Source organism: Treponema bryantii (assembly GCF_900111035.1).
Classification (GTDB): domain Bacteria; phylum Spirochaetota; class Spirochaetia; order Treponematales; family Treponemataceae; genus Treponema_D; species Treponema_D bryantii_C.
In genome coordinates this window covers 173,015-288,357 of the sequence record NZ_FOFU01000003.1, presented here as the reverse complement: position 1 = coordinate 288,357, position 115,343 = coordinate 173,015, and the positions used below count along the sequence as shown (strand labels likewise).

Genomic DNA, 115,343 nt, shown 5'->3' with positions numbered 1-115,343 from the left:
GTTAGGGCATTCCTTAAGACAAAAAGTCAGAAACTTTTTATACATGATCGGTTATCTCGGCAAACTCATAACCGCATCCTTCTTTTTTGCCAAACGTGGTAAAACCGCACGAAAAATCCTTACAATGCAGCTGCTCTTTACATATGTAGAAGCACTTCCTATCTGCTGTTTTCTTGCCGCTGGAATTGGAACTTCTGTCTTTATGATTGGAAATACTTTTCTTACGGCCTTTGGACAGGACAAACTGAAATATGACCTTCTGGTTCTTCTGATTATGAGGGAACTCGGTCCTATTCTGATTGCATTCATCGTTACAGCCCGTTCTGCAACAGCCATCGCTACAGAAATCAGTACTATGGTTGTACGCCACGAAATTGAAGCTTATATTTCCGTAGGAATTGATCCTATCAGCCATATTGCAGCTCCACGATTTCTTGGCGTTACTTTCTCACTGTTTTTCCTGAATATTTATTTTTCACTTTTCGGACTGCTCTGCCCTGCCATCATAATCCAGTTTATTTCTACAACGAGCATTTCCGACTACATCATGAATCTGTTTCTTTCGCTTGATTTGAAAATCATACTGATTTCGATTTTGAAAAGCCTTGTGTTTGGAATGATAATTTCCGGCTCGGCTACACTTTATGGTTTTAATGCCGGACGAGCTTCTACTGAAATTCCGCTGGCGGGGCTTCGGGCTGTAAGTAAGGCGTTTCTGTTTATTATAATTGCAGATGCGTTTATTACAACGCTGTCGTATATTTTATAGGAAGACGGGAGTTATTGATGTCGATTTTTAAGATGATAAATGTCTGCTTTGAAGACAACGGTCAGAAAATCATAAACAATATCTCTCACTATATTGAACAAAGTACTGTTACAGCCTTTCTTGGAAAACCGGGAAGCGGAAAGTCGACGGCCCTTAAACTGCTCGCGGGGCTTATTACTCCTACTTCGGGAAGCATTACTTTTGAAGATAAAGATATTCACAGCATGACTCACAAACAGAACGAGGCTTTCAGAAAAAGAGCTTCGTTTATGTTTCAGGATTCAGCGCTTTGGGCAAATCAGGATATATACCACAACCTGGAACTTCCGCTTCTGCTGCATTTTCCAGATATGAGTGCAGCAGAACGAAAAGACAGAATTAAAAAGATTACTGAGATTGTTGAATTTCATAAGCCGTTGATTATCAGGCCGGCATCTCTTTCAATCGGAGAACAGAAAAAGATAAGTTTTGCGCGGGCCTTAATTTGTGAGCCGGAAATTCTCTTTTTAGATGAGCCGACAGAATCAATTGATGAAAAGACAGAGGATCTTTTTATTTCCATTCTTAAGGATTTTATCAGCCAGAATAAAACTGTCATTTACGTAAGTCATGACAATTATTTAATCAATTCATTTCTGTGCGATAAAATCTACTTTGAAGATGGTGAAATTAAAGAAAAGATTCTTCTTGATGATATAAACCAGATAGACGATTATTATGAGGGTGATTTATGAAATTTAAAATTAAGTATGCAGATCAGATTGTTGGTATCCTGAGTCTTCTCGCAATCATTGCGTTAATCTTCATCATCTTTTTAATCGGCTCCACTCAAAAATGGTTTGTTCCAAAACATAATTACTACACTGTTATTTCTTCTGCTTCGAATATCAGCGCAGGAAAATCAATTACCTATAAAGGCTTTGAAATCGGAAAAATCAGAAACTTTACACTGGATGATTCAGACAATGTTATAGTAAATTTCTATATCACAGATGATTACAAAGCAAAGGCTGTACATAATTCCATTATAGAAATTCTTACCAGTCCGCTTGGTTCTTCTGTAGTTTTTTATCCGGGAAACAGCATTATTCCGCTGGAAGACAATTCCTTTATACCGGAACGTTCAAGTGCTGAAGCCAGAGCTTTAATTAAACAGCGAAAGGTAAGCGTTGTTGAACAGACAGATTCAATCAATACAATTCTTGCAATGGCCACTACCCTTGTAGGCAATATTGATACTCTTGTAAAACAAATCAATATTGCACTGGAAGGAAAGGAACAGACTCCTCTGACAAACACACTCAGACAGGTTAATGCAATTCTTGAAAACATAAATACAATCACTGCCGATACTTCTGGTCTGGTGCCAAAACTGCTTGAAGATGAAAATGCAAAAGGTTCTATAGCAAACGTTCTTTTACAGCTTGATACTACAATGGGTGATATCAATTCAATCACCTCTTCTGTAGAAGGAAACATGCCGGGCATTTCAATTCTGATTTCACAGATGCAGACACTTTTAAAACAGATGCAGGATGTAATGGAAGGCTTAAAGAATAATCCTCTTTTAAAGAATGGAATTTCTGAAAAACCGGAAAAAGAAAATGCAGCTCCAAAACTCAGGGAGGATAATTTCTAATGAAAAAAAATCTGCTTACAGCAAGTATCATTTCAGTTTTGTTTTTCTTCACAGCCTGTTCATCTGGTCCAAAACGTCAGATGTCTATAACAACTATTCAGGATTCCTGCAAACATTCCATTGAATCTGCTAACGCCTGTATTTTAAACGGTAACTATCAGCAGGCAGAAGAAATTCTTGCACGTGCACGAACTCAGGCACTTTCCATCGACAATTATGATTTGCAGCTTTCGGTTTCTCTTGCCCATGTGAGCCTGTACCTTTCCTATAATCCGCCTGAAATTGAAAAGGCAAGACTGTATGTTGAAAACGCTTATGAACTCGTACCAAGCACAACAAAACGAAAGGAAAGTGAACTTCTTTGTGCTATGGGAGAAGCAAGAATTCTTATTGCAGAAAATGCAGTTCAGGAAAATTTCAAAACAATTATAGATAAAATTGATGATGCAAAAAAAGTATTCAAAGACAGTCCGTATAATCATGCTCAGTGCGACAGTATTCTTGGTGATGTTTACAGACTTGCAGGAAGATATAAAGAAGCAGATAAAATCTACAATGAAGCTGCAAAACTTTTTACAGACCAGCGCTATCTTTCTGAAATAGGAATTACTTGGTATAAAATTGCACAGAATCAGTCTCAGTCTGGAAATCAGAAAGGTGCCCTTGAAGCACTTAATACTGCCATTCACTATGACCGCCTTGCTGAAAATTCAATGGCACTTGGAGCTGATTATTACATAAAGGCTGTTATTCTTTTAAAAGGAAAACCTACAGAAGCAAACAGAGCCGAAGCAAAAAAAGCCCTGCTGCATTCTGCAGAAATTTATACAGCTGCTAATCTGGAAGAACTTGCTTCTAAAAGTCTGGAGCTATTCTTAACTATTGAATAAACTCCATAACCTGTGATTCAAGCACAGATTCAAGTTCATCATCCAGAAGCTCAAAGAAATCATATCCAGTATTTTCTTCTATATAATCTACACTGCAAAGATATTGCTGCCAGCTTCCGTTTTTACCACACCCCTTCTCATTTGGAACACATACAGCAATAATTTGGGTATCAGCAGAAACACGAGAAAGGTCCTCTTCTCCTTCATCAAGAATCAGAAGCACTTTCCAGGTAAATGCCGGAACTGTAATAGAAAGTTCTGTCCCATCTTTTTTCGTAACAGGAATCGCTTCAAAATACCCTTTATCTCCAGTTCCGCCAGCGCCTAATGGCCCTGCAAAAATATAAACTTCTTTTCCCTGTAAAACCAGTTCGCGCTCGTACTTTTCCAGAGCCACCCATACAATGCGGTTATTGTCCGGAGACTGCGGAACCATATTCGTCATAAGAAAAGTCATTGAATTATCTTCTGTATTTGCAGTTCGGTCTGCTGAAGGACAAAGATGTCCGCGGTCAAAGCCGTAAGCCGGAAACTTGTAATCCTGTTTGCGAACTGCATACCATTCTGATGGAAGCTCTTTATCTGGACGGAAGGTATCGGCACGGTCTGCATCTCCAAGATCATCGCGACAAAGATGCCAGGCTACCCAGTTAGGATTCAGAGTTGAAGTATTATAGCTGAGCGTAAACTGCGGCCTCTCCATCAGATAGTTTTTATCTGACTCAATGGAAGGCATTGAGTCAGAAGGATTCCCAAAATATAAAGGAGAGTTTTCTGAGTAGCCGACATCAAGAGATGGATCTGAACATTCCTGACTGAAAGCTACACCAGCAAATACAAGAAGTGTAATAATCAAAGAAAATATTTTCTTATTTGATTTCTTCTGCTTCATTCTATTTTAATTCTATTCCTTCTGATTCCGGGCCAACTACAGCAAACCAGCGGGCTGGCTGCTCAATCCAGTACTTATTAAAAACACGAAGAACATCATCTTCTGTTACTGCATGGATTTTATCTACCATAGAAGTATACGCATCCATATCATTATAATCTATAAGTGCTGAACAAACTATAGCGGCTCTTCCACCAGTATTTGTTGCAGAACTATAAATAGAATTGATGAGTGTATTCTTTGTACCAGGCAGAACTTCTGAAACAGGAGCAAACTCATATGATCCATCATCATTTATTTTTGAAACATATTTTCCAGAAGCCATGATAGTACGAGCCTCTTCTGCACATTTCTGGAAATCATTCAAGTTAGAAATCATATAAAAGAATTCTAAACCATAACCTGCAGCAGAACCATTTATATAAGATCCTGTAGAATAGCAGGTTCCATATTTTGAGCGGACAATATTGAACATTGTTTTACTGTAAATACTTGCCGCAAGATCCGCTGCAAAATAATCTTCGCTTGTATTCGAAGGAGTCTGGAAAGCACATGCTGCATAACCAGTACCAGCTGCAGCCTGATTTGTCAAAATTACAGGCTCTCCTGAAATAACAACATCTTTTACTTCAACTTCCGGAAGCGGAGTATTTAATGCTTTTATTGTACCAAGGCTGGAATTAAGCTGCTCTACAAGTTCCTCTGGATTCATTTTAGTAATTGCTATTACACAAATACGGCGTGAATCCAAAACTGTTTTATGTAGTTTTTTCATTTCAGAAATTGTGATATTCTTCAATGAATCTGGAGTTGGACCTGTTGAAGTTTCATACGGATGTCCTTTATAAATATTGTCAGAAACAGTTCTTTTTAATAATGACCATGGATCATTGTATGTTGACTGAATTTCCTGTGAGAACTCTTTCATCATCATGTCATAAACCTGCTTTGGATAAACAGGATTCATAAAACCATCAGTCAGAACAGGAAGCAGCTCTTTGAGATAATAATTAGCACACTGCAATGAAATAACACTTGCGTTATTCATATCAGTACAAAAGATTCCAGAAGTCTTTTCATAAGAAATCTGCATTCTCTTATAATAATTATATTTACCAGAACCTCGTGACATCATTAAAAACAGCGCTTTTTCAAGACCAGACTGTTCAGGCTTAAGCCAGGTACGACCACCCTTTACAACAATGGAAACATCATCAATTGAGTTTTCATTATTTTCTATATAATACACAGGAATTCCATTCTTCAAAGAATATTCTTTTATATCTTCTGAAGAAGGAGTTGCAAATACGTTTCCTGCAAATAAAACACAGCATAAAGCTGTAAATAAGATCTTTATTTTTTTCATTTACTTACTCCACCAGAATGCATTTTCAGCTGTTATCTGAACAAAACCAGCCTCATCAAACTCGGCTTTTGTCTGTTCATAAACTGCAGGATTTACCAGAACAAATACAACAGGATTTCTGCTGTAAACATATTTCTTCAGATACTCATCAATATCTTTCTTTTCAATTGTTTTAAAATTTTCTGAGCGATTCAGATAATAATCACTTGTAGCATAAGCCCAGTAATAAGAAAGTGTTGAAATAAGAGAATCTGCAGTTTCTGTTTCCCATGCCTGATTATCTTTTAGAGTCTGAAGCAGAAGCTCTCGTTTTTCCTTAGTTTCAAGAGATTTGTCTTTTTCAATTGCAGGAAAAGCTTTTTTAGTTACAGTCTCATAATAATCTTTTGCACGCTGAGGCATATTTTTTTCAGGATTATTAGCCATAGCATTAAAAGTCATAATACCATGATGGCGATATACCTGATATCCACCCCAGATATATGAGCTGTCCGGAATCTGAAGTTTTTTATTCTTCATAATAGTTTTTGTATAAGCACCATTAGGATCACGCATTATCTGAGAAAGAGCCTCACCTACAGCAACATCCTTTATATCAAAATCAGAATCAGGTCCATGAATGGCAATTTGAATCTGTGCAAGCTGAGGAGAAATTTCATTATGAGGAATTACACAATATAAAGGAGCATCCAAAGGATTTGCAGCATAAGGTTCACCAGCCTCTGCCCATGGATCAGGTCCTCTCTTCCAGTTTCCATACACCTTCTTTACAAGTTCATAAGCTTCATCAGGATTTACATCACCACCAACAAAAACTGCTGCATTATTTGGAATGTAGTATTTATTTTGAATTTCGCGAAGCTGTTCAACTGTTGCATTCTGAATATTTTCTACAGGACCACATGGGTCAAAAGTCCATGGAGCTTCCGGGAAAAGACTTTTTACAGAAAAATAAAAAATCTGCTCAGATGGCTGACTATAATATCCCTGTATTTCAGAAATAACAACTTTCTTTTCATCTTCAAATTCTTTCGGATCCATAAGAGGTTCACGGATTGCATAACTCCAGAATTCAAGGCCATTCTCAAACTGATCTACAGGAACTGTAATAAAATAATTAACACGGTCAACCGAAGTTATACCGTTCCAGTCTGATACGCCCATGTTATTAAGAGCTGTCTGCATAGCCTGGCTGTTAGCATATTTTGAGTTACCCTTAAACATCATGTGCTCGTACAAATGAAAGAGGCCCGCATTTTCTTTTGTCTGAGCAATAGAACCAGCGCGAACTGCAATTTCAATATTAACAAGCGGTGCAGAGTGATTTTCTGCAACAAAAACCGACAAACCGTTCTCGAGCTTGTAATAATACAAATGCTCAATTGATGTTTCTTCTGCAAAGAGCTGAAGAATTGAGAAGATGATCAGCACAACTAAGGCTGACTTTTTTTTAAATCGTGTTTTCATAAATTCACTTCCTTACAAACAATTTTGTACTACTGTATTATTCATATAATACAGTAGTACAATTGACATGTCAATATACTATAATGACAGTTTGAAGTCACTTTAGTTACATATTTTTTAAATAATCTGTATAATGGCAAAAAATCGATAATTACACGGAGTAAACCTTGAACATTCTTTCCATAAATAATCTGGCAAAAATCGGGCGTGAAAAACCGCTTTTTACAGGAGTAACCTTTGGTATTCAGGAAGGTGAAAAAGCAGCCCTGATTGGCCGGAACGGAACTGGAAAGTCTACCCTGCTCGCTACAATAGCCGGCGTTCTTGTACCAGATGAAGGAACTGTAGTTATAAATAAAGAGGCCGGAGTTTCTTACCTGCCACAGACTCCATCTTTTAATCCGGACGATACAATCCGTGAACATATTTTTAAGAACAATTCTCCAAAGCTTGCGGTAATCCGTGAGTATGAGGAAATCTGCGAGGAGATGGGGACTAAAGAACAGTCCGCAGGCCTTCAGACCCGTTACGAGCAGATTATGCACAAAATGGACAGCGGTGACCTCTGGAATTACGAAGCACAGATCAGTTCAATTTTAAGCACACTCGGAATTACAGATATGACCCGCCGCATGGGAACACTTTCCGGCGGTATGTGTAAAAAAGTTGCCCTCGCTCAGGTACTCGTAGAAGATACAAAACTTCTGCTACTCGACGAGCCGACAAACCATCTCGACATCACAACAATTTTCTGGCTGCAGAATTACCTGCACGATACAAAACGCTCCGTACTCATGGTTACCCACGACCGCTGGTTCTTAGACGCTGTTTGTACAAATATCTACGAGCTCGCACGCAACAAACTCAAGCTCTACGTTGGTAACTACAGCCAGTACCTCGAGAAAAAAGAAACCGAAGCTGAGATAGAAGCAAACACCGAACGCCGTATAGAGTCCGTTCTCCGCTTTGAACGCGAGTGGCTTCTGCGTGGTCCGTGTGCCCGCGGTACAAAAATTAAAGCCCGCATCCAGCGCGACGAGCAGCTCATAAACCGCGAAAAGTTTCAGGCCGACAAAGGCTTTACATTTGAAGTTAAGGGAAAGAGGCTCGGCGGCAAAGTACTCGAACTTCACGGCATTTCAAAGAATTATCCAAAAGGTTATGTAGGAGCAAATGAAGGGGAAAGCCTTCCCCTCGCTCCAGCCGCGTCTTCCGCTACCCCTTCTAACGGGGGACACCCCCGTAACGCCCCCGAGTATGTTCCGGTTATAAAGAACTTCTCCTACATCTTTACAAAGGGTCAGAAAATAGGAATCTTCGGAGACAACGGTTCTGGTAAATCAACCTTCCTTAATATTATCACCGGTCAGATTGCTCCGGACAGTGGAACTGTAGTAGTCGGAGAAAACACAAAGTTCGGCTACTACACACAGAACCCGGTTTTCAAAGATACAAATCTCACCGTACTTGAATACATAAAAGAAACCGCCGAACATATGACTCTCAACGACGGCAAAAAAGAAGTGAGCGCTACAAAGTTCCTCGAAGAGTTCGGCTTTGAAGGAAAGATTCAGCACAGCCCGGTAAGCACACTCAGCGGTGGTGAACGCAAGAGACTTTATCTTGTCCGCCTTCTTCTTGAAAATCCGAACTTTCTCGTCCTCGACGAACCTACAAACGACTTTGATATTTTTACAATGAATATTCTCGAGCAGTTCCTCGAAGGTTACCAGGGATGTCTGCTGCTCGTCAGCCACGACCGTTACTTTATGGACAAAACCGTAGACAGTCTTTTCATCATGGAAGAAGACGGAAATATCAGCGGCTTTGTTGGAAAATGTTCGGAGTATATTGATTACCGCGAAGAAAAACGAAAAGAAGAAAAAGAAGATTCGTCACGAGCTTCAGCAAACTCAACTGCCGGGGGCGTTGCGGGGGTGTCCCCCGCTGGAGAGGGTGGCGAGCAACGAAGTGCGAGCCAGGGGGAGACTTCCCCCTCTTCTCAAAAGAAAAAACTTTCTTTCAAGGAACAAAAAGAATTCGAACAGTTGAACGAAGAAATCCCGGCGCTCGAAGCAGAACAAAAATCGCTTGAAGAAAAAATGGCCTCAAGCGATTTTGAAGAAGTCCGCGTTGCCGGAGAACGCTATAAAGAAATCGAAGCGCTGCTCGAAGAAAAGTATCCGCGCTGGGAAGAACTGGCAGAGCGGGCTTAACACTCCGAACACGCCGCTTTTACATCTGCAAGAGTGAACTCTGCGCGTCCTTCCTGTCCGGCACGTAAAGCGGCGCCGTTCAGTACGCTTGCAATTTTAGCACAGGAATATCCGTTGAACAGACGGGCAAGCACATCCGCAGTACACTCTGCTGCCGGCGCCTTCCCGCGTGTATACATTTCTACCAGCTTACGGCGGGCTGCCTCATCAGGATAAGGAACAGTGAGTTTTGCATCAAAACGGCCCGGGCGAATAAGAGCCGGATCCAGCGCTTTAATGCTGTTTGTTGCAGCAATTACGAGTACACCATTCGAAGCTTCAAAACCGTCGAGTTCATTAAGAAGCGCTGTAACAATTCGGGTATTTTCAGTTTCAAGTGCTGAACCGTTGTAATTTCTGATTGTACCGATACCATCAAACTCATCAATAAAAACAATACAAGGAGCGCGACGGCGGGCCTTCTTAAAAAGCAGCTTTACCTTAAGCGGACCAATTGCCATGAACATACTTTCAAAATCAGTTGCTTTGGCAGGAATGAAATTTATTCGGGCCTCACCAGCAAGAGCCTTTGCAAAAAGAGTTTTTCCGTTTCCAGGTTCGCCTTCAAGAAGAATTCCCTTTGGCATACGAATTCCCTTCTTTGCATACTCAGCAGGCTTTTTCATAATCTCCATTACCTGCACCATATCGCGCTTAAGTTTATCCATACCGACAACGTCATCAAACTTTACGCCTGTTTTATGAACAACCTTAAAGGTATTCGGACTTATAAATTTTCTGAAGGCAATAAAAATCACACCAAAGAAAAAGAGGTAGAAAATCAAATCAAAAATCAAAGAAAGAATTTCTGTACCATCTTTAGCAACAGTCACCTCAATTGCACGCTTCATCAGTTCTTCCTGTAAAACAGGCGAATTAGGATTCTGTGTCTTAAACTTTTCCGAGTTGGTCTTAACTGAAAAATGAATTGTATCTCCTTCAAATTTTACAGAAGAAACATCTCCAGCTTCAACACACTGCCAGAAATCAACATACGAAACTTTCTCTTCTTTATTATCAAAATAATCCCATGCAAAATAACCGGCACAGCACAAAACTGCCGCAATCAAAATCACAAAAAATCTAACATTTATTTTCTTCATATATAAAATATATAAATTCGTAGTAAAAAAATAAAGTAAATTGCCACCGAAAAGCTTAAAACATGTTATACTATATACGAGGGGCTTTGGATGAAAAACGTTTATACTTCATGGGATCTTGATCTTCTTGCAGATAAATTAACTGAACAAATCATGGAAAACTGGAAAACTCCTTTCAGTTCTCCGGCAGTCGTTTTTACTGACCCGAAGACAGAGCAGTGGTTCAAGCTTCACTGGCTCAAAAACAAGGGTACCGGCAATTCCATTCTGATGAATCTCAAAACCCTCCGAATCCAGCAGTTTCTTTTTGATCTGGTAACTCCTCAAAGCACTGAAGCCCATAGCGTTGAAAAGCTTTCTGTAGAACTTCTGCGTGATGTCATTATTAAAAAGCTCACAGAAAAAAGTGCCTCAGGAAAATATTATTTTCAGACTCTTAACGCTCCAGAAGTCGAAACTTATATCACCGGCGGTTCTTCTGTAATCAACGCAAATCATCTTTATGATTTTTCTGAAACAATTGCAAGTCTTTTTATGGATTATGAAGATGTCCGGCCAGATACATTGAATGAAGTACTTGAAAAATCTCACTGGCAGAAAAAGCTTTATGATGATGTAATTGGAACTGATGGAATTAAAATCAAAGATACCCGATATTTAACACTTTATCAGCTTGCTGAACAGAATAAAAAAACAAATAACGGTTCACTTGCTTTCAACTGGTCGAACGAACGTCCTGTTTTTATTTTCGGTTTCTCCGGACTTGGTCAGATTTACCGCAACATTCTGAATGACTTTTCCAAAGAGCATACTCTGGAAGTTTTTATCCAGACTTCTGATGATGAAAATCAAGAAAATCAGCTGCTGGAAAAATGGGCAGTTTTTGGCCGGGAGCACCTTCAACTTTGGACAAAGGACACTCCGTCTCACAACCTGGCCATCAGCGTCTCACATTCTAAAACCGACACTATCCTCCACCGTATTCAAAAGTCAATCGCAGAAAACTCTACGCTGACAACAGAGCAATATTCCGAAGAAGATAATTCTCTTACTCTCACCGGTGCCCCTACCCGTCTTCGTGAAATTGAAGCAGTTCATTCAAAAATCTGTAAACTGCTGGCACAGGATGACGGCACACAACTTGGAGACATTCTCGTTGTTGCTCCTCAAATTCAGGAATATAAAACTGCAATCGAACAGGTATTTGATCAGACTGACCAGTACGCTGCAGATTCAAACTTTCCTTACATTCCATATACAATTGCAGACTTTTCAGGTGAACGTTCACTGACCGCAGAGGCACTTCACATTCTTTTTGGAATTCTCAAAAAAGGCTATCTGTGCCGCACTGATGTTTTTGAACTTTTGCATAATTATCTTGTGCAGACTGTACGAAATATTTCCGATGAAGAAGTTTCTAACTGGGCAGACTGGGCCACAAATCTGAATATTTACCGCGACCGCGAAAATCATGAAGAATGGCAGAAGGCTAAAAACCGTTTACTGATTGCCCGTCTCACAACAGACCTCACAGAAACTAACGACTGTCAGTTTTTACCTTATGAATCAATGAGCACAGCAGACAGCAATTCTCTTTACAAGTTTATTCAGGTAGTGGATGAACTAGAAGAATGGGCTTCATATTCTGATAAAGAAAAACTCAACATTGACGACATCTCTCAGCTTGAAACACTTCTCAAAAACTGGCTGCTTCTCAGCGACAATATTCCGGATGGACTTTACAATGAAAGCCTTGTTTTCCAGAATGTTGTAGAAGAAATTGAACGACAGCGGCTTACCGCTGAACCTGAAGTTTTTTCAGACTGTTTTGCAAATGCTTTATTTGACCGTTCTGCAGCAGTTACACTTCACAGCGCAAATATTTTAACAAAGGGCGTTACCTTCGCAAACTTTGAATCAAACCGTGTCCTCTCAGCAAAGTATATTTTCTTTATGGGACTTGATTCAAAAAGCTTCCCCGGCGTAGACAGTGATAACGAACTTGATCTCAGAAAACTGAACAGCGAACGTCAGTCAGGAGACGAATCAATTCCGTTGAAAAACAAAAACGCCTTCCTCTGCCAGCTCATGGCTGCACGCGAAGGATTTTTTATCAGCTACGTAAATAAAAATCTTCAGAAAGATGAAGACTTTTTTATGTCTTCTGTTCTTAAGGATTTATTCGAAACAATTTATCCGTTAAACAAAAAATTAAAAAAGCAGATTTACGAAACTCAGATAAATATTGATGAAGACCGTTTCTGGAGCGAGTTGTATACTCAGCGTGAATTCCGTAACAAGAAAAATTTCATCAAACTTCAGGAAAGCGATAACGAAATAACGCAAACCGGAGAACAATCGCAGCACAACGCAATTCCACAAGACTCTGCTCCTGCATCAGACACTGCATCTGCACTTCCAGACCGCATAACAATAGGCCAGATGAAAGCCTTTCTTCAGGAACCGTTTATCTTTATGGTTAATCAGAAACTGAACAACAATTATGATGAGGAAGAAAAAGAGCAGCTTGAATTTGAACCTTTGGCACTGAATGCAAAAGTCAGTTCTGATATCAGAAAGTCATATATTCAATCCAGTCTCAAAAATGAAAACACAATTACAGCAGAAAGCATTTCCTTTGAACTGAATATTCATAATGCACTTCCTGATGATTTCTTTGGAGAAAAAGCTGCCGAGATAGTTCTGAAAAACAGCAAAACAATTCTTGAAGCAATACAGGCGTGCTCATTCACCAGCAATCTTGTCTTTAATGAAAATACAATGCTTCTGATTAAGCAGCTTCCAGGCATCACACCAAAAAACTGGTTTATTTCCGGAGAACTTGCCTGGTACAACAAAGATTTTAATCAGACAAAAATTATCAATACACTTGAGCTTTCAAATTCAGAAAACGTTCTTACCGGTTATATAACTTCACTTCTCCTGCTCGCTTCACAACCAGAAAGCGACACCAGTGAATACAGCATAACCTTGAATGCTGCCGTTCTCTCGGAAGGTCAGGCAAAGATTAAGCATCAGAAATACAAAGCCACTCCAGAGTTTGCGCGAGCTATTCTGAACAAAATCTATAATGCAATGTTCATTTCACGGTTTAATAAAAGTGCACCTGCAAAACTTGTTCAGAATGATTTTAAGAAAAATGATGATGAACAGCTTTCGTTCCAGAACTTTAAGAATAAACTGATTGATTCTTATAACAACGGAGAATGGCAGTATTTTTCAAAACGAAAACTTTTTGATTTAGACAAAGACATCGGCTACTCTCATGAAAAATTTGCAGAAGAGTGGCAGACAGCAAAGGCTCATCAGGCAGAACTGATTCAATACATAGCACAGAGTGCTTCGAATACTACAGGCAGGGGAAAATAGAATGGCACTTAAAGAATTTAATTTAGATAATTATTCTGACATTACAGAATCCATGTATATTCAGGCCTCTGCAGGAACCGGAAAAACTTATAACATTACCGGAATCGTAAAAAAGCTCATTGATAAAAAAGTCAGGCTTGAAGAAATACTTGTCGTAACCTATACCGAAAAAGCAGCCGGAGAATTACGCGACCGAATCAGAGCAAAATGTCCTGATGAAGATGTAGACAATGCTGCAATTTTTACAATTCATTCATTCTGTCAGAAAACTCTCAGTGAATTTTCATTTACTGCAAATCAGTGTGCATCTCTTTCTCTTGTTGATGATGACGCAATTGATGATTTTATTGACCGCTGGATTCGAGACGTACTGAAAAACAATTCAGATTTCAAACAGCTTTTTGTAGATGCAGAAAAACAATCTACATTCATAAACAATCTTAAAAGAGATTTCAAACAGGCGCTCTCAAAATATTATCTTGATTATCAGCATGATGAAGTTGAAAGCATTGTAAAGCTTGATGAAGACAATTTTATTTTCTTTGAAGATACACCACTCTCTTTTGCCACTTTTGAACAGGTTACAGCTCCACAAAGAATAGAAGATCTTTTTATTATCCAGGGCTTTGAAGAAGCCTGGACAGAACTTAATGAAAAGCTTTATGCAAAAAAAGCTGAAGATTTTAAGAACTCGATTTTATCAAATATCAGTGAAAATCACAATTTTGGTTTTGATGGAAGAAGCATACAGGAGAGATGGATTGGAGAAGAAATCGCCGAAGTCTTTCTGTATTTTAAGAATCTAAAAGAGTCATATAAAAAGCTTCTTGAGAAAAGGTCTACGCTTCCACTTAAGAAATTTTATATTTCTCAACTCAAAAATCTTTACACAGCCTGGCAGAAGGAAAAAGAAAACAATAAAATGCAGAGCTACGATGATATGCTCAGAAGCGTACGCGAAGCTGTCTGTCAGCCGGAGTCAGCACTTAAAAAGCAGCTTCAGAAAAAATATAAATACGCTATCATCGATGAATTTCAGGATACAAACCAGAAGCAGTGGGACATTTTCAAAACCGTTTTTATGGAAGATTCAGATCACGTAATTATTGTGGTAGGTGATCCAAAGCAATCTATTTACTCCTTCCAGGGAGCAGATGTAAACGTTTATGAAAATGCCATTAAGGTAATCGCTGCAAATGGCGGCGGAGAATATTATCTTGCCACAAACTACCGTTCAACTGATTCAATGGTAGAAAGATGTAATGATTTATTTCAGACTAAAAATAACAGCACTCCTTTTTTCAGTCTGGATTCCGGAATAACCTTTTCTGATTCAAAACCTTCTCATAAAAAAGCCCCTGCAAAATACTGCGGAAAAATCATAGAGCCGGTATGGATAGCAGGCCGCACTGAACAGAGAACGACAGAAGAAGAGTTTGCCACAATTGCCGTTCAGCAGATTATAGACTGCTGTACTTTTGAAAACGGAAAAACAAAACTCCAGGTTTTCGACAAAGATAAGGAAGACGAGACTGGTAACTGTTCTGAACTTCGCAATGTAAGTTTTCATGATTTTGCAATTTTAGTACGTTCTTCATCTGAATATACAGAAATTGAGAGGGCATTAAAAAAAGCCGGTATCCCGTCTCTGCGTTATAAGGATGCAAATCTTTTTGCAGGAAAAGAATGTACTCAATGGATTTCTCTGTTTAATGCAATAACCGCAAAAGATTTTACAGGACAAAAAAGAGCAATTTTAAGTGAAGCTCTTTTTACAGATTTTTTCTGTATTCCACTTGAATCTGTTGAAAGCGAAGAATTCGATAATCCTTCCTGTCCACAAAGACAGATTATAATTCAATGGCAGGAACTTTCACGTCAGAGAAAATGGGCAAAGCTTCTTGAAAATATTTTTGAAGTTACAAATATAGAAAACCGGCTTTCCGATTTAGGTCAGATGCAGTCGCTTACAAAAATCCGCCAGATTGGAAAATACGCTGTTGATTATCTGTATAAAACCGACAGTTCTCTTGAAGATTTAAGCAAGCACCTTTTACGACTTTCGACCTCATCGGATTCTTCTATTGATGATGGTGACATTGTAGAAAAGGGAACTGATTTTGACTGTGTTCAACTTATGACAATCCATGCGTCAAAGGGTCTTGAATTCCCGGTTGTTATCGTTCCTGCTGGTTTAAGAGGAAGAAATAAACAGGGACCATGTGCATGGCTTTATCATGATGAAAACAGAAATGCAAAATTGAGTTTCTGTGATTACGGAAAAACGAAATACCAGACAGAAGAAGATTTTGAAAGAGAACGACTTTTCTATGTTGCATACACACGTGCTTCTTCCATTCTTATGCTTCCTGTTTATGATATCTGGCAATCAGAAGGAGACAAGGACGTAAAAGACGGTATTTATAATTTCTTAAATGATAACATAACAGCTCTTTCTGATAAAAAAGATGAAGAAGAAAAAACTCTTACGAGAAGCATTTCAAAAAATGATAAAAAATTTGATGAACTGAAAGAAGATGTTCTGGCAATACTTCAGGAATTCAAAAAATCAAAAGATGAAACAAACGCCGGGCTGATATTAGAACAGGATATCTCAGAAGAGGAACAGCTGGCAGTTACTAAAGAACTCTCGTCAAAAGTTCCGACTCTCTCTATTCATAAGCATTCCTACTCTTCTCTTTCTCATAAAAAGTCAGCCGCTGAAGACATGACAGAAAATGGTGGACGAGCAGATAAGGAAGGCACAGAAGACCAGAAGGTTTCACTTGCGCTCTTTGATCTGGCAGCAAATCCGGTTTCCTATATTGTAATCCCTGACTCAGATTCAGTTTGCCCGCCAGCAGTAACTGCACCTTATAATTTCCCTAAAGGAACAAAGCTAGGTATTGCTCTTCATGAAGTTTTCGAAAAAGCTGATTTTTCTGCATCACAGGATGATGAGGGACTGCGCCGTCTCATAACGGCCTGCTTCGAGAAGCAGACCTTGAGTATCCCCGAGAACGATCCAGATCAGTGGCTCACATATACAGCCGCCCTCCTGTGGAATACCCTCAACGCAAAACTTCCGGAGATTACCGGCTGCACACAGACCGGCCGCTATTTTAAACTCAGCGAACTCGCAGCCGAAGACCGGATCAGCGAAGCCGAGTTCAACATGAACGCCGACATAATCGCGGGGGCCGACGTCACCACAGACGGCGATATCACCGGTGCATTAAAAAATTACTGCAATGGCTTTATCGACCTCGTCTTCAAACGCAACGTCGGCGGCCGCGACCTCTACTCCATCCTCGACTGGAAGAGCGACACCTTCGAAGCCGGCGAATATTCCGACGGTACACTTCTCAAGACACACACCGACGACCGCTATTCAATTCAGCGTGTTTTATATTCCTATAGCCTCATCAAATGGCTTGCTTCTTTCTACAGGGATGAGACCGAAGCACAGATATTCGAAAATCATTTCGGCGGAATTTATTACGCCTACGTCCGAGGCTGTCATGCAGACACCTGCAGCGGAATCTATGCACGAACCTGGAACAGCTGGCAGGAACTGGAAAACGCATTTAAGAAAATAATGGGAGCAGAACATGAAAGCAGATAAACAACAACTCAAAGATTTTATCAAAAAACTCTCCGACATGAACTGCATCACTCCCGTCTGGGAAAAAGTTCTTGATGTTCTAATTCAGCTGGAACCCGATGTCAGCTTTGAAGCGCTCGCCGTAATCTGCATTTATTTTTCTCTCCTCGATGACGGCAACATCTGTATTCCATTAGCAGCAGGTAAACTTACAGATAAATGGCAGAAAAAATGGGAAGGACTTCTGCTTCAGGAAGGACGGCTTTCACAGAAGGAAGAAGATAACAAATATTTTGCAGACCTTATTACAAAAGGCTTACCTCAGATTTCCACAGAAAAACTTCCGAATCTTATTTCATATTCTGACTCTTCAAAACCTTTTATAATCGATTCCGGATGGCTTTTTGCCGCAAAGTATTATAAGGCAAAAATCAATATAGAAAGAAGAATCAGCCTGATAATGCCTCACAACACAATTTCTCCTCTTGAAGAAGAAAAGCAGAATATTCGGGAATACTTTAAGAATCTTACAGGCAGCGAAACTCAGCTTCCAATGATCCTTAAAGACGAACAGATAAACGCAATTCTCCGCGGCCTTGATGAAAACCTCATTATCACCGGCGGACCTGGAACCGGTAAGACAACTGTAGTCTGCTATCTTTTGTGGGAGCTTTTTCTTACAAAGGATATCATGGATTATTCTCTGTTCCTTGCAGCCCCAAGCGGAAAAGCCGCAGACCGCATGAAGGAAAGTATTTCTGAGACACTTGCACGATTGAATCTTAATGCAATTCCCGAAGGCCCGCAGCGCACCACAGCTCGTACAGTTTTTGAAAAACTTAACAGTGCCCAGTCTTCAACAATTCACCGCCTTCTCAGTTTTAATCCTTCAACCAACGGCTTCCGCTATAACGCAGAAAATCAATTTGAAAAGAAATCGATTTTTGTAATTGATGAAGCAAGTATGATTGATATTACTCTCTTCAGTTCCCTTCTCGAAGCAATTCCAGAAGGTGCACGGGTTTTCATTCTTGGAGATAAAGACCAGCTGCCTTCCGTTCAGGCAGGTGCAGTTCTTGGCGAACTCTTAGCAAAAAAGACCAGTAGTGTTGCAGAGCTTAAGCAGTCCAGCCGCTTTAATGACAATTCAGATGTCGGACGGCTTAAAAACGCAATGCAGGAAGATTCCAGTCTCGACAAAAAACTGGCATTTCTTACAAACTGGAACGAGTGGAAAAACAGCCACAGCTTCACGAGCATACCTCAGGGAGATTTCCCGGTTACAACCTTTGTACCAGAGAAAAGTTTTACAGTGCGTACAAAACAACTTGAAGAAATAATAACCTCATGGAGCCAGGCTTTTTATGAAAACCTCGTTCAGCAGGCCCGCGACGCCTCTGTAGATTTCGATCCTTCAAAACTCGATGCGCTCTGGCAGTCTGCAAGCAAAGCCCGTATTCTTTGTGCCGAACGCAGAGGTCTTCAGGGCGTTGAAACAATCAACAATCAGATTTGTGAGAGTATTATAAAAAAATACAATCTGCCGGCAGACGACGATTACTTTACCGGCCAGCTTCTGATGCTGACAAAGAACCAGGCAATATTCTGTCTTTATAACGGAGACTCTGGAATTGTTGTAGAAAACAACGGGCTAAAATATCTGATGGTGAAAAAGGAAATAAAAAACAGTTCAGACACAGCGGGGCAGCAAACCACTAACGACCGTTCGTTAGTACAACATGGTATTTTTCAGAAGGGCAGTTACATCTTCTACCCTCTTCATCTGCTCCCAAAAGAATCAATTGAAACCGCCTACGCCATTACTATCCATAAATCGCAGGGCTCAGGCTATAAGGCAATTCTTGTACTTTTGCCGGCGCAAATCGGTCATCCGCTTTTGAACCGTCAGATTGCTTACACTGCAATTACTCGAACAGAAGGGGCAACTTATATTTTTGCTGATTACGAAACTCTGGAGCACGCCCGACAGACAGTCATCGAGCGCGACACACAGATTCATCTCTAGTTACGTCCGGCAGCCTTGCTTGCCTGCTTCAGCCATTTAGCCTCATCCGCAGTAATCTGCTCTTCAGTTGCACGCCACTTCCAGTTTTCACCAACCGATGATGGGAAGTTCATTCGTGCTTCGTGGCCCAAACCAATAAGATCCTGCATAGTAAGAATGCACACGAAGGCCTTACACTCAAGAGCTGCTTTCATCATGGTCTCACGCATCTGAGATTTGTCGGTAAGCTTGAAGTATTTCATTGCGTGGTCGAGTTCAGCCGGGCTAGCCGACTCAACCCAGCCGTTGATCGGGTCGTTATCGTGTGAGCCGGTATATACAATGCTGTTCTCAGGAATATTGTGAGGAAGATAAGTATTTGTATTGTCTCCACCAAAGGCAAACTGAATCACCTTCATTCCAGGGAAGCCGCAGTCCTTAAGCATTTTATGAACCTTAGGTGTAAGATATCCAAGGTCCTCAGCAATAATCGGAACCTTTCCAAGAGCCTTCTCTACCTCCTTGAATAAATCAACTCCAGGTCCTTTACGCCACTTACCATTCTTAGCATCTTCCGCACCATACTTTATACAATAGAAAGATTCAAAACCGCGGAAGTGATCAATACGCAAAATATCATAAATCTCAAGACTGGCCTTAAGTCTCTGCTTCCACCAGCCATAGCCGTCTTCCTTAAGCTGTTTCCAGTTATAAACCGGATTACCCCAGAGCTGTCCCTTATCGGTAAAGGCATCAGGCGGGCAGCCTGCAACCTCAAGCGGCACACCCTTCTTGCTAAGCAAAAAGTTTTCCGGATGAGTCCAAACATCAGCACTGTCGGCAGAAACATAAATCGGAATATCACCTATTATTTTGATATCCTTAGAAGCCGCATAAGCGCGAAGCTCCTTCCACTGCTTAAAGAAGAGATACTGAAGCATCTTGTAATATTCCATGCGGCGGGCGCACTTCTTTTTCCAGTCAGCCACAGCTTTTTCTTCACGAAGGCGGATATCCTTTTCCCAGTCCATAAAAGAAGCACCATTGTGAGCATCCTTTACAGCCATAAACAAAGCAAAATCCTCAAGCCAGAATTTATTCTTGCGGCAGAAAGCCTTGTAATCTTCCGGAGTTTTCTTTTCAAAATTATCCTGAAGCTTTGCAAAAAGCTCATTACGCTTTACATAAAGAAGACCGAAGTCTGCACAGGTCGGATCAGCACCCCAGTCAATTCCATCGTAGTCTTTTTTTGAGAGAAGTCCGTCCTTTTTAAGTAAATCAAAATCTATAAAATAAGGATTTCCTGCAAAGGTAGAAAAGCTCTGATAAGGAGAGTTACCATAACCGGTAGGACAAGCCGGCAGAATCTGCCAGTAACTCTGCCCTGCTTTCGCAAGGAAATCTATAAACTTATATGCATTTTTACCAAGGGTACCGATTCCAAAAGGTCCAGGAAGCGAAGAAATATGCATCAGCACACCGCTTCCACGTTTTTTAAACTGTGTTACGTTTGAATTAGCCATATTTCAAGTATACATCACTTTTCCAAATTCGCAAGCAATGACATAGATAGAATGACACTCTTTTGTAAACTCGGTATAATCATTTCACTATGTTTAAACCAGAGTTACTTAATTCGCTCAAGACTTATAATTCAAAGACTTTTGTGAGCGATCTCATCGCCGGTGTTATCGTCGGTATTGTTGCCCTTCCACTTGCAATCGCATTTGCCATTGCATCGGGAGTGAATCCTGCTGCGGGACTTTTTACCGCAATTATCGCAGGTTTTTGTATTTCTGCATTTGGCGGAAGCCGCGTTCAGATTGGCGGTCCTACAGGTGCCTTTGCAGTAATCGTTTACGGAGTAGTTGCTCAGTATGGACTTTCAGGACTTGCCACAGCAACCGTTATGGCCGGAATCATTCTGATTCTTCTCGGCGCTTTTAAGATGGGTGGTCTTGTAAAGTTTATTCCTTACACAATCGTTACAGGCTTTACAGCAGGTATTGCAGTTACAATTGCAGCAGGTCAGCTCGGAGACTTCTTCGGACTCCGCCCGGACTTCTCAACTCCAATGATGATTCTTGGAGAAGAGTATTCAAAGATGCCAGGTGATTTCCTTCCAAAAATCATCGTATACATCCGCTCAGCTGCAACAATCAATATTTACTCAACAATCATGGCAGCAGTTTGTCTCGCCTTCATCTTCATCTGGTCTAAGTTTATCAAGAAGATTCCTGGAAGTTTTGTTGTAATCATTCTTGCAACAGTTGTAAGTATCATCCTTGAAAAAACTGCAGGACTTCACACAGACACAATCGGAAAGTTTGCAGACGGCTCACAGCACTTTGTAATTCCAAATACACTTCCAAAGCCACAGCTTCCAGCCCTCAGCATCAAAACAATCACAACACTCTTCCCTACAGCAATTTCAATCGCAGTACTCGCTGCTATTGAGTCTCTTCTTTCTGCTGTAGTTGCAGACGGTATGATTGGTTCTAAGCATGATTCAAACACAGAGCTTATTGCACAGGGTATCGCAAATATCGCGAGCCCTCTCTTCGGTGGAATCCCAGCTACAGGTGCTATTGCCCGTACTGCTACAAATATCAAGAACGGCGGAAAAACTCCGATTGCCGGAATCATCCACGCAATCACACTTTTGATTATTCTTCTATTTGCAGGAAAATATGCCGCTTACATTCCAATGGCAGCCCTCGCAGCAGTACTTATCAATGTTGCATGGAATATGGCAGGCTTCCCTGCAATCCGCGCACTTCTTAAAGGTCAGAAATCAGATATCTGTGTTTTTGTTGTAACATTCCTTATTACAGTATTTGTAGACCTTACAGTTGCTATTGAAGTTGGACTTGGCTTTGCTGCCTTCTTCTTCATCAAGAAGATGATTGATCTTTCTGAAGTTCAGAATCAGAGAGAAACACTTACCGGCGGTATCAAGGTTGATCAGCCGGAAGAAAACCTCGACATTCCACCTCAGACTTTTGTTTACGAAATTGAAGGACCACTCTTCTTCGGTACAGTACGCAAGTTCGAGCTTGCAACAGAACGCGCACGCACAGACTGTAAGTATCTCGTACTCCGCATGAGAAACACAATTTATCTTGATGCCGGTGGAATTAAGGCTCTTGAACAGTGTAAGGCCGCATGTGACCGCAAGGGAATTACAATCGTAATCAGCGGTATTCACACACAGCCTTACTTACTGCTTGAAAAAACAGGAATGGCAGACACACTCGGCCGTGAAAATATCTTCGATAATATCACAGCCGCACTTGATCGCTGCCGAAAATAATTAATTACAAAACTGCAATTTCATCCGCAAGCTCTGCGAACGGACCTGGAATTGCATGAGAACCGCGGTGGTTTCCGAAGAAGTCTTCATTAAAGATAATATCGGTTCCATCGCGGTTTTCAAATTTCTGCTCAGGCTCAAAAGCCGCGCCGAGGACAGCAGTTGTTATAATGCCGGTCTTATAGTCCCCAATAAGCTCTGCAAGATTATTCTTTAAAACACCGCCCTTCAAAGAAATCTTAGCCTTATTCTTTTTATCACCAACAAGCTTATCAGTTTCATGCTTGCAGACTGTTGCACCATTAAAATATGCATTGCCGCCCAGCCATACAGGAAGATGACCGAAATGATATTTTGCAAGCAGTCCCATATCAGGTTCACGGTCCATCATAAAATTACTGATCCATTCATCATAGGTTGGGAAGATATCGAACGGAGCTGTTCCAACTACTTCATAATCTGTAGCTGCAGCAGTTTTTTCCTTATCAGTGATTGGAGCAATCTGAGCAAAAATATTATTGTAAATTCTGTCATCACCATGAAGAATTGTCATAAAGCCGGCAACCTCTGTACGGTGGCGGATATGGTATGGAGTATAACGAGGCTCTCTCTGATCATTTACAATACTGTCTACACCGGAATTGATGAGACTGAAAGAACCAAGGATCAGATTATGAACAACAGCAATTCCTTCACTTGGAATCGTAACGGAAACCTTAGAAAGTAAAAGATTATTATCAATTGTTGTCGGACCATGTCCAACTTCAATAAACACATCAGTTGAGAACATTGCTCCCTGCGCAGCCTCGCGTCCAGCCGGCCGTTCATTATTGTACATCAGATTCTGAGTAATGCGCGCACCCTGTGCTTCCCAGTCCAGCCATACACCCATAATACAGTCATGAATATGATTACGACGGATTACCACATCAATAGCCGCATGCAGTTTGATTCCAGCAGTCTCCGCACCACCAAGCTGCTGAGAATTACAGATATGATGAATATGACAGTCTTCGATTGTAGAAAAAACTCCACCCATACGGCCAACAATACCAGTCTGCTCACAATGATGAACATGACAGCGGCGAACAGTATGAGAACCGATATTCTCCTTTGTCCAGCCGTGATACTGACCGCGGCAGACTGCATCGCGTTCCATCTGAGTAGGACTCTTAAGATGCTTAGTGTAAAAGTACATATCGTTTTCATCATCGCGGTATTTACCAAGAGAAATGCCACAGCAGCGGCTGTTACAAACCTCAAGGTCTTCGAATACCCAACCCTTACTCCAGTGAGGTCCAATCAGACCATCCTGATAGGCAGCCGGAGGAGCCCAGGTAGTTGCACCATTACAGATTTTAAAACCACGCACAGTAATATAATTAAGCCCGTTTACTTCCGGCATAAAACAGTTACGACGGGCAAGAATTTCTACACTCTGCTTGTTAGGATCAAGCCCCTTAAAGTTGCAATAGAAAACTGTATAGCGGCCGGCCTTAATTTCCTTAGCCTGTGCATTGATTATATATTCAGATTTATAAGGGCCATCCGCATTGTACTGAGGAACCGGTGCCTCACCCTCCTGCTCGCAGTACCATTTGAACTCAGATTCCTTTTGATTCCAGGCACATGGATCAGCCTTACCAGCCAGACATTCTTCGAGACTTGTAGTCTCATACATCATTCTGTCATTCAAAACTACACAGCCGGTATGACGAACCGTAGGTGCAAAATACCAGTCACCACAGACATAACTTGTATATGGATTGTAACCGCCAAAAATACTGTTATCAATTTTAGCAGTCCAGACATCACCCTTATATTTTTTCCAGCCCTTCAAAACCTCAGAACCGGTAATTACCGCACCGAGGGGCTTTTCCGAACGGTAAACAACAGGCTGCCCTTCTTCCCCGCCAAAGCGAGGCACAACCTGCTCGCGGTAAATACCAGGCGCAACAATAACCTCATCTCCCGCCTTAGCCAGCTGTGCAGCTTCATATATAGTCTTAAAAGGAAGCTCTTTACTTCCGTTTCCATTTTTCTTAGTTTTAGCGTTTACATAAAAAATCATACAAAAATCTCCTGTACGATATTATTATACACCGCCATTTCAGAAAAAATTGAAATATTGTCTACAAAAATAGATGAAAAGTACCCTTGTTTGAAGCCCTCTTTTTGTCTAAAATGTTCTCATGGAATTTGATGACAAAACAGTATACGTATTAGACAGTTATGGCTTAATTTTCAGAAGCTATTTTGCATTTATAAACCGCCCGCTTACAAATCCGCGCGGCGAAAACGTTTCGGCCCTCTTCGGCTTTTTCAGAAACTTTCATTTTATCCTTGAACATTACAAGCCAGGTTACATAGTTGCAGCCATGGACAGCAAAACTAAAACCTTCCGTCACGAAATGTACGACCAGTACAAGGCAACCCGCCCAAAAACTCCAGAAGATCTTCACGCACAGATTCCGTGGATCTGCGACACCCTCAAAGCCCTCGGAATCCCGGTTCTTCAGTGCGACGGCTACGAAGCAGACGACATCATTGCAACCGTAGCCCGCAAGTGCCGCGAAACAGGCCGCACCTGCCGCATCCTCAGTGGTGACAAAGACCTCATGCAGCTCGTAGACGAAACCACTCAGATTATGAAACCCGAAACAGGCGCCAACACTTGGAAGGTAACCGGCATAGAAGGCGTTGAAGCCGAATGGGGTGTAAAGCCTCCTCAGCTCCTCGACCTGCTTTCCCTCTATGGAGACACCGCCGACAATATTCCTGGCGTTCACGGAGTCGGCGTAAAAACCGCTTCCAAACTCCTGGGCGATTACGGCGACCTCGACGGCATCTACGCCCACATCGACGAAATCAAAGGCGCAATGCAGAAAAAGCTCGCCGACGGTAAAAAAGATGCCTACTTCAGCCGCGACCTCGTCCGCCTCTGCGACACCGTTCCGTGTCCTGACATCGACGCCGCCATCAATTCCGACAAATACACCTTCAACTACCACGCCGCCGCCGACCTCCTCATGAGCTTCGGTGTTCCGGCCGTAGCCAAAAGTTACGCTGCTCTTGGAGTTGAAAATGGACAGGCAGGAGGGGAAGTCTTCCCCCGCTCTAATGGGGAAGCCGTTAAAAAACAAGCTGCGGCAGCGGGTTGTTTTAGGCTTGACCACCAAAATGCGCACAATCAGGCTATGCCTGATTGTCCTTCATCAGAGAACTCGATTATTCATTCAATCACCCAAAACGACACTTCATCTTACAAGGCCCTCACAACTCTAGCATACCTCACAGCTTATATAGATTCAGCTCTCAAATCAAAGGCCGTTTCCTACGACAGCGAAACCGACGGCCTCGATACAATCACCGCAAACATCCTCGGCTTCTCCCTCTGCTGTGAAGAAGGAAAAGCCGTATACATACCAATCTCCCGCGACGGCGGAGATCTCTTCTCTGAATCTGTTGGAGTTCCTCTCAAAGACGCACTCACACAGCTTCTCCGCCTCTTTGACGCAGACATCACCTTAGTAATGCACAACGCCAAGTTCGACCTCAAAGTTCTTGCCACAAACATCAGAAAAGCAGGCTTTAAAGACGCAGACACTATCATCAATAAGATCTTAAAGGCAAAACTTCACGACACAATGATATACGCCTGGCTTCAAAATCCTGAACGACTTGGCAAAAACGGCTACTCACTCGAATTCCTCGGAGAAACAGTACTCGGCCTTAAAGGAATTGAGTTCTCAGAACTCGTCTCAAAAGGCCAGACCTTCGCCGACGTTCCACTCGAAAAAGCCGCACCATACGCCGCCGAAGACGCCGACTTTACACTCAAGCTCTATAACAAACAGCAGAACACAAACGAACTCTTCGCACTCGAAATGTCCATCCTCCCCGTTCTCACCCGCATGGAGCTCACCGGAATCCATCTGGATACCGCTACACTCCACGCCTACAACAAGGAACTCACAGAAGGAATCGAACAGGCCGAGCAGGCAATCTACAAAGAAGTTGGCCATGAGTTCAATATTGCATCTCCAAAACAGCTTCAGACAGTTCTCTTTGAAGAACGCGGACTCAAAGCCGGAAAGAAAACAAAAACCGGCTACTCAACAGATACTTCCGTTCTCGAAGAACTCGCTGCCCTCGATCCAGTCCCTCGCATGATTCTCGACTACCGCGAAATGGCAAAGCTCAAATCAACATATGTTGAAACACTTCCAAAGCTTACAGACAACCAGGGCCGCATCCATACAGATTTCGTGCAGACAGGAACCGCCACCGGCCGTCTCTCATGCCGCGAACCAAACCTTCAGAATATTCCGGTACGAAACGAAGCCGGCCGCCGCATCCGTTCAGCTTTCACAGCTCCAGACGGAAAAGTCCTGATCTCTGCCGACTACGCACAGATTGAACTTGTAGTACTCGCACATCTTTCAAACGACGTAAATATGTGCAAAGCCTTCAATGAAGGAACAGACGTTCACAAGGCAACAGCTGCCCTCATATACGGAGTTGAGCCAGATGCCGTTACCCCGGATATGCGCCGTACCGCTAAAACAATCAACTTTGGTGTAATTTACGGAATGTCTGCATTCCGCCTTGCAAACGACCTTGGCATTTCCCGCACACAGGCTTCAATGTTCATTGATAACTACTTCCGCATGTACAGCAGCGTAGATGCCTTTATCAAAGAAACAATTCAGAAAGCAGAACAGACAGGCTATGTAGAAACAATCTTTGGACGCCGCCGTCCAATTCTTGCAATCAACAGCCGAAATAAGGTAGAAAAATCAGCTGCAGAACGAATCGCTGTAAATACACCGGTTCAGGGCTCTGCTGCAGACATCGTAAAAAAAGCAATGCTCGCAGTTTCTGCCGCCCTCGAGGAATCAAAATCTCCAGCCCGTCTCCTTCTTCAGGTACACGACGAACTGATTTTTGAATGTCCGGACGGCCAGGCAACAATCGACGCAACAATCGCGCTCATAAAAGATAAAATGGAAAACGCTGTCAAACTCAACGTTCCGCTCCGCGTAAGCATTGAACACGGCAAAAACTGGGGAGAATTCCACTAATGTTCGACAAAGGCAGTAAGGCATCAACAGCAGATAATACAACAGGAACTCAGGTAATCGCCGTAGTCGGCCCAATGGCCGCCGGCAAAAACTATATCTGTTCTCAAATGGAAAAAGATGGATGGGCATCCGTGGACGCAGATATTCTCGTTCACGAAGCCATCGAAATTGCAAAAGATCGAATCCTCGACACTTTTATTCCTTATGCCGAACAGCAGAATCTCAAACTTACCAGAATTGACGGCACAATCGATCGACGCTCCCTCGGTAAGCTCCTGTTTGCAATTCCAGAACTGCTCAAGATTCAGGAATCAATTGTGTATCCTATCATAACAAAAAAAATAGATGATTTTATAAAAGAACACAAAAAAACAATTATAAATGCAACCGTGCTTTATAAGACTCCGGAGCTTCTCGCCCGCTGTGAAAAAATCCTGTTTGTAACAGCTCCCCGTCTTACACGACTCAGACGTGCCCGTCGCCGAGATCATCTGTCTTACAGACAAATATTCCGCCGTTTTCATGCACAGCGGAACTTATTAAGAGAATATAAAAAGTCTGGAATTCCTTTAGAGATAATTCAGAATTAAACTCTTGAATGTCTTGAAACAAACAAAACGGATACACAAATCAACATGATGATGTAAAGGACTAGTCCTGTTATCATACCGCCTGAAATTCCAAGTCCACCTAACAGAACGTAGTTTATGAGACGGAACAGGAACATCATCATCTTATTGAAAAGCATCGAAATAAGAATAAACGGAATAAAGGCAAAGGCCCACGAGAACTTAAAATACTGGTTCACATCAATTCTGTTATTCCAGCCGAAGCCTGCGAGCAGAACAAAAATCACAAGAATCCACAACGGGAAATACATTCTGTTCATAAGTGACTGACCGTAAACCTCAGTACAGAAACCATATTTTTCTGCCATTCGAACAAGCTTAATCAAAGAAGGCAATGACATAGATTCCGGGGTTGAAGTTGAACGCTCCAGCAGCAGGAAATCATCATAAGGAATTGAAAGCAGCAGATACTCTGGTGTCGTTGCAGTTTCTCCATTCTGATATGTATAAAGCGGTTCATTATGAATATCAGGGGAGTCTCTACCCACAGACTTCAGCAGAATATATGGAACACAGTCAATACTGTCATCAATTCCCATAAGAGCCTTTGTAGTTGGAGTAAGGGTTTTTACAGAAACAGGAAGAACCTTAGCATAAGGAACCGTCATTGTTCTGAAAACATCACCATTGCGGCTTATAGAAACTACAGTTAATCCACGCAGATACTGAATGGAATTGCCGGTAGAAGCAACTGTTGTCATTCCCTTAAAATAGACAATATCGCGTGAACCGTCTGCATATTCATAGGCAAAATAAATATCATTTGCGCTTTCAAAACTCTTAAGTTCGAAGGTTTCATCTACAAAGAAACTGCGTTCATTGATACGGTTTTCAGCAATCTCAAGATAGAAAACAACATCCGGATCAGACTGCATTTCGCGCGAAGACTGATAAAGCTCGCGGAAAATATAATAAGCTTTCAAATCATCTTTTTGAACAAGAGCAAGATATCCCTGATACTTCTTTTCAAAAATTAACTGCCCTTCTGTTTTTGCAAGATTATGATATTCAGTAAGATTATTCCAGGCTGCTGTAGAAAGCTTTTTCAATTCTTCAAGATTCGGATCCTTTGGAGTAGCAAGCTTAATTCCAAGTTCTGAATAATAATGTGCATTGAACCATTCTTTTTTATCAAAGGCCGACTGAGCTTTTTCATATAACTGATAAACCTCATTTATCTGCTTTGCATCAATTACAACACGATCTACCTTTTCAGCTTCTTCAACAGATTCATAAAGCTTAAAACGGATATTTGAAGTACGGGCACGGTTAATCTCTACGTCAGCACGATCTTTCAGATTGATTGCATTTTTCTCATTCGGGCTGAGTTTAAGAGCAGCTTCTGCATAATTCATGGCACGCTCGTAATAGCCGTTATCAAAAAGCTTGTTTCCAACATTGATATAATCATTAACAATTTTAGGACGATTTATAATCGAAGCTTTTTTATTTGCAGTAAGAAGGCCTAATACTTCAGAACATACAGTCAAAAAGAAAGCAATCGAAATTGAAACAATCATAACCATCTTAAAACGTTCCATCATAGCCTTTGAGAAACGTTCTGTACTTCCTTCCGGATTACGACCAAAATGCACTGAGCAGCTTACAACAAAACCTGTTATCACAACACCAGGAATATATCTTCCAAAGTTCTGAAGGCTTGTCATTATTTTATAAACAACAACAGAAGATTCTGGAACAGCAGCAGGAATATTGCTCATAAAACCTGCAACAAAACTGACTACAAGTCCGATTGCTACGAATATAGAAAGTATGCCAACTAATTTTTTCATATTCTCTTCCCCTATCTAGCCTTTTTAGCATGCTTTCGGATTGCAAACTTTACAACACCAGAGGTTATAAAAAGGAAAGCAAAGAAACAGTTGAGTATAAAAAGCAAAGGCTCGCTTACTATTCCACTAAGTGCCTTAAGAAAAGTCTTAGTCATAATTGTCGTTTTTATAGAATCAAACATCGGAGTAAAATATACAGAATTAAGACACAGAATAAGCGCAGTTGTAATAAACAGGATTACTGCATTTAAAAGTCTCCAGTCAAAGAAATTTGTAATTCCATAAACTGAACAAAGAAGTAGTACAAAAGAGATTAAAGTAAGAATATGCTGAATACCACCAGAATAAGCACCACTTATCATGGAATTAAGAAGTCTGAAATCCACAGGAATCGGATTACTATTTTCTCCAAAAATATTCTTCAGCTGAACTTCACGGAAAGGCTGTGCCTTACGGTTCAATACAAAATTTGAGTTATCTCCAATGGTTTTATATTCAACTCCGCCATTTTCTGTTGTATCAATTATGATTGCCTGTGCTTCCGGAGCTCTACCCTTCGTTGATACACAGAACTCCGTTGTAAAATAATAAACATCATCATCAACCTTTCTGAAATAATTCGGAGAAAGAGATTCAGTTTTATTTTCAAAGGTGAATTTACGAGAACAGAAATCCTTAAGCTTAAAAGTACATGGAACAAACAATGCCCAGGTTAAAGCACAAAGAACAATATAAACAGTAAGCTGCAACGCTCCACCCGGATGTCTGATTCTGTAATAAGAGATTAAAGGAAGAATAAAAATCTGCATACAGAACATTACATAAAACAAAGACTTAAAAAGCTCTTGATCTCTAAAAAATGTAATATCACGACCTGCAATAAATCCAAGCAGATTCAGATAAAGAGAATATAAAAGTGTTCCAAGAATAGTTCCAGGAATCAGAATAATAAAATAAATTAAGGCCAGTTTTAATGCTTTTCTCATAATCTTCCTTATATATTATAATACATTATAATTATCGGTATAAAAATGGTATTTTTTTAATATATAAAAATGATTTAGAAAAAGTACGATTATTCCGATAATAAGTTTGACATATAATGCATTTGTTAGATATAATAAGAAGATAGGATTATATATGGATAATAATAACGGAATTATTCCAGGTTTTGACAACGACAAAGATGACAGCCTTACTATCTCTCTGAGAAAAGCTGAAGGTGTACCACATGGAATGTTTATCTATCTGAGTGGATATATCGATACATACAATTCAAGCTTTTTCCAGAAACAAATACAGAAAGTAATGGATGCAGGGTTTATTAACTTAATTTTCAATTGTTCTTCATTGAATTATGTATCTTCTACCGGAATCGGATCATTTACAGTGTTCCTTAAGGTTGTAAAGCCAAAGGGTGGAGACGTAATTCTTCTTGAAATTCAGCCAAAGGTTTACGAAGTATTCCAGCTGCTTGGTTTCTCTCAGTTCTTCAACATTAAGAGTACAGCAGATGAAGCTATCGCCTACTTTAATAACGGTGGCACAGATTCCGGTTCTTCAGTATTCCCACTCGTAATTTCTTGTCTTGTATGCAATAAGAAGTTACGTGCTACTAAATCAGGACGCTTCCGCTGCTCAGGTTGCCGCTCAATTCTCGCAATCAACGAAATGGGTGAAGTTTCACTGGGCTAAATAATAAACAAATCAGAATGCAAAAGACCTTCAGTTTTCTGAAGGTCTTTTTTTTTATTTATTTTCGTTTCACGCGTGAAACAAAAGCGGTGGATAAATTGTGGATAACTTATGAATTTTTCACAAATTATTCACTACTTTTTAACTTTCTTTTGCTTAAAAAGAACTTAAAATTTTAGCTTGCTTTCAATCTATATTTTTAATTCTTTATATTATATAGAATTAAGTCAACTGTAATAAATTTTCGTAAATTTTCGTACTTTTTTTAGAAAACACTATTGACAAGTCATTTTGACACACTGTGGGTTAAAAATGTGGATAACTTGTGGGTTAATAGTGTACAAGCGGTGAATAATATCTATTTGTCTTTTTATCAAAACTTCTATATACTTTAAAGTATGAATACAGAATTCAAAGAGATGCTGGATAAGATAGAAACAGCACTGCACAATGCACTTCCTCAAACCTCAAAAACTGCAGACTGGATACCTGCATCCTTCGGGTCACTTCCAGAAGGCGCATCTGCTGAATATATAGATAAACTCATTGAACCAAATTATGCCCTGATAACTCTTGGCGGTAAAAGATGGCGTCCACTTCTTTTGATGCTCTGTTACAAACTTGCTTCTAAACTTACAGAAGAAAAAGGCGGAAAACCTGCCCTCACAGAAGAGCAGACCTACTCTATTACAGCTCTTGTAGAGTTTGTACATACAGCGAGTCTTATTCATGATGATATTGAAGACAACGCAGATCTTCGCCGAGGTAAACCAGCTGCACATATAACATACGGACTTGATACAGCCCTTAATGCAGCTGCCTGGCTTTATTTTGAAGCTCCGGTCTGTATAAATCAACTCAATGCATCAGATTCACTCAAGCTTGAGCTGTACAAAACCTATACAAATGAACTTCGCCGCCTTCATCTTGGACAGGCAATGGATATTTTCTGGCATAGAAACGCTGAAGTATTCCCTGCTAAACAAGAATATCTTGCTATGGTAAAAAATAAGACCGGAACTCTGGCAAGCCTTGCAGCAAAACTTGGTTGTATTGCAGGCGGACTTACAGCAGAAGAGGCAGAACGCTTCGGGGCAATTGCTGCAGATATTGGTATTGGCTTTCAGATTATTGATGATGTAATCAACCTTACAACAGGAAATCCTGGAAAGAAACGTGGAGATGACATCGTTGAAGGCAAAAAAAGCCTTCCAGTGCTTATTCACACCACAGAACATCCGGAAGATAAACAGAAAATCGCAGATTATATGAAAGAAGCTGCAGCAAAGGGAATTGAAGCATCTGCTGTAGAGCAATGTATATCACTGTTAGAGACCAGCGGCTGCATCAAAAAAGCTGCTGAACAGGGCCGTATCCTTATCGAAGAAGGCTGTGCCCGCTTTAACTCTGACCAGATAAAAGAGCTTTTCACTTCTATGATACCGGAGAATTTCAGATGTTAGAAAGATCAGACACACTCAACAATCAGGCTATTCTCCTTGCTTCCGACGGCGCATACAACGAAGCTATTGCCTGCTTTAAGCGTGCAATCGTAATCGATAAGGAAAACTATCTTCTCTGGTTTAATCTTGGAGTTACCTATAGAGACGCAGGAAATCTGGAAGACGCAGAAAATGCCCTTGAAACAGCTTACCGCATTGCTCCAGAAAAAGAAGATGTAGCAGAAACCTATGCAACCATCTGTCTGATGCAGAAAAAACATGCTAAAGTTCAGTGTATCTGCATGGATTCGCTTGATTTGAATCCATTGAATCCTCATTTATGGAATCTGCTTGGAGTAACCGAGTTCCAGAGCGAAAACTACGAAGAAGCTTCAAGTTATTTCGAACAGGCAGTTTCAATCAATCCTTATTATCTGGATGCTCTTTATAACCTTCGCGACACTTATTCTGTCTTGCATAATCACAAAGGAGAATCTGCCTGCGAAGCCAGAATTAAGGAGCTGGACAAATGACAGACGAAAACATCACAATCGTAGAAAAAAACATTCACCGTACAAATCTTCGTCGTCTGATAGATACACTTTATCTTTTTGTACCGATTGCATTAGCCTTTGCAGGCTGTTTTCTCGCTGCCCCACTCTGGACACTTATAACAAAAAAAGAAGCGGTACCTGAGTGGTTCCGCTTTGTCTGTGCAACAGTTCTTTTTGTAATTGCCGTTACCTTTGTCTTCATCAAGACCAGAAAAATAAACCCGATCATGAAGATCGGGATTTTCAGCAATAACAGTAATCAATAAGTGGTTCTAAGCCAGCAGATGTTCTTTTGCCAGTTTACTGATTTCGCCAGCCATATCTGCAAGCGCAACCTGCTTCTGAACGCCACCCATTTCAAAGGCAACCTTCGGCATACCGTAAACTATACTTGAATCTTTATTCTGGCCAATTGTCCAGGCACCTTTTTTACGCATTTCTGTAATCTGAGCCGCACCATCTCGTCCCATACCAGTCATAATTACGCCAAGAGCCTTGTTCTTAAAGATATTTGCAACAGACTCAAAAAGTACATCACATGAAGGTCTATGACCGTTTCTAGGCTCATCCTGAGAAAGCTTAATAAAGTTTCCAAGAGGTTTATGTTCAACAAACATATGATAACTTCCCGGCGCAATATAAACATGACCGCCGAGAATAGGTTCTCCGTCCTTAGCTTCAGAAACAGGAAGCGGACAAATATTATTCAGACTGTTAGCAAATTCTGCAGTAAAGCCAGCCGGCATATGCTGTACAACAAGAACAGGCTGCTTAAGATTTGGATCAATATCCTTAAATACATCGCGAAGTGCATTTGGACCACCGGTGGAGATTCCAATTGCAATCAACTCAATCTTTCCGCCTTCGCGTTCAGGAGTAATAACAACAGGCTCTTTAACCTTTGGCTGGAACCAGGTAGAAGGAACAACATCGGCTTTTGTAATTGAAGCAGCTTTAGCAGCCTCTTCACCCTTCTTCTTAATTACAAATCGTTCTGCTTCCTTAAGCTTAATCTGATGATGGAAGAATTCCGGATCAGGAATACTCTTTCCATGCATTGCAGCATAAGCTCCACCATAAGAAGCAATATATTCAACGATTTCACTTGTAACATCGCCAATTTTAAGGGTAACAGAAGCACCAGGCTTTGTAATAAAGTCAGAAGCACCAAGTTCAAGACATTCAATAGTAACTGCAGCACCTTCCGTAGCAACACTGGAAAGAATAATTACAGGTACATCAAGATGCAGTTCTTTTCGTTTTTTAAGGAACTGAAGACCTGTCATAACAGGCATTTCAATATCAAGAAGAATTACATCTGGTTTAGAAGTTTTTAATTTTTCTATAAGATCCTGGCCGTTTTCTGCCTTTCCGCAGACACTCAAACCAGTAGTTTCATCAACAATTCTACCGATAAGATTCCGCATCAATGCAGAATCATCGCATATCATTACTGAAATATCATCCATTATTTTAAATCTCCGATAAAAAGTCTATTTACTAACGCCCTTACCGTAAAAGCAAGCCCATTCAGTCTTAATAAACTCAAAATTAGTCTTCATTCCAAATAATGATTCTGAATGACCAATATAAAGATAAGACTTTGGTCCCATAGCATCATAGAAATGATTTATTACGGCAAGCTGAGCCGGCTCATCAAAGTAAATAAGAACATTACGACAGAATACAACATCAAGGTTTCGGGCACCGGAATCATTCTTAAGGTTATGATAGTCAAAATGGATTGTTTTCTTGATTTCATCCTTAATCTGATAACCGCCATCTACCTTCGTAAAGTATTTTGACAGATAGTTCTCAGGTACTCCATCAACACGTGCTTCCGGATAAAATCCCTGCTGTGCAGTCATGATAGACTTGAGGGAAATATCAGAAGCTGTAATATGGAAATTAAAATCTGGAGGGCAGATCTCCTTCATAATCATAGCAATTGTGTATGGCTCTTCTCCAGTAGAACATCCGGCACTCCATATTTTAATTGTATGGTCGCTGGATGTCTTTTTATTTTCAATTACATGTGGAATTACATAATTCACAAACGAATCAAAATGCGGCTGGTTTCTGAAGAAACGTGTAAGATTAGTCGTTACGGCATCGAGCATAATCTTCATTTCTTCCGGGTCTTTAGAAATCAGTTCATAATATTCCTGAGGCGTATTAAGATTTTTCTTACGAAGCATTTCTTTAATACGACTGTCGAGAATAGATCTGTTCGTAGCCGAGAAAGTGATTCCGCTTTCATCATAGATTACTTTGCGGAACAATTCGTAGTCGGCATCGGTAAGTACGTCTAACATAAATTATATTATACACGAGAATTTTGTAATTGTAAAAAAATTTATTATTTATTTGTTATTTTAGTACTAACGCTGAATTCGGCCAGATCCATTACCTGCGGCAAGTTTTTCAACCTCATCTACACTTACCATGTTGTAGTCGCCTTCGATAGTGTGCTTGAGACAGCTTGCAGCTACAGCAAATTCTACAGCATCCTGAGTTGATTTACCGTTGAGCAGAGAGTAAATAAGACCACCGCCAAAGCTGTCACCACCACCAACACGGTCAACGATATACATTTCGTATTCCTTGCTGAAGCAGTAATCCTTTCCATCATAAAGAAGAGCAGCCCAGTTATTGCGGTTTGCATTGATAGAAGTTCTGAGAGTAATTGCTACCTTCTGGAAACCAAACTTATCTGCAAGCTGCTTTGCAACAGATTTATAGCCTTCCTTGTTGAGTTTACCGCCAGTAATATCTGTATTTTCAGCTTCAATTCCGAATACGTCTTTTGCGTCTTCCTCGTTAGAAATACAAACATCTACATACTGACAAATCTGAGTCATAGCTTCGCGGGCCTGCTCACGAGTCCAGAGTTTTCCGCGGTAGTTGAGGTCGCAGCTTACAGTAGCACCAGCAGCCTTTGCAGCCTTGCAGGCTTCTATACAAATCTGAACAAGGTTACCGCCGAGAGCAGGTGTAATTCCTGTAAGATGGAACCATTTACAGTCCTTAAAGATTTCAGTCCAGTTAAAGTCTTCCGGCTTTGCTTCTGCAATAGAAGAATGAGCACGGTCGTAGATACACTTTGAACCACGCTGACTTGCTCCACGCTCGTTGTAGTAAATACCTACACGGTCGCCGCCACGGGCAATATAGTTTGTGTTTACACCAAAGCGGCGGAGCGAGTTTATTGCAGCCTGACCAATTTCATGTTTTGGAAGCTTTGTTACATAATAAGCATCCAGGCCATAATTAGCGAGAGAAACAGCAACGTTAGCCTCTCCACCACCAAAAGTTGAAGTCATTTTATCTACCTGAACAAAACGGAAATATCCTTCCGGTTCAAGTCTCAGCATAATTTCACCAAATGTAACTACTTTCATATTTATCTCCTTCATGTCATCCCGAACTTGTTTCGGGATCTTACCCTCTAATTTCCTTAACAATTGCAGCAGCCTCGCGGGTCAGCTTTTCAATTTCTGCAAAATTACCGGCGTTAATCAAATCACCCTTCACCATCCAGCTTCCGCCACATGCAAGAATCTTGTCACAGGCAAGGTAGTCGCGAACGTTAGTTGCATTGATTCCACCAGTCGGCATGAACTTCATCATAGTATATGGAGCACTCATAGCCTTAATCATCTTAAGTCCACCGGCATTTTCTGCAGGGAAGAACTTTACAACATCAAGACCAAAGCCAAGAGCAGCTTCAAGTTCAGAAGGAGTCATAATACCAGGAGTAATCGGATATCCCTTTTTAACACAATAATCAACTACCTTAGGATTAAGACCAGGACTAACAATAAACTTAGCACCGGCACCAATTGCACGATCTACCTGATCTATAGTAAGAACAGTTCCAGCTCCGACAAACATCTCAGGGAACTTTTTAGAAATAGCACGAATGCTTTCTTCAGCCGCATCTGTACGGAAAGTAACCTCTGCACAAGGAAGACCGCCCTTAATAAGAGCTTCTGCCAATGGTTCAGCATCACTCACCTTATTCAAAACAACAACAGGAACAATCCCAGTTGCTCCAATCTGCTTTAATGTATCATTCATAAATGCCTCTTATTGCTTTATGTAATATACTAGTATTCTAGTTACACTTATTCTAACACGTTATGAGGAGAATGTCATCAGTAAATTATCGTATATGCTTATCTTAAAGCCTTACCGTCAGAAAAAGCCTTGCCCACTGCTTCGCCAAGAACATTGTAATTATGGGCTACCGGATCATAGCAGATTGGCTTAAGCTTAGATGCATCAATTTTACCGTCTGTAAGTACAGCCTCATCAGCGCTCACGTTTATAATATTTCCTACAATATAATCACTGTCATCGCTCATCTGAGCAACCTCACACTCAAGAACCATAGGAAGTTCATTAAGAACCGGCGCATCAACAAACTCAGACTTTGTAACAGTAAAGCCTGCCTTTTTAATTTTATCAGGCTCAGTATTGCCGCTGACAATTCCAAAATAGTCGCATTCCTTAACATGAGCAGCATCAGCAATACTCACTGTAAAAGCACGACGGGCAGCAATGTTCTTAGTAGTTTTATGACTCTTATCAAGACAGATTCCAATCTGATTTGTATCGTGAATTCCACCCCAGGCAGCATTCATTGCATCCGGATTTCCATTTTCATCATAAGTTGCAATAATCAAAACCGGCATAGGATAAAGATAAGTCTGTTTTCCAAAATTCTTTTTCATGGTTACCTCGTTTTTTAAGTTATTATATTTTAGACTATGGAGCTTGTGACGTCAAATAGGATTTTTTTGTATGAGGGGGAAGTCTCCCCCTGGCTCCAGCCCGCATTCGCGGTCTTCCGCCACCCCCTCTGCGGGGGACACCCCCGCAACGCCCCCATTTAACTTCTGACAGATTATTAAATTACAGACATCTTAATGGCTGCAGGTTTTGCCGTTACAGTCGCAGACCTCCTGTCTGCTCCTTCCACGGCGCCTGCGTTCGCTTTCGGGCACCTCCTGTGCCCGAATCTGAAAAAATGCTGCGCCACTGCTCGCATTTTTTCAGACCGCTCACTCCGTTTCAAAACCTGCAGCAACATTAGAATTTATTTGATTTCTGAAAATGATTTTGGGCAAAAAAAAACTTCTTGATTTCTCAAGAAGTTTTAGGCGGCTGCTGCAGGTTTTGAACCTGCGACACATGGATTAACAGTCCATTGCTCTACCAGCTGAGCTAAGCAACCGTTTGTTCATTGCTGAACGTGAATATTACTATATTGAAATCGCACCTTAGTGTCAATAGGAATAAATAGATTTTTTGTATTTTTTTTTCGATTTTATGATATAATTTTTATATGACCAAAGCAGATATCAGGAAAGAAATTAAAAGCCGTATTTCAGCTCTGTCGGCAGAAGAGTTAAAAGCTCAGTCTGTAGTTCTCTGTAAAAATATTCTCGAATCAAAAGACTTCTTGCGCTGTACTACCCTGCTTGGCTATATGCCTTTACCAGATGAAGCAGATATAACACCTGTAATTCAGGCTGCACTTTCAAAAGGCAAAAAGGTATTTCTTCCTAAAGTCTTTACAGGCACATCTAAGATGGAGTTCTACCTTTACGATAACACAACCAATACACAGACAGGTAATTTTGGGATAACTGAACCTGGTGGTGAAACTCTCAGTTTTACAAAATTTCTTGAACAGCTTTCCATACAGCAGTATTCACCGGCTGCTCATTCGTCAAATTATGTCGATATTGATGAACACGACCAGCCTGTAGAACATATTCTTGTTCTGGTTCCAGGCCGCGCCTTTACAAAGAATGGAAAAAGAATTGGACGTGGAAAAGGCTTTTATGACATTTATTTTTCACATGTGCCGTTAGTTTTTGACATAAAAAAATCCGGCGTGTGTCTGGAATGTCAACTTTTCGAAAACCTTCCAACAACGCCGGATGATATTTTAATGGATAGTATTTATTACGGACAATCCTAAACCGACCCTTTCGGCCCGGTTTTTAACGGATTTCCGATTATTACTATTTCTGGAGAATAAACTCAACGCGTCTGTTCTTCCAGTTGTTATCCTTATCCTTAGGATTTACAACAGGTCTTGTACCACCCATACCCTCTGTAGAAAGAGCAGCAGCACTTACACCCTTCTTTGTAAGGTAAGCCTTGATTGCATCTGCACGTTCCTTAGAAAGAGGCATTGAAGCACGTCCCCATTCCTGAGGATTATCTACAGTCTCTTCATTAGGATTATCAGTAATCTTATTAGCATGTCCTACAATTGTAACCTTGTAGTCCTTGAACTTCTTGAGGATTTCTGCAATACGGTTCAAAACCTTAAGATTGTTTTCAACCTTTGATGCATCAAGCTTAGCATTAGAAGTCTGGAAGTTAGCAGCATCAGATTCGAAGATAATAGAAGGAACTGCCATCTTCAAAAGGTTACCGTCACGGATAACAAGAACATCAACAGGAATTACACCGTTTACAGTAGAAGTCATTCCAAGGTTATCAGTTACAGTAAATGCATAAGGATAGTCCATAGCGGACTGTACGCGCTCAGCATTTCCGTTTGCATCTTTCTGAACATTACTCAAACCGTCCCAGATAATACGTTCTGTAATCTGACTCTTTCCAGAAGTCTTCCAGAAGTCTTTTCCTCTAGGATCTTTGATTGTAAATGACCAGCTCTTAATCTTAGCTTTAGTTGAACCAGAAAGTTTGATGTAAAGATCATCATCTACACCATCGTTATCCGGGCTGAAGTATTCAGGAGCAGTTTTTACACTGAGTTTTGGAGCTGTAGCAGTACAGATAAATGGAGATGAAACTGCACTTACCTTATTACCAGTAATGTAAACAATTTCAAGAGTTCCTGTGAAAGTTCCTTCGCAGGCAACACCGTCTTTTCCAGCACCATTCCAGTTGATTACAGCAGGAAGATTTGCACTGTCTTTTTCTGAAAGACCGTAAACACTTGTTCCGTCTTCCTTACGAACATCAAAGTTCCATGCCTTAATATTATCTGTTACAGATGTACGGATATCAAACTTCTGAACATCAAGTGTACCATCGTTATTAGGAGAGATTCCTTCGTATTCAGCAGTGATATAAGCCTTTGTTTCGCGGTTATCAAGAGTGATTCCCTTAAGTTCTGTAGAGAAGCTGTTTCCAGCATCATCAGTTGAGAAAATCACGATATTATACTTTCCGTCTGCAGCCATATTACCAGCTTCATCAGTTCCATCCCATGTAAAGTTGTCTTTGCTTCCATTCCAAGAGAACTTCTTAACAGCCTTATCTTTTGAATTACGAACTTCTGCATTCCAGAGTTTTTCTGCAGTACTTTCCTTTATTGAAACAGGAATTGTCTTCTGTGCACCATTTCCATTAGGTGAGAATGAATTCCATGATGTTTCTGCAACAAGGTTAGGAGCTGCTGTATCAAGTTCAAAATTCTGAGTAGAAGCAGATGCAGTAGAACCGTTTACAGCCTTTATAGAAAGCTGTGCTGAATATGTTCCATCAGGACAAAGAAGTTTTGCTGAATCTTTTCCATCCCATACAAAGTTTACAGGAAGCTTTTTATCTTCTTTTACAGAATAAACTGTATTACCCTTCTTATCGCGGATAATGAAATCATAAGCAGATACATCTTTTGTTGCAGTTACAGGAGTAAATGTAATTGTATCTTTTACTTTGTTGCCATTTGGAGAGAATGCAGTATCAGACATAGCAAGAAGCAGCTGAGCTTCTGTTGTATCAAAAGTTACAAAGTCAGTAGTCTGGCTCTTTCCAGTATTTCCAGCAAGGTCAGTTCCTGTCAAAACAAAGCGGTACTGTCCCTTATCTGCAATATTTCCTTCAGAAGAAATACCGTTCCATACAACTTCAGTTGGAGGATACTCACCAAAATCATAAGATCTTACAACTTTACCGTCTGCATTCTGAATTTCACCAATCCATGAAGGAACAGCAGCACCATCAGAAGGAACAGGAGAAATCTTAAAGATTACAGAATCCTTTGAACCGGCACCAAATACCTTTTCTGAAGCTGAGATCTGAGCAGATGGCTTATCTGTATCAAGAACAAGCACTGGAGAAGAAATAGGAGCAGGCTCATATCCATTCAGATATTTTGCAGTAACAACAGCCTGATATTTACCGTCCTTAAGCTGTTTTCCATTATCATCATTACCATCAAATACAATAGAAGAAGGTGGAACAGCACCATTATTAGACTGATTATATGTACGAACTGTCTTTCCAGCAAAATCTTTTACTGTAACAGCCCATTCAACAAGCTTATTTCCGCTCTTTTCTTCTGGAACAGGAATTGAAACATCAAGAGTAACAGCAGAAGTCTTGCTGTCTGTTTTTGGAGAGAAGTAGCGTGAGCCTTGTACATAAAGATTTGTAGCAGGTTTTTCAGCAGAATAAATGATGTTTGTGATTGATGCAGGAAGTGAAGTATTTCCCGCACGGTCTGTAGCAGAGATTTCGTAAGAGTAAACTCCATCATAAACCTGAGCATCTGTATCATCAGTACCCTTCCACTGGAATTCTGCAGGTTCTGCATTTACCCACTTTACAGTTTTTACAACTTTACCATCGGCAGCACGGAACAAACCAACCCATTCATCTTCAACAGAACCAGTCTGTTTGATTCTGAGGGCAGCCTTTGCACCTTCACCAAAAATCTTATCTCCAGGTTGAGAAAGCTCTACATCAGGAGCAACTGTATCAACTACAACCTCATATTCCTTTGTTTTACCGGTATTACCGTTATCATCAGTTGCAGTAATATAATAGAAATAATTGCCGTCTGGAGCAGTTTCACCATTGTTCATTGCACCATTCCAGACAACAGTTTCAGGAACTGTAACACCCTGTTTTGGTGTAAATAGCTGTTTAAAGAAAGCCTTGAAAGTCATCTTTGTAGGACGAGCAATCTTATTTTCAATAGTACGAACAACGTTATGGTTTGAATCCATAATAACAAGGCTCCAGCCCTGAACATAACGCTTATCCGAAATCTTCATAGGAATTGCAAGTTCATCCTGAATACCATCATTATTTGGAGAAATATATTTTGGTTCTGCAACTGCAAACACCGTAACTGCGGCCATAAGAAGGCCGGAAATTAAAATCTTCTTATCCATCATTAAAACTCCTTTTTACCTTCTTAAATTATTCCTTTTCATCCCATACTGTAATCTTAGGAGGCTCATTATCAGCCATACCAAGATCAATATCTACACCAGCAGATACAGCATGTACTGTTTTATAAAGATTCTTGTAGCCGGCAGAAACTGTCATTTCACTCTGGCTCCAGCCATTATCTTCAAGATACTGATTGTTTTTTACGTCGAAAGAGAACTTAAAGAGGAAGGCAATTGAAGGAATAAAATTGTTTTTACCCTTAATTACCTCTGCCATATTGAACTTTTCACCTACACTGATGATAAATGCATCCTTAAAGGCAACCTGTGCATTAAAATCAACAATAAAGTTCTGGAAGCAAGGTACTGAAAAATCAAGTCCAAGACCGATTTTTGCAATTTCTGTATTAAGGATTGTTCCTGCAGCACCAGCTTTAAGAGTAGCAAGTGTCGGATATGGTGTATTCTGGGCTTCTTCATCAATTCCCCAGCGATCTACATCACTATACATCTTACCAAGATTAAGCACTGAAGCTCCAATACGGAAATCACTGAAAGGTCCAAGATTTCCCCAGTTATAAAGGGCACCAAAATCTGCATACAAAGACCAGTCATTACCATAAGTCCATGCATAACCACCACCAGCATTAAGACCAATGCTCAGTTTATCAGTTATCTCCTTTGCAAGACCAGCCTTTAAATTAAGTGATTTTCCAAGATGCATTTCCTTAAACTGTGCAAAAGTGCCGTTCATATTACCACTAAAAATAAACATCTTAAATGGAATAAGAATACCAGTCTGAAAAGAAGCACCAAGCTGTGTTTCATTCTCTTTATTTGCTGAATAAAGGAAAGTATAACCTGCTGTAAGGTTTACTCTCTGTTCTCCAGCAATAAGTGCAGGATTTACAAGGATAGAATCTGCATTAGCATCGAACAAAGCTCCTCCAGAAACAGACTTTGCTCCAGAAAGACTTAACGGATTTCCAATAAGAGTCAAATCTTCTCCACCAGCCGGCGGATTGTAAGAATATGCAGAAGTCACAAGCAGGGCAGCTGCAAAGAACGTAAATAAGATTTTTTTCATAAAAAACTCCTTCACAACAAAAACAACGCAGCTCAAAAAAGGCAACGTTTTTATCATTTTTTAAATAATTATATGCCTAAATTAAAACGACATCAAGTTATCTTGAATTATTGCAGTTTTTACCATATTATAATATGTATGGACAGTACGAAAAAATCTTCAGAAAGCTCAGCATCTAAAAAGCCTGTAGAAAAAGAGAGTTTCTTCCAGTCGCTGCTTTCTTCATTATTCAAATCCTCAAATCCCGAGGCAGAGAAAAAACGTCGTCTCAAAAATCTTGCAAAAACAATTTCTAAAACAAAATATCACAGCTTCTATCGTCCGGCTTCCGGCGAAATGCTTGCCCCATTCGGAAAGCTTATTTTTGATTTATACAAGGCAATTTCTTCTGCTCAGTTATATTTCAGAAATACTCAGAACCCGGCAATCTTTAAGCGTCAGATTATAAATTTCGTTCTCTCAGAAAATCAGCTTGCCCTTCTGGATGATCTTGATGAACAGAAAATCCTTGAACTTGCAAGAACCGTTCCTTTTGGAAAGCTTCAGCAGGATATTGAGCACAAGCTTCAGGTTTTCACAAATGATTTTAACGAAACCCGCGCCGCTAAAGCAGACAGCCTTGAAAAAGCCTTTTCTGTTTTCCAGGATTTCTGTGAATTCGATTATTATATGATTCTTAAGAAGTTTGATTCTTCTTATCAGGAATTCTCATTTAATGCAGTTCCTCGTCTTGAAAAAGTAAACGCAGAATATATTCTTGATGACCTCAAGGATTTCCTTGCAGTTGCCTACAGCATTACCGACGATTCAATTGACTGGTCTGTTCTTTTTGAAATGTTCAAAACAACTCAGAGCCGTGAACTTGTTTCACTCGGAAATTGGAAAAAGATTATTGCAAAAATGAAGAACATTCAGTCTTCAAAATCTTTAGATCTGATTATCCAGCATATTTCAGAAGATTTTGCATATGAAACAAAGACTTCATATCATCATGCATCTGTAATTGAACCATACATCGACAAGATTGAAACTGATACAAGAAATCTTCTGGCAAAAATTGAAACAGAACAGAAGGAATCTAAAGCATCTTCTATCTGTATGCAGATTTTTGGAACTGCAAGTCCACAGAGCCTTAAGTTCTACACAGCAGAGTTCAATGCACCTCTTGAAAAGAAAGGTCTTTCAGTTCTTGAATACACAGAGCCTCTTAACTTCCTCAAGGCATTCCTTGTAGAATTTGTTAAGAAAGCTATCCGTGAATATTATGATGTAGTTGTAATCCGCGGTCAGTGGGACGCTACCCTTTCCGCTCCTATGTCAAATGCCTATCAGGAACTGCTTAAACTTTCTGATGAAGTAACTTCTTTTGATGAAATGATGGCAGAAGAAGGTCCTATGGGAATTAAAGTAAAAACACTTTTACCTAAGACTGCCCATGATGCTGGTGCTGAAAATATCATAAACCGCGTAGTTTCAGATGCAAATGAAACAGCACGCGGCTATATTATTCAGGGAACTCAGAACCTTATTACAATTGGAAAGACAATCAAACAGCTTATAGAAGATTATGTTCTTCCAAAGCCATTACTTGTAGCTAACTGGAAAGAGCTGGAAAAATTCTTTGAGATTCCTCTCAAAGAGTTCAGCGTAGACATTTATAAAAAGATTTATCTTTTCGTACAATTAATGCAGAATTACATCAATTAACCGTCATTGCGAGCGTAGCGAAGCAATCCATTATAGATTGCCACGTCGCTATCGCTCCTCGCAATGACAAGAACTTTAACGCATTGCCTGCATCTTATTACTGATGCGGGTACCAATAACCTGAATCACTTCAACCAGCACAAGAATAATAACTACCGCGCCAATCATATACTCAACGCGGTAACGCTGGTATCCGTAACGGATGGCAACATCACCAAGTCCGCCGCCACCAACAGTTCCAGCCATCGCTGAATAACCAATAAGATTTATGATTGTAAGGGTAATTCCATTTACAATAGAAGGAAGTGCTTCCGGAAGAAGAATCTTAAAGATAACCTGCTTATCTGTTGAACCCATAGAACGAGCAGCAGCAATTACTCCAGGATCAACTTCTTTAAGGCTTGATTCAATTACGCGGGCAACAAAAGGTGCTGCTGCAATTGTAAGCGGTACAATAGAAGCTTTTGTTCCAATCGCAGTATGAACGATTATACGTGTAAACGGAAACAAAAGAATGACGAGGATTACAAACGGAATTGCACGCAGGATATTGATTATTACCGAAAGTACCTGATTCAAAAACTTATGAGGTCTCAGACCGGCAGCAGGATCGCTTGTGCACAAAAGAATTCCGAGAGGGATTCCAATAATCATACTAAATATAGTAGAAAACAGAACCATTACGAGAGTCTGCCAGGTTGCAGTTCCAATTACAGAAAGATATTTTACCAATGCCGGATTCATATTACACACCTGCCTTTTCTACTATTATATTCTGATTGCGAAGATACTCGAGAGCTTCAGAAACCTGGAATCCTGAAAAATCTACAATCATCTTACCAATATCACCATCTGTAAGATGCTGAACACCAGCCGCACGGATATTGAACTCAACATCAAACTTTTTAGCTACATTACTCAAAACAGGAGCACCCTGCTTTTCACTTGGGAAGCTCAGTTCATATTCACCGCCTTCCTGACTCCAGCGTATAATATTAGAGCCGTCTGAAGGCTTACGGTCTGTACCAATATGAGAAATAAAGTCTTTTGTTACAGGACTCTTTGGATTTAAGAAAATATCATTTACAGAACCAAGTTCAACAAGCTTACCTTCATTGATTACAGCAACCTGACTGCAGGCATCTCGTACTACTTCCATCTGATGAGTAATCATAACTACAGTAAGATTCATCTGACTCTGGATTTTTCTGATAAGATTCAAGATTGATGTTGTTGTCTGAGGATCAAGAGCAGAAGTTGCTTCATCACAGAATAGAATATCCGGCTTGTTTGCAAGGGCACGAGCAATAGCAATTCTCTGTTTCTGTCCACCGCTCAAAGTGCTTATGCGGGCATCCTTACGGTCTGAAAGTTCAACCAATTCAAGAAGCTCATCTACACGGCGGTTAATTTCGTCCTTTGAAACTCCACAGATTTCCATAGGATATGCTATATTCTGACCTGCCGAACGCGAAGAAAAAAGGTTGAAGTTCTGAAAAATCATACCAATTCTGCGGCGGCGCATTACAAGCTCTTTTTCGCTGAGGTTGTCTACTCGTTCTCCGTCATATAAAACTTCGCCGGAATCCGGCTTTTCCATCATACTGATAAGACGTACAAGGGAAGATTTTCCCGCACCACTCTTTCCGATAATTCCAAAAATCTGATTAGAAGGAATTTTAAGGGATATGTCATTTACAGCAGCAACTTTTGAAAGTCCGTCTGCCGAGTTATAAACCCTTACTAGATTGTTTAATTCTATCTGCATTCTTCTATTATATTAAATCTCGCCATTCCTCGCAATTCCCGTCATTCCGAGTCATTGCGAGGAGCGTAGCGACGTGGCAATCTATTAAATGGATTGCTTCGCTTCGCTCGCAATGACGATAATTTTCTTATTTTTTTCCTAAACTATTTTTTTCAGATTCCGATATTTTGTATAAGGTGGCCGGTGGATTTGCCGGTGCAAAGAGGAAAAATATGGAACAGAAAAAAACATTATGGATTATTGCCGCAGTCGGCGTATTCTTGCTGGTAGTTTTGGGAGTACCAGCTATTTTACATTATCCTTCAAGAAATCCCGTTCCCGCTTATGCAAGCATTTCTCCAGTAGAAAAGAAAACTTCTAAAGACGGATGGACAAAACCATCTGCTGATGTAACTGCACCAACAACACTTCCTCAGGATGTAGCAGCAACAAAAGTAAACGAGCTGGTTGTTCTTGCTGACAACGCAACTGTTTACGCACAGAATACAGATAAACCTGCTGAAAATGGTACAACAATTGATTTGAATGCACTTAAAAATGAAATTGTAGCAGAAACTCAGAATCAGGCTCCAAGTCAGCCACAGAATATTAACATTACAGTAAATATTCCAGAGCCTAAAGAAGAAGTAAAGGTTACTCCAAAATCAGAACCTAAATCAGAGCCTAAATATGTTGCAAAAGCAGAACCTGTTGAAAATAATGTAAAGGTAGTTCAGAAAACTGAAGTTAAGGCTACAACTAAAGCTACAAAAACAAACGCACAGGCTAATGCAAATACAAAGAAATCTGCAGCAGCCCCTGCTCCTAAGGCAGAGCCTAAGAAAACTCAGTACTGGGTACAGGTTGCCGCTTACAGCAATAAGAAAGGTGCAGAAGGTGCCCGCTCTATTCTTGATGAAAACAAGATTCCTTCTGATATCTTTACTTATAGAGACAACAAGGATAAGCTTTACTACCGTGTTCGTGTAGGACCTTACACTACAAAGAGTGAAGCTGAATACTGGCGTACTCGTATTATTAAAATCAGTGATATTGATAATGCGAATGACAGTTATATAACAAGTACAACAATCTAACAAAAAAATAAATATACGAAATCTTTTAATTTGAGGTGCTGTCGCCGAAAAACGACTCGCTTCGCAGGGACGAAAAAGATGCTCAGCGAGGTTGTTTTTCGGCTTCGCACCTCAAATTATATAAACCTGCCTTTTATACCTTTTTTTTTATTATTTTTCCAAAATCATTTCCTTTTTTATTTAACTTTATACTATTTATATTATGTGAAAAAATTATTTATAACTTTTATGCTTTTAATTGCCTGGGGTGCTTTTGGGGCAGCGGAATCTTTTAAGCTTGAACTTTATGGCGACTCTCAGAAGACTGGCGGGCTGAGACTTTCTGTTCCTCTTATAGATTTAAGAACTGTAATTCAGCCGGATAAGTACAATTTTGGAATACAGCTTTCAACTTCAAAATTTATTAAAAAACTCCCTGTAGAAGTAAAGTTCGGAAATCTTTCTGCTTCAGGTTCTCTCTCAAGATTAAACTCTCCGGAATTAAGCAGCAGTACTTCCCCATTCTCTAATGGAATTATTTCCACAACAGGATTAACCGCAAGTCTTCCCGGATACACAAGTTTTTCAAAAGCTGAAAGCACTTTTTTACAGATAAAAACAAATCAGCTGACAACGCATCCTTTTACAATGTATCTGAATTTATGGTTTTCGCCAGAAAATCCTGATCCGGTATTCTCTGCAATGATTTATGACAAGTTTTTTGATAACCGGTTAATAATCAGTTCATCTTTCACAACAGGACGATTTATGTATGAAGCAAACGACAGTTCATCCTGGTTTCTTGATAATCCACATTACATGGCAGACTCTCACACCTGTTCATTGATTCAGTTTTCTACTGAAATAAAAAACAAAACAAGAAAGAATTCCATTTATACAGGATTTATGACTGCCATTTATGAAAGTCCCTTTGGTCCTTTAACAGCTGCCTATAGATTAGACCTTAAACTTTCTATAAAGCACACTGATTTTTATGCATCAGCATTTCTAAATCAATATGAAGATATACTCACAAGTTCTGCAAAACTGCTTAGCCCCAGTGTTCAATTAAAGTGCGGTTTTCTTACCAAAAAGCCTGTTCCTGCTAAAAATCAAAAGCTCTATTTTATAAAAACCGGGGCCAATATTTATTCCAGAATCAACCTTACAAAACCGGAACATCCGCTCAGGCTGAATGCAGGTTTTCAACTTACTTCGGAGATTACTACCCTTTCACTTTCCGTTTCAGGGAATGCAAAATTACTGGCCGCCTCTGCAGAACTGCCGCCGGAAGATATAAGTTTTACTTCTATTTCCATGCAGTTTAAAAACTCCTGGTATTTAAAAACTTTCACTCCAGCCATAACTCTTTCTGCAGAAAAGAGATTTGATGATTCATCAGACAGTGATTCCGGGAAAATGAAATATAAAGCACAGCTGAATTTAACAAATAATTCAAGGCATAAAATAAGCGGCAACTGTACCTTCAGTTTCTCATCAAAAGATAAAGAAATAACAGATAAGAAATTTTCAGCTGGTCTTACCTGCAGAATGAACATAAAAGCCGTTACGATAATCGGAAAACTTACAATTTCAAGTTTATATCTTGAATAGAACTTATTTTTTCATTAAAATAACGTGATACTATAATCTAAGGAATAATTTTTTTAAAAGAGGTATTAATATGGCTTGGGATATTTCAAAAGTAAGAAATATCGGTATCAGTGCCCACATTGACTCTGGAAAGACAACAACTTCAGAACGTATCTTGTTCTACTGTAACAAGATTCACGCAATTCACGAAGTTCGTGGTAAGGACGGTGTTGGTGCTGTAATGGATAACATGGAACTGGAGCGTGAGCGTGGTATCACAATTCAGTCTGCTGCTACTCAGGTTCAGTGGAAAGACTACACAATCAACCTTATCGACACACCGGGTCACGTTGACTTTACTGTAGAAGTTGAACGTTCCCTTCGCGTTTTGGACGGCGCTATCATGATTCTTTGTGCCGTTGCCGGTGTTCAGTCTCAGTCAATCACTGTAGACCGCCAGCTCAAGCGTTACCATGTACCACGTGTTGCATTTGTAAACAAGTGTGACCGTCAGGGTGCTAACCCAGTTCGCGTTCGCATGCAGCTTCGCGAAAAGCTCGGTTTGAACGCATATATGATGGAGCTCCCAATTGGTCTTGAAGACAAACTCGAAGGTGTTGTAGATCTCGTTGCTATGAAGGCTATCTACTTCGACGGACCAAACGGTGAAGACCTCCGCATTGCAGAAATTCCTGCAAACATGACTGCAGATGCAGAAAAATACCGCGAAGAACTCCTCGACGCAGCTTCTATGTTCGACGATTCTTTGATGGAAGAAATCATGGAAAAGGGTTACGATGGAGTTGCAGAAGACAAGATTATCGCTGCTATCCGTAAGGGAACTCTTGCTGAACAGTTCGTAGGTGTATTCTGTGGTTCAGCTCACGTAAACAAAGGTATTCAGCCTCTTCTCGACGCTGTAGTACGCTACCTCCCAGCTCCAAACGAAGTACGCAACGTTGCTCTCGACCTCGATAACAACGAAGCTGAAGTAGAACTTGAATCAGTTGATAACAAGCCTTGTGTTGCACTTGGTTTCAAACTTGATGATGGTCAGTACGGTCAGCTTACATATACTCGCGTATACCAGGGTAAGATTAAGAAGGGTGAAGAACTCTATAACACACGTAACAAGAAGAGATTCAAGGTTGGACGTCTTGTTCGTATGAACTCTGCTCAGATGGAAGATATCAACGAAGGTTGTGCAGGTGATATCGTTGCACTCTTCGGTGTTGACTGTGCATCTGGTGATACATTCGTAAGCGGTGGAGTAAACTACTCTATGGCTTCTATGTACGTTCCAGAGCCTGTAATTTCTTTGTCTATTACTCCAAAAGACAAACAGGCTTCTATGCAGATGTCTAAGGCTCTTAACCGCTTTACTAAGGAAGACCCTACATTCCGCGTATACACAGACCCAGAATCAAATGAAACAATCATTAAGGGTATGGGTGAGCTTCACCTTGAAGTATACGTTGAACGTATGAAGCGCGAATACAACTGTGAAGTTATCACTGGTAAACCACAGGTTGCATACCGCGAATCTATCACTACAACTGGTGACTTCAACTACACACATAAAAAGCAGACTGGTGGTTCTGGACAGTACGGTCGTGTTGCCGGATTCATGGAACCAGATTCTGAGAAAGACTACGAGTTCGTAGACGCAATTAAGGGTGGTGCTATTCCTAACGAATACATCCCTTCTTGTGATAAAGGTTTCCAGAAGGCTATGAAGGAAGGTTCTTTGATTGGAGCTCCTATCGTAGGTGTTAAGATTACAATTAATGATGGTCAGTACCACCCTGTAGACTCTAACGATAACGCATTCCAGATTGCTGCTATTGGTGCTTTCCGTGAAGGTTACATGAAGGCTAAGCCTGTAATCCTCGAACCAATCATGAAGGTACAGATGACTGCACCTACTGAGTTCCAGGGTAACCTCTTCGGTCTTATCAACCAGCGCCGTGGTGTAATCGTTGATTCAACTGATGAAAACAACACTTCTACAGTAAACGCAGAAGTTCCACTTTCAGAAATGTTCGGATTCTCTACTATCCTCCGTTCTTCAACTCAGGGTAAGGGTGAATTCACAATGGAATTCCTTAAGTATGGTAAGGTTCCAAACAACGTATCTGAAGAACTTCAGGCTAAATACAAGGAAGAAAAAGCAGCTGGTAAGAAATAATTAATTTCTAACCACTGATACAAAGGCGACTTGGTTTTTCCAGGTCGCCTTTTTTATTTTTATTTATTTGCTTTATATCAATTCATAGTTTAGAATAGAGGAAGTGATCAGATATCTGATTTAAAAACATTTATGCACCTCAGGAGGTCGACTATGGATAAGAAAGATTTAATCGCTCACAGCCCTGTGAGATATTTTGATGTGACAAATGCAGGTTTAAAAGACGGTGAAATGGGACTCATAACAGCTAAAAAAGGTCTTGGAAAGACTTCTATTCTGGTTCAGTTTGGAATTGACAGCCTTCTCAACGACAAAGCTCTCGTTCATGTTTCTTTTGACCAGCAGTCATCTAATGTAATTGCCTGGTATTCAAGTGTTCTTGCTGAAATTGCTAAAAAGAAGAGTTTGAACCTTGATGATGTAAATGAAGAAATTGTACGCAACCGCACAATTCTGAACTTTAATCAGGAAACATTCACTCTTCCAAAGGTTGTAAACACACTCAAGGCTCTTAAAGACGGAGGTACATCAATTGCTTCTGTAGTTGTAGATGGTCTTGATATGAACAAAACTTCTGCAGACGACATCAAATGCTTTGGAGATTTCATCAAAAAGGAAAAGATGACTGCGTGGTTCAGCTTTACAAATGAAGCAGCAGACCTTAAGGGAACTCTTGCTGCAGATAAGCTTGATAACTTTGCAACAGTTGCACACCTTGCAGCAGAAGGAAAAGTTCTTTCTCTTGCAATTCTTAAGAATGGAGAAGGTAAAGTTAGTCTTGATGCAAAAACTTTGCTTATGACTAAATCATAAAATATGATGCTGAATTAAGTTCAGCTGACGCGTCACCCCGAACTCGTTTCGGGGTCTTTTTTTTTAAAAAAAAGTGCACTTTTTTTATCTCCCGGGTGTCTAAATACATGTAAACAAACTCATACAAAGGGAGATAATTTTATGAAAAAACTTACTACTATTCTTACTATTGCTGCAGCTGCACTTATGTTTTCAAGCTGTATTATTGTTGGAGCTGATGACCTTCCAGAATTAATTATTGAGGAAAAAACTACTACAACTACTCCAAAACCTTCTAATCCTGAACCGGAGCCTGTATACTATCACAGCATAACATGCAAAAACCAGACTTCGTTCACAGTAACAGACTGGTGTGTAAAGAAAGACAACATTGTTACTTATGCAAAATCTGGTTATAACCGTTCAATCCGTTCTGGTGGAGAAGATATGATTATGGATCTTCCAGAGGGATACTACAAGGTATACTTCTCTTTTGAAGATGAATACCAGCTTAATCCAGGCGATTATTACAGCAGCGAAAGCATTTACCTTAACAAGGATGTAATCTACACTCTTTACGAGCGTCAGGTTTCAGTTGCCTGTCGTGCCGCTGGTACTGCTGTAAAACCTCAGTTGTATCTTGCAGGTTCTGATGGAACAGAGATTGATTTAGTGAGTGAGTAAAATAACTAAACCTGCATTTTGAATAGCAAAATGCAGGTTTATATGTTACAATTAAACTCAAGGAGCGCAATATGAAAAAGATATTTTCTATACTTTTAGCATCAATGGTAATAGGTCTCTTTTCGAGTTGTATTTTGGTAGTGCCGGAACATACAATGTATTTTTATAATGATACTACAAAACAATATGTTTATGACTGGTACCTTAAAGATTCAGATGGAGACGATCACGCTGCCTCAAAAGATTATTGTGAAGTTGCGCCTGGCGAATATGATTACATTTCAAATCTGAAAGAAGATTGTTATCAAGTTTGGTTCTGTATTTATCAAACTCGCGAGCAAGACTATTATGTTCACACTGATAATTATTTTGAACTTAATAGTGATGCAACCTTCTATTTAAGTGATACAAAAGCTTATACAGGCACACCAACATCACGTTCTGCAAATTCAGGAAATGATAACTTTGAAGATACCTATGTCCTTAAAGATTCAAAAGGAAATGAATATAAATTAGTCCGTGACTAAAGGGGGCGTTGCGGGGCGGCGTTTGAGCCCCGCAGGGTGGATCGGCAGGCATAGCCTACCTCTGCCGCTATTTTTTATGGATAATCCTAAAACGACCCACTGTCGCAGCTCGTTTTTTAACGGATTTCCTATAAGAGCGGGGATGGACACCTCCCTCCTCTACTCAAACTACCATAAAATCTGAACTATAAATCCTGGCGCTGATCGTCCTTCCATGGGAAGAGGAAGCTGCGGATTGGGCGAGGACCGAGGATGTCGCGGTCTTCGGCAATTAAATCGTCCCAAGGAATCTGGCGGCGTTCTTTTTTTGTTTTCAGTTCAGGATGCTCTTCCAGATAATCATATTTATAAAGAAGAATACGAAGTGCATTTGTATTTGCAATAAGAATACCTGTCATTGAAGGAAAGAATCCGATTGCAACTACTGACAGAACCAGAAGAATAAGATTGTAAAGTCCCATCAAAAGTGTAAAACCGGTATTATCGAAGAGGATTATAAAGCTCTTCTTAAAGCATTTTCTGAAGTTGTTGTGCATAAGGGCACGGATAGGAATAAACCACTGCATTGCAAGCAGATAGAAAATATCTATCCAGAAAATAGAACAGCCAAGCGCAAATCCCAAAAGTGTAGCCGATTCAATATAATATCTGATTGAAAAGCTTGAAATAAGGAAAACTGCGGTATTCATAAGGCCGAACAGTGCGCCGTCTTTTATTGATCCTGGAATTGCCTTGAAAAAGTCCAGCATATGGATTCCTTCGAAGTTTGCAATATGTGCAGCTGAATCACTATAAGCGACAACAAGGATAGAAAGAAATACAACACCAAAAACTAAAGCAAGAAGAACCAGGATTTCTGACTGTGTATTTGCAGCAAGACCATTCAAAAGAACTATACCAATTCCTGAAAAAAGGAAAACCAGATTTGCCATAATAACTGAAAGAAGGTTGTCCCAGCCATCACAGAAATTCTTTTTAATAATAAAACCAAACATATTTAAAATTTAACAATTATTACTATTAAATACAAGAAGATTTCGTGGTAAAATAATGTTATGGACGTAAATTCTTCTATTTCACTACTTTCTAACATTCATTCTATTACAGCTGATTTTCTTACCGAAAGGCTTAAAAATAAGGGGTTTCCGGAATTTGCTTCTTCTCATGGAAATATTCTTTTTCAGCTCAGTGTTAATGAAAAAATGACTATGGGAGATCTGGCTGAAAAAATTAACCGCGATAAGTCTACAACTACTGTGCTAGTAAGAAAACTTGAGGCTGAAGGATTCATTACAGGAGAACCAGACCCGTCAGACAAACGCAGCCGAATAATCTATCTTGCAGATAAAGGTAAACAGTTTAACTCAATTGCACAGGAACTTTCGAAAGAACTCCTGGATACATTTTATAAGGACTTTTCTGATACAGAAAAAGAGAAGTTTTTTAAATCTCTGCTAAAAATCAAAAAGAATTTCTCACAGTGCACACAGAGATAATCTATCCAGTTATTTTATACTCCGTGTCCTCTTTTGCTCTGTGAGGAATTTTTTACTGGTCACTTGACTCTACTTTTATATAAAAATATATTATAACACATGAAAAAGATAATTTTATTTACAACTATTTTTGCTGCAATCCTTTCTATGGGATTTGCTAAGGCTAAAAAAACTGACAAAACTTCTATTGCAGTTTTTGTTCCAGGAATTATTGATGACAGTCCTGTTTATAACATGCTTGTTCAGGGTGTAAAAGCCGCTGTTGAAGAAAAGAATCAGAATCTTTCTAAAAAAGAAAAGGTTAATCTTTTTATTATGGAAGCTGGTACTAACCAGGCTGAATGGGGTGCAAAGATTACAGCTCTTTGTGCTGAACAGAAATATGATGTAATTATTTCTTCTAACCCTTCCCTTCCAGATCTTGTTGAACCAATTCTTAAATCGTTCCCAAAACAGAAGTTCATTCTGATGGACGCAACTAAAGAAGGAAATCCGAACATTCATACTATCTGTTACAATCAGTATGAGCAGTCTTATCTTACCGGTTATATCGGCGGACTTATGTCTAAAAGCAATAAACTTGCTTTGATTGCAGCTCAGGAATACCCTGTTATGAATAACATTATTCTTCCTTATTTTGAAAAGGGTGCAAAGGCTGCAAACGCTGATTCTACTGTAGACTTTAGAATTGTAGGAAACTGGTATGATGCAACAAAGGGTGCAGAAATTGCAGATGCTGTTGCAAAGAAAGGTGTTGATGTAATTCTTCCTATCTGTGGCGGTGCTTCTCAGGGTGTTATCACTTCTGCTGTAAATAATGGAATTTATGTTACTTGGTTTGATGACAATGGCTTTGCAAAAGCTCCTGGAACTATTATTTCTTCCAGTGTTATGAAGCAGAAGGAAATGTCTTATAATGTAACTAAGGAATTTATTGAAGGAAATACTCCTTGGGGAACAGCTGAAATGGTTGGAATTAAAGAAGGCTTTGTTGATTTTGTTCAGGATGATCCGAACTATATCAAAGCCGTTCCGGCTGACATCAGAGAGAAGATGAAGAACCTTTTGGATGATATTCGTTCAGGAAAAACAGAGATAAAATAGATAATAGATTGCTTCGCTACGCTCGCAATGACGTCATTGCGAGGAGCCTGAAAGGCGACGTGGCAATCCATATAAAAATAGATGCTGAGTTTAAAAGATATCTGCGTAAAATATTCTTATAAAACTGTACTCACCGGCGTTTCGCTGAATTTTGAAAAAGGGAAGATTTATTCCCTTCTCGGAGAAAACGGTGCCGGTAAGTCTACACTTGCGCGTGTACTTTGTGGAGATATTCTGCCGACTGGCGGAAGCATTTATCTGAATGAAAAAAAACTGAATATAAGAAAGCCGAAGGACGCAATCAGAAACGGAATTGTTTGTGTTCACCAGAGACCACTTCTCGCTCCTTCAATTTCTATCAGGGATAATCTTAGAATCGGCATCAGCCATAAGATGACAAAGCTTATTCCTGAGTTCACAAAAAAATGGATTCTTGGGCGTGAACTTTCAGAAACAGTAAAAAACATCAGTGAACAGGAAGTGTTTAATACATCTCTTGCCGGTGCACTGCTCAAAAGTCCATTTGTACTGATTCTGGATGAACCGCCCTTTTTAGACACACAGAAAATCAGAGAACTAGCAAACAGCGGACTAATCATAATTATAATCACACACAGTTTTAAAGAAGCTATTGAAAAATCTGATGAAGTGATTTTGCTGAAGGATGGAAATGTTCTTGAAAAAACTTCTGCAAAATCAATTACCGAAGCATATATAAAAGAAAAACTCTTCGGACTCACAAAAACTATAACAACTCCAGATTTTATTGAAGAAAAAGATATTTCTGAAGAAGAGGTTATGGAACTCAGACGAAAGTCCTTCGGGTCAGGCCCGAAAATGACAAAAAAAAGTATCGGATATATTCCTTCTGACAGAACATTCCGAGCTTCGAATCCTAACCTTACAATTTTTCAGCTTTGCACAGCCTATCATACAAAAGGCAAACAAAAAGAACTTGAAGAATATTCAAAAAAACTGCTTACAAAAGCAGATGTAAATATAAGATTAAATGAAAAAGCGTTATGTCTCTCCGGCGGAATGCTTCAGAGATTGATTCTTGAACGCGAACTGGCAGAGAATCCGGAAGAGCTTTATCTTTTTGATCCGACTCATGGACTGGATGCGGAAGCCACAGAGCGGCTTTATTCCAGACTTGAAGGACTTGCAAAAAAAGGCGTGAAGATAATAATAGGAAAGGTAGAATGAATATTTATTACACAGGTTCTGCACTGAATCTTTCTGCCTTATATATGATTGCGGGAAGCGGTGCTTTAATTTCAATGAAATCGGGAGATTTCAATTTAGGCGGCGAAGGACAGATTTACCTTGGCGGTTTTGTAAGTGCAATTGTGCTGGCAAAACTTGCAGAAAGTGGAAATCCTGCAATGTCATGTTTCGCCGTTCTTACAGCAGTACTCGCTGCCTTTATCTGTACCGCGCTGATGGCAGGACTTTCTGCTGTTTTTAAGATTTTCCGCAATGCAGATTTTCTGTTTACCTCGTTTATTGCTTCGGCTGCCATGATTCCGTTTATTGACGGTCTTGTAAGCGGACCGTTCAGAAGTACCACAGACAATCTGCTGGCAACGCCTTTTATTCCAGAGCAGGTTCGCCTTCCTTCTATTCTTCCGCCATCGCCACTTAATGCCTCGTTCATTCTCGCACTGGCATTCTGTGCCGCCGCGTGGTGCTTACTCAACCGCACAGCCTGGGGACGCCAGCTATGCATACTCGGCACCAGTCCAGAGTTTTCACGTTTCGCGGGCTTCGCGGGCCGCAGACTTTCCCTTAGTTCCGCATTACTTTCCGGCGGCCTCCACGGCCTGGCCGGGGCGGCCGCCATCGCAGGAACCTACTTTACCTGCCATCAAGGCTTTTATTCCGGTATGGGCTGGAACGCCTTCTCCGCAGCCCTGATTGCAGGAGCTAATCCTCTGCTGCTAATTCCGTCGTCTATTTTTATGGGCTTTATTACAACCTATTCAAATAAGTTTGCGCTATATCATAATTTCGGATTCGATATCAGCAGTATGATTCAGGCCGTTATACTGTTTTTAATTGCATTTAAGCCGAGGTCAAAATGACAATACTCGCTGTTTTATCTTACGCCTGCCCTCTTATTCTCTGTTCGATTGGAGCCCTGTTTACTGAATACGCAGGCTGTCTTGCGCTTTTCTTAGATGGACTTGTTTCGTTCTCTGCCTTTTTGTTCTATACATTCACTGTAACAACGGGCTCGGCAATTCTTGGGGCGGTGATGGCCTGCCTCGGTGCGGTAGGAATTACACTGACGTTCTCGGCAGTTGTAGAGCGAGGGGGAGCTAACAGGTTTATTGCCGCCATAGCGATGAACCTGTTATTTGGTGCGCTGTGTTCTTGTTTGTCGTCGGTGATTTTTGGGACCCGCGGAGTTCTGGCGGCAGAACTCTTCCGTTTTTCTGCGAACTCGGCGCGCGCGGCGACTGTAGTTGTTACGGCGGTGCTTGTTGCGATTGCGGCAATATTCCTGAGGTACGGCCGCCACGGGTTATATATTCGGATTGCGGGAAGTGATGCGGATGTATTACAGGCAAAGGGTGTAAATCCAGGCGTAATCAGAACTCTGTCCTGGTCACTTGCAGCCCTTTACGGTTCTGCAGCTGGCTGCTTTCTTGCTATGAGACTCTCTTCTTTTGTTCCTAATATTTCAAGTGGTCGAGGCTGGATGGCACTCGCAGTAGTTTTCCTTGGCAAAAAGAAACCGCTGCGCATTGTGGCAGCGGTTCTGGTTTTCTGTGTTGCAGATGTTTTCTCTGCTAATATTCAGAATTATATTTCGGGCATTCCATCTTCACTTTTGATTTCACTGCCCTATCTGGTTTCGCTTCTTCTTATTTTTGTAAAATAGTACTTTCTAAATCATCATTTTTAAACATGTCATCACTGATTCCAAAGCCACCAGCCATTGCAAGCTGATTCAGTTTTGCATTGATTTCATCAAGGCTTGGGCTCTTGTATACAAGTTTTACATTCTCGTTTTCTGCCCCAACAACTCCTCTTTCACCAATTTCTTTAACCTCATCAACTTCAGAAGTTTCTGACGAAGTTGCAAAAATGTCACTTCCCGAATTAGATCTGCTGAACATTTCAAAACCACCAGATTTCTTTTCTACTGGAGCAGCAGGGGCTTCTTCTTTTACTTCATCTTCCATTATAGGAATTTCTTCTTCCATTATTTCCGGAATTTCAGGTTCTTCAGTTTTTTCAACAGCAGCAGGGGCTTCGATTACAACCGGCTTTTCAATTACTGCAGGCTTCTCAATTACTACAGGCTTCTCATTTACAACTGGAACGTCAGCCTCTGGTTCAACAGCGACAGGCTCTTCCATTACAGTCTTTCCAACTTCACTTGTCTTGAACTCTTCAAGTACAGTTTCCAGTTCTGACAGGTTTCTGTAACTTTCATCACTTGAAGAACTAACATTCTTCATCTTCTGTACAATATCTGCAGTCTCTTCCTTAATCTTCTTAAGCGAAAGAATAGCCTGGAAGAATACCTCATTCATGTTATCAACCTGCTGAGAAACCTTCTGCTGTTTTCCAGCAAGATCTCCACAGTATTTGTTCATCTCATCTGCGGCAGAAGAAGTTTCTTCACTACGCTGTTTAATCTGAAGCATCTGTGAATCAATTCTTCCAATTCCGCCAGTAATTTCCTGCAATGAACTTACTATCTGATCTGCATGAGCACTAACCTTTTCAAAAGCCTCAAATGCAGACTGACTCGATTTGTTTGCATTTTCAACGGCCTGTACGATTGCATTTACAACGCGGGAAATCTTATCTGCATTTTCAGAAGTTTCCTCTGCCAGAGAACGGATTTCCTCAGCAACGACACCAAAGCCCTTACCTGCTTCACCGGCATGTGCAGACTCAATTGCCGCATTCATAGAAAGAAGGTTTGTCTGCTCTGCAACGTTATTGATGATTGTTACAACTTCATAAACTTCATCAAGCTGTTCAGCGACGTGTCCAAGGATTTCATTTGTAGCAGTTATCTTATCATCACCATCGGCTACATAAGTATGCATTTCCTGTGCACTTTCCATTCGCTCTTCAGCCATCTTGCTCATGGACTCAAGGGTCTTAACAACTTCTTTTACTGCGCTGTTACTGTTCTCAATTGCGGTAGTCTGAACATTATTACTCTTAACCAGCGTATCAACATGAACATTCATTTCCGCAATTACGCCAATTGCAGCATTCATAACTTCTACCATTTCTGTAAACTTCTTACTCATTTCATCAATATTTGAATCAATCTGAGTTGAAGCTGTTGCCGTACTATTAGCAGATTCATTGATTATTGCTTCTGCATCAATTGCTTTTTTGGCAGTAGATTTTACAAGCAGGAAGAAGTTATTTATCTGTGTAACCATATCGCTGATATTTGCCATCAGCATATGCATTTCATCGCTTCCTTCAGGATTTACATTTGCAGTAAAGTCTTTTTCTGCAAGTGTAGAAGTAACATCCTTTACCTTGATGATTCGCTTAGAAATCTTAGAGGTAACAAGGAAAATCATGCAGGCAAGAATGATTGATGTAACTGCGGCAAAAATAATTGTTATTGCAACGAATTTTGTTTCTCTTTCCAGAACAATTCTTTCTATATTATTAAGGGTTTTTGTATTCAGTTCCATAAGAGAAACATAGAGAAGTCTAATTTTTTTAATCTGTGTATGAGCATCCTCTGTAAGGCTTAAAAGATTTAAAATATCTTCATCCTGTGTATAAAGATTTGCTGTTTCCCGGATACCAAAACTTTTGATACTTGTATGTACTGAAGTATTAGGCTTTGTCGCTTCCATTGTCCTTAAAATATTTTCAACTGGACCAAAACTGTCATTAAGCAGCTGCCAGGTAAGTTTTGTCTGTTTGAGACTGGATTTAAAATCTTCCGGGAATGAATCAATTATCGGATTTTCAAGAAGATAATTAAAGGATTCTGTAATTGATGTTTTTTTAGAATCAAATGCAGAATAAGCTGTTTCTATTTCAAAATCCCAGTAATCCATTTTTTCCAGATAATCAACTATGGATGCAAGCTGAGATTCAGTTTTGATTTCCATTATCTGGTAATTTTTAAGATTTTGAATCTGAGTAATATTTACGATTGAAAAGACTGTAAGAATTACAGACTGAAAAACAGTAAAAAGAATTATAAAAGAGAATTTGCCATTAAGTTTCATAAAATAACAATCCTATGATAAATATTTTATCATAGGATTGTTATTTTTCAAGAATTATTGATTTTCTTCTATTATAAATAACATTTCGTTAATAAACAGAAAGAATCTTTTCGAGTTTTTCTTTTCCGATAATGCGGAAGAAGCTTCCGAGACGGGGTCCCTGATCTTTGTTTATAAGTGCATTATAAAGTGCTGTGAACAAAGTCTTTGATTCAAGTCCCATTTCTGTAGCGATATCATACATTGCCTGCTGACATTCCTTATCAAGCTGGAATGTATCGAGCTTTGGAAGTACTTCATCACGAACACGCTTTACTGCTGTAAGAATGTCGCCAGAGAGGTCTGCCTTGCTTCCGTCGTTACGGAGTTCGAAGCAGAAGTCTGGAGCGCAGTCTGGAGCTGAATGCTTTACCCAGAACCATGCACACTCAATACGGCGGCGGAGTCTTTCTTCCTGTTCAGGTTTTACGTCTCCGAGAGCCTTAATTACAGCATCAATATCACCAGAATAAATCTGAAGCAGAGTTGTAAGCTGGCGGATTGTTACCTGATATGGCATTGTTTCCGGAATCTTTCCGTCAATCTGGCTGAGCATATAAATGCGCTTTTCCTTATTGAAGTGGTCGTCAGACTTAGCCTTATCAATTCCGTAAACAATACGCTCTGTTTTGTCGTAGTCCTCATAAACTTTGAGAACATCCATATCAAAGCTGATTGCAAATTCTGTATTAGGTCTTGTACCAGCAAAGAGGTAGCGGAGAACTTCTGCCTGATAAACATCAAGAGCATCAGGCAAAGCAATTACCTTACCCTTTGAAGAAGACATTTTTCCAGGAACTCCCTTGAGGTTTACAAAGTCATAGCGCATTGTAACAGGAGCGTCCCAGCCATAGATTCTCTTAGAAACAAGTTTAGCTGTATCGTAGCTTCCACCTGGGCTGATGTGGTCTTTTCCACCCGGCTCGAATACAACCTTTTCTTCGTTCCATCTCATTGGCCAGTCAACACGCCAGCCGAGCTTTGCGCCCTTGAAAGTACGGATATCTGCAGTTTCGCAGTTACCACATTCACACTTATAAGTGATTCCGTATTCGCCGTCGTAGTCTGTAATTTCAGTTGTATCTTTCTGGCACTTTCCGCAGAAAATTGCTACCGGCCAGTAAACATCTTCCGGCTTCATTTTATGAGCGTCATCGCGGTATTCGTTTAAACATTCCTTGATTACGTCACGGTTCTGCATAGCCTTGCGCATACCTTCTGCATAGCGGTTTGCACGATATCGGCTTGCCTGATAAAGGAACTCAGGAGAAATGCCAACGCGTGGAAGCTGAGTTTCAATATCAACCTCATGGTGGCGGGCATAGTTTTCATTGCGTCCAGTTGTATCAGGTACCTCAGTAATTGGATAGCGGAGGTATTTTTCAAGGATTTCAGGGTCAGGCATGTTAGCAGGAACTTTGCGGAATACGTCGTAGTCATCCCATGAATAAATAAAGCGTACGTTCTTACCGCGGTCGCGAAGTGCGCGAACTACTAAGTCTACTGTAATGATTTCGCGGAAGTTTCCAAGGTGAACTGTTCCAGAAGGTGTAATTCCTGAAGCACAGGTATAAGAATCCAGATCTCCCTTTTCGCGGATAATCTGATTAGCCATCTGATCTGCCCAGTGACAGAGGAGTGGATCTCTCTTTTCGTTATTCTGATTATTCTGATTTTCGTTACTCATAGATGTATATTATAGTAAAAAAATGAATATGTAGGAAGTAGTTTGCATATTTTCTCAAATTTTACTTGACATATGTATTAGGGAAGGGGTAAAGTTAATAGTATAAAGTTTGTAAAAAAAGGAGAATTTTTTATGAAAAAACTATTAAAAAATTCTGTCCTGCTTTTGATAGCTTCGGCAGTATTCATGGGATGTAAAAACAATCCAGAAGAGCCAGAACACATTCCGGGAGAGTGGACTGACAATGCGGTATTTGAAACAAGTTTATCTGGACCATACGAAGGCTCCACACTTACCGTAGTTGGTAAAAAAATTATTTATGATTTTCCTACTCCGTGGGAATTAGCTGTGTCAGATGTTCCTGAAGCAGGTTATTACAGTAATACAAATTATCCAATAACAAATGATACATACAAAGGATTTAAAGCAACTATTAAGAGTGATACAAATACAACTTATCCAGGATTCATATTTTATGGTTCTATAGATTCTTCTGGCAATTGGTCATATTATGAAATAATAATTAATCCTTATCACGAACTAAAAATTAAACAAAAACTTCACGGAACTAGGACAACATTACAAAAATGGACAGAATATTCAAAAATCAATGATCTTTCTGAAGTAAATGAAGTAATTGTTTACACAGATGACAATGGTAATATTGGAATTAATGTGAACGGAAAAACTATTGCACGAATTGAAGAGCCTGTTCTTCAACCTGGATTCTTTGGAATTACAGCAAGCTTAAACTATGATGATTGGCGTTATAACAAACCAATAAAAACGACTTATGAATTCACAGAATTCCAGTTAAACCAGTAATATCTAAAACATCATAAAAACTTCAAAAGACCGTATGGATTAAAAACACCATGCGGTCTTTTTTTCTTGATAGGTGTGGCAAGTGGGTTAGAATTAATATTATAAAGTTTATTTATAAAAAGAGATTTATTTATGAAAAAACTACTTATCTTACTTTTTGCAGGTCTGTTATTAGTTTCATGTAGTGATCCTACAAATACTGATAATCAAAAGAATTCTTCTGGACAAATCGAAGTTGGAATTGCAATGCCAAATAATGTACGTTGGCGCAGAGATGGTTCAGATATCAAAAGCAAACTCGAACAGGCAGGTTATAGTGTTGATGTAAAGTATGCTGAAGGTCAAAACTATTCTCAACAGCAGATATCAAATCAAATATCACAAATTAATGACTTGATTTCAAACAACGTTAAAGTATTAGTAATTGCTCCTGTAAACGGATATTCTTTGACATCTGTTCTTGCTGAAGCAAAGTCAGAAGGTATAAAAGTCATTTCTTATGACCGATTAATAATGGATTCAGATGCAGTTTCCTATAGTATTGGATGGAATAATGAACAGGTTGGCCAACTACAGGCTGAATATCTTATTGAAAAACTAAATCTTGAAAACCGTGAAGATGATGTAACTATGGAATTCTTTACTGGAGATGAAACTGATATTAATGTTCAATCATATTTTTACGGTGCTATGGAAGTTCTTCGCGATTTTTTAGCTAAAAATATTCGTGTATACTCTAACGATTTATTATTATCAGAGTGCGCAACTCCAGAATGGAAAACAGAAAAAGCAAAAGAAAGAATGGAAAGAATCATTTCAATATATGAAGAATATAACAAAACAATTGATGCAGTATTGTGTTCAAATGATTCAACCGCACAAGGTGTAACGGAAGCTCTTTTAGCTGCAGGGTATACTGAAGATAGTTTTCCATTAATCACAGGTCAAGACTGTGATATTGATTCTGTAAAAAACATTATTAAAGGAACACAGAGTATGTCAGTACTGAAGGAAACAAGTATAATGACTTCTAAAACTGTAGATATGGTAAAAGCAATTCTGTCTAATACAATAGTTCCAGTAAACAAAACTGTAAACAATGGCGAAAAAAATATTCCAGCTTTCTTATGTGATGCAATTTATGTTGATAAAGATAACTGGAGAACAGTTCTAGTTGATTCTGGTTACTACACAGAAGAAGAGCTTCAATTATAAGAAACATTAAAACTAAAAAAATGCGGTGGTTTCGACTCGTTCAACCACCGCATTTTTTTTGTTTTCTTCTATTTAATTTGCCAGTTGATAAGTTCGCAGCCTTCTGGAAGGATGATGAACAAATCATGTTTGCCACTGACAGCGTTTAATTTTGCGCTTACGGAATTTTTGTTTCCGAGTTTTGCGGCTGCAATTTCGGTGCCGTTGCTGCCAATACCGTCAATGTTTAATTTGATTGATTTTCCGTCTGCCGGGATACATTCTGCTGTAAACTCAGCTTCTGTTCCTTTGAACTCAACACCTTTAATGCAAACGTAACCACCTTCTTTTACTGCAGCTACGCTCTGCTTTGAAGTTACGGCGACATTCACTGAACTTGCCATGGTTGTAGCCGGGACAACATCACCAAGCGCAAACACACCACTCTGCTCTACACCTTTTTTTGTTGATTTCTGGATTGGAAGGCTTCCATCTGCATTTACTGCAAAATGGTCAATAAAGATGTTGCGGTAGCCGCCTTTTTCCTGACCGGTTGTTTTTTCAAGAGTCTGTGTATGGTATGCGATATACCAGTTTCCGCGGAAGTTGAAAATCCAGTGATGGTTATTTCCCCAGGCTCCAAAAACAGTTCCAGGATTTTCCAGAGTGTAGCCCTTGTACTCGAAAGGTCCGAGAGGATTTTTTGATGTCATATAACCGATTACTGCAATTGGCATCTTGTCTGGATCTTTTGTATCTTTTCTGTCTGCCCAGTTTGTACAATAAGTATAATACCAGGTATCACCAATCTTATTGATTCCAGAATCTTCAAAAAGGAAAGGAGCATCAATAACTTTAGGTTCTCCTTCAAGATGAACCATATCATCACTCAAGGCTGCACAACGGGCATTCATAGGATGTTCATATTTATCAGGATCATGTCCGCCACCAAAATAAATATATGCCTGTCCATCATCATCAACAATTACAGCAGGATCAAAAAGCCAGTTGATTTTTTCGCAGGTTGGAACCTTTCGGGAAATAAGAGGTTCTTTAATCGGGTCAATAAAAGGACCAACAGGAGACTCACCTTCCAGAACACCAATTCCGTTTCCACTGTCTGCAAAGTAAATAAAGAACTTATCTTTTCCATTGATATTCTTCCAGCATACAGCAGGTGCCCAGGAATTGCTTGCCCATAGAGCAGCACCAATAAAATCATTTTTTCCGGCAACTTTGATTTCTCCGCAGTCAGTCCAGTTTACAAGATCCTTTGTACTGAACACGTTAAGACTTGTAATCTTATTATATCCGTTATCAGTTTTGCCTTTTGTAAATTCAAACTGCTGCATATCATTTGTTGTATAAAGATATAAGGTATCCTTATAAATCAAAATGGCAGGATCTGCACCATATTTGTGTGCAACAACAGGATTATTCTCTCCCGGCATTTTAAAAGCTTTTTCTGCCATAAGCTTCTGCATTTCTGTTACAGCAGTTGCTTCCAGTATTGTCTCATTTTTTGATTCCATCTTTTTTCCTCCGTTACATGAACTTGCCGCCGTAATTATACTTAAAATCATAATTACAGATACAAAATATCTTGCACTTTTCATAATTAAATTATAAAGTTTATTTAAAATAATGTAAAACGTTTAACTATTTTTTACGAAAAATTTCTTAGAATAAATCAGGATAATAATCATGAAGAGAACTTTTATCATTTTCAGCATTGCAACAATCTTATTTACCGGCTGCAAAAATAAAAAGACAGACTTTCCGTTTGAAGCGAATCCGATTTCTCAGGCAATCAAACTTGAAAATCAGCCAGTCACAAAACAGCAGCTGGACCGCATTCCGGAAGCTTACCGCGTTATTGTAAAGGACGGCGGAACTATTGAGCACATCACTTATGAATCTAAAAATTATTATGGTGATGGTCAGACTAAAGAAAAAAAAGCAAACGTCTATCTGCCTGCAGGTTATGACAAATCAAAAAAATATAAAGTACTTTATCTGATGCACGGAATCGGCGGTGACGAAAACGAATGGGGTATGAAAGACGAGCAGTCCCTCATCAAAAAGATAATGGACAATCTGACTGTAAAAGGTGATATAGAACCTTTTATAATCGTAACACCAAACGGACGTTCAGGCAGCGATCCGGATCCGAACAAAACTTATCTTGCTTTTTATAAATTCGGAGAAGAGCTCCGCAACGATCTGATTCCTTATATGGACTCACACTACTCTACTTATGCAGACAGAGACCATCGTGCAATGGCCGGCCTTTCTATGGGCGGAATGCAGACTATAAATATTGGAATCTGTGAATGTCTTGATTTAATAAGTTATTTCGGTGCTTTTTCTGCAGCTCCAACTTCTTATGAAGCAGCAAAGGTAGCTCAGATTTTAGACCAAAATGAAAAACTGCCGGTACATTATTTCTATAATATTTGTGGTACTGAAGATTCGATTGCTTATGGAGCTCATGCAGCTGCGGCTAAACTTCTTCCACGCCTTACAGACCGTCTCACAGAAGGCGAAAACTTCCGCTGGCAGGAACAGGGCGGCGGTCATGATTTTGGAATTTGGAATTTAGGTTTTTATAATTTTGCAAAAGTTTTTGGAGGTAATAAATAATGAAAAAGCATGGCTTTAATCCTTACTTACCGTCATGGGAATATATTCCAGACGGAGAACCACATGTTTTCGGAGACAGAGTTTATGTATATGGTTCACACGACTGCTTTAACGGCTGGGTTTTCTGTCAGGGAGATTACGTGTGCTATTCTGCTCCAGTAACTGACCTTAGAGACTGGCGTTATGAAGGAGTAATCTATCCTAAAACTTCAGAGGAAATGAATGCTGACGGACACATGTGTCTTTATGCTCCAGATGTAACAGTTGGACCAGACGGACGTTATTACCTCTATTATGTTTATGATAAAGTAGGTTTTGTTTCTGTTGCAGTCTGTGACACACCGGCAGGAAAATATAAGTTCTACGGACATGTTCATTATAAAGACGGAACAAGACTTGGAGACCGCAATGGCGATATGCCACAGTTTGACCCGGGCGTTATTACAGAAGGAAACCGCACTTACCTTTATACAGGTTTCTGTGGAAATCATATGAAAGACAGAATTGGAGCAATGGCTACAGTCCTTGGACCAGATATGCTCACGATTGAAGAAGAACCTGTTATTGTTGCTCCAGGCGACTGTTACACAGATGTTACAGCCCCGGTTACAACAGACTGCCCTTACAAACAGGATTCAGTTGAAGAATGGAAAAACTATAAAGACCACGCTTTCTTTGAAGCCCCTTCAATCAGAAAAATTGGTGATACTTATTATTTTATTTTCTCATCTCAGGTTATGCATGAGCTTTGTTATGCAACAAGTAAGAATCCAACTTCAGGCTTTAAGTATCAGGGTGTAATTGTAAGTAATGTTGATATGCATATTGATTCCTATAAGCCTGCTGATATGCCGGCAGCTTTTGGAGCAAATAATCACGGCAGCATTGAACTGATAAACGGTGAATACTACATATTCTATCACCGCCACACAAACGGTAACTGGTTTAACCGTCAGGGTTGTGCAGAAAAACTTAAGGTTCTTCCAGATGGTACAATTCCACAGGTTCAGATTACTTCATGTGGTTTGAACGGTGGTCCTCTTGAAGGAAAAGGTGAATACCCTGCATACATTGCCTGCAATATCTTTAATCCGGAAGAAAAGAACTGGATTGTTGATATCAGACATCCTCGTGTTTCTCAGGACGGCCGCGATGGCGATGAAGAAACAGGATATATCGCAAATGTGCAAAACGGCTACATCTATGGCTTTAAGTATTTTGATTTCAAGAATGTAAAAAAGATTTCTATATTAACCCGCGGTTATGTTTACGGAAAATATGAAATCAGAACAAAGTGGGATGGCCCTGTACTTGCAGAAATATCAGCAGGCTGCTCTAACATCTGGGAAACAAACAGTGCAGACATCAGCATTCCAGACGGAATCGGCGAACTGTACTTTAAGTTTGTGGGTGGAGGAAGCCATCAGTTTAAGGGATTTATACTCTCATAAACTGTCCTGACGCCAGATCAGTTTCTTCTTTTTATTCTGATACTGCTTTGGCGTACAATTCATATATTCCTTAAATTTTCTTGAAAAATACTGAATATTGTTAAAGCCGTTTGAAGTTGCAATTTCCGTAATATTATTATTCGTGTAAATCAAGTCCAGACAGGCTTTTTCAATTCGGTATTTATTTATGTATTCTGATACATTCATTCCCGTACTTTCTTTAAATAGTCTGATAAAGTGGCTCTTGCTGTAATTTGTAAGCTTAAGGATTGCTCCAAGGCTTATAGATTCACTGTAGTTTTCACGGATATAATGAATTGCATTATCAATTGCAGAAAGACTCCGTTTTTCATTTTCAACAACCTGTGAAAAACGCTCATACTGGTCCGTTTCTATTGCATAGGAAATCACATCAAGAATAATTGAACGGAGAATAACCTCCATACCTTCTGATTTTTTTTTCATTAAAGAGATATTATGAAATCTCTGAGCAAGTTCCGGAGGCATTGTCAGAAAGCGGCACAGTCTGATTCCTTCAAAAAAAAGCCGGCACGGATCATTTTCACTGCCAAGTGCAGAAATATCAAACAGAATACGGTAGCAATGAAACTCCAGAACTCCTCTTCCCTTCTTAAGAAAATGTTCTTCAAAAGGATTGATGAATATGAAATCACCTTCAGATATATCAGAAACTGTATTTCCGATATAAACCTTGCCATTTCCTTTTTTTATGAAAAGAATTTCGTATTCTATCTGTCTTAAAGGCTCTTCCTGATAACTGTTTTGCGAACTAAAACTGACGGCAACCGGTTGCCGTACTATTCGCTGTTCATTCTGCATAGGGATATTCTACTATGAAAATTCTCGAAATTCAACGCAAAATAAGACTTTTTTATAAATATTATGATACTTTTAGTGTTTTTTCCCAAAAATAACCGATTTATCATATTTATAAAACGTTTTACCATGTTTTTACTAAAAGTTTTATAAATGGAGGACTTTTATGAAAAAAATTATGTTAGTTGCTGCAGCTGCAGTACTGGCATTGAGCCTGGTGGGATGTAAAGGCGGCGCTTCTGGAAAGAAAGACGCTCTTAACATCTCTGTATTTACAATCCAGCAGCGTGAACAGCCACCTGCTGACAACAAAGCTTACAAATGGATTGAAGAGAATTTCGGTGTAACATTCTCTTGGGATATCCTCGTAGGTGATAAAGACCAGAAGATTGGTGTACTTATTGCTTCTGGCGACCTTCCTGACCTCGTAGAAGTAGACTCAGAGAAGTTCCAGGGTGCTGGATGTCTCCGCGACCTTAAACCACTCTTGGAAAAATATGCTCCTAACCTGATGAAGCACTATTCTTCAGCTTGGAAGAAGATGATTGATCAGGATTCTGAAAAAGATGCTAATGGAAACATCGTAAAAGAGCACATCTACTCTCTTCCTAACTACGGTGTAATCGATGGAATCCCATCTGATACATACTACAACCAGAATGGTTGGTGGATTCAGAAAGCAGTTCTTAAGGAATTCGGATATCCAAAGGTAAAGACAATTGACCAGTACTTCGATCTTATCGAAGCTTACTATAAGAAGTATCCAACAATTGATGGAGCTCCTACAATCCCATTCAATATCATTACAGCTGACTGGGAAGCATTTGACCTCTGGAACCCACCTAACTTCTTGGCTGGTTATCCAAACGATGGTAACGGACACGTTACTCTTGAAAACGGTAAATATGTTTATACAGACAACTTTGCTGATGAAAATGCTCACAGATGGTTCAAGCTCGCTAATGGATATTTCCAGCGTGGTTTGATCGATCCAGCTTCATTCACAGACAACCGTGACCAGTACTATGCAAAGATTGCACAGGGTCGTGTACTCGGTATGTTCATTCAGGGATGGCAGTTCATGGGTGAACCAGAACAGACACTCTGGACAGCTGGAAAAGATGAAAGAACATATGCTCCATTGGCAATCACATTCGATGAATCAATTAAACCTCACTACCGTGACCAGTCACTTCCTAACCTCCAGAGAGGTTATGGTATTACTGTAAAGTGTCCAGAAGACAAGGCTATCAAGATTCTTCAGTTCATGGACAAGATGATTCTCGAAGAGAACCAGAGAGTTCTTTACTGGGGATTCGAAGGCGAAGACTGGCAGAAAGATGCACAGGGACGCCCATCAAGAACAGAAAAGCAGCGTGCTGATCAGAAGGATCCAAACTGGATTCAGAAAAACCGCGCTACTCTCTGGACAGAAGAAGCTCCAAAACTTGAAGGAACACTTCCAAGCGGATATACACGTCAGATGGATGACCTCGCATGGGAATATGCTCTTGCACAGAAGCAGGTTGACCTTGACCTCTGGGCAGCTTACGGAGTTGGTTCTTATGCAGAATTCGTAGATGCTAACCCTCCAAAGAATGCTGGATGGTACCCAATGTGGCAGTGTAACCCATCAGCTGAAAACGGCGGATTCGAAGAAGAAGCAGCTGTAGCTATGGCTGGATTCGAAACAATCCAGAGAAAGTATCTCCCACAGATGATCATGGGTAAACCAGCTGACTTTGAAAAGACTTGGAACGAGTACTGCAGCTTGCTTAAGCCTCTTACAGAGAAATATAACAAGTTCATGCAGCAGCAGCTCGATCACCGTGTAGAAGCATTCGGTGGTTTCCAGGACTAGTTTAGTATTGACTCTAAGTCAGACTTAAACTTGATGTAAGAGTGTTGTTTGCACTCTTACATCTAAAAAAAAGTCCACGGATTTTCTGTGGACTTTTTTTTAATCTTTAAAAACAGGTGTTTTTTTATGAAAAATAAAAAAGATTCTAGTACTGCAGAAACAACTTCTACAGCACTTGTAAACAAAAAAAGCAAATGGAAGCTTTTAGGCAAGCAGAAACTGCTTATTCTTATGTCTCTTCCTTTTGTTCTTTACATTATTCTGTTCAGATATGTCCCTCTCTGGGGGTGGACAATGGCTTTTCAGGACTATAAGCCATATAAAACTTTTGCACAGCAGGATTGGGTAGGCTTCAAATGGTTTGTACAGCTTTTCACTGAGAAAGAATTCCTTCTTTCTTTAAGAAATACTGTTGGAATGAGCCTTATTAGTACGGCACTTGGATATATTACTGCTATTGTGATTGCCGTATTCTTGAACGAAGTACGTTATATTGGTGTTAAACGCTTTGTTCAGACTGTATCATATCTCCCACACTTCCTTTCTTGGGTTATTGTTACAGGCTTAGTTGCGAATGTTCTTTCCGTTGAAGACGGAATTTTAAATGACATATTATTAGGTTTAGGACTTGTTAAACAGCCTATTCAGTGGCTTGCAGTTCAGAAATACTTCTGGCACATCATCGGTTGGACTTATGTATGGAAGGAAGTAGGTTGGAACACAATTGTATACCTTGGTGCAATGACTGCAATTGACCCATGTTTGTATGAAGCTGCTCAGATTGACGGTTGTGGTCGTCTCCGCAAGATCTGGCATATCACTTTGCCAGGAATCAAACCTACAATTATTATCATGATGATTATGTCTGCCGGACATATTCTTGATGCAAACTTTGAAATGCCATACTTGCTGCAGAATGGACTTATCCAGGACGTTGCAGAAACTATCGATATTTATGTATTGAAATACGGTTTCAAACTTTCTAGATATGGACTTGCTACCGCTGCCGGTATCTTTAAGAATGCAGTTAATATCTTGCTTCTTATTATAGCTAATACAATTGCAAAGAAGAGTGGTGAGGAGCGCTTGATATGATGGACGAAATTAAGAAAAATGAATATGCAGCAGCAAAAATGAGAACAAATGTAAGTAATATCATTTTTGATATAATCATTTATATTGTTCTTGCATTTGTTGTTATTTCAACTGTATATCCTTTCTGGAATACAATTGCAATTTCTTTGAATGATGGTTTGGATTCCCTTAAAGGTGGAATTAAGTTCTTCCCAAGAAAATTCACATGGAAGAACTATCAGGATTTGTTCCAGACTCCACGTATTTTCCAGGCTGGAATTATTTCGGTTACTCGTACAATTCTTCAGACTATTTTAAGTGTATTCTGTACTTCTATGCTTGCTTATGCACTCAGCCGCAAAGAATTTGTAATCAGAAAGCCATTAACAACTATTCTTGTAATTTCTATGTATGTAAACGCTGGTTTGATTCCAGGATATATGCTTATTAAGAACCTTCACCTTCTTGGAAAATATTCTGTTTATATTATTCCTTGTCTTGTTGATGTCTTTAACTTTATTCTTGTAAGAACTTACATCCATGGTTTACCAGACAGCTTTGTTGAATCAGCTCGTATTGATGGTGCTAATGAATTTAAGATTTTCATGCGTATCATCTTCCCTCTGATTGTTCCTTCAATTGCTATGGTTTCTTTGTTTACTGCTGTAAACGCATGGAACAGCTGGTTTGATACTTACCTCTACTGTTCTAACAAGCCAAAGCTTCACTCTCTGCAGTATGTATTGATGTCATTCCTGCAGCAGAGCCAGAACCAGAGTTCAAATGCAGCTGATGCTAACTCTATGGCTATTTCTGCCGGAGCAGGTTCAACTGCTTCTAAGGCTACACCAATCAGTATCCGTTCTTCAATTACAATTGTTGCAACACTTCCTATCCTCGTAGTATATCCGTTCGTACAGAAATACTTCGTTGTAGGTATGACAATTGGTGGTGTTAAAGAATAAGGCTAAAATCGAAGAACCGTTAAAAAACGGGCTGCGACAGCGGGCCGTTTTAGGTTCATCGAAAGAATGCCTCAGAGGCAAGCTGTGCTTGCCGACTTAAACGGTGGATAATAACCACCGTTTTTTTTTGGAGAATTAAAAATGCTAAGAATCGTCAAAACAAAACTTGGTACCGTTGAAGGTATTCCTGCTGCAGATCCTCGAATTACTGCATTCAAATCAATTCCATTTGCTAAGCCACCTGTAGGAGACTTACGTTTTGCTCCACCACAGCCTGCAGAGCCATGGGAAGGTGTGCGTGAATGTTATAAGTTCCCAGCAATTCCTGTTCAGCCCTCCCCTAACCGCAATCCTCCACCAGAGGATGTATATTCACGTGAGTGGTCTGTAGATCCTGATATTCCTGTCAGTGAAGACTGTCTTTACCTGAATATCTGGACACCTGCAAAAAACGGCAATGAAAAACTTCCAGTATATTTCTGGATTTTCGGAGGCGGCTGGCAGGTTGGTCACACTGCAGAAATGGAGTTCGACGGAGAACGTATTGCACGCCGCGGCATTGTTGTAGTTACAGTAAATTACCGTGTAAATCTTTTTGGTTTTACATGTCATCCAGAACTTACTGCAGAATATCCAGACAAACCTGCAAATATGGGACTTCAGGACCAGCAGGCAGGATTAAAATGGGTATATGAAAACATCGAAGCCTTTGGTGGTGATAAAGAAAACATTACAATCGGAGGCCAGTCTGCTGGTGCCGGCAGTGTAATGTTCCATATTGAAAATGAAGAGAGCAGAAAATACTTTAAGCGTGCCGTAGTAGACAGCGGACTCATTTATACTCCGAACATGCCTGACATGTTCCCTAAGCGCAGTGTAAAAGAAGCAGAACAGCTCGGGGTTGAATTCTTTAAGTTCTGTGGCTGTAATTCCCTTGCAGAAGCCAGAAACCTCACTACCGACCAGCTACGTCAGAAATGGAGTGAATGGGGCGGTTATGAAAAATCAATTGCCTGCTGGACTCCTGTTTTTGATGAACAGTTTAATAAAGGCAGTCTGATAGATGTAGTAAAAGAAGGTAAATGTACACCATGTCCTATCTTTACAGGTTATACTACTGATGAATTTATATTCGGTGGCATGCATGCTGTAGAAATGGGTGTACGAAAACTGATGAAGGAAGAGGAAAATCGCGGATTGAATATCCAGAACTACTGTTATAAGTTTGATGTTCCAATTCCTGGCTGGGATCACCCTGGTAAGTTCCATTCTGTTGATTTGTGGTTCTGGTTCGAAACTCTCGCTAAGTGCTGGAGACCATTTAAGGGAGTGCATTATGATGTTGCACGTCAGATGTGTGATTATCTTTGTAACTTCATTAAGAATGGAAATCCAAACGGAAAGGATCTGTGCGGTGAGCCACTTCCTGAGTGGACACCATTTAAAACAGAAAAGGCGAACTTCATGGAGTTCACTACTTACAGTGCCCTCAATGAAATTCCGCCTTCTGCTGAAATGAAGAAATACTTATAAGTTTTCTCCGTTAGATTCTATTACTTCTTTATACCAGTAAGCTGAATCCTTTGGAATGCGTTTGAGTGTATTATAATCACAGAAAACCATTCCAAAGCGAGGATTGTATCCCTTAGCCCATTCAAAGTTATCCATAAATGACCACTGGAAATATCCGCGGATATCACAACTAGCATCTGCAGCAGTTTTAAGACCGCGAAGATAGCGGTGCAGGAAGTCTATGCGGTTAGGGTCATGAACCTTTCCATCAAGGCTTTCCCAGTCGTGGCAGGAGAGACCGTTTTCTGTAATATAAATCGGAAGCTTCCAGCGCTTATAAAAATGCTTTACACCCCACTCAAGGGCTGAATCAAAGGTATCCCAGCCGATTTCTGTATGCGGTGTTCCGCGAGGTCTTTCATATCCCTCTTCATATTTACCCTGATAGATATTCTGTCCAATAAAATCAATCTTCTGACTGATAAGCTTCATATCTTCATCAGTTACTTTAGGGAAGATGTCTTTACATTCATTTACGAGGTCTTCAGGATAGTGTCCGAATACGATTGGATCTGCCCAGTAAGCATCAGACCAGACAAAGAACGGTTTATGACAACTGAAATAAATATCATAAGCTGCTTTTTCATCCATATCTCCATTAGGAATACGAGGCATTGTTGCCAGGGTGATTCCAACCTGTGCATCTGGAGCAAGTTCACGTATAGCACGAACAGCTTTTCCATGAGCAATATGAACATTATGTCCTGCAAGAAGAAGGTCACGTGAACCACACTTCATTCCAGGAGCATGAACTCCAAAAAGATTTCCACAGCCAAGGAATACAGAAGGCTCATTGAAAGTGATGAAGTGCTTTACTCTGTCACCAAGTTTTGCTACAACTGCACGAGTATACTCCTCAAACCAGTCTGAAATTTCAGGATTCAACCAGCCGCCTTTTATCTGAAGTGAATATGGTAAATCCCAATGATAAAGAGTAACAAATGGAGTAATATTGTATTTCAAAAGTTCATCTACAAGATTACTATAAAACTCAAGTCCCTTTTCATTTACCTTGCCGGTTCCTTCAGGAATTACACGAGGCCAGGCAATTGAAAAACGGTAAGCTTTAAGACCAAGATCAGCCATCAACTTTACATCTTCCTTGTAGCGGTGATAGTGATCGCAGGCAACCTTTCCGTCTGAACCGTCTTCTATTCTTCCAGGCTCTTCACAAAATACATCCCAGATAGACGGTGATTTTCCGTCTTCATTCCATGCACCTTCAATCTGAAAGGAAGCAGTAGCGGCTCCCCACATAAAGTCTTTTCTAAAACTCATTTGAATTCCTTCCTTATTTCAAGCCTTCATTAATTGCATCAATAATCTCCGGGAAATACCAGGTCTGATTATAGCGGTTATAGAATCCGTAATGTTCACTATAGTCTCTATCTTTTACTTCCCATACAGCATTATCCCAAACAAAACATGGCATACCGTTTGCCTTTGCATTCTTTACAAAAGCACGGAACCAGGCTACGCGGGCTTCGAGATTATTTTTGTTTGTTGCTCCATATTCTCCGATGTAAACTGCATAACCATCTTCAATAAAATGATTATGAAGTTTCTTAAACATTGAAGTAAAGTCACTTTCTACCTTTGCAGAGAACTCGGTAATTCCAGGAGATTCCATTGCAAAGTTGTATGGAGTATACATATGAACTGAAACAATAAGTCTGTCTTTGCTGCCATCATAATCCTGAGGCATTTTGAACGTACTTTCAAGAGCAGATTCCGGAGATGCCTGTAATGATGGTATTGCAACCATACGCTTTTTATTGTTTCCGCCGCTTGCACGAATTACATCAAGAATATTCTGTGTAAGCTTATTGAGATTATTCATTGCAACAATTGATTTCATTGAGCTTGAATTATAATACCACTCCTCTTTTGTTCCGCAGAGACGAGGCTCATTCAGAACTTCAAATACAAGGTGCTCATCATAACCGTCATTAAAGGCAAGAGCAATCTGTGCCCAGGTATTACAAACAAAATATGCAGATTCTTCATAGTTTTCATCTGTAGGATAGAAGCCTCCGCCTCTAGGCATTTTGGCATTCTTCTCATAGTTATCATGATGGATATTAATAACGACATACATGCCGTCTTCAATTGCCCAGTCTACAATTTCCTTTACACGCTTCATCCATGCAGGGGAGATTGTATAGTTATTGTCTATGATATGACGACTCCAGGATACAGGGATACGGATTGTTTTGATTCCGGAAGCAGCAAGACCATCTATCATTTCCTTAGTTGTATAAGGCTGTCCCCAGCTGACTTCAGAAGCAAGACCTCTTCCGCCGCCTATTGCATCAAGAGTGTTTCCAAGGTTCCAGCCGGTCTTCATATCGCGTACAAGTTCCATAGCTGTAATTTCCTTAAAGGCTTTCTTTCCGTTATCCACTACAGCATTTTCGCGGTTAAAGCAGATTATTTCCAGAGGATTTACACTAGTAACCGGAGCAGGAGCTGGTTTATTTTCAGCTTGTTCTGTTTTTGCAGGACCGTCAGAAGATTGTGCTTTCAAAAATCTTTCTGCCATAGGATTACTTAGCTCAACAGGTTCGTTTTTCTTCTCATTTTTACCGCTGCAAGAAACTGCAATAACGGCAAAACACATTAAACAGAGTATTTTTATTGTTTTGTTAAAAAAAATCTTCATACCCCTAAATATAATCGAAGTATGAAGTTTTTTACAGTAAGAAAAATCTCTGAAAATTGTAAGAAAACAGTTTAGTAAAACGATCAATTAAAGGTTTTTACGTAGAGAATAACCTTTTTATCGGCTCAATTTTCTATAAACTGTTCTCTTTGGAACTCCGGCATCTTCACCGAATTCCTTGAGCTTCCATTCTGCATACTCAGACCAGTTTCCTTCAAAGAAGCGAACTTCTGAGTTGTTTTCAAATGCAAGAATATGTGTACAGATACGGTCGAGGAACCAGCGGTCATGGCTTACTACAAGCGCACAACCGGCGAAGTCTTCGAGCGCTTCTTCGAGGGCGCGAACAGTTTCTACGTCAAGGTCGTTTGTAGGTTCGTCGAAGAGCAGAACGTTTCCACTTTCCTTAAGCATCATACCAAGGTTCAGGCGGTTGCGCTCACCACCAGAAAGCACGCTTACCTTTTTATTCTGATCCGGGCCAGCAAAGTTGAACCAACCGCAGTAGGCGTGTGCATTTACTTCGCGAACACCACCTTCGAGAGCTCTACCCTTTTCATCTACAGCACCGAGTTTTACGAGGTCTCCGCCACCGCCAAGAGTTTCGTAAACAGTTTTGTTCATATCAAGGCCGCTTCTCATCTGATCTACGTAAACAAGCTTTACAGTCTGACCAACTTTGATAGTTCCGGCATCCGGTTTTTCGCCGCCTTCAAGACCAGCTGCATCAACAATCATCTTAAAGAGAGTTGTTTTACCGGCACCGTTAGGTCCAACAATACCAACGATGGCACCAGCCGGAATATGTACGTTGAGATTTTCGAAAAGAAGCTTATCGCCAAAAGACTTTGTAAGATTTTCAATATCAATTACCTGACCGCCAAGACGTGGACCGGCTGGAATAGAAATCTGTGTATCTTTAAGCTGCTTTTTGCTTTCCTGAGCCATGAGCTCGTTATAGCGTGTAATATGTTCCTTATGCTTTGCCTGACGTCCCTTAGCGCCCATGTGAATCCATTCCAACTCGCGCTGGATTTCTTTCTGACGTGCAGACTCATTTTTATTTTCCTGTGCAAGGCGGGCATTTTTCTGTTCAAGCCAGCTTGAATAGTTTCCCTTGAACGGATAACCTTCACCGCGGTCAAGCTCAAGAATCCAGCCTGCAACCTGATCAAGGAAGTAACGGTCGTGAGTTACGGCAATTACAGTTCCTGGATAATCATTAAGATGTTTTTCGAGCCATGCTACAGTTTCTGCATCGAGATGGTTTGTAGGTTCGTCGAGAAGAAGAATATCTGGCTTCTGAAGAAGAAGACGGCACAAAGCAACACGGCGGCGTTCACCTCCAGAAAGTACATCTACAACCTGATCAGCAGGAGGACAGCGGAGGGCGTCCATAGCAAGTTCAAGGTTATTGTCGAGGTTCCATGCATCGAGAGCATCGAGTTTTTCCTGAACCTCACCCTGGCGTGCACAGAGCTTATCAAAATCTGCATCCGGGTCACCAAAAGCTTCGTTGATTTTATCGAATTCTGCAAGAAGGTCTGTAATTGGTTTTACACCTTCCTTTACAATTTCCATTACAGTTTTACCAGCTTCAAGCTCTGGCTCCTGTTCGAGGTAACCGATTGTGTAACCTGGAGCAAGAGAAGTTTCACCAGCGAAGTCTGTATCTTTTCCGGCAAGAATCTTAAAAAGAGAAGATTTACCAGAACCGTTAGGTCCTACAACGCCGATTTTCGCACCATAGTAATATGAAATACTGATATCTTTAAGGACAACTTTAGTTCCGTAAGAACGGGTAACTCTGTCCATTGTGTAAATGATTTTTTTATCGTCGAATGTTTTTGCCATAGTGCGGTCTCCTGTATTGTTTCTGATTTTTTTCATTTACAGTTTACATAAAAAAAACGAATGAAACAACACATAACCGCACCATTTGCAAAGACATTGTAAAAATCAGATTATGACAGACGCTGAATAAGATATGGAAGAGCCAGTTCAAACTTTACGCCGTACCAGTGGTCTTTGTCGCCGGCAGTAAGTTTAATTGCTTCCACTACAACATCAGCTCCAAGACTTGCAGCTTCCAGAAGAGACTTACCGCGAAGCAAAGCACCCGCAACTACAGAAGCGTAAAGATCTCCGGTTCCATGAGAACTTACAGCCTGCTTTTCATTAAAGTAATATTCAACTTTATTACCATCATAAACTGCAACACCAAGTTTAGAAGGCTCAAAACTAACTCCCGTAACAATTACATTTTTAGCGCCAAGGGCTGCAAGATCGCGAGCCATTTTTTCGATAAACGCTTTATCATAACCATCAGCTTTATATGGCTGGTCAAGAAGGAAGGCAGCTTCTGTAAGATTTGGCATAATAACATCCGCGCCGTTAATCAGCTTTTTCATCTCCTGTGGGAAATCCTCATCAAAACCTGTGTAGAGCTTTCCGTTGTCGGCCATTACCGGGTCAACAATGCGGAGAGCGCCAGGACGGGCAGCTTTTTCCATAATTTCAAGAATGTATGGAATCTGAGTTTTTGAAACATAGCCGGTATAAAATGCATCAAAGCTCACTTTTTCCGTAAGCCAGCGTTCAAGGATTTTCGGCATATCGTCTGTAAGGTCGTGAAAAGTCCAGCCGGAATAACCTGCAGTATGATTTGAAAGAACAGAACTTGGAAGAATTCCAGTTTCAATTCCACAGGCAGAAATAACAGGAAGTGCAACTGTAAGCGAGCACTGTCCGACACAAGAAATGTCCTGAATTGTCAAAAGTCTTTTATCCATTTTATTACCTCGAAAAAATTGCCAGATGGCGATATTTATAGGTAAATAGTAGCGACAATCTGATATTATAGATATATTCAATTTATAATAAGTTTTATATAATCAGATTTATGATAACTCTGGACTTTGAAAAACGCGGGAACAAAACTCTAACAGATCTTCTTTACACTTCAATCAAAAATCAGATTCGGGATGGAGTACTGAAAGAAAATGAAAAGCTTCCTTCAAAACGCTCTTTAAGCCAGCACCTTGGAATCAGTGTGATTACCGTACAGAATGCTTATCTTCAGCTGATTGATGAAGGCTATATTTATTCTATAGAAAAGAAGGGATTTTTTGTTTCAGATATTGCAAGACATTTGAAAAAGGAAACCGCCGAAGACGCCCGCAGCCATAAAGCTGACCACAGAGAATCAGAAAGCACAGCAGCCCCGCTTACTTACTTTGCAGATTTTACAAGTAATGCGGCAGTGCCAGGGAAGTTTCCCTTTGGACTGTGGTCGAAGACTATGAGACAAGTGCTTTCTTCTGAAAATGAGAAATTACTAAAACGAACTGATGTTTTTGGCACACTGGAATTGAGGCGTGCAATTTGCCGACATCTCAAAGCCTTCCGCAACATGGACGTTTCCGAATCTCAGGTAATTATAGGGGCCGGAACAGAATCGCTGTATTCTATGCTGGTTCAGTTTCTTGGGAGAGATGAAATATTTGCCGTAGAGAATCCGGGTTATCACAAAGCGGCAGAGATCTTCAGACTTAACGGGGTAAGGTGTGAGCCGGTGAATATTGACGAGCACGGAATAATCATAGAAGAGCTTCAAAAGGCCGCGGCAAATATTGTTCACGTTTCTCCATCGCATCACTTTCCGTCCGGCGTCATAATGAACTTTAAGCGTCGCACTGAACTTTTGGAATGGGCAAGAAAAGCCCCAGACCGTTTTATTATAGAAGATGATTATGACAGCGAATTCCGTTTTATTGGAAAGCCGCTACCTACCCTGCAAAGTATTGATCATAACGGCCGGGTAATTTATATAAACACCTTTTCTAAAACTCTGTCCCCTTCCTTTCGAATCAGCTATATGATTTTGCCGCAGGAGCTTGCAGCGGAGTTTTCGAGAAAGCTCGGTTTTTACTCGTGTCAGGTTTCGAGTTTTGAACAATTAACGCTTGCCCGTTTTATAGAAGCCGGGCATTACGAAAAGCATATTAACCGAATGAAAAATTATTACAGGAGCCTGCGGAATATTTTGATTACAGGTATTGAGAACTCGGCGCTTTCAAAGGCTTTTTCGATTCGTGAAGAGAACTCGGGACTTCACTTTCTTTTGACTCTGAACAACGGATTTAATGCCCGCCTTATACAGGAAAAATGGCGGAAGGAAGGAATCAACATTCAGCTTTTGTCAGATTATTATTATGATAAAAAAACACTGCCCTCAACTGAAAGCTTTGTAATAAATTACTCGGGAATCAAAAAGGACAGTGTTAATACAATTATTCAAAAAATGAGCCAGGCTCTTAATTAATTTTTATTCAACTCCATAGCAGTCATAGCCGCTGCTTCGAAGGCGGTCTGCAACATTACCGTTTTTGTCTTCGCGAACAAGAACAATATAGTATGTTGTACCGCTGGCTCGTTTTTCGGTAGTTATGTATGAATCAAAACCTTTGGCTTTTACTTCATCAGCAAGGAGTTTTGCATTGTTTTCTGTACGGAAAAGACCAAGCTGCCATTTAGTAAACTTAGCAGGCTTTTCTGCAGCAGCTGTTTGAGTAGAAGTTTGTTTTGGCTCTTCTGGAACTGCGAAACTTCCTGTTCCCTGTTCTGCTTCACCGCTCTTTGGAACAAAGAACCAGAATGGAGTTGGAAGCAGTTGTGCATCACCCTTTACAATAGAAGATTCTATAGATTTTGGATAAAGTTTTGTAATTTCTTTTGAATAAGAGCTGTCGCCGGTTACATACCAGAGAGTAAGAAGAACTGCTGGCTTTACAGTATTCATTGAATCAACTTTAAGATATGCCTGAAGCATTACTACAGGTTCCTGAATATCAGAAACCTCTTCTGCTTTGCAGAGAGCACTCCACTGAGTATAAAGTTTGATATAAGCCTGAACGTCAGCATTTTTAGAATTTCGTACGGCAGAATTGAGGTAACTGTCGGCAGTAGCATAATCACCGGAACTTAAGGCACAGCGTACTGCATCAAGAACGATCTGCTCATTTGATTTTTTAGGCATCCCCTCTGCATTACCAGCCGCAATTGCAGCTGCCTGTGCATAAGATTTCTGTGCATCGGCATACATAGCCATTTGTTCCTGAAGCGAGGCTAAGAAAACATAAGTTGCACGCTTTTCAGCAGCAACAGTCATTTTAGAAATTTGATTTTTAAGATAAGAAACCGATTCTTCAACAGAATCTTTTTTAGCAGCCTCGGACGTTACGAAAGAGGCTGTTAGTTCTGCGGCAAATATTGAAGTACAGAAAAAAACTGTCAGGACTACGGAAATTATTTTCTTCATATATATTATATCGGTTCGTTTTTCTTTGCTTCTTTAGCAGCCTTTTTAGAGGCTTCTTTTTCTTTTGCCAGACGAAGCTTTTCTTCTGCACGTGCCTTTTTCTCCAGTTTTTTTGCTGCGCGAGCTTCTGCATCAGAGGCAGGAGCTTTCATTTTTGCAGCAAAAATAAACAGAAGCGCAAAAATTATTCCTGCACCAAAGGCAATCAGTGTAAGAACTGCAACCGGCAGTTCTGTAAAAGTCTTAAAAAACCAGAATGTACAGACATTCGAAAGATTCATGCCGATGAAAAAAGCCATAAAAATGACAATCAGAAGGATAAGAATTAGTGTTATTACCATACTATCTCCTAAACAATTTCACCACGGAAAGTGTTACCACTGAGTTCTGATATTTTTACATTTACAAAAGTACCGATAAGTGAAGCAGGTGCCTTAAATGCAATTTTTTCATGCTGCTCTGTCTGACCAAGAAGTTCTTCCTTATTATCACGGCTTACACCTTCTACAAGAACCATTGCAGTGCTGCCAACACGTTTACTCATCTGCTCGTGAGTATGCTCCAGCTGAAGATCGATTACACGCTGCAGACGCTCCTTACGGGTCTCAACAGGAATCTGTTCCCATTTGCTGGCAGGAGTTCCTTCACGAGGATTATAATAGTACATCATTGCAGATTCATATTTTACCTGACGCATTAGATCCAGAGTCTGATCTACATCTTCTTCAGTTTCTCCAGGGAAGCCCATCATAATGTCAGTTGTAAGAGAAACATCAGGAATGCGTTCTTTGATTTTTGCTACAAGTTCAAGATAATGCTCTCTAGTATAACGGCGGTTCATCTTTTCAAGAACCTTTGTAGAACCATTCTGAACAGGAAGATGAATATGATGGCAGATTACTTTTTCGCGGGCAATTACATCAATTACATCATCAGAAAAATCCTTTGGATGAGAAGACATAAAGCGCACCCATTTTATAGGCGAATTTGTTTCGCGAAGATGGTCTGCAATTTTCTGAAGCAGCTGTGCAAAGTTCACACCATCATCACTATGATAGCTATTAACATTCTGGCCAATTAAAGTGATTTCACGAACATTCATTTTACTAAGCAGATCAATTTCATGAAGAATTTCATCTACAGGGCGGCTGAGCTCACGGCCACGAACATACGGAACTATACAATAGGTACAGAAGTTATTACAGCCGTGCATGATAGGAACAAAGGTTGAAAAAGCACCAGGTTCAGCAGATAAAGATGCAAAACGGTATTTTTCCGAATCATCAATCTGATAAGGCTTTCTCCCCTCTTCAATTGCTGTTATGATTTCTGAAAAATGATGCTTAGCGTAAGTTCCTACGACATAATCAATAAAAGGATAATCTTTCTGAAAGCTCTTTAAGAGACGCTCTGCCATACAGCCCATCACAATCAGGGTAAGAGGCTTTGCTCCGTCTTTTACATATTCAACAGCCTCTTCGAGCATTTTTGTTTTTGCACCAAATTTACACTCGCGCACAGCCTTAAGACCATTAAACCAGCCAAGGCGACCAAGAATTCGGTTCTCTGCAGTTTCGCGAATAGAACAGGTATTGATTACAGCTACATCAGCAGTCTGCGCAGATTCGGATTTTTTCCATCCACGTGCAATAAAAAGCTGTTCAACTGCTGCAGATTCTGCAATATTCATCTCGCAGCCATAAGTTTCAAAAAAGTACGTCAACATATTCCTTTATTGTACAGAAAAAATAAGATTTTATAAATATATAACTAATACCTTTGCGTTAACTTTCTTTTTACTATATAATAAATAAAAATGAGAAACCTTGTAACTATGAAAGACATAGCCGATGAGCTTGACATCACGGTCATGTCTGTATCAAAAGCGTTATCAGGTAAAGACGGGGTGAGTGAAGATCTTAGAGCCAAGATTCTTGCTAAGGCGGAGGAACTTGGCTATAAAAAAGCTCAGAGCTCTACTATTGATGACGGAACCTCACATAATATTGGTATTTTGATTGCAGAACGCAGTATGAATGCCAATGCTACCTATATGTCCCTTCAGCAACCGCTCATTTCAAATCTTACACAGTTAAATTATTATGGAATGACAGAGATCATTTCAGACGAAACAGAACACCTTCTTCTGCTTCCTAAAATCTTAAAAGAAAACAAAGTAAGTGCCTTTATTATTCTTGGTCAGATGAGTAAAGAATATGTTCAAGTCCTTAAAAATTCTGGAAAACCATTTTTATTTCTTGCTCATATTTATGATGATGTAAATGAAGGCGGAATTATAACAGATAACCTTTATGCAGGCTTTACTCTGGCTAATTACCTTATTGAACAGGGCTGCAAAACAATAGGTTTTGTCGGCAACATTCAATTTGCTGAAATTGTAATGGACCGTTACCTGGGAATTGCAAAAGCCCTTCTTCATCATGGTCTTGATTTACAAAAAGAGCTTTTGATTCCAGATGTAACAGATTTTGGTGAAGAAATAAGCCTTATTCTTCCTGATAAAATGCCGGATGCCTTTATCTGTAACGACTGTCGAACAGCTTACAAACTGATTCATAATCTAGAAGGACTTGAGTACAATATTCCAAAAGATATTTCTGTTGCAGCCTTTGATGACGGTATATTTGCAGATATCGGTATTCCAAAACTTACAACATATAGTATCAATTATAACACAATGGCTTTGCTCGCCGCAGAAAGTATTGTTCTTAAGCTCGAAAATCCTAATATCCACATTGGTAAAAAAGTTGTTCACGGAAATGTTGTTGTCCGTGACTCTGTAAAAAAGCAGAAATAACCTGAAACAGACATATTTCTCACAATATTACCTAAATATGACTAAGGTAATATTCTGTCACACACAAAATGCCTTAAAATATTCTTAAAATGATATGTTTTTCGACTATTTTAAACTTTTTTTAACATTTTCAATATTTTTTCTTGACATATTACTATAGTCATATTACTATAATCATAGGTAAACGATGAGTTTGCCGGAAGTTCAAAACCTTAATTTAATAATAAGTTAAAAAAGGGCGAGTAAAACAAGTATTTAAAAATAAGTTAAAAACAAAATAATTATTTAAAAAACAGTTTTTGGGTCTTTTGGTATTTTACGTATTAGAATATGAGCCGTCAGAGTTTCTGACGGCTCTATTTTTTTATATGGAATATTCTGCAAATGCGTATGCATTATGATTGTGAATACTTTCGTCGTTCTCTGCTTCTACAGAAAAACTGGTAAATCCAAGCTTTTTTAATCCTAAATACACTTCACGTACAACATCTTCCACGAAACGAGGATTCTCATAAGCATGTTCTGTAACATATTTTTCATCCTTACGTTTCAGGAGTGAATATAATGGAGTAGAAGCACAATTTTCTATTGTAGTAATTACATCTTCAATCCAGAAAAACTCTTTATATAGAAGACGAACACTTACAAGTCCTCTCTGATTATGAGCTCCATATTCACTGATTGCTTTACTGCATGGACAAAGGGTTGCAACAGGAACCTGAATTGAAATATAGAACTTACGGTCTCCATCTTCACTTACTTCGCCTTCATAAGAGCATTTATACTGCATAATTCCAGACGCTTCTGTAACAGGAGCTTTTTTTTCTATAAAATATGGAAATTCTATACGGCCAAAAGACTTCTGTGCGTCAAGTTTTACTCGAATCTCCTCAAGCATATCAAGAAAATGATGCATCGAAATATCCGTATGATATTTATGGAACACTTCAATGAATCGAGACATATGTGTACCTTTGTAATTATGAGGAAGATTTACATATAAATCTACAGTTGCTGTCGTATGCTGTTTTGATGCAGTTTTATCAAGAACGACAACTGGATATTTTACACCCTTTACCCCAACCTTCTGAAGAGGTACGGCACGGGTGTCTTCTTCATTTTGAATATCACGCATTTTTAAGCCTTTCTTTCTGCACTCTCAAGAGTATTCTGCATGAGCATTGCAATTGTCATAGGTCCTACTCCACCCGGAACAGGAGTGATAAATGAAGTTTTCTCCTTCAAATCATCAAAATCACAATCTCCAATCAAACGGAAACCAGACTTTTTAGTAGAATCTGGAATGCGGTTTACACCAACATCAATTACTACTGCCCCTTCTTTTACCATATCACCAGTAAGAGTGTGAGGATGTCCGCTTGCTACAACGATAATATCAGCCTGACGTGTAATTTCTGCCATATTTTTAGTACCAGTGTGACACATTGTTACAGTACAGTTTACGTCCTTGCGTGCAAGAAGAATAGAAACCGGCTTTCCAACGATATTTGAGCGGCCGATTACAACAGCATGCTTACCGCTTGTCTCAATTCCAGCCTTTTTAAGCAGGACAATAATTCCATGTGGTGTACAAGGAAGGAAGCCTGGACGGCCAATCATAAGATTACCAACGCTTACAGGGTGGAAACCGTCAACATCCTTTTCAGGAGAGATAGCCATAATAACTTTTTCTTCATTAATATGCTTTGGAAGTGGCAGCTGAACAAGGATTCCGTGAACGCTGTCATCTGCATTAAGTTCATCAATAAGCTTAAGAAGTTCTTCTTCGCTTGTGCTTTCTGGAAGATGTACAGAACGGTCTACCATACCAACTTCTGCAAGTGCCTTCTGCTTGCCTGTAACATAACTTACGCTGGCAGGATTCTCTCCTACAAGAATTACTGCAAGACAAGGTGCAATTCCTTTCTTTTTCAACTCACTGACCTTATTTGCAACCTCCGCACGAACCTCTGCAGCAACCTGCTTACCGTCGATAATAACTGCGCTCATGTAACCTTCATAGCTCCTTTCTGTTTTATTGATAAACTGCTATAAAAACAGTATATTCTTATAGTAACAAAATATACTGAAATAAAAAAAAGGTCGCAATATGAAACGCTTTATTTCCATATTATCAGCCGTTCTTTTATTATCCGCTGCTGTATTTGCAGAAGATTATTATGACGATGATGAAGAATATGACGACGGCTATGTTTATGAACAGAACGGTGCCGGAGACCAGTTCTTAAAAATTGATTTGGCTGCTAATTTTCCATTAAACTTTGACTCTCAGCTTAAAGTTGGAGGTCTCGTATCCATTGGATATTACAGATTCCTCAATCAATACCTTGCTCTTGGTGGAGATTTAATAGTTGCTTATAATCGCTCTGTAGGAAAAAAATCACTTTTCTCAGTTCCTGTAACATTTGGTGTAATGTTCCAGCCTTACGTAGGAAAATTTGAGTTTCCACTGCAGCTCAATATAGGTTTTGCAACACAGACATGTCAGTCTATGACCTATTTCCCTGCCTTTGCAGCAAAATTCAATGCCGGAGTTTTTTACAGATTCTCTGAAACATGGTCTTTTGGAATCAGTTCAAACACTTATTGGATTCCAGAGTTTTTCTTATTTGGAAAAATAAACAATGAAAACAATATCTACAAAGGCTACAAATCTGACAATGGTTTATTTACAAGCGTAGGTCTTTCTGTCCGCTATCACTTCTAAAACAGGATGTAAAAATGAAAAAAACAATATTATTTATAGTAATAGCTTCTATTTTATTTATCACTGGCTGTCAGCAGCCTATATATGAAGCAATTCGAGAAGACGTTGCACCAGAAGAAGCTACTGTTTCTGGAGCCATCACCAGTATTACACGATATACAGCTGGCTCAGATGAATCTGGTGAATATCTGTTTCTTGCTGCTGATGGAGGCCTTAGATATAAACAGAAGGATAATACAACCCATGATTCATGGAAAAAGTTCTCTCTTCCATTTTCACTGAATCAATATGATTATGATTCTACAACCTTTTCAGGAGAACAGATTCTTACAGTTCTTGCAAACGATAAGTATCTTTATCTTATTACTGCAGAGAATACACATACAGAAATAGAAGGACTTACTTATCCAGCTAATATCAAACTCTGGGGAGCTGAAATTACAGAATCTAGTGATTCATTAAAAACAACAGATGCAGGATGGATCCTCATTACAGAAAATAATCCAACTCTGTTCCCAATTGTTGAAATAACAGATTCAAGCGACACACTTTATTCTTCAAATTTCAGAGTATTCCAGACAAATGCTCCTAAAAAAGATCATAGAGCTGCTTTTATTAGAAGTTATAGTTCTACAGATAATAAGTGGCATTATTATAAATTAACAGGACTTGATAAATTTGATGAATCATCTATGCCTTCTGAATACTCTATTTCAACTACAGATATAATTGATCCAACTCCATCTGACAATGAAGATTATATTCCAGTTGCAAATTCTGCTGCTTTCTTTGATGACGAACTAAAATTCTTTACCTCAACAGTTGCTACAACAAATGAAACCTATAAAGATAATGCAACTCTTTACTATTATACAAATAGTTCAAAACGTCTGTATTATAAAGGCAGTAAAGAAGGTTATGTTGATGGAGATTACACAATCAATTCCTTAGCAACAACAACGGATTCAATTATTATTGGTTATGGATATCTTGGTTCTAATTCAACTTCATCTAAACCAACTGCTGGTGGTATAGGAAGAGCAATTTTTAATGAAGAAGGCAATCTGGAAATCACGACTTTCAAGAACAACGCAACATTCCAGATTACAAGTTCATATATTGTACTTGCTTTAATTAATGCAACACCTGATAAAACAGAATCAGAAAGTAACCTGTATGCTGCAATTACGTTCTATGGTACAGGTTCTGGCTTTGGCAATATCGGACTCTGGTCATACTATCCTGATAGAGGTAACTGGAACCGCGAATAACCTTCCGATAAATAATCAGGAGAGAAATGTCAGAAAACTCTTTATTTGAACAGATAAAACTGACTCAGGAACCTCTTGCGGCCCGCATGCGGCCGCGAAATCTTGATGAATATATCGGACAGGATCATATTGTAGGTAAAGGCCGGCTTTTACGCCGCGCCATTGCCGCAGATCAGCTTACTTCCATAATTTTTTACGGCCCGCCAGGTAGTGGTAAGACTACCCTCGCCCGTGTAATTGCAAATCATACAAAATCTAACTTTTTGACATTAAATGCCGTGCTTACCGGTGTTCAGAATATCCGTGACTCAATTAAGCAGGCAGAAGATTACTATAACCTTTATTCACAGCGAACAATTTTATTTGTAGACGAAGTTCACCGCTGGAATAAAAGTCAGCAGGATGCACTTTTACCATGGGTAGAAAACGGTACAATCATCCTGATTGGTGCTACTACAGAAAATCCTTTCTTTGAAGTAAACAAGGCTCTGGTTTCACGTTCCCGTGTATTCCAGTTGAAGCCTTTGACCTATAACGACCTTGAAAAAGCAGCTCATCAGGCATTAACTGATGTTGACCGCGGTTACGGGCACTGGAAGGTTGAGTTTGAAGAAGGGGCTCTTGAACATCTTATAGAAACAGCCAATGGTGATGCCCGTTCTCTTTTGAACGCACTTGAACTTGCGATTGAAACAACTCCGGAAAAATGGTCGCCATATTCAGATCCACCGGTGCCGGCTTATGGAACAAAGATTTATATTTCAAAAGAAGCCGCCGAAGAATCTATTCAGAAAAAAGTTGTACTTTATGACCGTGACGGCGACTATCACTACGATATAATTTCTGCATTTATAAAATCTTTGAGAGGACGTGACCCTGATGCTGCCTGCTACTGGCTTGCAAGAATGGTTGCAGCAGGAGAAGATCCTCATTTTATTTTCCGCCGTATGCTTATTTCTGCCTGTGAAGATACCGGTCTTGCAGATCCGAATGCAATTACAGTTGTAGAAAGCTGTGCAAATGCATTTGACAGAGTTGGTATGCCGGAAGGCCGCTATTTCCTCACACATGCAGCACTTTATCTTGCGACTGCTCCTAAATCGAACAGCAGTATGGCATTTTTTGATGCACTGGCCAGCGTTGAAAAAGAGGATTCTGAAGTTCCAAACCATCTGCGAGACAACAACAGAGATGCAGAGGGCTTTGGACATGGAGCCGGCTACCTCTACCCTCACGCCTACCGCGACCACTGGGTTGCACAGCAGTATCTGCCGGATACCTTAAGCGGCAGGGTTTTCTATAATCCAAGCACACAGGGCTATGAAGCAACAATAAGAGACGGAGTTCTTTCGCGCCGCGAACTTCAGATTGCAGCAATTCTTGAAAAGACACAGAGTCACGAGCAGTATACATCTGATGAACTTGCATCTTCTCCGGAAGAAACAGGTTCTATCAACATATTCAGACAGATAAAAGCTTCTGCCGGTGCAAATGATGATGGTCTTGAAAAATCAGAATATGGAGAAAATCCTATTTCTGAATGGTGGGTAAACGAACATTTCAAAAGCGGAAATAAAAAGAAAGAAGAAAATCTTACATTCAGTCCTAAGGATCCTGCAAAAGAAGTTGTATTCAACCGTGCAGACCGTTTCTGGCAGCAGAGACTTGATTCTAACAGAGCCGAGGTTCTGCTTGGAATCCGCGATACAATGACTTCTATGGCCGAACTTCTGCGCCATCACCGCTCACTCATCTGGAATGCAGACAGCGGTCTTTTACTTTGGGAAATTGCCCGTAAAACCCCGGAAGGTGTTACCTGTGGTGTATGCCGAACAGAACAAGGAAAACAGATTCTTGAACAGTATGGCCGTACTCTTGGAAGTCTTGACCGCCCTATATTACAGCATCGCGGAACTTCAATCTCCACAGATTTCCTTACCCAGAAAGATTTTTATAATATTCTCGTAAAATTCCAGTATAACGGGGTCATTTTTGACCGTCTGTTCTTTACAGATCCATTTGCGAGTGAGCCTTCTATTATTGCTCTTGCTGATTGTCTTTCTGGAATTATGACACCTCAGAAGGATTCTGATGAACCTGATACACCTTCTGTACCTTATGCTGATATAGATAAGGGAGTAGAAAAAACCGGCGAAGATTTTGCATACGAATGTCCGCTTGCTAAAAACTGGAAAGTTATCATTTCTCAAAAAATCCCTTGTCATGGACAGCATATCAGCGAACTTGTACGTAAACAGATTCTATCTCCAGATAATCTTGGACAGTTCCGCGAAACATTAGATAAAATGGAAGCTGCTGAACAGGAGTTCTTTGGTGATAGAGACAACCAGCTTTTCTCATGGGACAGCATTTTCATTGCAAACCTTTTCAGAAAGAGAGGATTTAAGGTAAAAGTTGCCTCACAGATTCTCACTGAAAAACGCCGCATAACTCCATCAGAAATCGAAAAATGGTTTACACCAGAATCTTCAGCATATGGTGCAAAAATGAGTGAAGCCTGCGGCAATGCAGAACTTCAGAAAATCGTAAACCTTATGCTTGCAGCCTGCGACCGTACACTTTTTGAATGGAAAAGCGAAGTTGCGTTCTTTACAATTGAGATGTCTTGACACAACGCCAAAAATTTGGAAAATACAATATATGAAATTCAATGCTTTAGTCAAAGTCGTAGCAGTCCTCGTCATTGTGGTTAATAAATAACCAGAGAGTGAATGTTATATACTTTGTGATAAGCAAAAAATATAAGAGAAGCTCTCCGGTTAGGGGAGCTTTTTTGTTTTCCAGCTGGAGCAGCACAGGAGATTTATAATGAAATACACAGGCGCACAAATCATTGTTAAATTACTCGAGATGTACGGAATTGAAACCGTTGCAGGTATTCCGGGAGGTTCTATTCTCCCTCTTTATGACGAGCTTAATCGTTCTTCAATCCGACACGTCCTTGTGCGCCACGAGCAGGCAGCCGGATTTTTTGCACAGGGTATGGCTCGCTCTACAGGCAAGCCTGCCGTTTGTCTTGCAACAAGTGGTCCTGGAGCTATGAATCTTCTTACAGCAATTGCAGATGCACGTGCAGACTCTATCCCTATCATCGCAATTACAGGTCAGGTAAATACAACTTTGATTGGAACTGATGCATTCCAGGAAGCAGATACTTTCGGACTTTCATTCCCAATTACAAAGCATTCTATAATGGTAAAAAATCCTTATGAACTTCTGGAAGCAATTCCTAAGGCTTTTGAAATTGCATTAAAAGGAAGACCAGGTCCTGTTCTTATTGATGTACCACGTGATGTACAGCTTAAAGAATGTGATTTTGACGTATGGCCGGACATTAAAAAGGTTCGCCTTCATGATATAAAATTCCACACACCAATTGATGAATATTCTGAGAAGATAGGCTTAATCACTGAGGCCCTCTCAAAAGCAAAACGTCCTGTATTGTATTGTGGTGGTGGCTGTAATTCAGAAGAAGCTGTAAGTGGTATTAAGAGCTTTTTACAGAATTACAGACTTCCTGTTGTTACAAGTCTTATGGGAATCGGCTGTATTCCAGAAAGCAGCGAGATGTATATCGGTATGGTTGGTATGCACGGAAATCATGCCGCAAATGTTGCCATGCATGATTCAGACCTTGTAATTGCAGCCGGAGTTCGTTTTGATGACCGCGCAACCGGCGTTGTTTCAAAGTTCTGCCCGGATGCAAAAATCATTCATATTGATATTGATGCTGCCGAAGTTGATAAGATTATCCCGGCTTCTATTTCTGTAGTTGCAGATGTTGAGTCTGTATTCCCTGTAATTGCACAACTGATTGCAGAAAAGAAAATTACAAGTGATGAAGGCTGGCTTAAAAAGATGGCTAAGCTCCGCAAGGAACACTTCTCTCTTGAATGCGGCCGTCCAAAGAATGAAAAACTTACAAATCCTCGTGAACTTATTTCTAAAGTTCCTGAATATGCAGAAGCTGCAGGAATGTCAAAAGACAAACTGATTGCAACTACAGACGTTGGACAGCATCAGATGTGGGCAGCTCAGTATTACCCTGTTGAACGACCACGCAGTTTCCTAACAAGCGGCAGTCTTGGAACTATGGGCTTTGGACTTCCTACTGCAATTGGTGCTTCAGTTGCTAATCCTGACTGTAGAGTTGTTTGCTTTAGCGGTGACGGCTCAATCATGATGAATGTTCAGGAAATGGCAACTCTTGCTGAACTTAATCTTCCGGTAACTGTAATCGTTTTCCAGAACGGAACACTGGGCATGGTTTATCAGCAGCAGAAATTCCTTTTTGATAAGAATTACAGTGCTTCTGTTTTTGGACGTTCACCAGATCTTCTTGAAATTGCACGTGGTTTTGGAATTGAAGCTATTGATGCCGACAGCGATGCAGAATGGTATAAAAAAGCTTTTGACAATAACCGTCAGAACAAGCCTTGCTTTGTAAGGGTAAGTGTTGATTCTGAAGAAAACGTACTTCCATTTGTTCCTGGTGGTAAAGCAAATATAGATTCAATAAGGGATTAAAATTGTCACTCAATTGTAATGAAATAAATCTGATTCTCGAAGAGCTTAATCTTGAAGGTGCATTCATTCAGGATATAATTCAGCCGGGTTATGACACACTTGCACTTTATACTTATAAAGAAGGCAATGCAAAAACAGTTTTGATTTGTACTGCCCAGAACTCGGTACGCCTTAATGAGACCAGACGAAAAATTACAAAGAACGATAAGCCGCTGCGCTTTATGGAATTTCTCCGCGCCCGTATTAAGGGCTGCCGCATAAACTCGGTTGAACAGATTGGAGTTGAGCGCGTTATTAAAATGGAACTCAGCCGTCTGGTTGAAGAAAAACCGAAGGGTGCAGCAAAGGGCACCGTGCATATTTCACTGGTTAAAAAGCCGGTTCTCAGCAAGGATGAAATTGAAGCTCAGGGTGAGTCTGTTGAAATTGAAGAAAACTACATTCTTTACATTAAGCTCTGGAATAATGCTGCGAATGTTCTTCTCTGCGACACGGACGGCACTATTCTTGAACCAATGTTCCGCCGACCAGAACGTGGGGAAATGAAGGATGAAAAGTTCGCGGAGCCCGCCGCGGATGAACAGAAGGTGGCCGAGGCATTGGTGCGGTTCCCGGTCCGTGAATGGTCAGAACATCCAACCTTCAACGCCTACATCGACTGGTGGTACTCGGAACACTCTGATACACTCTCGAGAGAATCACTGCTTGAAAAGGCTGAAAAGTGGTACAACTCTACCCGCTCAAAAAAAGAATCGGCTCTTAAAAATCTGGAAGATAAACAGGAATCTTTCAAGAATGCAGAACAGTTAAAACATCAGGGCGACCTTATTCTTTCTTACGGCTATATGATAGACGGACACAGTAATTTCCTTGAATGCGAAGATTACGAGTCTGGAAAAACTGTCCGCCTTATGATTGATCCTAAAAAAAATGCACAGGACAATGCAGCCGAATATTACAAAAAATACAAGAAGGCTATAAGTGGAAGCGAAGAACTCGTTCATGATATCGAAATAATGAAAAAGCAGCTGGAAAAACTTGATGCTCTTTATGAAGAAATTAAGAACGAAAAAAATCCTGTAAAAATAGAACAGCTGCTGCGACGTGATACGACTCCAAAACAGCAGCAGAAGAAAACTCATCCTGGACTCGACTACACGGTGGACGGCTGGTACATTCTCGTAGGCCGTGATGCAAATGAGAACGACGAACTTCTCCGTCATCATGTTCGGGGCGATGATTTGTGGCTCCATGTACGTGATTTCCCTGGCGGATATGTTTTTATAAAAGCCCGCAAAGGAAAAACTGTCCCTCTGGATATTCTGCTGGATGCAGCTAATCTTGCAGTTTATTATTCAAAAGCCCGCAACGCCGGAAAAACAGACCTTTACTATACTCACGTAAAATATCTTCGCCGCGCAAAAAACGGTCCAAAAGGACTTGTACTTCCAACTCAGGAAAAGAATCTTTGTATAGAACCTGATAAGTCACGACTCGCCCGTCTGGATTCTCTGCGTGCAGAAAGTCAGTTGTAATTAAAAGAATTTGTATTTTCCGCCGAGGGTTAGAGAAATGCCGGGCATTGTAAAATTTGTTACGGACTGATACTGCCAGTTAAGAAGGTTATCTATCTTAATATAAGGTGTAAACTTATTACGTAGTTCTACGCCTTCTGCAGCAAGATTGACAAGTAAATAAGGTTTTAGATATTCGCAATTTGTATTCGCGATAAATCTTTTTCCTGTATAACTTACACTCAATTTTATTTTCAAGAATTCAAAATTGAATGAATTAATAACTGTACAAACAAAATCAGGAGTCCACATAATACGATTTCCATATTCTTCTTTTTGAGATTTATCCAGTAGTCTGTTATACAAGTATTCTCCATTAATATCTAAAATCCAAAACTTATTGAAGAAATCAGCTTCTATATTAAAATCCACACCAAGATAGAATGCACTTGAAAGATTCTCTGTTGTTCCAGATCCCCACTTAATTTTATCTTTGTAGTAATCAGAAAAAATAGTTAAACTTCCACTAACTTGAGAAGTACCTCTTTTACTTTCTGACGCCCCAAATTGAATACCATTTACAGCAAAACACAAATCTGATCCCCATCCATATTCAGGTTTTAGATTCGGATTTCCGTGTAAAACTGCATCATTCCAATACAGATCATTCATATTTGGAAACTGAACCATACGATAAACATCAAGGCTTATTCGAAGTTGAGTATAGTCTGATCCCAATATATTTGTTTGCCATGCTGCACCAAGTTTTGGAACAAAGGCAAAGTTTAATTTATCATCATTTACGCAAAATTTAGCAGCCATAGGAAAGCTGAAAGACCATCCTTTTCCTGCAAAAACTCTTGTTGTTGATTTTATAACTCCTGACCACTGATTATGCTTTCCATCATTTGTTGAATTCAAGTTTGTAAAATCTGTGGAAAGACCTGCCAGTTGCTGAACTCTGCCACCTGCTATAGAAGTTGCTTCAAGAGTTCCTGTATATTTAACAGCATTTAAGTAATGACTGCTATTTTCTGCTCTGGCTTGATTCTTATAAAACTGATTATTACACGACCATACAATACTGTTTTTTATATTACAGAAATTTGAAACAGCAGGATTCCATAAAGTAAACGAAAGGGTATTATTATAATCCCTCTGTAAACCAGGATTTATAGGTTTAAACTCTCCTGGACAATTTTTATGACCGGCATAAAAAAAATCACCAATTGAAAAATAATTTCCATTTCCAAAATAATGTGTCAGAAAACAAGATGCATGTCCATCTATAACATGAGCATTTTCCTGACTCTTCCAGTTTCCCGTTTCTATTATACTGCCAAAAATTCCATTACAAAGGTTATTTGATCTGTCGGTTTTATAAAGGTAACGATTTTGTGCATAATTTAATGTACCACTAGCATTTAAGAAAGTCGCTTCCGCCAGTCGTCCTTCATAGTTGATTTTCTGAAAACAGCTATCAAGAGGACGCTCAGAATTGAAAAAAGTTTTAAGCGAAACATCTGTACTAAGAGAAGGTTTCAGTTCAACTTTCTTCATGGTAATATAAATAACACCTGCAACTGAACCTTCATCCTCTACACCTTCTGTAAATCCTCCACGAATAATTTCAATTTTCTCTATAGCAGAAAGATTTAAAGAAGAAAAATCAAAAGTTCCATTTTGTGCATTATTCACACAAATTCCATCAATAACAACTCGAACTGTTTCGTCTGTAAATCCACGAATACTTGCTTTACTTTCTAGTCCATAAGGCCCATAAGAAAGCATCTGAATTCCGCAGTGTTCAATTATTTCCGATAGACTCTCATAATGTGCAGACTCAATATCATCTGCTGTAATTACAAGTTTCTGCTCTACAGAGGCTGGAATATATGTCGTTATTTCAGGAAGGAGGATTTCTGCTTCTTCAGCAAAACAGAGAAAATAAAGAATGAATAATGAAAAGAATAAAAAACGATGTTTCATAGATATCGTCATTACGAGATATATTAGTATCACGTAATGACGAGTTTTATATTATTCTCTGGAACAAGTTGAATATTTTCCTTCCTGTTCAGACATGTAACCAAGTTCTACAGTAAACTCTTCAACAACTTCTTTAAGAGTATCACAGCCACCCTTAGGACCTGCTGCCTGCGATATTTTTACAGCATCTTCAGTTAAATCAAAATAGTATATAGCATACCACTGTCCAACAGTCGCATTATAACCAATCTTGTCTCCATCATAAAACTGAGAATAAACATATCCAGAAGTTTCATCAATTTCTCTAATATAAAGATTATTAGTTGTATAATATAAAACATCACCATTATAAGAATAATAATTATTATAATTTGATGTTGTTATCTCAAACTTATCACTATACTCTTGACCTCTCCAATTACCAATAATTTTATCAGATGAATCAACAGGTCGAACAATGCTAACTTTTTCAACAAGAACTTCTTCTGTCTCTGGTTTACATCCAGTCAGAGCCAAACATGCAACAACGAGAGCTGCTGCGAACAAACGAGAAAATTTTAAATTTTTCATTATTTCCTACCCGGGAACCGAGACTGCGCAGTTCCCAAAAAAGAGAGATATCCTTTCATACGAAAGGTGTGTACCAAAGTTTCCGGGCTTGAAGCATTTGCATCTGAAGCCTTCCCAGACCAGACGGTCCAGTGGCTGTATTTCAGATGTCGTTTTTATCTTCATACCGTTGCGCATTCAGCTCAGGCCTTGCACCTGATTCCATTGAAATACACAAAAAAATATAGCATAAAACGTGTTATTTTGTAAGATATCCGGCAAGCTCTGCGGCATTCATCATGATTACTTTTGCGCCGTGTTCTTCGAGGAACTTTTTACCGCGGAAGCCCCAGTCTACACCGATTACATCGAGGCCGGCATTCATTCCTGTCTGCATGTCTACATCTGAGTCGCCGATGAACACTGCGCGCTGACCTTCAGATTTTCCATCCATACCGGCACGGCTCAGAATCTCATAGATTCCGTCTGGTGCAGGCTTAGGAGGCATTCCAGGACGGCTGCCGGAAATAATATCAAAAAGGCCCGGGAAGTAGTCATCACAAAGAGCAATGGCGGCAGGCTCAACCTTATTTGTATTTACAGCAATTTTGATTCCAGCAGCGCGGAGAGTTTTTATACAGTCCACTACTCCATCATAAGGAGCGGTTTTTATTGCACAGTGCTTTTCGTAATATGCAATAAAATCAGCAAGAATCTGCTCAAACTGAGGATTGCTGCGGCCGTCTGCAAGAGCACGTTCGATCAGCTTTGGAATTCCGTTTCCTACCATAAAACGTACTTCATCTACAGTATGAAGCGGAAGGTTGTATTTTGTAAGAATCTCATTCAGAGAATCTGTCATGTCATCAAGAGTATTAAGGATTGTTCCATCCATGTCAAAAATCGCAAGTGAGTATTTCATACGCATCAATATATAACAATGAAATAAAAAATACAATTTAATAGAAAAATTATTTCTCTTTTGATAGTATTGACTAACCTGTTAGTTAATACTAATATTAGTCTAATCTAACAGTATGTTAGAGGGAGTTAACTAAAATGCCTTTAACTATGGCTTGTCAGGATGACAAGTTTCTGATCAAAAAAATCAATGGAAAAGAAGAAGTAAGACGCTTCCTGGAAAATCTGGGTTTTGTAGCCGGAGCCGAAGTGTCTGTTATTTCAAAGATGTGCGGTAATATAATCGTTCAGATTAAGGAAAGCCGTGTGGCCATCAGTAAAGAAATGGCTCAAAAAATCATAGTTTAATTCAGTACATTTTATAGGAGAATAAATATGACTTTAAGGGATGTAAAAACAGGCCAGACAGTTACTGTTGAAAAGCTGCTTGGCGAAGGTGCGGTAAAGCGCCGCATTATGGACATGGGAATTACAAAGGGTACAGAGATTTATGTGCGCAAGGTTGCTCCACTTGGAGACCCGGTAGAAGTTACAGTTCGCGGCTACGAACTCTCAATTCGCAAGGCCGACGCAGAACTCATTCAGTTGAAATAGGACGACCGGAGGAAACACGACAATGATAAAAATAGCTTTAGCAGGAAACCCGAATGCGGGAAAAACCACATTATTTAATGCGCTCACAGGCTCAAATCAGTTTGTTGGAAACTGGCCTGGAGTAACTGTAGAAAAAAAAGAAGGAAAGCTTAAGGGCCACAAGGATGATGTTGTAATCACAGACCTTCCCGGCATCTACTCGCTTTCTCCATATACACTCGAAGAAGTTGTATCGCGCGACTATCTTGTAAAAGAACGCCCTGATGCAATCTTGAATATTGTTGATGGAACAAACCTTGAGCGAAACCTATATCTGACAACTCAACTTGCAGAGCTCGGTATTCCAATGGTTGTTGCTGTAAACATGATGGACGTTGTAAAGAAGAACGGCGACAAGATTCACGTTGATGCAATGTCAAAGGAGCTCGGATGTCCTGTACTTGAGATTTCAGCTCTTAAGGGAACCGGCTGTATTGAAGCGGCAGAAATTGCTTTGAATAAGGCAATGGAAAAGAAACCTATGCTGTACAAGCACCGCTTTGAAGGCTGCGTTGAACATGCTCTTGCTCACATTGAAGAAGCAATCGTTCACAATCTTCCGGAAGAACAGCACCGCTGGTACTCAGTAAAACTTTTTGAACGTGATGAAAAGGTTATCAAAGCTCTTGGAATTGAACCTTCAAAACTCGATCATATTGAAAAAGATATCAAAGCGTGTGAGGCAGAACTTGATGATGATTCAGAATCTATCATCACTGCTGAACGCTATAAGTATATTGAATCAATCATAAAAAACTGCGTAACAAAAAAGAACCGCACTAAGCTCAGCACTTCAGATAAGATTGACCGCGTTGTTACAAACCGCTGGCTTGCTCTCCCAATCTTTGCGGTTATAATGTGGTTTGTTTACTACGTTGCAATGGTAACCGTTGGTGTCTCAGCAACAGACTGGGCAAACGACGGACTCTTTGGTGACGGATATCACCTGTTTGGAATCGGTACAGGGGCTTACGAAGAAGCAGCCGAAGAATACGGTGACACAGCAGCAATTCTTGAAGCTCTTGAAAACGGTGAGGTTACTTATGTAACTGTTGATGAAGAAACTATGGAAGTTTCTGAACCAATTGAAATTACAGATGAAGTTGCAGAAGAAGCAAAAGCAATGGCAGAAAAGTACGGTGAAGAGGGACCTGATCCAGCAGACTACGGTGTATGGGTTCCTGGTGTTCCAGTCCTTATTGAAAGCGGTTTAGATGCAATCGGTTGTGCAGACTGGCTTAAGGGACTTATTCTTGACGGTATTGTTGCCGGTGTTGGTGCAGTGCTCGGATTTGTTCCGCAGATGCTTGTTCTGTTTATCTTCCTTGCCTTCCTTGAAGCTTGTGGTTACATGGCACGTATTGCCTTTATTCTTGACCGTGTATTCCGCCGCTTTGGACTTTCTGGAAAATCATTCATTCCTATGCTGGTTGGTATGGGTTGTGGTGTTCCTGGAATTATGGCTTGCCGTACAATTGAAAACGAACGCGACCGCCGCATGACAATCATGACAACAACCTTTATTCCATGTGGAGCTAAGCTTCCATTTATCGGACTTGTTGTTGGTGCTTTGTTTGGTGGAAGCCCATGGCTTGCAGCAAGTGCTTACTTTATCGGTTGTGCTGCAATCATCATTTCCGGAATTATCTTGAAAAAGACAAAGCCTTTTATGGGCGAAGTTGCTCCTTTTGTTATGGAACTTCCTGCTTACCACTGGCCAACAGTTACAAACGTTCTTCGTTCAATGTGGGAAAGAGGATGGTCATTCATTAAGAAAGCCGGTACAATTATCTTGCTTTCGACAATCGTTATCTGGTTCCTTTCATTCTTTGGATGGGCAGACGGTGGCTTTGGAATGCTTGAAGAAGATCAGATGGATTCAAGTATTCTTGCAAAGATTGGTGGACTTATCGCATGGATTTTTGCACCTATCGGCTGGGGTAACTGGCAGGCTGCCGTTGCTTCTATCACTGGTCTTGTTGCTAAGGAAAACATTGTTGGTACAATGGGTATTCTCTATGGTGGAGAAGAAACCTGGGCTAACATGGCTGCGGCTTTCACAGCACCAGCTGGTCTTTCATTCCTGATTTTCAACCTTTTGTGTGCTCCTTGTTTTGCAGCAATCGGTGCTATCAAACGCGAAATGAACAGCAGAAAGTGGACTTGGGCAGCAATCGGCTGGCAATGCGGTTTTGCTTATGTAATTTCGTTTATGGTTTACCAGTTCGGAAGCATGTTCACTGGTAACGGAAATATTGCAGGCTTTATCTGTGCAATTGCAGTGCTTGGCAGTTTGTGCTACGCTTTATTCAGAAAGGCAAAGAATTAGATCCCGAAACAAGTTCGGAATGACGTGGAGGTTATAATATGGGTACATTAATAGTTGGTTTAATTCTTATTGCTGTTGTTGCATGTGTTATAACCTCAATGGTTAAAGCAAAACGCGCAGGACGCAGCCACTGTTCATGTGGCAGCAGTTGCAGTTCATGTGGCGGAGCTTGTCACTGCAAAAAATAGCATAATTTCAGATTAAATTAAAAAAAAAGACAAATCCATCTTCCTGTGTTAAAATTATTCATAATATACATTTAAGGGAGATGGATTATGATTCATTTGTATAAAAACTACTCCAGATTTAATAATGTATTAAAGTTTTTTATTCTTTGTGTTGTATCGCTGCTGTTTATTTCCTGTGATAATTTTCTTAATAGTCAGGATATCAAACAGCAGATTGAGGATACAATCGCCTATAACAATGCTATGTCAAGCACACTTATTTTCCGAACAGCAAATGATGAAGGCGATTTTCTTACAGGAAACGAAAAATCCTGCAGGCTTGGATACACCGTTGATATACAGTTTTCTTTAAATACAAATGCGTATGTATTCAGTCATCTGGAAGCTGTAAGCACAATTGATAAAAGTGTAAGCCGTGCTGACTATGTAGAATTTACAGACATTGGTACTGACCTTGAAAAGAACAACGGTGTTTATAAAATTAGAATTAAACTTTTAAAACAAGCTGATGATATTTTAATTAGACCTGTCTGCCTTCTTATTCCACGTGTAAAACAAATTACTCCAGCTTATTTACGAGATGGATGCCAACAAGATACAAGCATCATAATTGAATTTAATAAACCAATTGATCCACAAACCTTTGATACAAACTGTATCTCCATTAAAAATGGAGAAGAAGAACTCTTTTCTTCAAATCCTGCTCACTCTTATTTTGAGACTCCAAAACTTTCCAATAATAATACAATTATTACAATCCAAACAATAAAGGGAAAATATCTAATTCCATTATCACCAGCCGGTCAAAATCCAAAAGATATAATCGTAAGCATTATTTCAACACAGATAAAAGATGTCGATGGTTTTGCATTGGAAGCTGTTGAGCCTCATACATACAGAATTAATCAGAACGTAGACAATGAAAAACCTGAAATAAAGACAATCATAACTGCTAATACAAGTGATACAACAAACTGGTCGTATAGAACTTTAACTGATAAACCTATAGGAGACTGGTCTTCAAATCCTGAATACGAAGAAGATACTAACACCATTAGATTTCTTAATGGCGATTATAGCCGCAATCATATTATTGATAGTCTTCACATAAATCTTCAGGGCTATGATAAAGACAGCGGAATAAAATGTGTAAAAGTTCATGAAGTATTTGAAAAAACTTCTGGTGGCATTGATGCAATGAAAGTTGAAGCAGATTATTCCTTCGGCACAGGCCAATTTGTTTCTGTATCAGGAGACGATAATACTTACGAATATTCATTTGATTACAAGTTTGCTTCTTCGGCAAATGATGGTCTTTACAAACTGGAAATAAGAGTTGTAGATAAGGCAGAAAATGAAAGTGAACCAGTTTCATATTATGTCATAAAAGATACTGATTTAAAACGCAGATTATACTGGTATGGATATCTTGATGTAACTCATTCATTTAAAAATCCACCAAATGAAAATGGAACAAGTTACACCATTACAGATTATTGTTACCCACAATACAATGAAACTACTGGAAAATATGAAAGTAAGTTCTCTTTCCATTATTTCAATTTCTTTGAAGATAATTTTTATTCAACATACAAAACACTTTGTAACAAGTTACTGATTCAACAATGTAATTCTAGTAATGAATATATAACATTATTTGAAGAAAAGAACTTAAGTAACAAAGATGAAGCAGATATTGATACAAGCTATCAGTTAATTTCACAAAACATTATTACGCAAAAGATTAATGAAGTTATAGAAAACCTTGTAATTGATCCTGATACAACAACTAAATTCAAGGTTGTACTTTATGAAGAAAACGGAATTGTAAATGAATATCCGTTTGCAATTGCTAAAAGACCTCGTATATCTGCTCATAAACAAGAGGGCGCTAATAGTTTTAAATACTCAGAAGAAGAAATGGATTATTCAATTAGTTCTGATATATCTGTTTCCCTTGCAAGTGAACGTGGTATTATGGGAAAAAAACCTGATGGAGAAGCTGAAATAATTTCCTTTAAAAGATTAACAAATACTTTTGATGCTTTTGATCAGGAAAAATGCACATATTATATTTCATATGCAAGAGTTGCCATAAACGATTTCGGTAGAATTTATTCTGCATATGGTAAGCCTTATATCTTATATAGGGAAGAAGGTCCAATTAACTATGATAATTTTACTGAAAAAATATATGTACCTTCACAAATCGCCAATTTTGATTTCCCAGATTTCAGATTTCCAGAGCTAAATGATGATAATATTGCAAATGGGAAAATAGAATTTCCACAAAACTCAGGTAAAGTTCGTTTCACAGTTGATATAACATATCCAAATGATGAATATGAATATTTATTTAAAATATCAAAGGGTGGAAGAATTGAAGGATTTTCATCTTCAAATGAAATTGAAATCAACAATGGAGAAAATTATAAAATATCACTTGTTGCTCGTAATTCTGATGGAATTATAGTCGCAGAATCATCTCCAAAATCAATCAGATATATAGGTCCAGATAATATTCCGCCATTTATTGATATAGATCGCTTGTGGTATTATAAAGATCACCTTGAAATCAACAAATATGCAGTAGGAGATTACGAGCCTTCTTCATATAACGAAACTTACAACTATTTTATTAGCAAAGCTAATAGAGTAAAAATACTTGATTATTACTTTGTTCCTTTTGATTTAGGCAATGAAATAACCAGACAGCAACTTGAAAATGCAAATTATACAAGGTATTCATTGCAGTTCTCTAAATATATCACAGATGATTCCATATCAAGACTGATAATTCCGATGTATTTTCTAGAACAGGGGAAGTTCTATCTTTACTGTTATTTAGAAGATGTTGCAGGAAACAATGTCATTTATAAATACAGATATATGTATGGAAGTTATTATCTTTCTATCTTACCAGAATATAATGAAAAGAAGACTGTAACAACTTATGAATATCCAGCCTGGTATGGAGAACCTGAAGGATGCGAGAAAAAAGATTTGTTCTCTGTAACAATTCCTAAATATTCTGATGCTATAAAACCCGCTAGTGATGCATATGACGGAACCAACGAGTATATTTCAATTCTGTATTCTAAATTTAATCCAACATATAATAAATGGGATGTTTATACAGGCGATGAAATGTCATGGGAACAATTACCTGGTCTTCTTACACAGACTGATGAAACATATACATATACAGTAACTACTGAAAACAATGAGAATGCAATTTCGTATATGGTCAATAAATTTTACAAAATAGAAGCACAATATGGTTATGTAAGTGGTTCTAATCAATTACCTGTATATCTTTCTCCAATCTTTGTATTTAGAGGTGCCGATGATTATGACTACACTTGCCGCAATAAAAATGTAATGAATGCATACAACGGCTATCAAATATTCTGTGACAAGCCAGTACTTGCACATACAATGTATTCAAAATTTAAGCTCACAGAAACCTCAAATCCAGAAGATTCTCACATTTGGGAAGGTCGTGGTGCGGAAACAGGTCTTGTGTATAATGATGGAACAACAACAACTTTCTCTTATACAGATGATGAACTTACGGAAATCCCAGAAGGTTGTTATTACACAACCATCTTCCATTTTGTAGATGGTACAACTATTATGACTCCGGTTAAGCAGAAGTAAAAATTGAAATAAACAGTTTAAACTGTGGAGTAAGCCTGCAAAATTGTGATTCTGGTAATTTTGCAGGCTTATTTTTTTGATAACTTGGGAAGCGAGCCTGTAATTTCTGGATTTTTCATTATTTGCAGGCTTGAAAAGTTGAGTATTTTTGTGGGAAGGGGCCGGGTAATAGGATTCGGGGGATATTGAGAACTCGGTGAGCCTGTAAGAAATCGAAATCGGAGATTTTGCAGGCCAGAAATAGGAATATTATGTTGAAGTGAGCCTGTAAAATTGGATTTCTTTCTTTTTTACAGGCTCACGCCGCGGGGAAGCTTCTACTGAGGCCTGCTGAATTGGGCGAACCGGGGATTTAGCGGGCCACGGTTATTACGGGGCGTTGCGGGGTGTCCCCGCATAGGGGGTAGCGGAAAACGCTGGAGGCGTTTGGAGCGCAGGGGGCCTCCCCCTCCCTTGTTTCAAGTTTTGATGGACTTTTCACACTTTCTTTTCTATGGTAATATACTCGCACTATGGATTTACTGAAAAAGCTTGATGAATGTGAGAAACGCTTTAAAGTTGTAAGCGACCTTGTAATGGATCCGAATCTTGTAAAGGACCCGAAGAAATACAAGGACACAATGCGTGAGCACGGATACCTGACTGAAGTTTGTGCACTTTATGACGAATACAAAAAGGTTTTGAGCGGTATCCAGGACGCTAAGGAAATGATTACGGCAGAAGATGATGCCGAGATGAAGGAAATGGCTCGCGAGGAGCTTAAGGAACTGGAAGAAAGACAGCCTAAGCTTGAAGAGGATATTAAACTGAAGCTTGTTCCGCCTGATCCTCTTGATGAGAAAAATATTATTCTTGAAATCCGTTCGGCTGCAGGTGGTGACGAGGCTTCGCTTTTTGTACGCGACCTTTGGGAAATGTACACTCACCTCGCTGAACGCAAGGGATGGAAAACTGAAACTATGGAAGCTCAGGAAACTGAGGTTGGTGGTTTCAACAAGATTGTAACTTCTATCAGCGGTAAGTTTGTATACGGTACTCTTCGCTGGGAATCTGGTGTTCACCGTGTTCAGCGTGTTCCTCAGACTGAATCTCAGGGACGTCTGCAGACTTCTACTGCAACTGTTGCCGTTCTTCCTGAAGCAGAAGAAACTGAAATTGAAATTAAGCCGGGCGACGTTCGCGTTGACGTAATGCGTGCCGGTGGACCTGGTGGACAGTGTGTAAACACAACTGACTCTGCCGTTCGTCTTACTCATATTCCGACTGGTCTTGTTGTTATTCAGCAGGATGAAAAGTCTCAGATTAAGAATAAGGAAAAGGCTTTCCGCGTACTCCGTGCCCGCCTCTTTGATCTTGAAGAAAGCAAGAAGCAGGAAGAGCGCGCTGCAGCCCGCTCAAGCATGGTTGGTTCTGGTGCCCGCTCTGAAAAGATCCGTACTTACAACTTCCCTCAGGACCGCGTAACTGATCACCGCATTAACTATTCGGCTCATAACCTTCCATCTTTCATGATGGGCGAAATGGACGATATGCTAGATGCATTGAACGTTTACGCTAAGGAAGAGCAGTTGAAGTCGGATATCACTGAGTTATAATTTTGACACTCCAGAATCTTAAGACCCAAATAATAAAAGAACTTTCGCAAGTCTCGCCTAGCGCAAAACTGGATGCGGAAGTTCTTTTAATTGATTCTCTTGGTTTTTCAAAAACAGAACTCTTACTAAAGCGCGACTACGAAGTACCGGCAGAAAAAGAAGAATGGCTGCGGGATGCTGTTGCCCGCCGCGCAACAGGACTTCCTATTGCGTATATCACCGGACACAAGGAATTTTACGGTTACGACTTTATTGTAACTCCGGATGTTTTAATTCCAAAGCCTGACACAGAGATTTTAGTAGAACGCGCTGTAGACGTTATTCTATCGATGATGGATGCACGCGGTGAGAACCTTTTAACAGTTTGTGATATGTGTACCGGCAGCGGCTGTATTGCAGTTGCAGTGGCTAAGACTCTGCTTGAAGACGAAAGAGTTCCGGCTGAACAGCTGCCAAAGTTTACACTTGCCGACATCTCAGAACCTGCGCTGGACATTGCACGACGAAATGTTGCTGCCCTTCTCGGCTCCGGCCCAGACGCCGCCCTCATTCTCTCCCGCTTTAATTTTGTGCGCACTAACCTCTTTGATGCAATTTCTGAAGCTATAAAATATGATGTGATTCTTTCTAACCCGCCGTACATTCCGCATACAATGGTGGATGAACTTTTACAGGACGGTCGCAGCGAACCGCGCCTCGCACTCGACGGCGACATAACAATAGACGGCGATCGCGCCACAAATGACAGCGGCGAGCCTGCCGATGATGGACTAGCGATAATCCGGAACTTAATTCCGCAGGCTGCTGCACACCTCGCACCGCGCGGGTCAATCCTTATGGAAACCGGCGAGTATAATGCAGAGGCAACAGCCGCAATTGCGGAGGCAGTCGGTTTTAATACGGAGATTCACAGAGATCTCGAAGGCCAGCTCCGCGTAGTCGAGTTTTATTAGAACTCAACAGCTTTTGTAAAGAAAAGGCTGATTCCCTCGTTCGGGAAGCGCTGTTTTACTTTTTCTACAACGTCCTTTATTTTGCGGGCATCTGCTTCTTCAACATACGAAAAAAGCACAAAGTTCATTTCCGGCCAGATGGTGTCACCAAGCTTTTTAGTGTGAGAACCGCGGCCGTGGATTTCCGGAATTACGGTATATTGAATTGAAGGAATCTCTTTTTCAAGAGCTTCTGTAATATCTTCCTGAACAGACTGGTTCGAAATTATTTCAGCACGATAAAGTTCTGACATTATTCATCCTCCTCCCAGCGGCTTTTATCGTAATCACCGGTGTTTTCAACATGCTCAACCACCGGGCGAGCACCGCGCTTTCTCATTACCAGGCTGTACAATACCGGAATTACCAGCAGTGTAATAAACGTACTGGAAATCAAACCTCCTACAACTGCAATCGCAATCGGGCGAACCATGCTTGACTGGCCTTCTGTTGTAAAACACATCGGGAGCATACCAAGAATTGTTGTAAGGGTTGTCATCAATACCGGACGGAAACGGCTCTTTCCAGCTTCAAAGCAGGCATTCTTAAGCTCGACACCACGACCTACAAGAATATTCGTGTAGTCAACAAGAATAATACCGTTATTTACAACAATACCAATCAGCATGATAACACCAACTGCTGTCATGAATGAAAGTGCTTCACCAATAATCTTATGAATCAGAATTACACCAATGATAATAAAAGGCATTGTTGCAAGGTTGATAAGAGGAGCCTTGAACGACTCATAGGTTGCAGCCATTACACCGAATACCAGCAGAATTGCCATAATCGCAATCTTAAGATAAAAGCCGTACTGACTCATTGTTTCTTTCCAGGCTCCCTTATAATTAACTACAACTGAATCTGGAATAATAACATTTTCCTGAATGGCGGCCTTAATTTCTTCTTCAATTACGTTGTCGTTTTCTTCTGTAAGATTGCTTGCACGAACGTGAATGATTCGCTTCTGGCTTTCCCGACGGATAGAAACCGGACCGAGGCCTTTTTTAATCGACGCAAAGTTTGCAACGCTGACCATTCCACCGTTTCCACGAACGTAAATGGATTCAAGGTCGTTGATTGTCTTGCGATCTTCCGGACGGTAAGCAACTACTACGCTGTAATCTTTTCCGTTGCTCTTGTAAGTACAGGCGGTAGAACCGTTAATCGCATAGTTGATTTCGCGTGCGACGGTTGCAATGTCTACGCCCATGTTGTAGGCGCGTTCACGGTCAATAACAATTTCAACCTGAGGAAGTCCCTTATCCATACTTACAGAAGGCTCGCTGATTTTCTTGTTTGCAGAAATAACTTCACGGATTTCTTCTGCAGTATTCAAAGCCGCATCAAGATCATCTGAAAGAAGAACGATATCTACACTACTTCCCATCCACTGACCACGGAAACCTTCGCTGAAGGAAAGACGTGCGCTAGGGAATTCTGCAAAATGCTTACGGAGCTTATTCTGCATATCCTGAGCTGAATCAATCTGCTTTGCAGTTTCCGGAAGAGCAATTGTGATGGAACCGCGGTTTGTATTACGACCACCAATTGAAGTAGTTACAGTTTTAATTCCTTTACATTCGGCTTTAACATATGCCTCAAGTGCAAGAACGACCTCTTTTGTTTCTTCAAAAGGAGTTGCAGTTGCCATATTGATATTCAATTGAACCTGATCATCACGGCCGGCTGGAATCTGATTAATCTGCATTGTCGGAATAAAGGCAAAAGAAATTACAAGTACACAGACAGCAGCAACAATTGTAATCAGACGGTTATCAAGGGCTGCTTTTAATACGCGTGAATACAAACGGATAAAGAACTGAATTATTCCTTCAAAAAATCCGTATAGTCTTTTCAGCACAGGATTTGTAACAGGCTTTTCATTTCTGTTTGAAAGAGGAAAGAATTTTCCTGCCAGTACAGGAACAAGGAAAATAGCAACCAGTAGAGAAGAAACAAGAGCAATTACAATTGTAAAAATTGCAGCCTTAAACATCTGTCCCATAAATCCTAAATCTTTAATAAAGAAGATAAATGGAAGGAATACACAGATTGTTGTAAGGTTTCCTGATGTTACCGACATCAGCATTTCCTGTGAACCAAGAATTGCAGAAGTACGAGGTTTAGCACCACGCTGCCGGTAAGCATAAATATTATCAATCATTACGATAGATGCATCTACAATCATACCTACACCAAGAATCAGACCTGTAAGGGTCATCATATTTAATGTAAGTCCAAACATACTCATTGCAAAAAGAGTAATGATGATTGAAAGCGGAATGGAAATCGAAATGATAATTGTTGACTTAAAGTTCTGAAGGAAGATAAACAGAATGATAACTGCAAGAATAAGTCCCTGCCAGGCAGAAGTAATCAAAGTATTGATTGTTTCGCGGATAGCGTCTGTTGAATCCTGAATGATTTCAAGAGTAACATCCGGCGGAAGATTCTGCTCTGCCTGATCAATCTTTTTATAAACATTATTTGCTACAGTTACAGAGTTTGCATCTGACTGCTTTGTAACACTGATGTAAACACCTTTTTCACCATTGATGAACGATTCCTGTGTTGTATCGCTGTAACCGATTGTTGCTTCACCTATATCTCGAAGTCTGATTGCATAACCGTTGATAATAGAAATTACAGTATCATTAATTTCATCAAGGCTTGTATATTCACCAGTTGTTCGAACAATATAGTTTCTGTGTCCTTCCTGAACCTTACCACCACCAAGTTCAAGATTCTGTTTTGAAAGAGCACCTGTAACAGTTGGAACTGTAAAGCCGTAAGCAGCCATTCTGTTCTGATCAAGTTTTACATTTACCTGTGCAGAACGTCCACCATAAACTTCAGCTTCACCTACACCATCAGCCTGTTCAAGAATACTTACTACATTGCTCTCGGCAATTGATTTTAAGTCATCTACAGAACGGTTACCACGGATAAGGATTCGCATGATTTCGCCGCTGTCTCCAGTGAAGCGGAAAATTGTAGGAGTTCCCGCATTATCAGGAAGACCTCGCTTTACTCTATCAAGCTTATCGCGGACATCATTCATTGCCGCCGTCAAATCTGTTCCATATTCAAACTCAAGTGAAACATTGGAAGAACCTTCATTCGAAGTTGATGTAAGATTCTTAAGACCGTTTACGCTCATAACAGCACTTTCAATCATCTTTGTAATAGACTTTTCAACAGACTCCGGGTCTGCGTTTGGATAAGATGTATTGATTGAAAGAGAAGGATTTTCGATTTCCGGCATAAGTGCAGTTGCTACATTGCTCAGGGTAAAAATACCAATCATTCCAAGCAGAGCAAAAACAATCAGAATCAATACCGGATGTTCAAGTGTTTTTCTGCTTAAACTCATTATTTTTTACCCTCTGGCTTTGGACCTTTTTCATCACCTTTATCTGCAGGTGGTGCTTCTACAAACTCCACGTTGCCGCTGATATCACGAACTTTTGCACCTTCATAAAGTGAAAGCATACCTTCAAGAACAACAACTTCACCGGCAGCAAGACCATCAGTAACCTGATTGTAACCGTCGATATTTTTTCCACGGGTTACCTTGCGCTTTGTAACAGTGCTGTCATCTTTTACAACATACAGATAATATTCATCACTGTTTTCAACAAAGGCATCCTGAGGAATAACCGGATAACCTCCAAAATCAACAGTAAAAAGCTTAACGCGGGCAAACATACCGGCATTAACCTTGTCATATTTTTTATCAAAATTCAAAATGATTTCTTTTGTACGGGTAGCAGGATCTACAACTGGAGAAATACGAACAACTGAAGCAATAAACTTTTCTTCGCCATAAGCCTGAAGTGTGATTTCTGCCTTCTGACCGATTGCGATATCTGCAACATATCGCTCCGGAACCTTTGCTGTAATCTGAAGATTGTTGATATCACCTATTTTTGTGATTACTGAATTGGCACTAACCTTCTGGCCGATTTTTACAGGAGAGGTAATGATACTTCCGTCGATTGGAGCTGTTACCGGGCTCTTTGCATAATAACTTCCAGGTTCAGACGGGTCGATATAAGCAATAATGTCGCCCTGCTTTACTGAAGAGCCTAGAGAAACCAGCATCTCTACAACCTTACCACCTATAGAAGGAAAAACTTCAATTGATTTCTGAGTTTCAATTTCACCGTTTGTATAAACGAAATCTGTAATTGTCTGATTCTTTGCTACTGTAGTACGAACGGCAGTTGCTGTCTGTGGGCCACGGCCTCCAAAACCGCCGAAGCCGCCTGGCGCAGCGTTTTTATTTTTTGCTGATCGCGTAATAAAAAATACTGCACCAGCTGTAACAGCAAGAATGGCAATCAGAATAATTGCCGTAGTTGTAGTTTTTTTCCTGTCCATATATACCTCTTAATTTTTCCTAACTCATTTTATTCATTTCCCAAAGAACCAAAGGGAACTCCGAGTGTATTTTCCAGATCTAAAACTGCGCAAATCAGATTGTAAATATGAGATTCTCTGTCTGTTTTTGCTTTCAGAAGTGAATCTGATGCATTCTGCAAAGTAAGTAAATCACGTGAACCGTGATTATAAGCAGTAAGAGTCATATCATAAGATTTCTGGGCAATTTCTACATTGCGGTTCAGCATCTCCATCTGACTCTGCTTCTGAAGGATATTTTTTATACTGTTCTGAAGAGTAAGAGATGCAGTTGTCTTTTCATTTTCAAGCTGAAGTTCAAGGTCTTTCAAACTTGCCTTCTGAGCTTCAACATTAAGAGCTCCATTGGTCCAAGGAAGAAAGCCATCCAAAGGAATGGAAAGTGAGAGTTGTATTACATTTCCTGTAGTCTCAAGACCTTCAGTTCTGCTTGAACCTTGTTTTCCATAAGAATAAGAAGCAGTAATTGTTGGTCCGTAAGCAGAAAATCTGGTTGAAAGCAGAGAGTTTTTCTGCTGTTCGATACTTGTCTGAATTTTCTTTACCGAAGGCAGGGCCTCTACAGTCTGTGTAACTGTAAAAGTTTCAGGTGGAATTGCATCCGAAAGAGCTCCTGAAAGTTCAATGTTTTCATCCTGTGGAATACCAAGAGTCTGCTTAAAGGAAGCCATATTATTCTGATAAGCTATTTCTGCAGATTCTATAGTCGGACGCTGGCTTTCATAGCTGTACTGTGACTGCAAAAGGTCGAGTTCAGA

88 protein-coding genes, 1 tRNA gene and 1 riboswitch (1 of these 90 cut by a window edge) are annotated in these 115,343 nt (G+C 39.9%); of the genes, 50 read left to right on the top strand and 39 right to left on the bottom strand.

Going from position 1 to position 115,343, the window contains the following annotated elements:
• The first annotated feature begins 43 nt into the window (after positions 1 to 43).
• From BMY21_RS07690 to BMY21_RS07675, 4 genes are read left to right on the top strand one after another with little or no spacing between them, the layout of a single operon-like run.
• Positions 44 to 769, top strand: coding sequence for an ABC transporter permease (locus tag BMY21_RS07690; RefSeq protein ID WP_256210324.1), 726 nt, complete (start codon positions 44 to 46; stop codon positions 767 to 769).
• 17 nt (positions 770 to 786) lie between these two features.
• Positions 787 to 1,503: an ATP-binding cassette domain-containing protein gene (locus BMY21_RS07685; RefSeq protein WP_074642477.1), complete on the top strand. Its 717-nt coding sequence runs from the start codon at positions 787 to 789 to the stop codon at positions 1,501 to 1,503.
• Positions 1,500 to 2,408 (top strand): MlaD family protein, encoded by a 909-nt coding sequence (locus tag BMY21_RS07680; protein WP_074642475.1) that lies wholly within the window; start codon positions 1,500 to 1,502, stop codon positions 2,406 to 2,408. Before BMY21_RS07685 ends, BMY21_RS07680 begins: the two co-directional genes overlap by 4 nt.
• Positions 2,408 to 3,298, top strand: a complete 891-nt coding sequence (locus BMY21_RS07675; protein WP_074642473.1) for a tetratricopeptide repeat protein — start codon at positions 2,408 to 2,410, stop codon at positions 3,296 to 3,298. Before BMY21_RS07680 ends, BMY21_RS07675 begins: the two co-directional genes overlap by 1 nt.
• On the opposite strand, the gene BMY21_RS07670 is transcribed toward BMY21_RS07675, so the two are convergent.
• The 3 genes from BMY21_RS07670 to BMY21_RS07660 are packed head-to-tail and all read right to left on the bottom strand — an operon-like array spanning position 3,288 to position 7,023.
• The gene (locus BMY21_RS07670) at positions 3,288 to 4,190 is read right to left on the bottom strand and encodes a DNA/RNA non-specific endonuclease (RefSeq protein WP_074642470.1); all 903 of its coding nucleotides are present in this window, start codon (positions 4,188 to 4,190) and stop codon (positions 3,288 to 3,290) included. The genes BMY21_RS07675 and BMY21_RS07670 overlap by 11 nt on opposite strands.
• Position 4,191: 1 nt before the next feature.
• The gene (locus BMY21_RS07665) at positions 4,192 to 5,556 is read right to left on the bottom strand and encodes a M16 family metallopeptidase (protein ID WP_074642468.1); all 1,365 of its coding nucleotides are present in this window, start codon (positions 5,554 to 5,556) and stop codon (positions 4,192 to 4,194) included.
• Positions 5,557 to 7,023 carry a M16 family metallopeptidase gene (locus BMY21_RS07660; RefSeq protein ID WP_074642465.1) on the bottom strand — a complete coding sequence of 489 codons (1,467 nt, stop codon included), beginning with the start codon at positions 7,021 to 7,023 and terminating at the stop codon, positions 5,557 to 5,559.
• A 167-nt stretch (positions 7,024 to 7,190) separates the two neighbouring features.
• On the opposite strand from BMY21_RS07660, the gene BMY21_RS07655 reads away from it, so the two are divergent.
• Positions 7,191 to 9,239 (top strand): ABC-F family ATP-binding cassette domain-containing protein, encoded by a 2,049-nt coding sequence (locus BMY21_RS07655; RefSeq protein ID WP_074642462.1) that lies wholly within the window; start codon positions 7,191 to 7,193, stop codon positions 9,237 to 9,239.
• Here BMY21_RS07655 and BMY21_RS07650 read toward each other — a convergent pair.
• Positions 9,236 to 10,381 (bottom strand): FtsH/Yme1/Tma family ATP-dependent metallopeptidase, encoded by a 1,146-nt coding sequence (locus BMY21_RS07650; RefSeq protein ID WP_074642460.1) that lies wholly within the window; start codon positions 10,379 to 10,381, stop codon positions 9,236 to 9,238. The genes BMY21_RS07655 and BMY21_RS07650 overlap by 4 nt on opposite strands.
• A gap of 90 nt (positions 10,382 to 10,471) precedes the next feature.
• Here BMY21_RS07650 and BMY21_RS07645 point away from each other — a divergent pair, with 90 nt between their 5' ends.
• Genes BMY21_RS07645 through BMY21_RS07635 form a run of 3 tightly spaced genes read left to right on the top strand, consistent with a single transcriptional unit; the run spans position 10,472 to position 19,401 of the window.
• Complete coding sequence (locus tag BMY21_RS07645) at positions 10,472 to 13,771, top strand: exodeoxyribonuclease V subunit gamma (protein WP_074642457.1); 3,300 nt, start codon at positions 10,472 to 10,474, stop codon at positions 13,769 to 13,771.
• Position 13,772: 1 nt separating this feature from the next.
• Positions 13,773 to 17,396: a UvrD-helicase domain-containing protein gene (locus BMY21_RS07640; protein ID WP_074642454.1), complete on the top strand. Its 3,624-nt coding sequence runs from the start codon at positions 13,773 to 13,775 to the stop codon at positions 17,394 to 17,396.
• Positions 17,383 to 19,401 carry an ATP-dependent DNA helicase gene (locus BMY21_RS07635; protein ID WP_074642451.1) on the top strand — a complete coding sequence of 673 codons (2,019 nt, stop codon included), beginning with the start codon at positions 17,383 to 17,385 and terminating at the stop codon, positions 19,399 to 19,401. The genes BMY21_RS07640 and BMY21_RS07635 overlap by 14 nt, the downstream gene beginning before the upstream one ends.
• Here the strand turns inward: BMY21_RS07635 and malQ are convergent.
• The gene (gene malQ, locus BMY21_RS07630) at positions 19,398 to 20,903 is read right to left on the bottom strand and encodes a 4-alpha-glucanotransferase (RefSeq protein WP_074642449.1); all 1,506 of its coding nucleotides are present in this window, start codon (positions 20,901 to 20,903) and stop codon (positions 19,398 to 19,400) included. The genes BMY21_RS07635 and malQ overlap by 4 nt on opposite strands.
• Before the next feature lie 89 nt (positions 20,904 to 20,992).
• On the opposite strand from malQ, the gene BMY21_RS07625 reads away from it, so the two are divergent.
• Positions 20,993 to 22,693, top strand: coding sequence for a SulP family inorganic anion transporter (locus tag BMY21_RS07625; RefSeq protein WP_074642447.1), 1,701 nt, complete (start codon positions 20,993 to 20,995; stop codon positions 22,691 to 22,693).
• A gap of 4 nt (positions 22,694 to 22,697) precedes the next feature.
• Here the strand turns inward: BMY21_RS07625 and BMY21_RS07620 are convergent, their stop codons facing one another.
• On the bottom strand, positions 22,698 to 24,764 hold the full coding sequence (locus tag BMY21_RS07620) for a right-handed parallel beta-helix repeat-containing protein (RefSeq protein ID WP_074642444.1): 2,067 nt from the start codon (positions 24,762 to 24,764) through the stop codon (positions 22,698 to 22,700).
• 121 nt (positions 24,765 to 24,885) lie between these two features.
• Between BMY21_RS07620 and polA the strand changes: the two genes are divergently transcribed.
• Positions 24,886 to 27,777 carry a DNA polymerase I gene (polA, locus tag BMY21_RS07615; RefSeq protein ID WP_074642442.1) on the top strand — a complete coding sequence of 964 codons (2,892 nt, stop codon included), beginning with the start codon at positions 24,886 to 24,888 and terminating at the stop codon, positions 27,775 to 27,777.
• Positions 27,777 to 28,367, top strand: a complete 591-nt coding sequence (gene coaE / locus BMY21_RS07610; RefSeq protein WP_074642439.1) for a dephospho-CoA kinase — start codon at positions 27,777 to 27,779, stop codon at positions 28,365 to 28,367. Before polA ends, coaE begins: the two co-directional genes overlap by 1 nt.
• Here the strand turns inward: coaE and BMY21_RS07605 are convergent.
• Positions 28,364 to 30,199: a tetratricopeptide repeat protein gene (locus tag BMY21_RS07605; protein WP_074642437.1), complete on the bottom strand. Its 1,836-nt coding sequence runs from the start codon at positions 30,197 to 30,199 to the stop codon at positions 28,364 to 28,366. The two genes, coaE and BMY21_RS07605, sit on opposite strands and share 4 nt — an antisense overlap.
• Before the next feature lie 11 nt (positions 30,200 to 30,210).
• Positions 30,211 to 31,185 carry a hypothetical protein gene (locus BMY21_RS07600; RefSeq protein ID WP_074642434.1) on the bottom strand — a complete coding sequence of 325 codons (975 nt, stop codon included), beginning with the start codon at positions 31,183 to 31,185 and terminating at the stop codon, positions 30,211 to 30,213.
• A gap of 154 nt (positions 31,186 to 31,339) precedes the next feature.
• On the opposite strand from BMY21_RS07600, the gene BMY21_RS07595 reads away from it, so the two are divergent.
• The 4 genes from BMY21_RS07595 (at position 31,340) to BMY21_RS07580 (ending at position 34,156) form a co-directional block, all read left to right on the top strand.
• A complete protein-coding gene (locus BMY21_RS07595; RefSeq protein WP_074642432.1) occupies positions 31,340 to 31,894 on the top strand; it encodes an STAS domain-containing protein in 555 nt (184 codons plus the stop codon).
• Between the two features lie 398 nt (positions 31,895 to 32,292).
• On the top strand, positions 32,293 to 33,357 hold the full coding sequence (locus tag BMY21_RS07590) for an FPP/GGPP synthase family protein (RefSeq protein ID WP_074642429.1): 1,065 nt from the start codon (positions 32,293 to 32,295) through the stop codon (positions 33,355 to 33,357).
• Positions 33,351 to 33,869: a tetratricopeptide repeat protein gene (locus BMY21_RS07585; RefSeq protein WP_074642427.1), complete on the top strand. Its 519-nt coding sequence runs from the start codon at positions 33,351 to 33,353 to the stop codon at positions 33,867 to 33,869. Before BMY21_RS07590 ends, BMY21_RS07585 begins: the two co-directional genes overlap by 7 nt.
• Positions 33,866 to 34,156, top strand: coding sequence for a hypothetical protein (locus BMY21_RS07580; protein WP_074642425.1), 291 nt, complete (start codon positions 33,866 to 33,868; stop codon positions 34,154 to 34,156). Before BMY21_RS07585 ends, BMY21_RS07580 begins: the two co-directional genes overlap by 4 nt.
• A gap of 6 nt (positions 34,157 to 34,162) precedes the next feature.
• On the opposite strand, the gene BMY21_RS07575 is transcribed toward BMY21_RS07580, so the two are convergent.
• From BMY21_RS07575 to BMY21_RS07545, 6 genes are all read right to left on the bottom strand, one after another.
• A complete protein-coding gene (locus BMY21_RS07575) occupies positions 34,163 to 35,359 on the bottom strand; it encodes a protein-glutamate methylesterase/protein-glutamine glutaminase (RefSeq protein ID WP_074642422.1) in 1,197 nt (398 codons plus the stop codon).
• Between the two features lie 24 nt (positions 35,360 to 35,383).
• On the bottom strand, positions 35,384 to 36,205 hold the full coding sequence (locus BMY21_RS07570) for a CheR family methyltransferase (RefSeq protein WP_074642419.1): 822 nt from the start codon (positions 36,203 to 36,205) through the stop codon (positions 35,384 to 35,386).
• 66 nt (positions 36,206 to 36,271) lie between these two features.
• Positions 36,272 to 37,291 carry a sugar kinase gene (locus BMY21_RS07565; protein ID WP_074642417.1) on the bottom strand — a complete coding sequence of 340 codons (1,020 nt, stop codon included), beginning with the start codon at positions 37,289 to 37,291 and terminating at the stop codon, positions 36,272 to 36,274.
• A 40-nt stretch (positions 37,292 to 37,331) separates the two neighbouring features.
• On the bottom strand, positions 37,332 to 37,970 hold the full coding sequence (locus BMY21_RS07560; protein ID WP_074642414.1) for a bifunctional 4-hydroxy-2-oxoglutarate aldolase/2-dehydro-3-deoxy-phosphogluconate aldolase: 639 nt from the start codon (positions 37,968 to 37,970) through the stop codon (positions 37,332 to 37,334).
• A gap of 98 nt (positions 37,971 to 38,068) precedes the next feature.
• Positions 38,069 to 38,626 (bottom strand): flavin reductase family protein, encoded by a 558-nt coding sequence (locus BMY21_RS07555; RefSeq protein ID WP_074642412.1) that lies wholly within the window; start codon positions 38,624 to 38,626, stop codon positions 38,069 to 38,071.
• A gap of 430 nt (positions 38,627 to 39,056) precedes the next feature.
• Positions 39,057 to 39,129, bottom strand: a tRNA-Asn gene (locus BMY21_RS07545).
• 111 nt (positions 39,130 to 39,240) lie between these two features.
• Here BMY21_RS07545 and BMY21_RS07540 point away from each other — a divergent pair.
• The gene (locus BMY21_RS07540; RefSeq protein ID WP_074642408.1) at positions 39,241 to 39,882 is read left to right on the top strand and encodes a 5-formyltetrahydrofolate cyclo-ligase; all 642 of its coding nucleotides are present in this window, start codon (positions 39,241 to 39,243) and stop codon (positions 39,880 to 39,882) included.
• Between the two features lie 43 nt (positions 39,883 to 39,925).
• On the opposite strand, the gene BMY21_RS07535 is transcribed toward BMY21_RS07540, so the two are convergent.
• Together BMY21_RS07535 and BMY21_RS07530 are read right to left on the bottom strand one after the other, a co-directional pair.
• Positions 39,926 to 43,060: a FlgD immunoglobulin-like domain containing protein gene (locus tag BMY21_RS07535; protein ID WP_256210321.1), complete on the bottom strand. Its 3,135-nt coding sequence runs from the start codon at positions 43,058 to 43,060 to the stop codon at positions 39,926 to 39,928.
• 28 nt (positions 43,061 to 43,088) lie between these two features.
• Positions 43,089 to 44,147, bottom strand: coding sequence for a PorV/PorQ family protein (locus BMY21_RS07530; protein ID WP_074642403.1), 1,059 nt, complete (start codon positions 44,145 to 44,147; stop codon positions 43,089 to 43,091).
• Positions 44,148 to 44,285: 138 nt separating this feature from the next.
• On the opposite strand from BMY21_RS07530, the gene BMY21_RS07525 reads away from it, so the two are divergent.
• Positions 44,286 to 45,854, top strand: a complete 1,569-nt coding sequence (locus BMY21_RS07525) for a DUF5312 family protein (RefSeq protein ID WP_074642400.1) — start codon at positions 44,286 to 44,288, stop codon at positions 45,852 to 45,854.
• Positions 45,855 to 45,929: 75 nt separating this feature from the next.
• Here the strand turns inward: BMY21_RS07525 and BMY21_RS07520 are convergent, their stop codons facing one another.
• Together BMY21_RS07520 and BMY21_RS07515 are read right to left on the bottom strand one after the other, a co-directional pair.
• Positions 45,930 to 46,598 (bottom strand): methionine ABC transporter permease, encoded by a 669-nt coding sequence (locus BMY21_RS07520; RefSeq protein ID WP_074642398.1) that lies wholly within the window; start codon positions 46,596 to 46,598, stop codon positions 45,930 to 45,932.
• Between the two features lies 1 nt (position 46,599).
• Positions 46,600 to 47,622, bottom strand: a complete 1,023-nt coding sequence (locus BMY21_RS07515) for a methionine ABC transporter ATP-binding protein (RefSeq protein ID WP_074642396.1) — start codon at positions 47,620 to 47,622, stop codon at positions 46,600 to 46,602.
• Between the two features lie 212 nt (positions 47,623 to 47,834).
• Between BMY21_RS07515 and BMY21_RS07510 the strand changes: the two genes are divergently transcribed.
• The 6 genes from BMY21_RS07510 (at position 47,835) to BMY21_RS07485 (ending at position 54,461) form a co-directional block, all read left to right on the top strand.
• Positions 47,835 to 48,698: an SPOR domain-containing protein gene (locus tag BMY21_RS07510; protein ID WP_074642394.1), complete on the top strand. Its 864-nt coding sequence runs from the start codon at positions 47,835 to 47,837 to the stop codon at positions 48,696 to 48,698.
• A gap of 204 nt (positions 48,699 to 48,902) precedes the next feature.
• Entirely contained in the window at positions 48,903 to 50,291 is a 1,389-nt protein-coding gene (locus tag BMY21_RS07505; protein ID WP_143064188.1) for a hypothetical protein, read from the top strand.
• A gap of 70 nt (positions 50,292 to 50,361) precedes the next feature.
• Positions 50,362 to 52,458, top strand: coding sequence for an elongation factor G (gene fusA / locus BMY21_RS07500; protein WP_074642389.1), 2,097 nt, complete (start codon positions 50,362 to 50,364; stop codon positions 52,456 to 52,458).
• 153 nt (positions 52,459 to 52,611) lie between these two features.
• The gene (locus tag BMY21_RS07495; RefSeq protein WP_074642387.1) at positions 52,612 to 53,271 is read left to right on the top strand and encodes a hypothetical protein; all 660 of its coding nucleotides are present in this window, start codon (positions 52,612 to 52,614) and stop codon (positions 53,269 to 53,271) included.
• Between the two features lie 141 nt (positions 53,272 to 53,412).
• On the top strand, positions 53,413 to 53,934 hold the full coding sequence (locus BMY21_RS07490) for a hypothetical protein (protein ID WP_074642386.1): 522 nt from the start codon (positions 53,413 to 53,415) through the stop codon (positions 53,932 to 53,934).
• 71 nt (positions 53,935 to 54,005) lie between these two features.
• Positions 54,006 to 54,461 carry a hypothetical protein gene (locus BMY21_RS07485; RefSeq protein ID WP_074642384.1) on the top strand — a complete coding sequence of 152 codons (456 nt, stop codon included), beginning with the start codon at positions 54,006 to 54,008 and terminating at the stop codon, positions 54,459 to 54,461.
• A 185-nt stretch (positions 54,462 to 54,646) separates the two neighbouring features.
• Here BMY21_RS07485 and BMY21_RS07480 read toward each other — a convergent pair whose 3' ends face one another.
• Positions 54,647 to 55,456 carry a YesL family protein gene (locus BMY21_RS07480; protein WP_074642381.1) on the bottom strand — a complete coding sequence of 270 codons (810 nt, stop codon included), beginning with the start codon at positions 55,454 to 55,456 and terminating at the stop codon, positions 54,647 to 54,649.
• Positions 55,457 to 55,516: 60 nt separating this feature from the next.
• Between BMY21_RS07480 and BMY21_RS07475 the strand changes: the two genes are divergently transcribed.
• The 5 genes from BMY21_RS07475 (at position 55,517) to BMY21_RS07455 (ending at position 59,948) form a co-directional block, all read left to right on the top strand.
• Positions 55,517 to 55,957 carry a MarR family winged helix-turn-helix transcriptional regulator gene (locus BMY21_RS07475; RefSeq protein ID WP_074642379.1) on the top strand — a complete coding sequence of 147 codons (441 nt, stop codon included), beginning with the start codon at positions 55,517 to 55,519 and terminating at the stop codon, positions 55,955 to 55,957.
• A 99-nt stretch (positions 55,958 to 56,056) separates the two neighbouring features.
• Positions 56,057 to 57,061 (top strand): BMP family ABC transporter substrate-binding protein, encoded by a 1,005-nt coding sequence (locus BMY21_RS07470; protein ID WP_074642376.1) that lies wholly within the window; start codon positions 56,057 to 56,059, stop codon positions 57,059 to 57,061.
• Between the two features lie 81 nt (positions 57,062 to 57,142).
• On the top strand, positions 57,143 to 58,267 hold the full coding sequence (locus BMY21_RS07465) for an ATP-binding cassette domain-containing protein (protein ID WP_074642373.1): 1,125 nt from the start codon (positions 57,143 to 57,145) through the stop codon (positions 58,265 to 58,267).
• Positions 58,264 to 59,145, top strand: a complete 882-nt coding sequence (locus BMY21_RS07460) for an ABC transporter permease (protein ID WP_074642371.1) — start codon at positions 58,264 to 58,266, stop codon at positions 59,143 to 59,145. The genes BMY21_RS07465 and BMY21_RS07460 overlap by 4 nt, the downstream gene beginning before the upstream one ends.
• A complete protein-coding gene (locus BMY21_RS07455) occupies positions 59,142 to 59,948 on the top strand; it encodes an ABC transporter permease subunit (protein WP_074642369.1) in 807 nt (268 codons plus the stop codon). The genes BMY21_RS07460 and BMY21_RS07455 overlap by 4 nt, the downstream gene beginning before the upstream one ends.
• On the opposite strand, the gene BMY21_RS07450 is transcribed toward BMY21_RS07455, so the two are convergent.
• A complete protein-coding gene (locus tag BMY21_RS07450; RefSeq protein ID WP_074642366.1) occupies positions 59,932 to 62,292 on the bottom strand; it encodes a methyl-accepting chemotaxis protein in 2,361 nt (786 codons plus the stop codon). The two genes, BMY21_RS07455 and BMY21_RS07450, sit on opposite strands and share 17 nt — an antisense overlap.
• Positions 62,293 to 62,380: 88 nt before the next feature.
• Positions 62,381 to 64,018, bottom strand: a complete 1,638-nt coding sequence (gene lysS, locus BMY21_RS07445) for a lysine--tRNA ligase (protein ID WP_074642364.1) — start codon at positions 64,016 to 64,018, stop codon at positions 62,381 to 62,383.
• Positions 64,019 to 64,150: 132 nt separating this feature from the next.
• Between lysS and BMY21_RS07440 the strand changes: the two genes are divergently transcribed.
• Together BMY21_RS07440 and BMY21_RS07435 are read left to right on the top strand one after the other, a co-directional pair.
• Entirely contained in the window at positions 64,151 to 64,843 is a 693-nt protein-coding gene (locus tag BMY21_RS07440; protein WP_074642361.1) for a hypothetical protein, read from the top strand.
• 132 nt (positions 64,844 to 64,975) lie between these two features.
• Positions 64,976 to 66,058 carry a substrate-binding domain-containing protein gene (locus BMY21_RS07435; protein ID WP_074642358.1) on the top strand — a complete coding sequence of 361 codons (1,083 nt, stop codon included), beginning with the start codon at positions 64,976 to 64,978 and terminating at the stop codon, positions 66,056 to 66,058.
• Positions 66,059 to 66,126: 68 nt separating this feature from the next.
• Here BMY21_RS07435 and BMY21_RS07430 read toward each other — a convergent pair whose 3' ends face one another.
• The gene (locus BMY21_RS07430) at positions 66,127 to 67,653 is read right to left on the bottom strand and encodes a family 43 glycosylhydrolase (RefSeq protein WP_083379781.1); all 1,527 of its coding nucleotides are present in this window, start codon (positions 67,651 to 67,653) and stop codon (positions 66,127 to 66,129) included.
• Positions 67,654 to 67,741: 88 nt separating this feature from the next.
• On the opposite strand from BMY21_RS07430, the gene BMY21_RS07425 reads away from it, so the two are divergent.
• The gene (locus tag BMY21_RS07425; protein WP_074642353.1) at positions 67,742 to 68,680 is read left to right on the top strand and encodes an alpha/beta hydrolase; all 939 of its coding nucleotides are present in this window, start codon (positions 67,742 to 67,744) and stop codon (positions 68,678 to 68,680) included.
• Complete coding sequence (locus BMY21_RS07420; protein WP_074642351.1) at positions 68,680 to 70,131, top strand: family 43 glycosylhydrolase; 1,452 nt, start codon at positions 68,680 to 68,682, stop codon at positions 70,129 to 70,131. Before BMY21_RS07425 ends, BMY21_RS07420 begins: the two co-directional genes overlap by 1 nt.
• Here BMY21_RS07420 and BMY21_RS07415 read toward each other — a convergent pair.
• Positions 70,126 to 70,971 carry a helix-turn-helix transcriptional regulator gene (locus BMY21_RS07415; RefSeq protein ID WP_074642348.1) on the bottom strand — a complete coding sequence of 282 codons (846 nt, stop codon included), beginning with the start codon at positions 70,969 to 70,971 and terminating at the stop codon, positions 70,126 to 70,128. The genes BMY21_RS07420 and BMY21_RS07415 overlap by 6 nt on opposite strands.
• Positions 70,972 to 71,134: 163 nt before the next feature.
• On the opposite strand from BMY21_RS07415, the gene BMY21_RS07410 reads away from it, so the two are divergent.
• From BMY21_RS07410 to BMY21_RS07395, 4 genes are all read left to right on the top strand, one after another.
• Complete coding sequence (locus BMY21_RS07410; protein ID WP_074642346.1) at positions 71,135 to 72,829, top strand: type 2 periplasmic-binding domain-containing protein; 1,695 nt, start codon at positions 71,135 to 71,137, stop codon at positions 72,827 to 72,829.
• Positions 72,830 to 72,955: 126 nt separating this feature from the next.
• The gene (locus BMY21_RS07405) at positions 72,956 to 73,924 is read left to right on the top strand and encodes an ABC transporter permease (RefSeq protein WP_074642344.1); all 969 of its coding nucleotides are present in this window, start codon (positions 72,956 to 72,958) and stop codon (positions 73,922 to 73,924) included.
• Positions 73,921 to 74,868 (top strand): carbohydrate ABC transporter permease, encoded by a 948-nt coding sequence (locus BMY21_RS07400; protein WP_218141037.1) that lies wholly within the window; start codon positions 73,921 to 73,923, stop codon positions 74,866 to 74,868. The genes BMY21_RS07405 and BMY21_RS07400 overlap by 4 nt, the downstream gene beginning before the upstream one ends.
• Before the next feature lie 141 nt (positions 74,869 to 75,009).
• A complete protein-coding gene (locus BMY21_RS07395; RefSeq protein ID WP_074642341.1) occupies positions 75,010 to 76,401 on the top strand; it encodes a carboxylesterase/lipase family protein in 1,392 nt (463 codons plus the stop codon).
• Here the strand turns inward: BMY21_RS07395 and BMY21_RS07390 are convergent.
• The 4 genes from BMY21_RS07390 to BMY21_RS07375 form a co-directional block, all read right to left on the bottom strand.
• Positions 76,396 to 77,718 carry a GH1 family beta-glucosidase gene (locus tag BMY21_RS07390; RefSeq protein ID WP_074642339.1) on the bottom strand — a complete coding sequence of 441 codons (1,323 nt, stop codon included), beginning with the start codon at positions 77,716 to 77,718 and terminating at the stop codon, positions 76,396 to 76,398. The two genes, BMY21_RS07395 and BMY21_RS07390, sit on opposite strands and share 6 nt — an antisense overlap.
• A 13-nt stretch (positions 77,719 to 77,731) precedes the next feature.
• Positions 77,732 to 79,102: a glycoside hydrolase family 5 protein gene (locus BMY21_RS07385; protein WP_074642336.1), complete on the bottom strand. Its 1,371-nt coding sequence runs from the start codon at positions 79,100 to 79,102 to the stop codon at positions 77,732 to 77,734.
• A gap of 117 nt (positions 79,103 to 79,219) precedes the next feature.
• On the bottom strand, positions 79,220 to 80,956 hold the full coding sequence (gene ettA / locus BMY21_RS07380; RefSeq protein ID WP_074642333.1) for an energy-dependent translational throttle protein EttA: 1,737 nt from the start codon (positions 80,954 to 80,956) through the stop codon (positions 79,220 to 79,222).
• A 110-nt stretch (positions 80,957 to 81,066) separates the two neighbouring features.
• The gene (locus BMY21_RS07375; RefSeq protein WP_074642331.1) at positions 81,067 to 81,894 is read right to left on the bottom strand and encodes a pyridoxamine kinase; all 828 of its coding nucleotides are present in this window, start codon (positions 81,892 to 81,894) and stop codon (positions 81,067 to 81,069) included.
• Positions 81,895 to 82,004: 110 nt separating this feature from the next.
• On the opposite strand from BMY21_RS07375, the gene pdxR reads away from it, so the two are divergent.
• Complete coding sequence (gene pdxR / locus BMY21_RS07370) at positions 82,005 to 83,426, top strand: MocR-like pyridoxine biosynthesis transcription factor PdxR (RefSeq protein WP_074642328.1); 1,422 nt, start codon at positions 82,005 to 82,007, stop codon at positions 83,424 to 83,426.
• A gap of 3 nt (positions 83,427 to 83,429) precedes the next feature.
• Here pdxR and BMY21_RS07365 read toward each other — a convergent pair whose 3' ends face one another.
• The 3 genes from BMY21_RS07365 to miaB are packed head-to-tail and all read right to left on the bottom strand — an operon-like array spanning position 83,430 to position 86,145.
• Positions 83,430 to 84,422 carry an SPOR domain-containing protein gene (locus BMY21_RS07365; protein ID WP_074642326.1) on the bottom strand — a complete coding sequence of 331 codons (993 nt, stop codon included), beginning with the start codon at positions 84,420 to 84,422 and terminating at the stop codon, positions 83,430 to 83,432.
• Positions 84,423 to 84,427: 5 nt separating this feature from the next.
• Entirely contained in the window at positions 84,428 to 84,763 is a 336-nt protein-coding gene (locus BMY21_RS07360; protein ID WP_074642324.1) for a LapA family protein, read from the bottom strand.
• Positions 84,764 to 84,771: 8 nt separating this feature from the next.
• Positions 84,772 to 86,145 carry a tRNA (N6-isopentenyl adenosine(37)-C2)-methylthiotransferase MiaB gene (gene miaB, locus BMY21_RS07355; RefSeq protein ID WP_074642718.1) on the bottom strand — a complete coding sequence of 458 codons (1,374 nt, stop codon included), beginning with the start codon at positions 86,143 to 86,145 and terminating at the stop codon, positions 84,772 to 84,774.
• Between the two features lie 93 nt (positions 86,146 to 86,238).
• Here miaB and BMY21_RS07350 point away from each other — a divergent pair, with 93 nt between their 5' ends.
• On the top strand, positions 86,239 to 87,240 hold the full coding sequence (locus tag BMY21_RS07350; protein WP_074642322.1) for a LacI family DNA-binding transcriptional regulator: 1,002 nt from the start codon (positions 86,239 to 86,241) through the stop codon (positions 87,238 to 87,240).
• A gap of 364 nt (positions 87,241 to 87,604) precedes the next feature.
• On the opposite strand, the gene folE2 is transcribed toward BMY21_RS07350, so the two are convergent.
• Positions 87,605 to 88,375 (bottom strand): GTP cyclohydrolase FolE2, encoded by a 771-nt coding sequence (gene folE2, locus BMY21_RS07345; protein ID WP_074642319.1) that lies wholly within the window; start codon positions 88,373 to 88,375, stop codon positions 87,605 to 87,607.
• 2 nt (positions 88,376 to 88,377) lie between these two features.
• Positions 88,378 to 89,250, bottom strand: coding sequence for a bifunctional methylenetetrahydrofolate dehydrogenase/methenyltetrahydrofolate cyclohydrolase FolD (gene folD, locus BMY21_RS07340; RefSeq protein ID WP_074642317.1), 873 nt, complete (start codon positions 89,248 to 89,250; stop codon positions 88,378 to 88,380).
• 100 nt (positions 89,251 to 89,350) lie between these two features.
• Between folD and BMY21_RS07335 the strand changes: the two genes are divergently transcribed.
• The 5 genes from BMY21_RS07335 to BMY21_RS07315 all read left to right on the top strand — a co-directional run bounded on the left by BMY21_RS07335 (position 89,351) and on the right by BMY21_RS07315 (position 97,322).
• A complete protein-coding gene (locus BMY21_RS07335) occupies positions 89,351 to 89,968 on the top strand; it encodes a TP0733 family outer membrane beta-barrel protein (protein WP_074642314.1) in 618 nt (205 codons plus the stop codon).
• A 14-nt stretch (positions 89,969 to 89,982) separates the two neighbouring features.
• Positions 89,983 to 91,239 (top strand): hypothetical protein, encoded by a 1,257-nt coding sequence (locus BMY21_RS07330; RefSeq protein WP_074642312.1) that lies wholly within the window; start codon positions 89,983 to 89,985, stop codon positions 91,237 to 91,239.
• A gap of 26 nt (positions 91,240 to 91,265) precedes the next feature.
• The gene (locus BMY21_RS07325) at positions 91,266 to 93,869 is read left to right on the top strand and encodes an AAA family ATPase (RefSeq protein ID WP_074642310.1); all 2,604 of its coding nucleotides are present in this window, start codon (positions 91,266 to 91,268) and stop codon (positions 93,867 to 93,869) included.
• A gap of 199 nt (positions 93,870 to 94,068) precedes the next feature.
• Positions 94,069 to 95,787, top strand: a complete 1,719-nt coding sequence (gene ilvB / locus BMY21_RS07320) for a biosynthetic-type acetolactate synthase large subunit (protein ID WP_074642307.1) — start codon at positions 94,069 to 94,071, stop codon at positions 95,785 to 95,787.
• A 2-nt stretch (positions 95,788 to 95,789) separates the two neighbouring features.
• A complete protein-coding gene (locus BMY21_RS07315) occupies positions 95,790 to 97,322 on the top strand; it encodes an NFACT RNA binding domain-containing protein (protein WP_074642304.1) in 1,533 nt (510 codons plus the stop codon).
• Here the strand turns inward: BMY21_RS07315 and BMY21_RS07310 are convergent, their stop codons facing one another.
• The 3 genes from BMY21_RS07310 to BMY21_RS07300 form a co-directional block, all read right to left on the bottom strand.
• Positions 97,323 to 99,290 (bottom strand): TonB-dependent receptor plug domain-containing protein, encoded by a 1,968-nt coding sequence (locus BMY21_RS07310; RefSeq protein ID WP_074642302.1) that lies wholly within the window; start codon positions 99,288 to 99,290, stop codon positions 97,323 to 97,325.
• 51 nt (positions 99,291 to 99,341) lie between these two features.
• Positions 99,342 to 99,860: a hypothetical protein gene (locus BMY21_RS07305; RefSeq protein WP_074642301.1), complete on the bottom strand. Its 519-nt coding sequence runs from the start codon at positions 99,858 to 99,860 to the stop codon at positions 99,342 to 99,344.
• A gap of 55 nt (positions 99,861 to 99,915) precedes the next feature.
• Positions 99,916 to 100,106, bottom strand: a riboswitch (cobalamin riboswitch).
• A complete protein-coding gene (locus BMY21_RS07300) occupies positions 100,099 to 100,761 on the bottom strand; it encodes an HAD family hydrolase (RefSeq protein ID WP_074642299.1) in 663 nt (220 codons plus the stop codon). It overlaps the preceding riboswitch by 8 nt.
• A 137-nt stretch (positions 100,762 to 100,898) precedes the next feature.
• Between BMY21_RS07300 and BMY21_RS07295 the strand changes: the two genes are divergently transcribed.
• The 7 genes from BMY21_RS07295 to prmC all read left to right on the top strand — a co-directional run bounded on the left by BMY21_RS07295 (position 100,899) and on the right by prmC (position 110,118).
• On the top strand, positions 100,899 to 101,108 hold the full coding sequence (locus tag BMY21_RS07295) for a FeoA family protein (RefSeq protein WP_074642297.1): 210 nt from the start codon (positions 100,899 to 100,901) through the stop codon (positions 101,106 to 101,108).
• 27 nt (positions 101,109 to 101,135) lie between these two features.
• On the top strand, positions 101,136 to 101,354 hold the full coding sequence (locus tag BMY21_RS07290) for a FeoA family protein (RefSeq protein ID WP_074642296.1): 219 nt from the start codon (positions 101,136 to 101,138) through the stop codon (positions 101,352 to 101,354).
• 22 nt (positions 101,355 to 101,376) lie between these two features.
• Positions 101,377 to 103,722: a ferrous iron transporter B gene (feoB, locus tag BMY21_RS07285; protein WP_074642294.1), complete on the top strand. Its 2,346-nt coding sequence runs from the start codon at positions 101,377 to 101,379 to the stop codon at positions 103,720 to 103,722.
• 38 nt (positions 103,723 to 103,760) lie between these two features.
• Entirely contained in the window at positions 103,761 to 103,910 is a 150-nt protein-coding gene (locus tag BMY21_RS07280) for a FeoB-associated Cys-rich membrane protein (protein ID WP_074642292.1), read from the top strand.
• An 87-nt stretch (positions 103,911 to 103,997) separates the two neighbouring features.
• A complete protein-coding gene (locus tag BMY21_RS07275) occupies positions 103,998 to 107,570 on the top strand; it encodes a hypothetical protein (protein WP_074642290.1) in 3,573 nt (1,190 codons plus the stop codon).
• A gap of 512 nt (positions 107,571 to 108,082) precedes the next feature.
• A complete protein-coding gene (prfA, locus tag BMY21_RS07270) occupies positions 108,083 to 109,165 on the top strand; it encodes a peptide chain release factor 1 (RefSeq protein ID WP_074642288.1) in 1,083 nt (360 codons plus the stop codon).
• A gap of 2 nt (positions 109,166 to 109,167) precedes the next feature.
• Positions 109,168 to 110,118, top strand: a complete 951-nt coding sequence (prmC, locus tag BMY21_RS07265) for a peptide chain release factor N(5)-glutamine methyltransferase (protein WP_074642286.1) — start codon at positions 109,168 to 109,170, stop codon at positions 110,116 to 110,118.
• Here prmC and BMY21_RS07260 read toward each other — a convergent pair.
• The 4 genes in view from BMY21_RS07260 to BMY21_RS07245 are tightly spaced (at most 29 nt apart) and all read right to left on the bottom strand, a layout consistent with a single transcriptional unit that may run on beyond the window.
• Positions 110,115 to 110,411, bottom strand: a complete 297-nt coding sequence (locus BMY21_RS07260; protein WP_074642284.1) for a PG0541 family transporter-associated protein — start codon at positions 110,409 to 110,411, stop codon at positions 110,115 to 110,117. The two genes, prmC and BMY21_RS07260, sit on opposite strands and share 4 nt — an antisense overlap.
• Positions 110,411 to 113,536 (bottom strand): efflux RND transporter permease subunit, encoded by a 3,126-nt coding sequence (locus tag BMY21_RS07255; RefSeq protein ID WP_074642283.1) that lies wholly within the window; start codon positions 113,534 to 113,536, stop codon positions 110,411 to 110,413. The genes BMY21_RS07260 and BMY21_RS07255 overlap by 1 nt, the downstream gene beginning before the upstream one ends.
• On the bottom strand, positions 113,536 to 114,546 hold the full coding sequence (locus BMY21_RS07250) for an efflux RND transporter periplasmic adaptor subunit (protein ID WP_074642281.1): 1,011 nt from the start codon (positions 114,544 to 114,546) through the stop codon (positions 113,536 to 113,538). The genes BMY21_RS07255 and BMY21_RS07250 overlap by 1 nt, the downstream gene beginning before the upstream one ends.
• Before the next feature lie 29 nt (positions 114,547 to 114,575).
• Positions 114,576 to 115,343 carry the 3' portion of a TolC family protein gene (locus BMY21_RS07245; protein ID WP_074642279.1) on the bottom strand. 513 nt of this gene lie beyond the right edge of the window, so the window shows 768 of its 1,281 coding nt (coding positions 514-1,281); its start codon lies off the right edge, out of view; it ends in the stop codon at positions 114,576 to 114,578.

Excerpts from the sequence above, each read along its gene's own strand:
- BMY21_RS07690 (WP_256210324.1), top strand. The coding sequence starts at position 44 with ATGATCGGTTATCTCGGCAAACTCATAACCGCATCCTTCTTTTTTGCC.
- BMY21_RS07685 (WP_074642477.1), top strand. The coding sequence starts at position 787 with ATGTCGATTTTTAAGATGATAAATGTCTGCTTTGAAGACAACGGTCAG.
- BMY21_RS07680 (WP_074642475.1), top strand. The coding sequence starts at position 1,500 with ATGAAATTTAAAATTAAGTATGCAGATCAGATTGTTGGTATCCTGAGT.
- BMY21_RS07675 (WP_074642473.1), top strand. The coding sequence starts at position 2,408 with ATGAAAAAAAATCTGCTTACAGCAAGTATCATTTCAGTTTTGTTTTTC.
- BMY21_RS07670 (WP_074642470.1), bottom strand. The coding sequence starts at position 4,190 with ATGAAGCAGAAGAAATCAAATAAGAAAATATTTTCTTTGATTATTACA.
- BMY21_RS07665 (WP_074642468.1), bottom strand. The coding sequence starts at position 5,556 with ATGAAAAAAATAAAGATCTTATTTACAGCTTTATGCTGTGTTTTATTT.
- BMY21_RS07660 (WP_074642465.1), bottom strand. The coding sequence starts at position 7,023 with ATGAAAACACGATTTAAAAAAAAGTCAGCCTTAGTTGTGCTGATCATC.
- BMY21_RS07650 (WP_074642460.1), bottom strand. The coding sequence starts at position 10,381 with ATGAAGAAAATAAATGTTAGATTTTTTGTGATTTTGATTGCGGCAGTT.
- BMY21_RS07645 (WP_074642457.1), top strand. The coding sequence starts at position 10,472 with ATGAAAAACGTTTATACTTCATGGGATCTTGATCTTCTTGCAGATAAA.
- BMY21_RS07640 (WP_074642454.1), top strand. The coding sequence starts at position 13,773 with ATGGCACTTAAAGAATTTAATTTAGATAATTATTCTGACATTACAGAA.
- BMY21_RS07635 (WP_074642451.1), top strand. The coding sequence starts at position 17,383 with ATGAAAGCAGATAAACAACAACTCAAAGATTTTATCAAAAAACTCTCC.
- malQ (WP_074642449.1), bottom strand. The coding sequence starts at position 20,903 with ATGGCTAATTCAAACGTAACACAGTTTAAAAAACGTGGAAGCGGTGTG.
- BMY21_RS07625 (WP_074642447.1), top strand. The coding sequence starts at position 20,993 with ATGTTTAAACCAGAGTTACTTAATTCGCTCAAGACTTATAATTCAAAG.
- BMY21_RS07620 (WP_074642444.1), bottom strand. The coding sequence starts at position 24,764 with ATGATTTTTTATGTAAACGCTAAAACTAAGAAAAATGGAAACGGAAGT.
- polA (WP_074642442.1), top strand. The coding sequence starts at position 24,886 with ATGGAATTTGATGACAAAACAGTATACGTATTAGACAGTTATGGCTTA.
- coaE (WP_074642439.1), top strand. The coding sequence starts at position 27,777 with ATGTTCGACAAAGGCAGTAAGGCATCAACAGCAGATAATACAACAGGA.
- BMY21_RS07605 (WP_074642437.1), bottom strand. The coding sequence starts at position 30,199 with ATGAAAAAATTAGTTGGCATACTTTCTATATTCGTAGCAATCGGACTT.
- BMY21_RS07600 (WP_074642434.1), bottom strand. The coding sequence starts at position 31,185 with ATGAGAAAAGCATTAAAACTGGCCTTAATTTATTTTATTATTCTGATT.
- BMY21_RS07595 (WP_074642432.1), top strand. The coding sequence starts at position 31,340 with ATGGATAATAATAACGGAATTATTCCAGGTTTTGACAACGACAAAGAT.
- BMY21_RS07590 (WP_074642429.1), top strand. The coding sequence starts at position 32,293 with ATGAATACAGAATTCAAAGAGATGCTGGATAAGATAGAAACAGCACTG.
- BMY21_RS07585 (WP_074642427.1), top strand. The coding sequence starts at position 33,351 with ATGTTAGAAAGATCAGACACACTCAACAATCAGGCTATTCTCCTTGCT.
- BMY21_RS07580 (WP_074642425.1), top strand. The coding sequence starts at position 33,866 with ATGACAGACGAAAACATCACAATCGTAGAAAAAAACATTCACCGTACA.
- BMY21_RS07575 (WP_074642422.1), bottom strand. The coding sequence starts at position 35,359 with ATGGATGATATTTCAGTAATGATATGCGATGATTCTGCATTGATGCGG.
- BMY21_RS07570 (WP_074642419.1), bottom strand. The coding sequence starts at position 36,205 with ATGTTAGACGTACTTACCGATGCCGACTACGAATTGTTCCGCAAAGTA.
- BMY21_RS07565 (WP_074642417.1), bottom strand. The coding sequence starts at position 37,291 with ATGAAAGTAGTTACATTTGGTGAAATTATGCTGAGACTTGAACCGGAA.
- BMY21_RS07560 (WP_074642414.1), bottom strand. The coding sequence starts at position 37,970 with ATGAATGATACATTAAAGCAGATTGGAGCAACTGGGATTGTTCCTGTT.
- BMY21_RS07555 (WP_074642412.1), bottom strand. The coding sequence starts at position 38,626 with ATGAAAAAGAATTTTGGAAAACAGACTTATCTTTATCCTATGCCGGTT.
- BMY21_RS07540 (WP_074642408.1), top strand. The coding sequence starts at position 39,241 with ATGACCAAAGCAGATATCAGGAAAGAAATTAAAAGCCGTATTTCAGCT.
- BMY21_RS07535 (WP_256210321.1), bottom strand. The coding sequence starts at position 43,060 with ATGGATAAGAAGATTTTAATTTCCGGCCTTCTTATGGCCGCAGTTACG.
- BMY21_RS07530 (WP_074642403.1), bottom strand. The coding sequence starts at position 44,147 with ATGAAAAAAATCTTATTTACGTTCTTTGCAGCTGCCCTGCTTGTGACT.
- BMY21_RS07525 (WP_074642400.1), top strand. The coding sequence starts at position 44,286 with ATGGACAGTACGAAAAAATCTTCAGAAAGCTCAGCATCTAAAAAGCCT.
- BMY21_RS07520 (WP_074642398.1), bottom strand. The coding sequence starts at position 46,598 with ATGAATCCGGCATTGGTAAAATATCTTTCTGTAATTGGAACTGCAACC.
- BMY21_RS07515 (WP_074642396.1), bottom strand. The coding sequence starts at position 47,622 with ATGCAGATAGAATTAAACAATCTAGTAAGGGTTTATAACTCGGCAGAC.
- BMY21_RS07510 (WP_074642394.1), top strand. The coding sequence starts at position 47,835 with ATGGAACAGAAAAAAACATTATGGATTATTGCCGCAGTCGGCGTATTC.
- fusA (WP_074642389.1), top strand. The coding sequence starts at position 50,362 with ATGGCTTGGGATATTTCAAAAGTAAGAAATATCGGTATCAGTGCCCAC.
- BMY21_RS07495 (WP_074642387.1), top strand. The coding sequence starts at position 52,612 with ATGGATAAGAAAGATTTAATCGCTCACAGCCCTGTGAGATATTTTGAT.
- BMY21_RS07490 (WP_074642386.1), top strand. The coding sequence starts at position 53,413 with ATGAAAAAACTTACTACTATTCTTACTATTGCTGCAGCTGCACTTATG.
- BMY21_RS07485 (WP_074642384.1), top strand. The coding sequence starts at position 54,006 with ATGAAAAAGATATTTTCTATACTTTTAGCATCAATGGTAATAGGTCTC.
- BMY21_RS07480 (WP_074642381.1), bottom strand. The coding sequence starts at position 55,456 with ATGTTTGGTTTTATTATTAAAAAGAATTTCTGTGATGGCTGGGACAAC.
- BMY21_RS07475 (WP_074642379.1), top strand. The coding sequence starts at position 55,517 with ATGGACGTAAATTCTTCTATTTCACTACTTTCTAACATTCATTCTATT.
- BMY21_RS07470 (WP_074642376.1), top strand. The coding sequence starts at position 56,057 with ATGAAAAAGATAATTTTATTTACAACTATTTTTGCTGCAATCCTTTCT.
- BMY21_RS07465 (WP_074642373.1), top strand. The coding sequence starts at position 57,143 with ATGCTGAGTTTAAAAGATATCTGCGTAAAATATTCTTATAAAACTGTA.
- BMY21_RS07460 (WP_074642371.1), top strand. The coding sequence starts at position 58,264 with ATGAATATTTATTACACAGGTTCTGCACTGAATCTTTCTGCCTTATAT.
- BMY21_RS07455 (WP_074642369.1), top strand. The coding sequence starts at position 59,142 with ATGACAATACTCGCTGTTTTATCTTACGCCTGCCCTCTTATTCTCTGT.
- BMY21_RS07450 (WP_074642366.1), bottom strand. The coding sequence starts at position 62,292 with ATGAAACTTAATGGCAAATTCTCTTTTATAATTCTTTTTACTGTTTTT.
- lysS (WP_074642364.1), bottom strand. The coding sequence starts at position 64,018 with ATGAGTAACGAAAATCAGAATAATCAGAATAACGAAAAGAGAGATCCA.
- BMY21_RS07440 (WP_074642361.1), top strand. The coding sequence starts at position 64,151 with ATGAAAAAACTATTAAAAAATTCTGTCCTGCTTTTGATAGCTTCGGCA.
- BMY21_RS07435 (WP_074642358.1), top strand. The coding sequence starts at position 64,976 with ATGAAAAAACTACTTATCTTACTTTTTGCAGGTCTGTTATTAGTTTCA.
- BMY21_RS07430 (WP_083379781.1), bottom strand. The coding sequence starts at position 67,653 with ATGAAAAGTGCAAGATATTTTGTATCTGTAATTATGATTTTAAGTATA.
- BMY21_RS07425 (WP_074642353.1), top strand. The coding sequence starts at position 67,742 with ATGAAGAGAACTTTTATCATTTTCAGCATTGCAACAATCTTATTTACC.
- BMY21_RS07420 (WP_074642351.1), top strand. The coding sequence starts at position 68,680 with ATGAAAAAGCATGGCTTTAATCCTTACTTACCGTCATGGGAATATATT.
- BMY21_RS07415 (WP_074642348.1), bottom strand. The coding sequence starts at position 70,971 with ATGCAGAATGAACAGCGAATAGTACGGCAACCGGTTGCCGTCAGTTTT.
- BMY21_RS07410 (WP_074642346.1), top strand. The coding sequence starts at position 71,135 with ATGAAAAAAATTATGTTAGTTGCTGCAGCTGCAGTACTGGCATTGAGC.
- BMY21_RS07405 (WP_074642344.1), top strand. The coding sequence starts at position 72,956 with ATGAAAAATAAAAAAGATTCTAGTACTGCAGAAACAACTTCTACAGCA.
- BMY21_RS07400 (WP_218141037.1), top strand. The coding sequence starts at position 73,921 with ATGATGGACGAAATTAAGAAAAATGAATATGCAGCAGCAAAAATGAGA.
- BMY21_RS07395 (WP_074642341.1), top strand. The coding sequence starts at position 75,010 with ATGCTAAGAATCGTCAAAACAAAACTTGGTACCGTTGAAGGTATTCCT.
- BMY21_RS07390 (WP_074642339.1), bottom strand. The coding sequence starts at position 77,718 with ATGAGTTTTAGAAAAGACTTTATGTGGGGAGCCGCTACTGCTTCCTTT.
- BMY21_RS07385 (WP_074642336.1), bottom strand. The coding sequence starts at position 79,102 with ATGAAGATTTTTTTTAACAAAACAATAAAAATACTCTGTTTAATGTGT.
- ettA (WP_074642333.1), bottom strand. The coding sequence starts at position 80,956 with ATGGCAAAAACATTCGACGATAAAAAAATCATTTACACAATGGACAGA.
- BMY21_RS07375 (WP_074642331.1), bottom strand. The coding sequence starts at position 81,894 with ATGGATAAAAGACTTTTGACAATTCAGGACATTTCTTGTGTCGGACAG.
- pdxR (WP_074642328.1), top strand. The coding sequence starts at position 82,005 with ATGATAACTCTGGACTTTGAAAAACGCGGGAACAAAACTCTAACAGAT.
- BMY21_RS07365 (WP_074642326.1), bottom strand. The coding sequence starts at position 84,422 with ATGAAGAAAATAATTTCCGTAGTCCTGACAGTTTTTTTCTGTACTTCA.
- BMY21_RS07360 (WP_074642324.1), bottom strand. The coding sequence starts at position 84,763 with ATGGTAATAACACTAATTCTTATCCTTCTGATTGTCATTTTTATGGCT.
- BMY21_RS07350 (WP_074642322.1), top strand. The coding sequence starts at position 86,239 with ATGAGAAACCTTGTAACTATGAAAGACATAGCCGATGAGCTTGACATC.
- folE2 (WP_074642319.1), bottom strand. The coding sequence starts at position 88,375 with ATGCGTGATATTCAAAATGAAGAAGACACCCGTGCCGTACCTCTTCAG.
- folD (WP_074642317.1), bottom strand. The coding sequence starts at position 89,250 with ATGAGCGCAGTTATTATCGACGGTAAGCAGGTTGCTGCAGAGGTTCGT.
- BMY21_RS07335 (WP_074642314.1), top strand. The coding sequence starts at position 89,351 with ATGAAACGCTTTATTTCCATATTATCAGCCGTTCTTTTATTATCCGCT.
- BMY21_RS07330 (WP_074642312.1), top strand. The coding sequence starts at position 89,983 with ATGAAAAAAACAATATTATTTATAGTAATAGCTTCTATTTTATTTATC.
- BMY21_RS07325 (WP_074642310.1), top strand. The coding sequence starts at position 91,266 with ATGTCAGAAAACTCTTTATTTGAACAGATAAAACTGACTCAGGAACCT.
- ilvB (WP_074642307.1), top strand. The coding sequence starts at position 94,069 with ATGAAATACACAGGCGCACAAATCATTGTTAAATTACTCGAGATGTAC.
- BMY21_RS07310 (WP_074642302.1), bottom strand. The coding sequence starts at position 99,290 with ATGAAACATCGTTTTTTATTCTTTTCATTATTCATTCTTTATTTTCTC.
- BMY21_RS07305 (WP_074642301.1), bottom strand. The coding sequence starts at position 99,860 with ATGAAAAATTTAAAATTTTCTCGTTTGTTCGCAGCAGCTCTCGTTGTT.
- BMY21_RS07300 (WP_074642299.1), bottom strand. The coding sequence starts at position 100,761 with ATGAAATACTCACTTGCGATTTTTGACATGGATGGAACAATCCTTAAT.
- BMY21_RS07295 (WP_074642297.1), top strand. The coding sequence starts at position 100,899 with ATGCCTTTAACTATGGCTTGTCAGGATGACAAGTTTCTGATCAAAAAA.
- BMY21_RS07290 (WP_074642296.1), top strand. The coding sequence starts at position 101,136 with ATGACTTTAAGGGATGTAAAAACAGGCCAGACAGTTACTGTTGAAAAG.
- feoB (WP_074642294.1), top strand. The coding sequence starts at position 101,377 with ATGATAAAAATAGCTTTAGCAGGAAACCCGAATGCGGGAAAAACCACA.
- BMY21_RS07280 (WP_074642292.1), top strand. The coding sequence starts at position 103,761 with ATGGGTACATTAATAGTTGGTTTAATTCTTATTGCTGTTGTTGCATGT.
- BMY21_RS07275 (WP_074642290.1), top strand. The coding sequence starts at position 103,998 with ATGATTCATTTGTATAAAAACTACTCCAGATTTAATAATGTATTAAAG.
- prfA (WP_074642288.1), top strand. The coding sequence starts at position 108,083 with ATGGATTTACTGAAAAAGCTTGATGAATGTGAGAAACGCTTTAAAGTT.
- BMY21_RS07260 (WP_074642284.1), bottom strand. The coding sequence starts at position 110,411 with ATGTCAGAACTTTATCGTGCTGAAATAATTTCGAACCAGTCTGTTCAG.
- BMY21_RS07255 (WP_074642283.1), bottom strand. The coding sequence starts at position 113,536 with ATGAGTTTAAGCAGAAAAACACTTGAACATCCGGTATTGATTCTGATT.
- BMY21_RS07250 (WP_074642281.1), bottom strand. The coding sequence starts at position 114,546 with ATGGACAGGAAAAAAACTACAACTACGGCAATTATTCTGATTGCCATT.